General features: G+C 72.2%; 104 protein-coding genes (2 of these 104 cut by a window edge). 63 read left to right on the top strand and 41 right to left on the bottom strand.

Annotated features, from left to right (window positions below; translation table 11 throughout):
- Positions 1–126, bottom strand: partial view of a cupin domain-containing protein gene (locus ABZ642_RS20685; RefSeq protein WP_360485989.1) — the beginning only. Its footprint begins 336 nt before the window's first position; the window shows 126 of its 462 coding nt (coding positions 1–126); the start codon lies at positions 124–126; its stop codon lies off the left edge, out of view.
- A 204-nt stretch (positions 127–330) separates the two neighbouring features.
- On the opposite strand from ABZ642_RS20685, the gene nthB reads away from it, so the two are divergent.
- Genes nthB through ABZ642_RS20670 form a run of 3 tightly spaced genes read left to right on the top strand, consistent with a single transcriptional unit; the run spans position 331 to position 1,924 of the window.
- Positions 331–1,002 (top strand): nitrile hydratase subunit beta, encoded by a 672-nt coding sequence (gene nthB / locus ABZ642_RS20680; RefSeq protein ID WP_360485735.1) that lies wholly within the window; start codon positions 331–333, stop codon positions 1,000–1,002.
- Positions 999–1,595, top strand: coding sequence for a nitrile hydratase subunit alpha (gene nthA, locus ABZ642_RS20675; RefSeq protein ID WP_360485732.1), 597 nt, complete (start codon positions 999–1,001; stop codon positions 1,593–1,595). The genes nthB and nthA overlap by 4 nt, the downstream gene beginning before the upstream one ends.
- Positions 1,592–1,924, top strand: coding sequence for a nitrile hydratase accessory protein (locus ABZ642_RS20670; RefSeq protein WP_360485729.1), 333 nt, complete (start codon positions 1,592–1,594; stop codon positions 1,922–1,924). Before nthA ends, ABZ642_RS20670 begins: the two co-directional genes overlap by 4 nt.
- Here the strand turns inward: ABZ642_RS20670 and ABZ642_RS20665 are convergent.
- The 3 genes from ABZ642_RS20665 to ABZ642_RS20655 are packed head-to-tail and all read right to left on the bottom strand — an operon-like array spanning position 1,914 to position 5,390.
- Positions 1,914–2,153, bottom strand: coding sequence for a DUF397 domain-containing protein (locus ABZ642_RS20665; protein ID WP_360485726.1), 240 nt, complete (start codon positions 2,151–2,153; stop codon positions 1,914–1,916). The two genes, ABZ642_RS20670 and ABZ642_RS20665, sit on opposite strands and share 11 nt — an antisense overlap.
- 26 nt (positions 2,154–2,179) lie before the next feature.
- A complete protein-coding gene (locus ABZ642_RS20660; protein WP_360485723.1) occupies positions 2,180–5,071 on the bottom strand; it encodes a trypsin-like peptidase domain-containing protein in 2,892 nt (963 codons plus the stop codon).
- Position 5,072: 1 nt separating this feature from the next.
- Entirely contained in the window at positions 5,073–5,390 is a 318-nt protein-coding gene (locus ABZ642_RS20655) for a trypco2 family protein (protein ID WP_360485720.1), read from the bottom strand.
- Between the two features lie 237 nt (positions 5,391–5,627).
- On the opposite strand from ABZ642_RS20655, the gene ABZ642_RS20650 reads away from it, so the two are divergent.
- Entirely contained in the window at positions 5,628–7,166 is a 1,539-nt protein-coding gene (locus tag ABZ642_RS20650; RefSeq protein WP_360485986.1) for a subtype B tannase, read from the top strand.
- Here the strand turns inward: ABZ642_RS20650 and ABZ642_RS20645 are convergent.
- The 3 genes from ABZ642_RS20645 to ABZ642_RS20635 all read right to left on the bottom strand — a co-directional run bounded on the left by ABZ642_RS20645 (position 7,114) and on the right by ABZ642_RS20635 (position 10,599).
- The gene (locus ABZ642_RS20645) at positions 7,114–8,574 is read right to left on the bottom strand and encodes a PTS transporter subunit EIIC (RefSeq protein WP_360485717.1); all 1,461 of its coding nucleotides are present in this window, start codon (positions 8,572–8,574) and stop codon (positions 7,114–7,116) included. The genes ABZ642_RS20650 and ABZ642_RS20645 overlap by 53 nt on opposite strands.
- A 16-nt stretch (positions 8,575–8,590) precedes the next feature.
- Positions 8,591–9,520 carry an N-acetylmuramic acid 6-phosphate etherase gene (murQ, locus tag ABZ642_RS20640; RefSeq protein ID WP_360485714.1) on the bottom strand — a complete coding sequence of 310 codons (930 nt, stop codon included), beginning with the start codon at positions 9,518–9,520 and terminating at the stop codon, positions 8,591–8,593.
- Between the two features lie 134 nt (positions 9,521–9,654).
- On the bottom strand, positions 9,655–10,599 hold the full coding sequence (locus ABZ642_RS20635) for a MurR/RpiR family transcriptional regulator (RefSeq protein WP_360485712.1): 945 nt from the start codon (positions 10,597–10,599) through the stop codon (positions 9,655–9,657).
- A gap of 55 nt (positions 10,600–10,654) precedes the next feature.
- Here ABZ642_RS20635 and ABZ642_RS20630 point away from each other — a divergent pair, with 55 nt between their 5' ends.
- On the top strand, positions 10,655–11,038 hold the full coding sequence (locus ABZ642_RS20630) for a hypothetical protein (protein WP_360485709.1): 384 nt from the start codon (positions 10,655–10,657) through the stop codon (positions 11,036–11,038).
- 24 nt (positions 11,039–11,062) lie between these two features.
- Positions 11,063–11,332, top strand: a complete 270-nt coding sequence (locus ABZ642_RS20625; protein WP_360485706.1) for a DUF4031 domain-containing protein — start codon at positions 11,063–11,065, stop codon at positions 11,330–11,332.
- Between the two features lie 6 nt (positions 11,333–11,338).
- On the opposite strand, the gene ABZ642_RS20620 is transcribed toward ABZ642_RS20625, so the two are convergent.
- Together ABZ642_RS20620 and ABZ642_RS20615 are read right to left on the bottom strand one after the other, a co-directional pair.
- Positions 11,339–12,409 (bottom strand): GNAT family N-acetyltransferase, encoded by a 1,071-nt coding sequence (locus tag ABZ642_RS20620; RefSeq protein WP_360485703.1) that lies wholly within the window; start codon positions 12,407–12,409, stop codon positions 11,339–11,341.
- Positions 12,410–12,419: 10 nt separating this feature from the next.
- Positions 12,420–13,085: a hypothetical protein gene (locus ABZ642_RS20615; protein WP_360485700.1), complete on the bottom strand. Its 666-nt coding sequence runs from the start codon at positions 13,083–13,085 to the stop codon at positions 12,420–12,422.
- A gap of 71 nt (positions 13,086–13,156) precedes the next feature.
- On the opposite strand from ABZ642_RS20615, the gene ABZ642_RS20610 reads away from it, so the two are divergent.
- The 4 genes from ABZ642_RS20610 (at position 13,157) to ABZ642_RS20595 (ending at position 15,960) form a co-directional block, all read left to right on the top strand.
- The gene (locus ABZ642_RS20610; RefSeq protein WP_360485697.1) at positions 13,157–13,315 is read left to right on the top strand and encodes a hypothetical protein; all 159 of its coding nucleotides are present in this window, start codon (positions 13,157–13,159) and stop codon (positions 13,313–13,315) included.
- Positions 13,316–13,486: 171 nt separating this feature from the next.
- Positions 13,487–14,179: a copper homeostasis protein CutC gene (locus ABZ642_RS20605; RefSeq protein WP_360485694.1), complete on the top strand. Its 693-nt coding sequence runs from the start codon at positions 13,487–13,489 to the stop codon at positions 14,177–14,179.
- Between the two features lie 150 nt (positions 14,180–14,329).
- Positions 14,330–14,875 carry an XRE family transcriptional regulator gene (locus tag ABZ642_RS20600; RefSeq protein WP_360485691.1) on the top strand — a complete coding sequence of 182 codons (546 nt, stop codon included), beginning with the start codon at positions 14,330–14,332 and terminating at the stop codon, positions 14,873–14,875.
- A gap of 17 nt (positions 14,876–14,892) precedes the next feature.
- The gene (locus ABZ642_RS20595; RefSeq protein ID WP_360485688.1) at positions 14,893–15,960 is read left to right on the top strand and encodes a beta-eliminating lyase-related protein; all 1,068 of its coding nucleotides are present in this window, start codon (positions 14,893–14,895) and stop codon (positions 15,958–15,960) included.
- A 125-nt stretch (positions 15,961–16,085) separates the two neighbouring features.
- Here ABZ642_RS20595 and ABZ642_RS20590 read toward each other — a convergent pair whose 3' ends face one another.
- Positions 16,086–18,161: a UvrD-helicase domain-containing protein gene (locus tag ABZ642_RS20590; RefSeq protein WP_360485685.1), complete on the bottom strand. Its 2,076-nt coding sequence runs from the start codon at positions 18,159–18,161 to the stop codon at positions 16,086–16,088.
- Positions 18,162–18,695: 534 nt separating this feature from the next.
- On the opposite strand from ABZ642_RS20590, the gene ABZ642_RS20585 reads away from it, so the two are divergent.
- Positions 18,696–18,881 carry a hypothetical protein gene (locus ABZ642_RS20585; protein ID WP_360485683.1) on the top strand — a complete coding sequence of 62 codons (186 nt, stop codon included), beginning with the start codon at positions 18,696–18,698 and terminating at the stop codon, positions 18,879–18,881.
- Between the two features lie 147 nt (positions 18,882–19,028).
- Complete coding sequence (locus ABZ642_RS20580; protein ID WP_360485983.1) at positions 19,029–20,198, top strand: glycosyltransferase 87 family protein; 1,170 nt, start codon at positions 19,029–19,031, stop codon at positions 20,196–20,198.
- Here ABZ642_RS20580 and ABZ642_RS20575 read toward each other — a convergent pair.
- Positions 20,129–21,799, bottom strand: coding sequence for a DNA repair helicase XPB (locus ABZ642_RS20575; protein WP_360485681.1), 1,671 nt, complete (start codon positions 21,797–21,799; stop codon positions 20,129–20,131). The two genes, ABZ642_RS20580 and ABZ642_RS20575, sit on opposite strands and share 70 nt — an antisense overlap.
- 222 nt (positions 21,800–22,021) lie before the next feature.
- On the opposite strand from ABZ642_RS20575, the gene ABZ642_RS20570 reads away from it, so the two are divergent.
- Entirely contained in the window at positions 22,022–22,567 is a 546-nt protein-coding gene (locus tag ABZ642_RS20570) for a hypothetical protein (protein WP_360485678.1), read from the top strand.
- 207 nt (positions 22,568–22,774) lie between these two features.
- On the opposite strand, the gene ABZ642_RS20565 is transcribed toward ABZ642_RS20570, so the two are convergent.
- A complete protein-coding gene (locus tag ABZ642_RS20565; protein WP_360485675.1) occupies positions 22,775–25,321 on the bottom strand; it encodes a helicase-associated domain-containing protein in 2,547 nt (848 codons plus the stop codon).
- A gap of 391 nt (positions 25,322–25,712) precedes the next feature.
- Here ABZ642_RS20565 and ABZ642_RS20560 point away from each other — a divergent pair, with 391 nt between their 5' ends.
- Together ABZ642_RS20560 and ABZ642_RS20555 are read left to right on the top strand one after the other, a co-directional pair.
- Entirely contained in the window at positions 25,713–26,645 is a 933-nt protein-coding gene (locus tag ABZ642_RS20560) for a hypothetical protein (RefSeq protein WP_360485672.1), read from the top strand.
- A 193-nt stretch (positions 26,646–26,838) separates the two neighbouring features.
- Complete coding sequence (locus ABZ642_RS20555; protein ID WP_360485670.1) at positions 26,839–27,477, top strand: HAD family hydrolase; 639 nt, start codon at positions 26,839–26,841, stop codon at positions 27,475–27,477.
- Here the strand turns inward: ABZ642_RS20555 and ABZ642_RS20550 are convergent.
- Positions 27,450–27,704 (bottom strand): hypothetical protein, encoded by a 255-nt coding sequence (locus tag ABZ642_RS20550; protein ID WP_360485667.1) that lies wholly within the window; start codon positions 27,702–27,704, stop codon positions 27,450–27,452. The two genes, ABZ642_RS20555 and ABZ642_RS20550, sit on opposite strands and share 28 nt — an antisense overlap.
- A 188-nt stretch (positions 27,705–27,892) precedes the next feature.
- Here ABZ642_RS20550 and ABZ642_RS20545 point away from each other — a divergent pair, with 188 nt between their 5' ends.
- Positions 27,893–28,276 (top strand): cold-shock protein, encoded by a 384-nt coding sequence (locus tag ABZ642_RS20545; protein WP_093501504.1) that lies wholly within the window; start codon positions 27,893–27,895, stop codon positions 28,274–28,276.
- 51 nt (positions 28,277–28,327) lie between these two features.
- Here ABZ642_RS20545 and ABZ642_RS20540 read toward each other — a convergent pair whose 3' ends face one another.
- The 4 genes from ABZ642_RS20540 to ABZ642_RS20525 form a co-directional block, all read right to left on the bottom strand.
- Complete coding sequence (locus ABZ642_RS20540; protein ID WP_360485664.1) at positions 28,328–29,179, bottom strand: 1,4-dihydroxy-6-naphthoate synthase; 852 nt, start codon at positions 29,177–29,179, stop codon at positions 28,328–28,330.
- Positions 29,166–29,930 carry a futalosine hydrolase gene (locus tag ABZ642_RS20535; protein WP_360485662.1) on the bottom strand — a complete coding sequence of 255 codons (765 nt, stop codon included), beginning with the start codon at positions 29,928–29,930 and terminating at the stop codon, positions 29,166–29,168. The genes ABZ642_RS20540 and ABZ642_RS20535 overlap by 14 nt, the downstream gene beginning before the upstream one ends.
- Entirely contained in the window at positions 29,900–30,373 is a 474-nt protein-coding gene (locus ABZ642_RS20530; protein ID WP_360485659.1) for a DUF2771 domain-containing protein, read from the bottom strand. The genes ABZ642_RS20535 and ABZ642_RS20530 overlap by 31 nt, the downstream gene beginning before the upstream one ends.
- An 80-nt stretch (positions 30,374–30,453) precedes the next feature.
- Positions 30,454–31,797: an MFS transporter gene (locus tag ABZ642_RS20525; protein ID WP_360485980.1), complete on the bottom strand. Its 1,344-nt coding sequence runs from the start codon at positions 31,795–31,797 to the stop codon at positions 30,454–30,456.
- A gap of 463 nt (positions 31,798–32,260) precedes the next feature.
- Here ABZ642_RS20525 and ABZ642_RS20520 point away from each other — a divergent pair, with 463 nt between their 5' ends.
- Entirely contained in the window at positions 32,261–33,187 is a 927-nt protein-coding gene (locus ABZ642_RS20520) for a DUF3027 domain-containing protein (RefSeq protein WP_360485656.1), read from the top strand.
- 28 nt (positions 33,188–33,215) lie between these two features.
- On the opposite strand, the gene ABZ642_RS20515 is transcribed toward ABZ642_RS20520, so the two are convergent.
- Positions 33,216–33,470 (bottom strand): hypothetical protein, encoded by a 255-nt coding sequence (locus ABZ642_RS20515; protein ID WP_360485653.1) that lies wholly within the window; start codon positions 33,468–33,470, stop codon positions 33,216–33,218.
- Between the two features lie 117 nt (positions 33,471–33,587).
- Between ABZ642_RS20515 and ABZ642_RS20510 the strand changes: the two genes are divergently transcribed.
- Positions 33,588–36,704 carry a molecular chaperone Hsp90 gene (locus ABZ642_RS20510; RefSeq protein WP_360485651.1) on the top strand — a complete coding sequence of 1,039 codons (3,117 nt, stop codon included), beginning with the start codon at positions 33,588–33,590 and terminating at the stop codon, positions 36,702–36,704.
- Positions 36,705–36,815: 111 nt separating this feature from the next.
- Here ABZ642_RS20510 and ABZ642_RS20505 read toward each other — a convergent pair whose 3' ends face one another.
- Together ABZ642_RS20505 and ABZ642_RS20500 are read right to left on the bottom strand one after the other, a co-directional pair.
- Positions 36,816–37,043, bottom strand: a complete 228-nt coding sequence (locus ABZ642_RS20505) for a hypothetical protein (RefSeq protein ID WP_360485648.1) — start codon at positions 37,041–37,043, stop codon at positions 36,816–36,818.
- Positions 37,040–40,582 carry a colicin E3/pyocin S6 family cytotoxin gene (locus ABZ642_RS20500; protein ID WP_360485645.1) on the bottom strand — a complete coding sequence of 1,181 codons (3,543 nt, stop codon included), beginning with the start codon at positions 40,580–40,582 and terminating at the stop codon, positions 37,040–37,042. The genes ABZ642_RS20505 and ABZ642_RS20500 overlap by 4 nt, the downstream gene beginning before the upstream one ends.
- Before the next feature lie 530 nt (positions 40,583–41,112).
- On the opposite strand from ABZ642_RS20500, the gene ABZ642_RS20495 reads away from it, so the two are divergent.
- The 3 genes from ABZ642_RS20495 to ABZ642_RS20485 all read left to right on the top strand — a co-directional run bounded on the left by ABZ642_RS20495 (position 41,113) and on the right by ABZ642_RS20485 (position 44,423).
- Entirely contained in the window at positions 41,113–41,547 is a 435-nt protein-coding gene (locus tag ABZ642_RS20495) for a hypothetical protein (protein ID WP_360485643.1), read from the top strand.
- A gap of 222 nt (positions 41,548–41,769) precedes the next feature.
- The gene (locus ABZ642_RS20490; RefSeq protein WP_360485640.1) at positions 41,770–43,341 is read left to right on the top strand and encodes a trypsin-like serine protease; all 1,572 of its coding nucleotides are present in this window, start codon (positions 41,770–41,772) and stop codon (positions 43,339–43,341) included.
- Between the two features lie 248 nt (positions 43,342–43,589).
- A complete protein-coding gene (locus tag ABZ642_RS20485) occupies positions 43,590–44,423 on the top strand; it encodes a hypothetical protein (RefSeq protein WP_360485637.1) in 834 nt (277 codons plus the stop codon).
- 116 nt (positions 44,424–44,539) lie between these two features.
- Here the strand turns inward: ABZ642_RS20485 and ABZ642_RS20480 are convergent, their stop codons facing one another.
- The gene (locus ABZ642_RS20480; RefSeq protein ID WP_360485634.1) at positions 44,540–46,939 is read right to left on the bottom strand and encodes an HAD-IC family P-type ATPase; all 2,400 of its coding nucleotides are present in this window, start codon (positions 46,937–46,939) and stop codon (positions 44,540–44,542) included.
- Between the two features lie 111 nt (positions 46,940–47,050).
- Entirely contained in the window at positions 47,051–47,302 is a 252-nt protein-coding gene (locus ABZ642_RS20475) for a DUF2530 domain-containing protein (RefSeq protein ID WP_360485631.1), read from the bottom strand.
- A gap of 112 nt (positions 47,303–47,414) precedes the next feature.
- Here ABZ642_RS20475 and ABZ642_RS20470 point away from each other — a divergent pair, with 112 nt between their 5' ends.
- Complete coding sequence (locus ABZ642_RS20470; protein ID WP_360485628.1) at positions 47,415–48,866, top strand: NCS2 family permease; 1,452 nt, start codon at positions 47,415–47,417, stop codon at positions 48,864–48,866.
- A gap of 33 nt (positions 48,867–48,899) precedes the next feature.
- Here the strand turns inward: ABZ642_RS20470 and ABZ642_RS20465 are convergent, their stop codons facing one another.
- Complete coding sequence (locus tag ABZ642_RS20465; protein ID WP_351737173.1) at positions 48,900–49,094, bottom strand: ribbon-helix-helix protein, CopG family; 195 nt, start codon at positions 49,092–49,094, stop codon at positions 48,900–48,902.
- Between the two features lie 180 nt (positions 49,095–49,274).
- On the opposite strand from ABZ642_RS20465, the gene ABZ642_RS20460 reads away from it, so the two are divergent.
- Both ABZ642_RS20460 and ABZ642_RS20455 read left to right on the top strand, forming a co-directional pair.
- Positions 49,275–49,712 carry a MarR family transcriptional regulator gene (locus ABZ642_RS20460; protein WP_351711436.1) on the top strand — a complete coding sequence of 146 codons (438 nt, stop codon included), beginning with the start codon at positions 49,275–49,277 and terminating at the stop codon, positions 49,710–49,712.
- A 28-nt stretch (positions 49,713–49,740) separates the two neighbouring features.
- A complete protein-coding gene (locus ABZ642_RS20455) occupies positions 49,741–51,099 on the top strand; it encodes an MFS transporter (RefSeq protein ID WP_360485624.1) in 1,359 nt (452 codons plus the stop codon).
- A 29-nt stretch (positions 51,100–51,128) separates the two neighbouring features.
- On the opposite strand, the gene ABZ642_RS20450 is transcribed toward ABZ642_RS20455, so the two are convergent.
- Positions 51,129–51,647 carry a GNAT family N-acetyltransferase gene (locus ABZ642_RS20450; protein WP_360485621.1) on the bottom strand — a complete coding sequence of 173 codons (519 nt, stop codon included), beginning with the start codon at positions 51,645–51,647 and terminating at the stop codon, positions 51,129–51,131.
- 26 nt (positions 51,648–51,673) lie between these two features.
- Between ABZ642_RS20450 and thpR the strand changes: the two genes are divergently transcribed.
- Positions 51,674–52,270 carry an RNA 2',3'-cyclic phosphodiesterase gene (gene thpR / locus ABZ642_RS20445; RefSeq protein WP_360485618.1) on the top strand — a complete coding sequence of 199 codons (597 nt, stop codon included), beginning with the start codon at positions 51,674–51,676 and terminating at the stop codon, positions 52,268–52,270.
- 222 nt (positions 52,271–52,492) lie between these two features.
- On the opposite strand, the gene ABZ642_RS20440 is transcribed toward thpR, so the two are convergent.
- The 4 genes from ABZ642_RS20440 to ABZ642_RS20425 form a co-directional block, all read right to left on the bottom strand.
- Positions 52,493–53,485, bottom strand: coding sequence for an aldo/keto reductase (locus ABZ642_RS20440; protein ID WP_360485615.1), 993 nt, complete (start codon positions 53,483–53,485; stop codon positions 52,493–52,495).
- A 68-nt stretch (positions 53,486–53,553) separates the two neighbouring features.
- Positions 53,554–54,327, bottom strand: coding sequence for a TIGR03084 family metal-binding protein (locus tag ABZ642_RS20435; protein WP_360485613.1), 774 nt, complete (start codon positions 54,325–54,327; stop codon positions 53,554–53,556).
- A gap of 112 nt (positions 54,328–54,439) precedes the next feature.
- Positions 54,440–55,027 carry a Uma2 family endonuclease gene (locus tag ABZ642_RS20430; RefSeq protein WP_360485610.1) on the bottom strand — a complete coding sequence of 196 codons (588 nt, stop codon included), beginning with the start codon at positions 55,025–55,027 and terminating at the stop codon, positions 54,440–54,442.
- 88 nt (positions 55,028–55,115) lie between these two features.
- Complete coding sequence (locus tag ABZ642_RS20425; RefSeq protein ID WP_360485608.1) at positions 55,116–55,799, bottom strand: SGNH/GDSL hydrolase family protein; 684 nt, start codon at positions 55,797–55,799, stop codon at positions 55,116–55,118.
- 105 nt (positions 55,800–55,904) lie between these two features.
- On the opposite strand from ABZ642_RS20425, the gene ABZ642_RS20420 reads away from it, so the two are divergent.
- The 3 genes from ABZ642_RS20420 to ABZ642_RS20410 all read left to right on the top strand — a co-directional run bounded on the left by ABZ642_RS20420 (position 55,905) and on the right by ABZ642_RS20410 (position 59,233).
- Positions 55,905–56,903 carry a WD40 repeat domain-containing protein gene (locus tag ABZ642_RS20420; RefSeq protein ID WP_360485605.1) on the top strand — a complete coding sequence of 333 codons (999 nt, stop codon included), beginning with the start codon at positions 55,905–55,907 and terminating at the stop codon, positions 56,901–56,903.
- Positions 56,904–57,036: 133 nt separating this feature from the next.
- Positions 57,037–57,582, top strand: coding sequence for a hypothetical protein (locus ABZ642_RS20415; RefSeq protein ID WP_360485603.1), 546 nt, complete (start codon positions 57,037–57,039; stop codon positions 57,580–57,582).
- A 136-nt stretch (positions 57,583–57,718) separates the two neighbouring features.
- Positions 57,719–59,233 (top strand): cellulase family glycosylhydrolase, encoded by a 1,515-nt coding sequence (locus tag ABZ642_RS20410; RefSeq protein WP_360485601.1) that lies wholly within the window; start codon positions 57,719–57,721, stop codon positions 59,231–59,233.
- An 86-nt stretch (positions 59,234–59,319) separates the two neighbouring features.
- Here the strand turns inward: ABZ642_RS20410 and serC are convergent, their stop codons facing one another.
- On the bottom strand, positions 59,320–60,438 hold the full coding sequence (serC, locus tag ABZ642_RS20405; RefSeq protein ID WP_360485598.1) for a phosphoserine transaminase: 1,119 nt from the start codon (positions 60,436–60,438) through the stop codon (positions 59,320–59,322).
- A gap of 193 nt (positions 60,439–60,631) precedes the next feature.
- Here serC and ABZ642_RS20400 point away from each other — a divergent pair, with 193 nt between their 5' ends.
- The 15 genes from ABZ642_RS20400 (at position 60,632) to ABZ642_RS20330 (ending at position 81,334) form a co-directional block, all read left to right on the top strand.
- The gene (locus ABZ642_RS20400; protein ID WP_360485595.1) at positions 60,632–63,628 is read left to right on the top strand and encodes an FAD-binding and (Fe-S)-binding domain-containing protein; all 2,997 of its coding nucleotides are present in this window, start codon (positions 60,632–60,634) and stop codon (positions 63,626–63,628) included.
- Positions 63,629–63,687: 59 nt separating this feature from the next.
- Complete coding sequence (locus ABZ642_RS20395; RefSeq protein ID WP_360485977.1) at positions 63,688–64,461, top strand: metallophosphoesterase family protein; 774 nt, start codon at positions 63,688–63,690, stop codon at positions 64,459–64,461.
- Positions 64,462–64,819: 358 nt separating this feature from the next.
- Complete coding sequence (locus tag ABZ642_RS20390) at positions 64,820–65,959, top strand: peptidoglycan bridge formation glycyltransferase FemA/FemB family protein (RefSeq protein WP_360485593.1); 1,140 nt, start codon at positions 64,820–64,822, stop codon at positions 65,957–65,959.
- A gap of 286 nt (positions 65,960–66,245) precedes the next feature.
- The gene (locus tag ABZ642_RS20385; protein WP_360485590.1) at positions 66,246–66,374 is read left to right on the top strand and encodes a hypothetical protein; all 129 of its coding nucleotides are present in this window, start codon (positions 66,246–66,248) and stop codon (positions 66,372–66,374) included.
- 93 nt (positions 66,375–66,467) lie between these two features.
- Complete coding sequence (locus ABZ642_RS20380) at positions 66,468–68,732, top strand: ABC transporter ATP-binding protein (RefSeq protein WP_360485587.1); 2,265 nt, start codon at positions 66,468–66,470, stop codon at positions 68,730–68,732.
- A gap of 175 nt (positions 68,733–68,907) precedes the next feature.
- The gene (locus ABZ642_RS20375) at positions 68,908–69,804 is read left to right on the top strand and encodes a hypothetical protein (protein ID WP_360485584.1); all 897 of its coding nucleotides are present in this window, start codon (positions 68,908–68,910) and stop codon (positions 69,802–69,804) included.
- 251 nt (positions 69,805–70,055) lie between these two features.
- Positions 70,056–70,979 (top strand): EamA family transporter, encoded by a 924-nt coding sequence (locus tag ABZ642_RS20370; RefSeq protein ID WP_360485974.1) that lies wholly within the window; start codon positions 70,056–70,058, stop codon positions 70,977–70,979.
- A 200-nt stretch (positions 70,980–71,179) separates the two neighbouring features.
- Positions 71,180–71,974, top strand: coding sequence for a TIGR03084 family metal-binding protein (locus ABZ642_RS20365; protein WP_360485581.1), 795 nt, complete (start codon positions 71,180–71,182; stop codon positions 71,972–71,974).
- The gene (locus ABZ642_RS20360) at positions 71,971–73,656 is read left to right on the top strand and encodes an acyclic terpene utilization AtuA family protein (RefSeq protein ID WP_360485578.1); all 1,686 of its coding nucleotides are present in this window, start codon (positions 71,971–71,973) and stop codon (positions 73,654–73,656) included. The genes ABZ642_RS20365 and ABZ642_RS20360 overlap by 4 nt, the downstream gene beginning before the upstream one ends.
- Entirely contained in the window at positions 73,653–75,251 is a 1,599-nt protein-coding gene (locus ABZ642_RS20355) for a carboxyl transferase domain-containing protein (protein WP_360485575.1), read from the top strand. Before ABZ642_RS20360 ends, ABZ642_RS20355 begins: the two co-directional genes overlap by 4 nt.
- 8 nt (positions 75,252–75,259) lie before the next feature.
- On the top strand, positions 75,260–77,104 hold the full coding sequence (locus ABZ642_RS20350; RefSeq protein WP_360485572.1) for a biotin carboxylase N-terminal domain-containing protein: 1,845 nt from the start codon (positions 75,260–75,262) through the stop codon (positions 77,102–77,104).
- An 81-nt stretch (positions 77,105–77,185) separates the two neighbouring features.
- Positions 77,186–78,352, top strand: a complete 1,167-nt coding sequence (locus ABZ642_RS20345; RefSeq protein ID WP_360485569.1) for an acyl-CoA dehydrogenase — start codon at positions 77,186–77,188, stop codon at positions 78,350–78,352.
- A 17-nt stretch (positions 78,353–78,369) separates the two neighbouring features.
- Positions 78,370–79,974 (top strand): 4-coumarate--CoA ligase family protein, encoded by a 1,605-nt coding sequence (locus tag ABZ642_RS20340; RefSeq protein WP_360485566.1) that lies wholly within the window; start codon positions 78,370–78,372, stop codon positions 79,972–79,974.
- Positions 79,971–80,705 carry an enoyl-CoA hydratase family protein gene (locus ABZ642_RS20335; RefSeq protein WP_360485564.1) on the top strand — a complete coding sequence of 245 codons (735 nt, stop codon included), beginning with the start codon at positions 79,971–79,973 and terminating at the stop codon, positions 80,703–80,705. Before ABZ642_RS20340 ends, ABZ642_RS20335 begins: the two co-directional genes overlap by 4 nt.
- Positions 80,693–81,334, top strand: a complete 642-nt coding sequence (locus ABZ642_RS20330) for a TetR/AcrR family transcriptional regulator (protein WP_360485561.1) — start codon at positions 80,693–80,695, stop codon at positions 81,332–81,334. The genes ABZ642_RS20335 and ABZ642_RS20330 overlap by 13 nt, the downstream gene beginning before the upstream one ends.
- A 39-nt stretch (positions 81,335–81,373) precedes the next feature.
- Here the strand turns inward: ABZ642_RS20330 and ABZ642_RS20325 are convergent, their stop codons facing one another.
- Positions 81,374–82,012 (bottom strand): TetR/AcrR family transcriptional regulator, encoded by a 639-nt coding sequence (locus ABZ642_RS20325; protein ID WP_360485559.1) that lies wholly within the window; start codon positions 82,010–82,012, stop codon positions 81,374–81,376.
- 181 nt (positions 82,013–82,193) lie between these two features.
- Here ABZ642_RS20325 and ABZ642_RS20320 point away from each other — a divergent pair, with 181 nt between their 5' ends.
- Positions 82,194–82,847: a nuclear transport factor 2 family protein gene (locus tag ABZ642_RS20320; protein WP_360485556.1), complete on the top strand. Its 654-nt coding sequence runs from the start codon at positions 82,194–82,196 to the stop codon at positions 82,845–82,847.
- A gap of 148 nt (positions 82,848–82,995) precedes the next feature.
- On the opposite strand, the gene ABZ642_RS20315 is transcribed toward ABZ642_RS20320, so the two are convergent.
- Positions 82,996–84,096: a citrate synthase 2 gene (locus ABZ642_RS20315; RefSeq protein ID WP_360485553.1), complete on the bottom strand. Its 1,101-nt coding sequence runs from the start codon at positions 84,094–84,096 to the stop codon at positions 82,996–82,998.
- A gap of 199 nt (positions 84,097–84,295) precedes the next feature.
- Between ABZ642_RS20315 and pdxH the strand changes: the two genes are divergently transcribed.
- The 4 genes from pdxH to ABZ642_RS20295 all read left to right on the top strand — a co-directional run bounded on the left by pdxH (position 84,296) and on the right by ABZ642_RS20295 (position 87,681).
- Positions 84,296–84,934 (top strand): pyridoxamine 5'-phosphate oxidase, encoded by a 639-nt coding sequence (gene pdxH, locus ABZ642_RS20310; protein WP_360485972.1) that lies wholly within the window; start codon positions 84,296–84,298, stop codon positions 84,932–84,934.
- Positions 84,935–85,286: 352 nt separating this feature from the next.
- Positions 85,287–85,691, top strand: a complete 405-nt coding sequence (locus ABZ642_RS20305; protein ID WP_360485550.1) for a RidA family protein — start codon at positions 85,287–85,289, stop codon at positions 85,689–85,691.
- On the top strand, positions 85,688–86,131 hold the full coding sequence (locus ABZ642_RS20300) for a GNAT family N-acetyltransferase (RefSeq protein ID WP_360485547.1): 444 nt from the start codon (positions 85,688–85,690) through the stop codon (positions 86,129–86,131). The genes ABZ642_RS20305 and ABZ642_RS20300 overlap by 4 nt, the downstream gene beginning before the upstream one ends.
- A 128-nt stretch (positions 86,132–86,259) precedes the next feature.
- Positions 86,260–87,681 carry a PAS domain S-box protein gene (locus ABZ642_RS20295; protein WP_360485544.1) on the top strand — a complete coding sequence of 474 codons (1,422 nt, stop codon included), beginning with the start codon at positions 86,260–86,262 and terminating at the stop codon, positions 87,679–87,681.
- A gap of 32 nt (positions 87,682–87,713) precedes the next feature.
- Here the strand turns inward: ABZ642_RS20295 and ABZ642_RS20290 are convergent, their stop codons facing one another.
- A complete protein-coding gene (locus ABZ642_RS20290; RefSeq protein ID WP_360485541.1) occupies positions 87,714–88,469 on the bottom strand; it encodes an SIS domain-containing protein in 756 nt (251 codons plus the stop codon).
- Between the two features lie 254 nt (positions 88,470–88,723).
- Between ABZ642_RS20290 and ABZ642_RS20285 the strand changes: the two genes are divergently transcribed.
- Together ABZ642_RS20285 and ABZ642_RS20280 are read left to right on the top strand one after the other, a co-directional pair.
- Positions 88,724–89,416 (top strand): metal-dependent transcriptional regulator, encoded by a 693-nt coding sequence (locus tag ABZ642_RS20285; RefSeq protein WP_360485538.1) that lies wholly within the window; start codon positions 88,724–88,726, stop codon positions 89,414–89,416.
- Positions 89,417–89,922: 506 nt separating this feature from the next.
- Positions 89,923–90,813, top strand: a complete 891-nt coding sequence (locus tag ABZ642_RS20280; protein ID WP_360485535.1) for an alpha/beta hydrolase — start codon at positions 89,923–89,925, stop codon at positions 90,811–90,813.
- Between the two features lie 142 nt (positions 90,814–90,955).
- Here ABZ642_RS20280 and ABZ642_RS20275 read toward each other — a convergent pair whose 3' ends face one another.
- From ABZ642_RS20275 to ABZ642_RS20265, 3 genes are all read right to left on the bottom strand, one after another.
- Positions 90,956–92,578: a transporter gene (locus tag ABZ642_RS20275; RefSeq protein ID WP_360485532.1), complete on the bottom strand. Its 1,623-nt coding sequence runs from the start codon at positions 92,576–92,578 to the stop codon at positions 90,956–90,958.
- On the bottom strand, positions 92,566–93,348 hold the full coding sequence (locus ABZ642_RS20270; RefSeq protein WP_360485529.1) for an ABC transporter ATP-binding protein: 783 nt from the start codon (positions 93,346–93,348) through the stop codon (positions 92,566–92,568). The genes ABZ642_RS20275 and ABZ642_RS20270 overlap by 13 nt, the downstream gene beginning before the upstream one ends.
- 220 nt (positions 93,349–93,568) lie before the next feature.
- Positions 93,569–94,231 (bottom strand): bifunctional DNA primase/polymerase, encoded by a 663-nt coding sequence (locus tag ABZ642_RS20265; protein WP_360485526.1) that lies wholly within the window; start codon positions 94,229–94,231, stop codon positions 93,569–93,571.
- Positions 94,232–94,505: 274 nt separating this feature from the next.
- Here ABZ642_RS20265 and ABZ642_RS20260 point away from each other — a divergent pair, with 274 nt between their 5' ends.
- Together ABZ642_RS20260 and ABZ642_RS20255 are read left to right on the top strand one after the other, a co-directional pair.
- A complete protein-coding gene (locus ABZ642_RS20260) occupies positions 94,506–95,891 on the top strand; it encodes a transcriptional regulator (protein WP_360485523.1) in 1,386 nt (461 codons plus the stop codon).
- 201 nt (positions 95,892–96,092) lie between these two features.
- Positions 96,093–97,745, top strand: coding sequence for a hypothetical protein (locus ABZ642_RS20255; RefSeq protein ID WP_360485520.1), 1,653 nt, complete (start codon positions 96,093–96,095; stop codon positions 97,743–97,745).
- A 62-nt stretch (positions 97,746–97,807) separates the two neighbouring features.
- Here the strand turns inward: ABZ642_RS20255 and ABZ642_RS20250 are convergent, their stop codons facing one another.
- Complete coding sequence (locus ABZ642_RS20250) at positions 97,808–99,112, bottom strand: ABC transporter substrate-binding protein (protein WP_360485517.1); 1,305 nt, start codon at positions 99,110–99,112, stop codon at positions 97,808–97,810.
- A gap of 117 nt (positions 99,113–99,229) precedes the next feature.
- Here ABZ642_RS20250 and ABZ642_RS20245 point away from each other — a divergent pair, with 117 nt between their 5' ends.
- The gene (locus ABZ642_RS20245) at positions 99,230–99,730 is read left to right on the top strand and encodes a hypothetical protein (protein WP_360485514.1); all 501 of its coding nucleotides are present in this window, start codon (positions 99,230–99,232) and stop codon (positions 99,728–99,730) included.
- A 56-nt stretch (positions 99,731–99,786) separates the two neighbouring features.
- Entirely contained in the window at positions 99,787–100,671 is an 885-nt protein-coding gene (gene purU / locus ABZ642_RS20240) for a formyltetrahydrofolate deformylase (RefSeq protein ID WP_360485511.1), read from the top strand.
- A gap of 182 nt (positions 100,672–100,853) precedes the next feature.
- Here purU and ABZ642_RS20235 read toward each other — a convergent pair whose 3' ends face one another.
- Both ABZ642_RS20235 and ABZ642_RS20230 read right to left on the bottom strand, forming a co-directional pair.
- Positions 100,854–102,140 (bottom strand): maleylpyruvate isomerase N-terminal domain-containing protein, encoded by a 1,287-nt coding sequence (locus ABZ642_RS20235; RefSeq protein ID WP_360485508.1) that lies wholly within the window; start codon positions 102,138–102,140, stop codon positions 100,854–100,856.
- Positions 102,137–102,715 carry a sigma-70 family RNA polymerase sigma factor gene (locus tag ABZ642_RS20230; protein ID WP_360485506.1) on the bottom strand — a complete coding sequence of 193 codons (579 nt, stop codon included), beginning with the start codon at positions 102,713–102,715 and terminating at the stop codon, positions 102,137–102,139. Before ABZ642_RS20230 ends, ABZ642_RS20235 begins: the two co-directional genes overlap by 4 nt.
- 393 nt (positions 102,716–103,108) lie before the next feature.
- On the opposite strand from ABZ642_RS20230, the gene ABZ642_RS20225 reads away from it, so the two are divergent.
- Together ABZ642_RS20225 and ABZ642_RS20220 are read left to right on the top strand one after the other, a co-directional pair.
- Positions 103,109–103,483 carry an STAS domain-containing protein gene (locus tag ABZ642_RS20225; RefSeq protein WP_360485504.1) on the top strand — a complete coding sequence of 125 codons (375 nt, stop codon included), beginning with the start codon at positions 103,109–103,111 and terminating at the stop codon, positions 103,481–103,483.
- Between the two features lie 203 nt (positions 103,484–103,686).
- Positions 103,687–104,199 carry an EF-hand domain-containing protein gene (locus ABZ642_RS20220; RefSeq protein ID WP_360485501.1) on the top strand — a complete coding sequence of 171 codons (513 nt, stop codon included), beginning with the start codon at positions 103,687–103,689 and terminating at the stop codon, positions 104,197–104,199.
- Here the strand turns inward: ABZ642_RS20220 and ABZ642_RS20215 are convergent.
- Positions 104,183–105,787, bottom strand: coding sequence for an AMP-binding protein (locus tag ABZ642_RS20215; protein WP_360485499.1), 1,605 nt, complete (start codon positions 105,785–105,787; stop codon positions 104,183–104,185). The genes ABZ642_RS20220 and ABZ642_RS20215 overlap by 17 nt on opposite strands.
- A gap of 128 nt (positions 105,788–105,915) precedes the next feature.
- On the opposite strand from ABZ642_RS20215, the gene ABZ642_RS20210 reads away from it, so the two are divergent.
- The 4 genes from ABZ642_RS20210 (at position 105,916) to ABZ642_RS20195 (ending at position 108,951) form a co-directional block, all read left to right on the top strand.
- A complete protein-coding gene (locus ABZ642_RS20210) occupies positions 105,916–107,046 on the top strand; it encodes an acyl-CoA dehydrogenase family protein (protein ID WP_360485496.1) in 1,131 nt (376 codons plus the stop codon).
- Positions 107,047–107,052: 6 nt separating this feature from the next.
- Positions 107,053–107,922, top strand: a complete 870-nt coding sequence (locus tag ABZ642_RS20205; protein WP_360485494.1) for an acyl-CoA dehydrogenase family protein — start codon at positions 107,053–107,055, stop codon at positions 107,920–107,922.
- Positions 107,923–108,318: 396 nt separating this feature from the next.
- Positions 108,319–108,456, top strand: coding sequence for a hypothetical protein (locus ABZ642_RS20200; protein ID WP_360485491.1), 138 nt, complete (start codon positions 108,319–108,321; stop codon positions 108,454–108,456).
- Between the two features lie 18 nt (positions 108,457–108,474).
- Positions 108,475–108,951: an ATP-binding protein gene (locus tag ABZ642_RS20195; protein ID WP_360485969.1), complete on the top strand. Its 477-nt coding sequence runs from the start codon at positions 108,475–108,477 to the stop codon at positions 108,949–108,951.
- Between the two features lie 323 nt (positions 108,952–109,274).
- Here ABZ642_RS20195 and ABZ642_RS20190 read toward each other — a convergent pair whose 3' ends face one another.
- Positions 109,275–110,201 (bottom strand): cyclase family protein, encoded by a 927-nt coding sequence (locus tag ABZ642_RS20190; RefSeq protein WP_360485488.1) that lies wholly within the window; start codon positions 110,199–110,201, stop codon positions 109,275–109,277.
- Positions 110,202–110,287: 86 nt separating this feature from the next.
- On the opposite strand from ABZ642_RS20190, the gene ABZ642_RS20185 reads away from it, so the two are divergent.
- The 3 genes from ABZ642_RS20185 (at position 110,288) to ABZ642_RS20175 (ending at position 113,664) form a co-directional block, all read left to right on the top strand.
- Positions 110,288–111,202: an SDR family NAD(P)-dependent oxidoreductase gene (locus tag ABZ642_RS20185; RefSeq protein ID WP_360485485.1), complete on the top strand. Its 915-nt coding sequence runs from the start codon at positions 110,288–110,290 to the stop codon at positions 111,200–111,202.
- A 258-nt stretch (positions 111,203–111,460) separates the two neighbouring features.
- Complete coding sequence (locus ABZ642_RS20180; protein WP_360485482.1) at positions 111,461–112,615, top strand: acyl-CoA dehydrogenase family protein; 1,155 nt, start codon at positions 111,461–111,463, stop codon at positions 112,613–112,615.
- Positions 112,615–113,664: a Zn-dependent alcohol dehydrogenase gene (locus ABZ642_RS20175; protein ID WP_360485479.1), complete on the top strand. Its 1,050-nt coding sequence runs from the start codon at positions 112,615–112,617 to the stop codon at positions 113,662–113,664. Before ABZ642_RS20180 ends, ABZ642_RS20175 begins: the two co-directional genes overlap by 1 nt.
- Positions 113,665–113,686: 22 nt before the next feature.
- Here the strand turns inward: ABZ642_RS20175 and ABZ642_RS20170 are convergent, their stop codons facing one another.
- Positions 113,687–113,842: the final stretch of a helix-turn-helix domain-containing protein gene (locus tag ABZ642_RS20170; RefSeq protein ID WP_360485476.1), read on the bottom strand. The gene runs 873 nt beyond the window's last position; the window shows 156 of its 1,029 coding nt (coding positions 874–1,029); its start codon lies off the right edge, out of view; the stop codon is at positions 113,687–113,689.

The following is a 113,842-nucleotide window of genomic DNA, read 5'->3' as shown; positions in this document are numbered from 1 at the left end:
GGCGACGCTGAACCGACCCACGGTCAGCTGTCCGTCGGTGGCCGCGCTGTCCAGGAGGACGGCGAACTGTCCGCCGTCGAGCCATTCGAGCTTCTGCTGCTGGTCGGGCTGGGCGAGGTACATCATGCTCACGGCGGGGTCCGTTCGGTGTGGGTGACCGGTGGGGGTGACCATCCCGCGCCGATGATCCTCTTCCGGAACCGGCCGCCGCCAGACGCGGGGGTGGGACCAGCAGTACCACCGGCAACATCACCGGCAGGGCCTCCGGCCCGCCTTTCGCATACGATTCAGATGCGTGGTCCGTTATGCGGGCATATGGGGAGTTCTGTCATGGACGGTCTTGCTGATCTGGGCGGCACACCGGGATGGGACCCCGTGCACCCCCCGCCCCCTGACGAACCGGTCTTCGCGGAGCCCTGGCAGCGCCGGACCTTCGCCCTCGCGATCCTCTCCAGCCGTGTCGCGTCCGGCGGCGTCAACACGGACGCCTTCCGGCACGCCCTGGAGCGCCTGGACCGGGCCGCCTACTTCGACGACGGCTACTACGGCCGCTGGCTCAACGGCGGGGAGCTGATGCTCACCGACAGCTCGATCCTGGCGCCCGGCGCCATCGACGCCCGCGCCCGCAACCTGCGCGGCGAACACGTGCCCGAGCCGCCGGTCCCCGAGCCCGCCCGGCCCGACTACGCCCCGACCGCCCCCGGCTCCCTGCGCTCTCTGGACACCGCGCCCGCCTTCGCCGCGGGCGACCGCGTCCGGGCCCGGGCCACATCCGTCCCCGGGCACACCCGGCTGCCGCGCTACGCCCGCGGCCGCACCGGCGTCGTCCAGGCCGTGCGGCCCGCCTCCGTGCTCCCGGACACCAACGCCCATTTCCGGGGCGAGAACCCGCAGTACGTCTACTCGGTGCGGTTCGACTCCCGCGCACTGTGGGGCGCCGACGCCGAACCCTTCGCGATCACCGTGGAGATGTACGAGAGCTATCTGGAGGCCGCCGCATGACCACCGCCGGACCAGAGGAGCGCCTGCCCCCGGCCCTGCGCACCGAGGCGCTGGAGCAACTGCTCACCGAGCGGGGCCTGATCGACCCGAAGGTGATGAACGGGATCATCACCGAGTACGAGACCAACGTCGGCCCGCTCAACGGCGCGAAGGTCGTCGCCAAGGCCTGGACCGACCCGGAGTACCGGCGCCGGCTCCTCGACGACGGCACCGAGGCCATCCGGGAACTCGGCTTCTCGGGGCCGCAGGGCGAGCACATCGTCGTCGTGGAGAACACCCCGACCACCCATCACGTCGTCGTCTGCACGCTCTGCTCGTGCTACCCCTGGCCGGTGCTCGGCCTGCCGCCCGGCTGGTACAAGGACCCCGCCTACCGCGCCCGCGTGGTGAAGGAACCGCGTCGGGTGCTCGCCGAGATGGGCCTCGACCTGGACGACGACGTGCAGATCACCGTCCACGACTCCACCAGCGAGGTCCGCTGGCTGGTCCTGCCCGAACGCCCGGCGGGCACCGAGCACCTCTCCGAGGAGGAACTCGTGCCCCTGGTGTCCCGGGACGCGATGGTCGGCGTGGCCAAGGCGGCGGCACCGTGACCGCGCCGCTGGAGGTCGAGGGCCCGGCCGCGCCACCGCGCTCCAACGGCGAACTGGTCTTCGCCGAGCCCTGGGAGAGCCGTGCGTTCGGCATGGCGGTCAGCCTGTACGAGGCGGGCGCGTTCACCTGGCCGCAGTTCCAGGCCGCCCTGATCGCCAGGATCGCGGCGGCACCGCGCGACGAGCCGTACCGCTACTACCGGTTGTGGCTGGCCGCGCTGGAGGACGTGCTGGTCGGCGTGGACGCGGTGTCGAGGCCCGAGATCGCCGCACGCGCCCAGGCCCTGGCGCGGCGCCCTCCGGGCCACGACCACGGGGTTACTGCTTGACGCCGTCCACGAAGGCGGACCAGGCCTCCGGCCGGAACGTGAGTGACGGGCCGTGGGGGGCGGTTTTGGAGTCTCGGACGGGGATGAGGGCGGGGTGGGCGTGGGTGATTTCGAGGCAGTCGTAGCCGCCCGCGCCATAGCTCGACGTGAGGGTGGCCGGGTCGTCGTCGAGCCTGCCCGTGCGTACCCCCTCGAAGTAGACCAGTGGAGGGGCGTCCTCAAAGTCCATCAGCTCCAGGGCGCCCTTGAGGGCGGTCAGTCCGCGTTCTTATGGCGCGTCATGATGAGCAACTCGGCGACCTGCCGACGGCGTCTGCGACCGAGGGTGGTGTCGTCGATGAGTTCGTCGAGGACTGTCCGCGCTCGCTGCGGGTCGATCCTCGAGAGCCACTGTGCGGCCTCCATGCGGTGGGCGGCCTTCGTCGCGGGGTCCAGGGCGATCTTCGCGTGCAGTGCGGTGGCTGTGTCGTGGTCGGCGTCGTGCAGAAGCCACGCCACCGTGATGCGTTGGCCGATGCCCAAGGTGGTGTCGGCGGCGAGGGTGCGCAGGAGTTCCGCCCGTCCGGGCTTGTCCAGCATGTTCAGCACAAGCACGGCCTGCATCCGCTCTGAGGACAGCGCATCGGCATCGTGAGCGAGGGCGTGCAGTCGTCGGACGGCGGTTGCCGGATCGGTTTCGGTCAGGGCCAGCGCCGCTTTCACCTGGTGCGACGACTTGACGCCCCCTGTCGTGTCCGGGGCGAGGTCGCCGAGGAATCGGGCAGGCCGTTCCGCCGGATCAAGTTCGGCGAACACGCTTGCCGCGAGTGCTCGGGCATAAGCCCAGGCGGTGGGGTCTGCCGCGATTTCCCGGAGGGCTTCCGCGCCGGCCGCCTTGTCGGCGGTGCTCAGTAGCGCGGCCACCTGCAAGCGAGCGAATGCTTCGAGTGACCGGTCACGGGCGAACTGGCTGAGCAGACTCATGCAGTCCTTGACCACGACCGCGGGCAGCCAGGTTCCCGACTGCGCCTGCTTGATCAGGAACTGGGGGCCCTCGGCGCCTGCACGCCCCGAGGTCATCCAGGTCAGGAACTCGGTCTTGAGCGGGTGGTCGTCAGGCGTGATGTCGAGGAGGAAGCCGCCGAACGGGTCGTACTGGGGCGGTGTCCAGCGCTTGCCGAGCCGCCGCGGTGGCCGGGCCGAACGCAGGAATGTCTCCCGGAAGACGACCCGGAGTCTCTCCTCCTCGTCGGTGACATGGCGGGCGGCAAAGTACTCCAGGAAGGTCTGGTGGGTGAAGACCAGGTCGTCCGAGCGCCGGATCAGCAGTCCGGTGCCGGACAGGACCGACTCCAGGAACTCCCGCCAGCGTCTTTCCGGCACCGCCGTCGGCCGTTCGGCGCACTCGTGATCCTGTACGACATCGAGGACGGCCCGGCCTTCGTGTTCGTCGGCGAAGAGCAGCCGGTGGGCCAGGTCGGCGAGGATCGGCCGGAGGTTCTGGACGGTCCGTTCCGCCCCGGCCTCGGCGTCGGAGCCGTACTGCCGCAGGGCGGCCCGGGCCTGTTCCACGGCGCCGGCGGCGTACTGACGCTCGTGCAGCAGGTCCACGAACCCGCGGTAGAGGTCGCCGCGCCCGCGAGGGGGTGGCTCTGCCGGGGCTTTGGCACGGAGCTGGCAGAGCATGGACATCATGAGCGGGACCCGGGCGAGAACGATCAGCCCCATCGCGTGCAGTGTGCCGAGGAACTGCTGTGCGGTCTGCTCGGGTTCGGTGACATCCAGGGCGCGGAACCAGCCGCTCGCGACGCGTTCCAGCTCGTCGGTGCGGAACGGTTCCAGCTCGTAGCAGGGCACCTGCGGATCGAGGATGCCCTGTTCGGCCTCGCGCACGGGGCGGGTGGCCACGACGAACGCGTACTGGTCGCCGGCGTGCGCCACGGTCCTGAGGACGTCCTCCCGGCCGGAGACGCTCGTGATCTCGTCGAGGCCGTCGACCAGCACCAGCCAGCCGTGCCCGGGGGCCGGACGGTCTTCGAAGAAGGTGTCGGGGAGGGGGGACGTGAGGCCGTACCGGTGGAGTTGGGCGTTGACGGTGCCGGCGAGGGCTCTGCTGAGGGGGGTGCCGACCAGGGCGGCGGCGGGCACCAGGACCGGCGCCGGGCCCGGGTCGGCGGTGCCGTCGAGCCACTGTGCGGCGCCGTGGGTGAGGCGGGTGCGCAGCAGGCTGGACTTGCCGCCGCCCGGTCCGCCGACGACCAGACAGACCCCGTCACCGGTCAGGACCTCGTCGGCGGGCCGTGGCGGGGCGGCGGGGAGCAGGACGCTCGCCCTGAGTGCGGCGTTCCCGGTTCTCTCCTCGGCGGGCGAGTTCCGGCTCACGACCTGCTGGCGCACGTAGACGTGGGACAGCGGCGGCATGGTGCCGGGTACGACCCCGGGGTACGGGTGCTCGGTGGCGGCGAGCCGGGCGGCAATCAGATAGCGCTCCAGATCCGTGCCGACCTGGCGCAGCCGGGGACGGCCGTCGCCGTGGCGTTCCAGTACGTCGGCGAAGCCGGGGTCGTCCACGAACGCGCGGGCCGGACACGCGTGCAGCCGGCGGTTCCGGAACGCCTCGTCGTCGTGGATGACGACCCCGACGAGATGGTCCCGGCAGAAGACCGCGCTGCCGGAGGCGCCGGACCAGGCCCTGCCGCCACTCCTGGAATCCGCTTCCGGCGCGGGGCCCTGGTCGAGGACGTACCGGTCCTGGTCGCCGCTGCCCCCGCCCAGTACGGGCAGCTCTCCCCGCAGGTGCTCGACGCGGTACTGCCCGTCGCCGGTCGTCGCGGCCGGGAAGCCGAGCGCGTCGTAGGGGAGCGGGTCGTTGCCGACCGGGCGGCCCCAGCGCACCGCGCCCGGTGCCTCGACGGACTCGTCGAGCAGCAGCAGGGCGACATCGCGGCCGTCGGGGTGGGTCCAGCAGACCTGTGCCGCGCAGCGCCGCGTGTCGTCCTGGGGGTGTCCGACGCGTACGTCGATGCGCGGCCAGGCGGCTCCCGGGTGCTCCTCGACGACGTGCCGGGCGGTCAGCACCAGGCGCGGTGCGATCAGGTACCCGCTGCCGATGCGCCGGTACCCGGTGTCCGCTCCGGCCCTGACCAGGGTGAGGCGTCGGCGGTCCACCTCAGCCCTCGTCGTCCCAGGAGCCGGACCGCGCCCCGCCGATCTCGGGGCTGCCGCCGCCCGTCGCCCGGTCCCTGACCCGGAGCTTCAGCGTCAGCTTGTGCGACCGGGCCGACGAGTGTCCGGCGCCCGCGCCGGCCGTGGCCACCCCGAACTGGAGTTTCCCTTCGCCCTTGACGTCGTCGCGCAGTTCCAGCAGCAACTCCAGCTGGGCTTCCTGGATCTCGAAGGCGAACTGTTCGTGCGTGCCTCGGTCCTGGGCCTCGTACAACTCCTGCCGCAACTCCTCGATGGCTGCGGCCAACCCGATCGTCGTCATGGCAACTCCCCCTGCATGCACGCCTCGTACCCGGAAGTGTGCCCTCACAGTGTCAGGGACCGCTGAAACTGGCCAACTTCTGTGTCCCGGCTGTCTCCCGACCAGGCATTGTTGACAATTTTGGCGGCAACTCATCGGATTCACAGGGAGTCTTAAGCAACCGCTGTTGCACTCGTGCCGCACGAGCCGCCCAGAGAAGAGACGGAAGTGAAGCGAGTGAAGCGCAGAACTGTGGTCATGGGGCTCACCGCGGCCGCCGCGGTTCCGGCGGTCGGGTTCGGTTCCGGGGCCGCGCAGGCCGCGACCCGGGCAGGGAGTACGGACGCCTCCCTGGTCTTCGACCCCAGCACCTACACCGAGCTGACCACCAGCATCACCGACACCGGGGGCACCGCCCACGAGGTGACGTACCACTTCTACAAGGTCAGCAGTTATGTGGCCGTCCCGGTCGACGTCACCTACCAGGGGCTCAACGTCAGCGTTCCGGTGGCGGTCGACGGGACGGCGGTCGACGCCACCGACGCGCCGATCCTGTTCGCCAACTCGGTGGGCGGTTACATGCCCTCCTCGGTGGCCGACGCGACCGGTATCGGGGCCGGTGGGGGTGCGGGCGGTCCCGGGGGACCCGGCGGGCCGGGCGGACCTGGCGGGCCCGGGGGCGGGGACAGCGGGCCGAACCGTACGCTGCTGGCGCTGCTCGCCGGGTACGTGGTGGTCGAGCCGGGTGCCCGCGGTCGTACCCTCGTCGACTCGTCCGGTGTCTACTACGGCACCGCGCCCGCGGCCATCGTCGACCTCAAGGCGGCCGTGCGGTACGTGAAGTTCAACCGGGGGCGGATACCGGGGAACGTGGAGCGGATCGTCTCGTCCGGCACGAGTGCCGGTGGCGCCCTCTCCGCGCTGCTCGGTGCCTCCGGCGACAGCCCGCTCTACGCCAAGGACCTGGCGGCACTGGGCGCGGCCGACGCGAGCGACGCGGTCTTCGCGAGCGGTGACTGGTGCCCGATCACCGACCTGGAGCACGCCGACGCGTCCTACGAGTGGTGCTGGGGCGGCAACCCGCTCGCCGACGGTTCGACCGTCGACGCGACGATCTCCGCCGACCTGAAGGCGGAGTTCACCGACTACCTGGCCGCGCTGCGGCTCGCCGCACCCGGGTTCGGGCGGCTGACCGACCGCAACCTGGACGAGTACCTGGTGAAGACCCACCTGGAGCCGTCCGCCACCAGCTACCTCGCCGCCCTCTCGGACCCGGACCGCGCCACCTACCTGGCCGCCAACACCTTCATCGGCTGGGACGGCACGAACGCCACCTTCTCCTGGGCGGACTTCCTCACCCATGTCGGCGCCCGGAAGAAGGGCGCGCCGTCGTTCGACGCCTTCGACCTGTCGACGCCCGAGTGCAACGAGTTCGGCACCGGCACCACCGCGGCCCGCCACTTCACCCTCTACAGCCTGCGGCACGCGGAGGGTGCGAGCGCCCGCCTCGATGGCGACATCCCCGAGCGGCTGCACCAGATGAACCCGATGTTCCACCTGGTGGAGCAGGTGAACCCGAACCGGGCCAGGCACTGGTGGATCCGGCTCGGCACGAAGGACAGCGACACCTCGCTGACCGTCTCCGCGAACCTCGCCGCCCGGCTGAAGAACCTCGGCGACGACGTGGACATCAAGTACTACTGGGACGCCGGGCACGGCGCCGACAACGACCCCGGGGACTTCATCACGTGGATCGCGCAGGTGTCGGGTCACCGGCCGGCGAGCCGGCGGCGCTGAAACTCACGTAGGTGGCCAGGAAGCCGACGACGTAGCCGGTCAGCAGGCCGCCCGCGTAGACCGCCGCCGCCAGGGCCGGCCCCCTGTTCCCCGTCAGCAGGGGGAACAGGGCCCAGCCCGAGGGGCCGATGGCGGTGGCGCCCACCCGGTCACCGAGTACGGCGAAGAACCCGACGAACGCCCCGCCCGCCGCGCCGCCCGCGCAGGCGGTGAGGAAGGGCCGCCCGAGGGGGAGGGAGACGCCGTAGATCAGGGGTTCGCCGACACCGAGCAGGCCGGCCGGGAGGGCGGACTTGATGGTCGTACGCAGTGAGGTGTCGTGGCGGAGGCGGATGTAGACGGCCAGCGCGGCACCCACCTGTCCGGCACCGGCCATGGCCAGCAGCGGGAGCAGGACGGTGTAGCCCTGCTGCTGGATGAGGGTGGTGTGGATGGGGATCAGGGCCTGGTGGAGCCCCAGCATCACGAGGGGGAGGAAGAGGCCGCCGAGGACCAGCCCGGCGAGGGGGCCGGTGGTGGCGAGGAGCCGGTCGGCGGCGGTGCCGATGGCGGAGGAGACGACTCCGGCGGCGTACATCAGGCCGTACAGGGTGGCCAGTCCGGCGACGAGGACGGTGACGGTGGGGGTGAGGAGGACGTCGAGGGCGTCGGGGACGCGGCCCCGGCACCAGCGTTCGACGTACACGGCGAGCAGGGCGGCGGCCAGTGCGCCCAGCACCCCGCCCTGCCCCGGCGCGAGCGCCACCCCGAAGGCGGTCACCTTCGCGACGCCCGGGTAGACCACGATCGCCGCGACCGCACCGCCGAGTACGGGCGTCCCGCCGAACACCTTCGCCGTGTTGTAGCCGACGAAGACGCTGATCAGGGCCATGAAGCCGGAGGCGATGGCGGCGAGGGCGGGGGTGAGCCAGGGCAGCAGCCCGGCGTTGACGAGGAGCCCGTTGAGGCCGGCCAGCACCCCGCAGCCGATCAGGGCGGGGATGAGCGGCACGAAGACGTCGGCGATGCGGCGCAGGGCGGTCTTGAGGGGGGTCGCGTTGCGCCGGGCACGGGCGGCACGCAACTCGGCTCCACGGGCGGCGAGCTGTTCGGCCGCCGCGGTCGTCGGGGTCGGGGTCGCGGCCAGGGCCGGGGTCGGGGTTGTGGTCGGAGTCGTGGTCAGCAGCTGCTGGAACTCGGCGGTCACCGTCACCACCACCCCAGGCCCCAGCACCACCTGGAGGCTGTCCCCGTCGGACACCACCCCCAGCACCCCGGGCACCGCCCGCAGCGTCTCGTCGTCGACCCGCTCACGGTCGGCGATCCCCAGCCGCAGCCGGGTCATGCAGTGGGCGACGGAGGTGACGTTCGCGGGGCCGCCGACGAGGGGCAGCAGGGCGGCGGCGGTGTCGTACGGCGATCTCTGCACACCCCGAGCGTGCGGGTCAGCCGGCCGCCGTGGCGAGCGCGGCGCGCAGACGGCCGCCGGACTCCTCCAGAAGGCGGGTGGCGGTGGGCCCGTCGACACCGGCCAGGATCACCAGGATGGCGTTCTTCACCTCGCCGTGGGTCGCGGTGAGGGCCTGCTCGATCTCCTCGTCCCCGGCGCCGGTCGCGAGGGCCACGATCCGTCTGGACCTCGCGCGCAGCTTCTCGTTCGAGGCCCGGACGTCGACCATCAGGTTCCCGTAGGTCTTGCCGAGCCGGATCATCGTGATCGTCGACAGCATGTTGAGGACCAGCTTCTGGGCGGTGCCGGCCTTCAGGCGGGTGGAGCCGGTGAGCAGTTCGGGGCCGACGACCACCTCGATGCCGTGTTCGGCGGCGGCCGCGAGCGCGCTGCCCGCGTTGCAGGAGAGGCCGACGGTCAGGGCGCCGAGGGCGCGGGCGTGCTCGACGGCGCCGACGGCGTAGGGGGTGCGGCCGGAGGCGGAGACACCGACGACCGAGTCGAGGGCGTCGATCCCGAGGGCGTCGAGGTCCTTCCGGGCCAGCTCGGCCGAGTCCTCGGCGCCCTCCACGGACGTGACCATGGCCTCGGGCCCACCCGCGATGACACCGACGACCTGACCGGGAGCGGTGTTGAAGGTGGGCGGGCACTCGGAGGCGTCGAGCACCCCCAGCCGCCCGGCGGTACCGGCACCGGCGTAGACGAGCCGCCCGCCCTGGGCCATCCGGGCGGCGACGGCGTCGACGGCCCCGGAGATCTCCGGCAGCCGCAGCGCCACAGCGGCGGCGACCCCGGCGTCCTCGCCGTTCATGAGCCGCGCGATGTCGAGGGTCGCAAGCGTGTCGATCTCGGAAAGCTCGGGCCGGAACGCCTCGGTGGTGAGCGTTTCGAGTTCGGTGCGCAGAGCGCGGTGTTCGGTGGTCATGGAGAACGGTTCTTTCTGACTCGGTCGAGTGCACCCACCAGGGGCGCGGGGCCGTATCGACATGCGGCTCCGCCGCGTGGGCGCGACGAGCCGCAACGCAGCCGCAGCCGCCGTACCTTGCGCACCCCTGCGATCTAACGCGGCACATTCCGGTGCCGATGAGCCAACGCCTCGTAAGACGCCGCCAACGCCGGAGCCGCCGCCTCGTACGTCCGCTGCGCGACACCCACGAACAGACAGTCCACCACCAGCAACTGACTGGTCCGCGAGGACATCGCGGCCGGCCGCAGCTCGCTCTCCCGCGCGGTCGAGGTCGTCAGCACATGGTCGGCGTACTGCGTCACCGAGGAATCCGGCCGTCCGGTGATGGCGACGGTCGTGGCCCCGCGCTCGAACGCGACCCGCAACGGCTCTATGACATCTCCGGTGGACCCGGAGTGCGTGATGGCGATGGCCACGTCACCCGCCCGCAACTGCACCGCGTTGGTGACCGCCAGATGCGGATCGCTGTGCGCGTGCGCTATCAGCCCTATCCGCAGCAGCTTCTGCGTGAGGTCCTGGGCGACCAGCCCGGACGCCCCGATGCCGTAGACGTCGGTCCGCCGGGCCCCGGCGAGCGCGCTCACCGCGGCCCCCAGCTGCACGGTGTCCAGGCCGGCGGCCGTGTCCGCGAGGGTCTGCTGCTCGTCGTAGGCGAGTTTCGCGACGACGTCGGCGATCGGGTCGTCGACGGCTATGTCGGTGGTGATCGCGGGCGCCCGCCCCGACTGCTGGTGCGCGGCGAGCCCGGCGAGGGCGAGCCGCAGATCGCGGTAGCCGGGGTAACCGAGCAGCCGGGCGGTGCGTACGACGGTCGCCTCGCTGGTGCCGGTGCGCTCCGCGAGTCCGGTGACCGTGAGGGCCGCGCAGCCGGCGGGGTCGCCCGCGACGGCTTCGGCGACCCGCTGCATGGAGCGGGTCATGGAGGGGGCGAGCGTACGCACCTTGGCCGCGAGGGCGGCCGGAGCAGGCGGTGCGCTCCCCGGGGCCGGGGTCCCGCCCGGGCGGTTGCCGAAAATTTCCTTCACGTTCTCGGTCACCTCTGAAAGATATTTTCGTTGCGGGTGCCCGGTCAAGACCGCGCACAATAGGACCATGGACCCCGTAAGCCCCCTGGAACAGGCGCTGCACGCAGCCCGCGCCCTGGTGCTCGCCGACCTGGTCGCGGGCGAGGTCGCCGAGGCGGACGTCGTCTCACTGGTCGAGGACTCCGTCGTACAGCGCCGCTGGTGGGTCGAGCAGTGGCCGGACGGGGCCGGGTACGTGGCGGGGCTGGTCGCCCAGGACGTACAGGACGCGCTGCTGGAGCGGTACGGCCGCTGGCCGCTGTGTCCGGTGTGCGGCACCGGCGACCCGCACGCCCTGGACGTCGAACCGGAACTCGGCCCGGACCCGCACTGGGTGTGCCACAAGGCGGGCGTGAAGGTCGCCTCCGTCGGCTCCCTGGGCCGGGCGACGGGCGGGATGGCGTCCTCGTGACGGTGCTCTCGTGAAGGTGCTCTCATGACGGTGTACATCGACCCGCCGACCTGGCCGGGCCACGGCCGCATGTGGTCCCACCTGGTCAGCGACGTCTCCTACGCCGAACTGCACGTCTTCGCCGAGGCGTTGGGCGTACCCCGGCGCGGCTTCGAACGCGACCACTACGACCTCCCGTCCCACCGCTACGCGGACGCGGTACGGGCGGGTGCGGTGGAGGTCAGCAGCCGCGAGGTGGTACGGCTGCTGCACGGGGCGGGGCTGCGCAGACGCAAGAGCGACATGCCCCGGTGACCGGCCTCACCGACCCCGCAGTTCGAAGGCCAGCCCCTCCCCGTCCTCGCTCACCTTGGTGAAGCCGGCGCGGGTGACGACCGCCTGGGAGGGGATGTTGGCGGGCTCGATCGTGGCGAACAGGGAGTTCACGTCGGCGCGGGACAGGGCCCAGTCGGCCAGGGCGCGCAGCGCCTCCGTGGCGTAGCCGTGGCCGCGGGCGGACTCGGTCAGGTCGTAGCCGATCTCCACCCGGCCCTCCTCGTCCGGCGCGGAGTGGAAGCCCATGCCGCCGACCGCGCGGCCGTCCTCCCGGCGGACCAGGGCGAAGACGCCGAACTCCGGCCGGTGCACGCCCCCTTCGTACGCCTTCAGCATGAATCCCGCGGCCTCCCGGGTGCCCTCGTACGGGCCGCCCTCGATCCACGTGAAGCCGCCGCCACCGCCGAGGCGCAGGTCGCGGGCCTCGGCGGGGCGGATGCCGACGAGGTCGAGGCGGTCGGCGGGGATGACCAGGTTGTTGTGCCAGCGCCAGTCGGTGACCGGGGCGCGGCCGGGCAGATCGCCGCGGCCGGTGGCCCACAGCAGGGTCTCCCAGGGCGTCGGGCCGGGCTGGACGTGCGGGAAGAGCAGCGCCAGGACGGATTCGGCGAGTTCGTCGGACGGCCGGTAGGGGACCCCGAGGCCCGCCGCCATGTCGTGCGCGTGGAGCAGCACTTCGGCGACGCCCATCGCGGCGAAGCCGACCCGGTCCGCGCTGCGGAAGGGATACGGGTGGAAGGCGCGGACCTCGCGCGGGGTGGTCCGGACGGTGGCGGCGAGCAGCGCGCCGGTCGTCTCGATGACGTGCAGCAGTCCGGAGTTGTCGGTGCCGTCGTCGAGCTTGAGCTCGAAGGGCACGTACGCGTCCTGGGCGCGTCCGGCCAGATTGGCGGCGTACGCGACGAGGTCGTCGGCGACATGGACCGCCGTCTCGTGGCAGCTCCAGTCCAGGCCCCCTGCCGTCACCTCCGTCCAGTCCCGTGCCACCGTCGGCCGCAGCGCCGCGACACAGCCCGCGACGGCCTCTTCCACCTGATCCCCACCCAATTCACGCATGAGCCGCACCCTAGGACGCCGGATCCTGCGCGGTCGACAGCATTTCCAACTCGGCCGCGAGGTTGTAGCGGGCGGTCGGCTCCCACCGCGCCCGGCCGTGCGGGGTTCTGAACAGCCTTGGCAGGTCGAGCAGTTGGCGGAGGATCGCGGAACGGCCGTCGCGGAAGGCGTCGTTCGGGACGAAGTGGTACTCCTCGCGTACCTCGGCGGTGTAGGCGGCGTACGCGGCGGGTGGGGCGGCGAGGATCGCGAGGTCGGCGTCGCACAGGACCTCGCCGTTGCGGTCGCCGGGGGCCGGGTCGTGGGTGACGGTGAGCCGGACCAGGCGGGCGACCTCGGCGGTCCCGGCGTCGGAGACCCCGGCCTCGGGCAGGGCGCGTTCGGCGAGACGGGCCGAGCGCTCCTCGTTCTCCGACCGGTCCGGCAGGTACACCGCGTCGTGGAACCAGGCGGCGAGCCGCACCAGATCGGGGTCGTCCGCGTACTCCGTGAGTACGTCGACGTGGTCGAGGACCGCCGTGAGGTGGGCCAGGGTGTGGTACCGGCGCTGGGGCTCCTGCCAGCGGTCCAGCAGGGCGGTGGCGTACGGATCGGGGTCGGGGAGGCGCGCGTCGTCGCCCCGCGCCATGAGGAGGGCGCGCCGCCAGCGGACGCGCAGTTCCTGGAGATCGGCCATGCGCCCATTCTCCGCCGGCCCGGGACACCCGGGACCGGGGGCGGCCGCGGTTGCGGGCCTACCTGGACCACGTGGACGACGTGGACGACCCGCTGCACCTGGGCGTGCCGAGCGGGACACGGACACCGGCCCGTTTCATCGGCGACTCGGAGACGCTCGTACGGCTGTGCACGGGGCGGGCGGTCGGCGGGGCGCCGTACGAGCTGACGGGGCGGCGGTGGAGGGGCTGAATCTGTTCGGGTGAGGGGCTGAATCTCTCCGGGTGAGCGGCCGGGGGCGGTCTCGCGGCCGTATACGGACCCCACGTACTCTTTGATTGGACTAGACCTCCTGCGGTCGGCCGGCCGGCTGATCGGCCGGCTGCGTCAGGGGTACACGGGGAACACCACGGAAGGGGCCCTATGAGCACGCGTGCAGTCCTGGAGGTGATCGCCCTCGACGCCGAGGACGCGGTCGCCGCCCAGGCCGGAGGCGCGGACCGCCTCGAACTGGTCACCGACATGGCGGCCGACGGGCTGACCCCGCCGCCCCGGACCTTCACCGCGATCCGGGCCGCCGTCGACATCGACCTGCGCGTGATGCTGAGGCTGGCGGACGGGTTCGCGGCGGGCGACGTCGACCGCCTGGTCGGGGTGGCCGGGGAGCTGCGGGCGGCCGGGGCCGACCAGTTCGTGCTCGGGTTCCTGGGCGCCGAAGGGGATGTGGACCTGGCGGCCGTGGAGCGCGTGGTGGCCGAACTGGCGGGGTGCCGCTGGACCTTCCACCGGGCCATCGACCGCGCCGCCGACCGCGACGCGCTGCGCAAGCAGCTCGCCGACCTTCCGGGCCTGGACACCTACCTCACCGCGGGCGCGGCGACGGGCGTGGACGAGGGCCTGCCCACCCTGCTGGCCGAGGCCCGGCGCCGCGGCGAGCCGGGGTACGGGCAGACGCTCCTGGTGGGGGGCGGCCTGCGCCTCGACCATGTGCCGGGGCTGCGGGACGCGGGGATCGACGCCTTTCACATCGGCGGCGCGGCGCGGCCGGGCGGCTGGGAAGGGCCGGTGTCGGCGCCCGCCGTACGGGAGTGGCGGCGGATGCTGGACGAGGGGTAGGCGCTGCCCTCCCACCCCTGGTGTTCATTTAAATGAACACCAGGTTCGCCATATCGGTATGGCCTGTTATAGTGAACGTATGGTTCACTCAAACGACTTCTGGGTCCGTTGATGGGCCCGCAGCCCGGGCCCGGGACCGGGCGGCAGCCGGTGAGCAGTACATCGGCCGCGGTCGGCGCGAAGATCCGGTTGCGCCGCCAGCAGCGCGGCATGAGCGCCGCGGAGATGGCCCGGCGTGCCGGACTGAGCAAGGCCACCCTGTCCCAGCTGGAGGCCGGCCGGGGCAACCCGACCATCGACACCCTGGACGCCATCGCGATCGCACTGCGCATCCCGATCGCCGACCTGCTCGCACGCGACGCCGACACCGGCCCGGTCTACCGGGCGGGCACCGAGGCCGAACCCGGCGAGGTCACCCGCGAGTTGCTGCGCCGCATCAGCAGCGGCAACAGCCTGGAGATCTGGCGGCTGCGCATCCGGCCCGAGACCGAGCTGGCCGGTGTCCCGCACGCCACCGGCACGATCGAGCACCTGATCATCTCCACCGGACACGTCACCGCCGGACCGGTCGACGCCCCGCACGACCTCGGCCCCGGCGACATGCTCGCCTTCGCCGGCGACGCCCCGCACTTCTACCGCACCGGCGCGGAGGCGGTGGACATCACCGTCGTCTTCGCCTCCCCCATCAGCTCCTGAGAACGGGAACACCCCGCATGACCACCGCCGCCCCCATCGCCACCACCCCGTCCGGCCTGTCCTTCATCAGCGACAACATGGCCGGAGCCTCCCCGCGCATAGCCGCGGCCGTCGCCGACGCGGCCGTGGGGCAGGTCCTGCCCTACGGCAACGACCCCTTCACCGAGCGTGCCCGCCGCAGGCTCGCCGAGATCTTCGAACGGGACGTCGACGTCTTCCCCGTCTCCACCGGATCCGCCGCCAACGGCCTCGCCCTGGCCGCGCTCACCCCGCCGTGGGGCAGCGTCCTCGCCCACCAGGACAGCCACATCCACCACGACGAATGCGGAGCCCCCGAGTTCTTCACCGGCGGCGCCAAGCTCGTCGGACTCCCCGGCCTCGACAGCAAGATCGACCCCGAGGCACTCCGGACGGCGGTGCGCCGCCGCGCCGGCGACGTCCACAGCGTGCAGCCGTCCGTGGTGAGCATCAGCCAGGCCACCGAGAGCGGCAGCGTCCACACCGTCGAGGAGATCCGCCGGCTGTCCTCGATCGCCAGGGGCGCCGGCCTGCGCGTCCACATGGACGGCGCTCGCTTCGCCAACGCCCTGGTCCACCTCGACGCCACCCCGGCCGAGATGACCTGGAAGGCGGGGGTCGACGTCCTGTCCTTCGGTGCCACCAAGAACGGGGCGATGACCGCCGACGCCATCGTCTCCTTCGACCCCGCCCTCGCCACGGAACTGGCCCTCCGGACCAAGCGCGGCGGTCAGCTCACCTCCAAGATGCGCTTCCAGACGGCCCAGCTCGACGCCTACCTCACCGACGACCTGTGGCTGGACAACGCCCGCCGGGCCAACGCCATGGCCGCCCGCCTCGGCGCCGGTCTCAAGGCCGTCCCCGGCGTCGGCCTGCTGGCCGCCCCGCAGGCCAACATCCTCTTCTGCCGCCTGCCCCAGCACGTCACCGACGGGCTCCTCGCCGAGGGTTACGCCTTCTACCACGACCGCTGGGAGCCGGGCATCGTCCGCTTCGTCACCGCCTTCTCCCACGACGCCGACGACATCGACCAGCTCCTCGACGCGGTCCACCGCCACAGCGCCTGAACCCCACGACGGCGTCGAGGACCGGATCGGGTGCGCCCGAACCGGCCCTCGACGCCGTCGCGGCACGCCCGGTGGACGGCACCGCGCCTCCGGGGCGTTCGCCTCGTGCCCCGGGACGGGATACGTCAGGTCAGCTGGGGCGGGAGCGGGGCCGTGTGCGTCACGATCAGGCCGGAGACGGCCCGGGTGAGGGCGACGTAGAGGCGGCGCAGGCCGGTGCGTTCGTCGGGTTCGCCGTCGACGACCGCCTGCGGCTCGTCCAGGACCACGTAGTCGTACTCCAGACCCTTCGCCAGTGACGCCGGGACCAGGGTGAGACGGGTCTCGGCCGTCGTCTCCTCGCCGGGGGCGAGATATCCGATGCCCGCCGCCGTCAGGGCTTCCGCGAGCGCCGCTACCCGCGCGTCCGCCGCGATCAGGCCCGTCGATCCCTCGTGGCGCAGCAACTCCTCGCAGGCCGCCACGGTTTCGGCGGTGCCGGCGATCGAACGCACCGCGAAGAAGCCGGGGTTCTCACGGACCGACGCCACCGGGGTGAGGCCGGGGGCGATGTGCGGGAGAAGCCGGGAGGCGTAGGTGATGACGTCCGTCGGGACGCGGAAACCCGCCGTCAGTTCCTCGATCACGCCGTCCGACTTGCCGAGGTGGGACAGGGCCTCGTCCCAACTCCGGGTCGCCCAGGGCGTGGTGCCCTGCGCCAGGTCGCCGAGGACGGTCGCCGAGCCGGTGGTGCAGCGACGGCCAACCGCGCGGTACTGCATGGGCGACAGGTCCTGTGCCTCGTCCAGGACCACATGGCCGAGGGAGTGCGTCCGCTGGACGAGATCCGTCGTCTCGTCGATCAGCACGGCGTCCGCGGCCGACCACTTGGCCGACTTGACGCTGCGCACCGCCTTCTCCCAGGCGATCGTCTTCTGCTCGTCGGCGGTGAGGATCCCCTCCGCGTGCACGGCGAGGAAGTCCGCGTCCGTGAGCAGGCGCAGCACGAGTTTCGCCGGGTCGACCGGCGGCCAGACCTGTTTGACGGCCGCCTTCACCGCCGCGTTGCGGGCCACCGAGTCCTGCACCCGGTCGTCGGGAGCCTCGCCCGAGCGTTCCATCTGGACCAGCACGGCGTGCGCGATGCGCTGCGGCAGGGCCTCGCGCGCCGCGCCGTACCGGATGCCGCGGGCCAGCAACTCCCTGACGATTTCCTCCAGTTCGTACGCCGGGACGCGCCAGCGCCGGGAGCCGCGGACCACCACCACCGGTTCGCCGGGCATCGTGACGTGCGCGTACACGGCCCTGCGCAGCACCTCCGCCATCCGGGCGTCGCCCTTGATGACCGCGGCGGGGGCGGTGTCGGTGCCGCGCACCTCGACGCCGTTCGCCACCAGGTCGTCCACCGTGGCCTGCTGCACCGTCAGCTCGCCCAGCGCCGGGAGCACCTGCTCGATGTAGTGGAGGAAGGAGCGGTTCGGGCCGATGACCAGGGTGCCGGTGCGGGCGAGGCGCTCCCGGTGGGCGTAGAGGAGGTACGCGACCCGGTGCAGGCCGACGGCGGTCTTTCCGGTCCCCGGCCCTCCCTGCACGCACACGGTTCCGCCGAGCCCGCTGCGCACGATCTCGTCCTGCTCGGGCTGGATGGTCGCGACGATGTCCCGCATCGGGCCCACGCGCGGGCGCTCGATCTCCTGCTGGAGCAGCTTGCTGGTCCGGGCCGCCTCGGCCGGGTCGGACAGGTGCTCGTCCTCGTACGCCGTGATGTCGCCGCGGGTGTATCCGAAGCGGCGGCGCAGCGCGACGTCCATCGGGTCCTTCTTGGACGCGCGGTAGAACGGCTGCGAGACCGGTGCCCGCCAGTCGATGACCATCGGGTCGCCGTCGTGGTCGTGGACGTGCCGGCGCCCGATGTAGAAGCGCTCGCCGTACGCCCCCTCGGCCTGGTCGGCGCCGGGGGCGTGCAGGTAGTCGAGGCGGCCGAAGAAGAGAGGCGTGTCGCTGAGATCGGCCAGCGCCTTGATGCGCTCCTCGATCTGGCGGGCGAGGACCTCGGCGTTGACCCAGTTCGCGGTGACGTCGCTGATGTCCAGCGACTCGACGTCCTCCCGCATGGCCCGCAGAGCGGACCGGGAGCCGGCGAGGTGGGCGCGCTCACGGGAGAGGGGGTCGGTGGCTTCGGCGTGCGGGTCCGTGAGGGGGTCGTGGGCGGGCGTGGACAAGGGGGTGCCTCCGAAGGCCTGCGAGTGGGTGGCGCTCAGGTGTGAGTGGCGCACGGGTGGCGATCAGCCGACCGGTTTCCGTCCGGGCGGCGGCACTCCGGGGACGGAGGCGGGCAAGAGCGGAGATTGTAGTGAGGCGGGGGCGGCGGAGGCCAATGGATTTCCCTCGGCGTGCCGAGGAGGGGCGACGGGACGGGGGCGACCGGGCGGGAGGGCGACCGGGCGGGGGCGACCGGGGCGGGAGGGCGACCGGGCGGGGGTGGGCCGGGCGGGGGCGACCGGGGCGGGAGGGCGACCGGGCGGGGGTGGGCCGGGCGGGGGTGGGCCGGGCACGGTGGGTGAGTGGGGCGGACTCGGCGGGGCGTGCCGAGGGGGCTGGGCGCCCAGAAGAGGGGAGCGTCCCCTAGGGGAGGGTCCCTCGTGGGGTGGGGCGGAGGTAGGGGGTGGGGTCCACCGGCGGGTGGACCGGCGGAAGCCGGAAATTGGACCCGTGGACCGATTCCGTACTTGTGCCCGAAGTTCCACCATTGAGGCATGAGCGCAGCAACCATCCATCCAGCCCCCAGCCGTCCGCCGGGCGCCACCGCCCTGGACGGCGTCCCGCACCCCCAGCACCGTCTGGGCGACGCCCTGCGTGCCGTCAAGGTCTTCGTCGGCGCGGCGTTCAGCGTCGTCATACTCGGCGAATACGGCGAGGAAGCGGGCATACGCCGCAGGTGACGGCATAGTGTCGCCTCCGTGCCGAACCGGACGGTGACGTCATCTCCCCTGCCCTCCCTCACCCGCCCCGTTTCCCTCTCCGCCCTCTCTCTTCTGGCGGTCTCCCTCTCCTCCTTCGTCGCCCTCTGCGTCCTGCTGCACGCCCCGATGGCCGATCTGCTGGTCTACCGGGCCGAGGGCGAGGCCGTGGTCCACGGCAGTGACCTGTACGGCTTCACCGTCACCGAGTGGCGGCTGCCGGCGACCTACCCGCCCTTCGCGGCGGTCCTGTTCGTCCCGGCGGCCTGGATCCCCGTCCCGGCCCTGAAGGCGGCGTTCCTCGCGGGCAACGCGCTCCTGCTCGCCTGTCTCGTCGCCCTCTCCGCCCGCCTGGCCGGCCGCACGGCACCCCTCCCCGTGCTGTGCACGGCCACCGCCCTCGCCCTCTGGCTGGAGCCGGTCTTCCAGACCCTCCTCTTCGGCCAGATCAACCTGGCGATCGCCTGCCTGGTCCTCTGGGACCTCACCCGCCCGCCCGGTGCCCGCGCCAAGGGCCTGGCCCTGGGCATCGCGGCGGGCGTCAAACTCACCCCGGCGATCTTCATCGCCTATCTGTTCCTCACCGCCCGCAGAAAGGAGGCAGGCGTTGCGACGGCGTCCTTCGCCGGTACGGCAGCGCTCGGCGCCCTGTTCCTCCCCACGGCGACCGTGGACTTCTGGACGCGGCGCCTGTTCGAGACCGGCCGGGTCGGCAAGGCCTGGATCGTCGACAACCAGTCGCTCCAGGGCCTGATCGCAAGGGCCACGGGCACGGCGGCACCGGGCCTGACCTGGGCCCTCCCGGCGGCCGTGGTCGCGGCGACGGGCCTGTGGCTGGCGACCCGCGCCCACCGCGCCGACCGCGCCCATCGCGCCGACCTCGCCCACCGCGCCGACCTCACGCAGCGCGCCGACGGCGACCGCTGGGGCATCCTGCTCACCGCGTTCACGGCACTGCTGATCAGCCCGATCAGCTGGTCCCATCACTGGGTGTGGTGCGTCCCGCTGCTGGCGGTACTGCAGGCGGAGGGCCGCACGCTCATCGCGGCCACCGCGGCGCTCGTGTTCACGGCCCGCACGATGTGGCTGCTGCCGCACGAGGGCGACCGGGACCTGCGCCTGCCCTGGTGGCAGCAGCCGTTCGCGGCGCCCTACCCGCTCCTGGGGCTGGCACTGCTGGCGGGCGCGGCCGTGGTCCTACGACGGCACGGCCACGCCCGGCCGGGGACTCAGCCCTCCGCGGCGTCCGTACCCGCCGTGCCCTCCGGGAGGAGCTCGTCCGCGTCCACGATGCGGTAGGCGTACCCCTGTTCCGCCAGGAACCGCTGCCGGTGGGCGGCGAAGTCCTGGTCGATCGTGTCGCGGGCGACGACGGAGTAGAAGTGGGCCTGGTGGCCGTCGGCCTTGGGGCGGAGCACCCGGCCGAGGCGCTGGGCCTCCTCCTGGCGGGAGCCGAAGGTGCCCGACACCTGGATGGCGACCGTCGCCTCCGGCAGGTCGATGGAGAAGTTGGCGACCTTCGACACCACCAGCACGCTGATCTCGCCCTCACGGAAGGCGTCGAAGAGCTTCTCGCGCTGGGCGTTGGAGGTCTCACCCTTGATGACCGGGGCGTTCAGATGCTCGCCCAGCTCGTCGAGCTGGTCGATGTACTGGCCGATGACAAGGATCTGCTGGCCCGCGAAACGCTTCACGATCGCCTCCGTGACCTTCCGCTTGGTAGCGGTGGTCGCACAGAAGCGGTACTTCTCCTCGGTCTCGGCGGTGGCGTAGGCGAGCCGCTCCGAGTCCGTGAGGTTCACCCGCACCTCGACACAGTCGGCGGGCGCGATGTAGCCCTGCGCCTCGATCTCCTTCCACGGGGCGTCGAAGCGCTTGGGCCCGATGAGGGAGAACACGTCCGATTCCCGGCCGTCCTCGCGCACGAGGGTGGCCGTCAGCCCCAGCCGCCGGCGCGCCTGCAGATCGGCGGTGAACTTGAAGACAGGAGCCGGCAGCAGATGGACCTCGTCGTAGACGATCAGACCCCAGTCACGGGAGTCGAAGAGTTCGAGGTGCGGGTAGACGCCCTTCCGCTTGGTCGTGAGCACCTGGTACGTGGCGATCGTGACGGGCCGGATCTCCTTCCGCGTCCCGCTGTACTCCCCGATCTCGTCCTCGGTGAGACTGGTCCGCTTCACCAGCTCGTGCTTCCACTGGCGCGCGGAGACGGTGTTGGTGACCAGGATCAGGGTCGTCGACTTGGCCTGTGCCATGGACCCGGCGCCGACCAGCGTCTTGCCCGCCCCGCAGGGCAGCACGACCACGCCGCTGCCGCCGTGCCAGAAGTTCTCCACGGCCTGCTTCTGGTACGGCCGCAGCGCCCAGCCGTCCTCGGCGAGCTCGATCGCGTGGGCCTCGCCGTCCACGTATCCGGCGAGGTCCTCGGCGGGCCAGCCCAGCTTCAGCAGCGTCTGCTTGATCTGCCCGCGCTCGGAGGGGTGCACGGCCACGGTGTCGGGGTCGATCCGGGCGCCGACCAGCGGGATGACCCGCTTGGAGCGCAGGATCTCCTCCAGGACCGGCCGGTCGGTGGTGGTGAGCACCAGCCCGTGCGCCGGGTGCTTGGAGAGCGTCAGCCGGCCGTAGCGGTCCATCGTCTCGGCGATGTCGACCAGCAGCGCGTGCGGCACCGGATAGCGGCTGTACTCCACCAGCGCGTCCACGACCTGCTCGGCGTCGTGCCCGGCCGCCCGCGCGTTCCACAGGCCCAGCGGGGTCACCCGGTAGGTGTGGATGTGCTCCGGCGCCCGCTCCAGCTCGGCGAAGGGCGCGATCGCCCGACGGCATTCGTCGGCCCGCTCATGGTCGACTTCCAGGAGCAGCGTCTTGTCGGACTGGACGATCAACGGACCATTCACGCGCGGCACCTTTCCCTTTCGGCTCATGCGGCCATCGCCATGGCGGCCATCGTCATGGGCCAAAGTTCCAGTGTGCCTCATGGGCGAGCGATCACCTGCGCCGCTCGACAGAACGTGCCTTCCGGGAGCGAGGGACCGCCCGATGCAACCTCGGGCCCGTTTCGGGTGTCATGTCCCAGGGGGGAGCCGCGCAACGCGTGTGGTTCGGTGAGGAGGGGTGGGGTGACGTCCGTACGTATCTGGGGGCCGGGCGCCGGGGCGGTGGCGGTGCTGGTGGTGACGGCGGTGTGGGCGCACGGGTCCGCCGGAGTGGACGCCGGCCTGTGGACCGAGGTGCGTCCCGCGATAGAGGCCCGGCTCGTGGCGCAGGCCGCGGGAACCGGGGCGGGGGAGAGCGAGCCCGAACTCCGGTCGCGCTGGTTCTGCCGGGCGGAGGCCCTGGACCTGACGGAGAGCGGGGACCAGGTGCGGGCCGGGGTCGACACTCTGTGCCTGGAGTACGGCGAGCGCGCCGGCGCCCTGGTGGAGTGCGGCGGCGCACAGATACCGCAGGTGGTCCGGCTGGAGCGGGACGCGGCGCGCGGCGGGTACCGCGTCGTCGCCGAGGAGGAGCCGCCGGACGGCGAGGGCTACGGCGAGTGGACGGAGAACCACTTCAGCCGCTACGCCGAATCCCGCCTCGACAAGGAGATGGAGTCCACCGGGCTGCGGGCCGTGGCGCGCAGCCACTTCGCCCTGCCGGCGGACGCACCGGTGCGGTACTGCTGAGGATTCCGCGGTGAGCGCCGCGACGGGCCCGCGTTCGGCCGCGGCACCGTCGTGGCCGGTCGCGCCCCGCGGCGCAGCCTCATACCGACGCGGGCCCGCGCCCCTTCGGGCCCTTCGCGGCGCCGCCGAACGCGCCCCTTCGGCCCCCTTGCGCGGCGCCGTCGAACCGCGGCCGACCTCGCCGACCGGCTCGGCCGCCCGCGCCCGCTACTCCTCCGCGAGTTCCGCCACCCCCGTCACCCGGTGCAGGGGGTAGGTGCGTACCTCGTCGGCCGTGTGGTCGTACGCCGTGACGAAGCCGCCCTCCACGCGGATGGGGGCGATGACGCGCTGGCTGGCGGTGCCCTCGGCGTTGACGTAGCCGATCCACAGGGTGCCGCCGGTGAGGACGGCGGCCTGCATGGTGGCGAGGGTCTCGGCGGCGGTGGTGCGCGGGAGTTCGCCGCCCTGGACGGCGGTGCCGGTCGCCTTGCGCGGGGTGGTGGCGGCCAGGTCACCGGCGCGGATCGCGCGGATCGCGGCGGCCAGGAGGGTGCCGTCCGGCGGGGGCGGGCCGTCCGGGACCGGCTCGGGGGCGGTGCGCGGCGGGGTGCGGTGGGCGTGGGCGCGGGTGATCAGGACATCGCCCTCGGCGGACTCGGCCGCGGGCGCGTAGCCCATCGCGCGCAGGCCCTCCAGGAGGGTGGCCGGGTCGGCCTGGGTGGCGAGCACGGTCGGGGCCAGGCGGCGCAGGCGCAGGGCGGCGGCCCGCTTGTCGGCCATGATCTCGTTCAGGACGGTGTCGTCGTCGCAGCGGACGTACGCCGAGGCCGCCCCCACCCGCAGATGGCCGTGCTTGCGGGCCACGTCGTCGATCAGGTAGGCGAGCGGCTGCGGGACCGGGGTGCGGGAGTGGGTGGTGAGGAAGGCGTGCAGGTCGGTGGCGGTGCGGCCGGCGTCCAGGGCGCGGCGGACCGAGGCGGGCGTGAAGCGGTAGACGGTGGCGCCGCCCTTGGACTCGACGTCGGCGAGTACGCCCAGCGCGTCGGCGAGCGGGCGCCGCAGCGGGCCGGGGGCGACCGCCGTCAGGTCGGCCTGGAGCAGCACGTGGTCGAGGGGCTCGGGCAGCAGCGGGGCGAGCAGACGGGCGGCGGCCGCGGCGGCGACGGCCTGCTCGGGCGGGGAGAGGGGTTCGAGGACGGCGGCGGGACGGTGGTGGTGCACGGGAAGCTTGTCGCCGGGCCCGGCGGCCTCCTGCTCCTTCTCCCCCAGAGGCTCCGCCAGGGGTTCCACCGGGGGCGCCCCGAGGAGCGCCCTGCCCTGCGCCGACAGCGCCCCGCGACCCGTCACGCCCAGCAGCTCGGCCTCCGACAGGGTCCAGCGGGCCAGGCGGCCGCGCAGGTCGTCGCCCTGCTGCTGGGGGCCGCGCAGCGGGCGTTCCCAGCGCAGCCGGGCCAGTACCGAGGCGGCGGTCGGGGCGGTGCCCTCCGGGAGCCCGGCCAGCAGGGTCAGTACCCGGTGCCGTACCTCGGGCGCCGCCGAGCGGTCGAGGCCGGGGCCGAGCGCCGACAGCGCGCGGTCCTTGGCGTCCCGGCCGCCGACCAGACCGGAGGCGCGGGTCGCGGTGAGCCAGGCCTGGGCGAGCTGGGACCAGCGTTCGGCAGGGGGGCGGTCCACCCACTCGTCGTAGGCGGGGGTGGCCGCGTAGCGTTCGTCGGCGTCGCCGTCGGAGGCGAGCAGCCCGGCCGCGTACGCCAGCTCGACCCAGAAGGCGGCGATCGGCTCGGGCAGGTCCAGGGCCACGGCCGTCCGCTTCAGGTCCCGGACGCTGAGCCCGCCGGCCCGCAGTACGGTCGGGCCGCCCTCGTCCCAGTCCTTCAGCAGTTCCTCGACGGTGGCGAGCGCGGTGTAGGCCTGTCCGGCCGCCGTGGTGTCCACAACCTGTGGACGGTGCGTCGCCGTCGGCTCGACCGCGGGCGGCACCGGCTCCGGCTCGCGGTGCGCCCGGCCCTCGCGCAGGTGCAGGGCGACCTCGCGGGGGAGGACGACCGTGCCCGGCGCGGTCGGCAGCAGCAGGCCGCGGTCCAGGAGCCAGCGCAGATGGGCGGCCGGTTCCGGGGTGACCTGACCGTACGGCGGCCCCCAGACCAGCCGGGAGAGGACCTCGCGGGACTCGGCGGGCGCGGCGGCGAGCAGCTTCGCCATCTTCTTGCGGTGGCCGAACAGCTTGCCGAGCGCGTCCGCCGCGGACACCGAGTCGTGTGTGGAGGGCAGCCCGGCGGCGGTGACGATCTCCTGGATCCGGCCCGGTGACATGCCCGAGGTGGCCTCCCGCACGGTCGGGCCCAGCCCGGTCGGCGAGGGGTACTGCGGGGACGGGGCGAGCACCTCGCGCGCGGTCCGCACCAGCCGCAGCCGGTCGTCGTCGCCCCACACCAGCGCCTGGTCGCGGAGCACGGTGACGGCGCGCGGCAGGGCGGCGGCGACCGACGGGTCCCCGCCGTCACCGGCCATCAGGCCCAGCAGTTCCTGGTACGACGCCGGGTCGCCGGCCACCGCGAGCGCCTCCGCGGTCTGCAGGGCGAAGCGGTCCAGGCGTTCCAGGGCGCGCAACACCGAGGCGCGGGTGCCGGCCCGGGTGGCCAGCTGGGTGAGATCGGTGGGGACGGGGGTGATGAGGTCGGGGCGGGCGCGCAGCAGGACGGCCAGGGAGGCGTCGTCCCTGGCGCGAAGCGCCTCCGCGAGGGAGCGCGGCGGGGTGGCCGGGTTGCTCATCCGACCCACGGTAGCGGGTGCGGGGCGGGGACCGGGATCACCTGTCCACGGCCTCTTCCGCGTATGGGGCGAGCACCGGGCGAACGGGACGTTTCGCAGACGTCCCGCACGGCACCCCGTGTTCCTGCGCCGTCGACACCGGCCGGGCCACTGACGCGTCCCGGGTGCCGGCGGGCGACGGGCCGTGCGGGTCGACCCGGGCCCGAGCCACTTCGTGGTGGTGTCCGGCGGCACGAGGACCGGCGCCGGCGAACCGCCCGCCGCCGCGAGTGCGGCAACTGCCCCCGCCCGGAGACGCGTCACCCGCTGGTGTGCCCGCCGACATAAGCCGTGACCTGCGCTACCGTCGTTCCGACGGGTTATCCAACGCGGCGGCCCCGGAGGGGACTTCGTGGGTATCGAGAGTGATCAGGTCGTCTACGAGTATCTGAGCCGGGTCGGGGACATCGCGCACCAGCGCCAGTTGTCGTCCGCCGACCGTATGCGGCTGGTGTCGGGGCTGCGCAACGAGATCGACCGGCACCGGGCGAAAGCGACCGTCGACAGTCCCGCCGCCGTGCGGCGCATCCTCGACCGGCTGGGCTCGCCCGACGAGGTCGTGGAGGCGGCGGGGGGTACGACGCAGACCGCGCCGTCGGCGGCAGCGGTTCCCGCCCAGCGGGAGGCCGGGGCGCCCGCCGGGGCCGAGGAGTTGCGTCGCGTCGTACCGCGGCCGCGGCCCGCCGAGCCGGCGGACGGACAGATGCCGCCCGACTGGTGGCGGGTGGACAGCAGCCCGTTCGGGGACGGCGACAGCGTGCCGGGGTTCGTGGGCGGCGTGGAGATCCCGGAGCTGCTCAGGAAGCCGCGCCTGCGCGAGGAGGCGGAGCCGGAGGAGGCGGCCGCCGGGGGACCGGTGGAGGTCGCCGGGCCGGCCCCGAAGGCCGAGGCGGCCGAAGCCGTGCCGACCGCCCGCCGGCGCCTCCGACTCGTCCCCCGGCCCGCGGTCGGCTGGAGCAACCCCCTGCTGCTGCTCGCCGCCGCCGCGCTGGTCGTGGGCGCGGTGCTCGGCAACTGGTTCGCGCTGCTCCTCGGCTGGCTCATCGCCTATGGCTCCCGACGGCTCACCCCGGCGGAGACCAAGCTGGCCGTGATGTGGGTACCGGGACTGTCCGTGACGGCCGGGGTGGTCTGGCTGTGGGGCCGCAGCGCGGGCCGCTGGGGCGACCCGATAGCCCAGGGCCACATGAGCGACGCGGTGGGCGAGACCTGGCCGTGGGTGGTCCGGGGCGCGGCGGTGGCATCGGCGCTGTACCTGGTCTGGCGGTCGCAGAGAGCGCGGTAGGGGGCGCCGGGTCCGGTTGTCGGTCGGCTGCGGGCCGGTGGGGGTCGTTCGCGCGGTTTCCCGCGCCCCCAAGAGAGAGTTCCCCGCGCCCCAAGAGAGTGGGTCCACCGGTCCCGCCTGAAGGGGCGCGGGGAACTGCGCGACAAGCCCCCACCGGCCCGCGGCCTCCAGACGGCCGGCCCACCCGGGCACAATGGCCCATATGACTTCTCGCGCCCTCACCGTCGGCTTCGATCTCGACATGACCCTCATCGACTCCCGGCCCGGGATCCACGCCTGTTACACGGCCCTGGCCGAGCGGACGGGGACCTTCATCGATGCCGATCTGGCGATCACCCGGCTGGGGCCGCCGCTCGCCGAGGAGTTGATCAACTGGTTTCCCGCGGAGCGGGTCGCGGAGATGAGCGATCTGTACCGGGCCATGTATCCGGAGATCGCGATCGGCGCGACGCCCGCCATGCCGGGCGCGCGGGAGGCGGTCGCGGCGGTGCGGGGCGCGGGAGGCAAGGCCGTCGTGGTCACCGCGAAGTACGAGCCCAACGCGAAGCTGCATCTCAGCCACCTCGGCATAGTCCCGGACGCGGTGGTCGGCGACCTCTGGGCCGAGCAGAAGGCCGTCGCGCTGCGCGAGCACGGCGCGGGCGTGTACGTCGGCGACCACGTCGGCGACGTGCGCGGGGCACGTACCGCCGGAGCGCTGTCCGTCGCCGTGGCCACCGGGCCGTGCGACGCGGACGAACTGCTCGCGGCGGGCGCCGACGTGGTTCTCGGGGACCTCACCGAACTCCCGGCCTGGCTGTCGGCCTACCGCGAGGACGCCTCCCGGGCCTGACGGCGCCCCGCCGCGATCGACTGGAGCACTCCGGCGGCCGCGACCAGGAAGCCGACGCCCATGAGCATGCTCAGCACGTACATGTAGGTCGGAAAAGGCTTCGCGCCGAGGAACAGCGGTATCACGGTGACGAGAGTGGCCACCGTACCGATGAAGAAGAGCACGGCACCGGCGCGGATCAGTCGGTCACCGGGTCCGGCGGAATTCGCTTGGGTTTTGTCACGCACTCGACCAGGGTAGTTCCCTGCCCGAAGGAACAACCGGGCGACGTCTTGTCACGCGCCCGAAGACCATTAGCCTTGGTACCGGCGGGTCATGGTCGACCCGCCCGAGTGCTATCAAGGCCCGTTCCAGAGCTGTTGCATTCAGAAGTTTCCCGAGCAGTTTCCGACGAGATACGAGGACGAGGACAGACGTGCCTACCGGCAAGGTCAAGTGGTTCAACAGTGAGAAGGGCTTCGGCTTTCTCTCCCGCGACGACGGCGGTGACGTCTTCGTCCATTCCTCGGTTCTCCCCGACGGGGTCGACGCACTCAAGCCCGGGCAGCGCGTGGAGTTCGGCGTCGTCGCCGGTCAACGCGGTGACCAGGCACTGTCGGTGGTCCTGCTCGACCCCACCCCGTCGGTCGCCGCCGCCCAGCGCAAGAAGCCGGACGAACTGGCCTCGATCGTGCAGGACCTGACGACCCTGCTCGAAAACATCACGCCGATGCTGGAGCGCGGCCGTTACCCCGACAAGGCGGCCGGCGCGAAGATCGCCGGGCTGCTGCGCGCGGTCGCGGACCAGCTTGACGTGTAAGCGCGTAAGAGACTGACAAGTCACGCAAGCGTGCAAGTCCCGTAAGTGTTTTTACGGGAAATCGAGTGCGTGCGGGCCGAGGGGCGGCACGAGTCCCTCGGCCGCCGCCCGGGTGAGCAGGCCGCGTACCGCCGCGTAGCCGTCCTCGCCGAGTTCCGAGGTGAACTCGTTGACGTAGAGCCCGATGTGCTGGTCGGCGACGGCCGGGTCCATCTCCTGGGCGTGCGCCATGACGTAGGGCCGGGAGGCCTCGGGGTCGTCCCAGGCCGCGTGGACGGACGTACGGATCGACTCGGCGAGGCGGGTGAGTGTCTCCGCGCCCAGGGACCGCTTGGCGATGATCGCGCCGAGCGGGATCGGCAGGCCCGTCGTGTTCTCCCAGTGCTCGCCCATGTCGGCGAGCTTGTGCAGCCCGTAGTTCTGGTAGGTGAAGCGCGCCTCGTGGATCACCAGCCCCGCGTCGACCTTCCCGTCCCGTACGGCCGGCATGATCTCGTGGAAGGGCATGACCACGATCTCGCCGACACCACCGGGGAGCGTGTCCGCCGCCCAGAGGCGGAACAGCAGGTACGCGGTCGACCTCTCGCTCGGTACGGCGACCGTACGCCCCGTGAGGTCCGTCCCGGCCTCCCTGGTCAGCACCAGCGGCCCGCAGCCCCGCCCCAGCGCGCCCCCGCAGGGCAGCAGCGCGTACTCGTCGAGGACGTACGGCAGCACGGCGTACGACACCTTCAGCGCGTCGGACTCGCCGCGCTCGGCCATGCCGTTGGTGATGTCGATGTCCGCGAAGGTCACGTCGAGCGCGGGCGCGCCCGCGACGCGGCTGTGGGCGAGGGCGTCGAAGACGAAGGTGTCGTTCGGGCAGGGCGAGTACGCGATGCGCAACGAGTCAGCGGTGGTCATGTGGGTTCCAACTCTCCAAGGCGGGCGCGAGCTTCCCGAAGGCCCCGGTCAGGGCGGCCAGGGCGGCCGGGATGCGCCAGGCGGCTCGGTCGCGGGGGCCGACGGGGTTGGAGACCGCGCGGATCTCCAGTACCGGCACGCCGTGCGCGGCGGCCGCCTCGGCCACGCCGAAGCCCTCCATGGCCTCGGCGAGGGCGTGCGGATGCCGGGCGAGCAGTTCGGCCGCACGGGCGGCGGAGCCGGTCACGGTGGACACGGTGAGTACCGCTCCGGGGCGGGCTCCGGTCGCCTCGGCGGTGGCTCGTACGAGTGAATTCGGCGGACGGTGGCTGACGGTCCCGAATCCCAGTTCGGTGACCGGCACGAACCCGTCGGCCGTCTCGGCGCCCAGGTCCGCCGCGACGATCTCGTCGGCGACGACCAGGGAACCCACGGGGGCCGCCGGCCGGAAACCGCCGGCGATCCCGGCGGAGACGACCAGGGCGTAGGGCCGGCCGTCCAGGGCGGCGGCGGTGAGGGCGGTCGCGGTGCCCGCGGCGGCCAGGGCCGGTCCGACTCCGGCGGCGAGCAGGTCGTACTCCGCGCGTGTCTCGCGCGTGCGGTGCAGCAGAACCGGGCCGGGCAGCCGTACCTCGGTCGTCCCCGCCGTGAACGCCCCTGCCACCGCGTCCCGTTCGGCCGGGACCGCGGTGGTCACGAGGATGCGTACGGCGGACGTGGTCAGGCGTCCTTCTTGAGCTTGAAGGACCACAGGCCCAGCACCGACTTGTCGCCCTCCTTGATGGAGACGAGGGTCGAGTCGCCGGAGGCGCCGTACTGGGCGTTGAAGAACACGCTGCCCGGGATCGTGCGGTAGGTCTTCGTGCTGGACTCGGTGAGCGCCTGACCGTTCATCAGGATCGTCCAGCCGTTGTCCGCGATCTTCGGGTCGACGCCGAAGCGGACCGTGTCGTCCGGGTCCACCTTGATGGACTTGATCCCGGTGTCCTTGAGGCAGTTCGCGAGGGAGGCCGTGTTCAGGGCCTTGCCGTCGTTGTAGCAGGCGGCCTCGGAGTTGACCGAGGACGTACCGACGGTGATCGTGGCGATCGGCGTCGGCTTGTCACAGGCCGACAGAACGAGCAGTCCGGCGGAAACGGCGCCGGCGGCGGCGACGACGCGGCGGCGTCGCGAGCGGGATTGCAGCGTGGTCATGGCCGAAGGCTATCCGGACCTCCCGGCCCGCTCCCCATGTGGGGTACGGCGTGCCCGGTTCGTTACGCCAGCCGCGTTCCTCAGGCCACCCTCGTCCGGCCACGGGTGCCGTGCCGGGCGGAGTCGATCAGGCCGCGCAGGGTGGCCAGCCAGCCGGCCGCCACGATCACGGCGGCCACCACCAGGCCCAGGGTGCCGTTCAGCGGCATCACGATGCCCACCGCCCCGCCGAACACCCAGGCCATCTGGAGCAGCGTCTCCGAGCGGGCGAACGCCGAGGTGCGCACCGCCTCCGGCACGTCCCGCTGGATCAGCGCGTCCAGGCACAGCTTGGCCAGCGCCTGGGCGAATCCGGCCACCGCGGCGAGGACGGCGACCAGGAAGGCGCCGAAGAACAGGGCCGCGACGACCGCCGTCCCCAGCACCACGGCGACCACCGTCACGATGATGATCTCCGGCGCCCGGGAGCGCAGCCAGGCCCCCACCGCCGTACCGAGCGCGTTGCCCGCGCCCGCCGCGACGCCCACTATCCCCAGCGACACCGCCGCGCTCTCGCCGGTCAGCGGGTGCTCGCGGAGCAGGAACGCCAGGAAGAAGATCAGGAAGCCGGAGAGGCAGCGCAGGGCCGCGTTCGCGCCGAGCGCGTGCGTGACGGCGGGTCCCACCGTCCGCAGCCCCGGCCGCTTCGCCTCCTTCCGGAGCGGGCCGTGCAGATGCTCCTCGTCGGCCGCGAGCAGCGCGACGTCCTCGCCCTTGGCCGAGTCGACCTTCGCGGGGAGGGTGAAGGAGAGAAACGTCCCGGCAACGAAGATCACGAAGGCGCCGTAGAGCGGCCAGGGGTCGCCGACGGCGTGCAGCCCGGCCCCGATCGGGGCGGCCACGCCGGTGGCCAGCAGCCCGGCGAGGGTGACCCGTGAGTTGGCCTTCACGAGGGAGAACCGGGGCGGCAGCAGCCGGGGCACGACGGCGCTGCGCACCACGCCGTACGCCTTCGACGCGACCAGCACCCCGAGCGCGGCCGGATACAGCTCCAGCCCGCCGCCGGCCACCGCCCCCGAGATGATCAGCGCGAGCAGCGCCCGGGCGAGCATCGCGCCGGCCATCGCGGCCCGGCGGCCGTGCGGAAGGCGGTCGAGGAGGGGGCCGATGACCGGGGCGAGAACGGTGAAGGGGGCCATGGTGATGGCGAGATAGAGCGCGACCCGCCCCCGGGCCTCGTCGGTGGGCACGGAGAAGAACACGGTGGAGGCGAGGGCCACGGTGATCATGACATCGCCCGCGCCGTTGACCGCGTGCAGCTCGATCAGCTTGCCCAGACCGGACTCACCGGCGCCGTGCGCGTGCGTGGCCTTGCGGATACCCCGGGCGGTACCGGTCACCGGGAGGTGCAGGGCACGCCCGACGGAGCGGACGGCACCGCGCACGCGGCCCGCGCCGCTACCGACCCCGACGGTGTGTTGGGGGGATTTCGCGGTTGCCACGTCGTTCATAGTGCCCTGAGACGACAGTTCCTAGTGCACTTTGTGACCAAGCGAGTCGGAGACGGCGGCGCGGCCGGTCGAGCCCGTGAGGGGCGCGGGGCTGTCCCGATGTGCGGCTCCGCCGCGTGGCCGCGACCGGCCCCCACTCGCCCGCACCGGCCCCACAACCCCACGTGGCATCCCCCGCTGTCGGCCCCCCGTCGCCGCGCAGGCATCGCGGCGGACTGTCCCCCACTACCGGCGACGGGGTAGCGTGCGTATCTCAGCCATAAAGCACAATGGATGGCAGAGGTGCGCCCGAGCGCGATCGGACGCGGACGTCGATGCGGCCCACAGGTCCGCTCCGTCCGCCCCACCGCCGGAGGCAGCCGCACTCGTGAGACGGCGTAGGAGAGAAGCGATACCTGTGAGCGCAGCGACAACGCGAAGCCGCACCCCGGACCGTCTGTGCGCCGAGGCGGTCGACCTCGCCCGGACCGCCGCCGAGGAAGCCGCCGCACCCGGAGTGGTCGGCGAGCACGCCGGCGCGGTGGCGGAGGGCGACCGTGTCGTCACGCACTACTTCGAGTGCAAGGAACTCGGGTACCGCGGCTGGCGCTGGGCGGTGACGGTGGCCCGCGCCTCCCGCGCCAAGCTCGTCACGCTGGACGAGGTCGTCCTCCTCCCCGGCTCCGACGCCCTCCTCGCCCCCGAGTGGGTGCCCTGGAGCGAGCGGCTGCGCCCCGGCGACATGGGCCCCGGCGACCTGCTCCCCACCGAGGCCGAGGACCTCCGCCTGGAGCCCGGCTACACCGGCGAGGACGGACCGGAGCCGAACTCCCCGGTCTCGGCGGAGATGGAGGAGCTGGCGGAGGCGGAGGACGCCGAGGTCACCGCGGGCACGCCCGCGCACCTGCCCACGGTCCCCTCCCGGGGCACGATCGCGTCGGTCGCCGAGGAACTGGGCATGCGCCGCGCCCGCGTGCTGTCCCGCTACGGCCTGCACATCGCCGCCGACCGCTGGGAGGAGTCGTTCGGCGCCAAGACCCCGATGGCCCAGGCGGCCCCCGCGACCTGCGTCAGCTGCGGCTTCCTCACCCCCATCGGCGGCTCCCTGGGCCAGGCCTTCGGCGTCTGCGCCAACGAGTTCTCCCCGGCCGACGGCCGGGTCGTCTCCTTCGCCTATGGCTGCGGCGGCCACTCGGAGGCCGCGGTCATGCCGAAGCCGCCGGTGGTGGCACCCCCGGTGATCGACGAGACCCGCGTCGACCCCTTCCCGCTCCGCCCCGCCTCCGACTCCGGCTCGGTACCGGCGACGGAGGACGAGACGTCGGCGGAGCTGGGTCACTCGTAGTTCCGCTCCCTGCCGGAGTGACGGCCGGTCAGCCCCCGGCACCGGCCGCCCGGTTCCCGAGCGCCGTCAGGAACGCGCGGTCCGCCACCACGGCCGCCGGCAGGGCGTCCCGTGCGCCGTCGGCTTCGGCCGGCGGGACCGACCCGGCCCGGCCGGCCGCGGTGCCCGGCGGTCCGGCGGTCTGCGGGAGCGTCATCGCGGCCGTGGCACGGTACGGCGGGGCGAGGCGTTCGACCACGGTGTGGCGGGTGATCACGCCCGGCGCCACGGTGCGGCCGGCCACCGGCGGTACCGGGCCGGGGCACGGGCTTCCGCTTCTTGGCCGAGCGGCGCGGGTGGGCGGACGGGTGGGCTCTCGGCGCGCGGTACCTTCGTCCTCACGCCGATGAGGAGAGTGAACGTGAGCAAGTTCGTGCGGCCCGCCGCCGAGGGCGCCGACCCCTTCGGCACCGCCCGCCTGCGCCGCGGTGTCCTCGACGCCTGGGCCACCAGCCCCGCCCGGTTCCGTGAGGACGCCAACGCCGAGGAGGACCTGGTCCTCGGCGGCTACCGGGACCGGCTCGTCGTGGAGCTCGCCCAGAACGCCGCCGACGCGGCCGCCCGCGCCGGGGTCCCCGGCCGGTTCCGGCTCACCCTCCGAGACGGCGTCCTGTTCGCCGCCAACACCGGCGCCCCGCTGGACGCGGCCGGCGCCGAGTCCCTCTCCACCCTGCGCGCCTCCGCGAAGCGGGAGGAGACCGAGAGTGCCGTCGGGCGGTTCGGGGTCGGCTTCGCCGCCGTACTGGCGGTGACGGACGAGCCCGCGGTGGTCGGTCGGCACGGTGGCGTGCGGTGGTCGCTCGCCGAGGCGCGGGAGCTGGCCGAGGAGACCGCCCGGCAGAGCGGCGGGCTCGGCGACGAGATCCGTCGCCGGGACGGCCATGTGCCGCTGCTTCGGCTCCCGTTCGCCGCCGAGGGCACCGCCCCGGACCCGTACGACACGGTCGTGATCCTGCCGCTCAGGGACACCGCCGCCACCGACCTCGCCGAGCGCCTCCTCGCCGCCGTCGACGACGCGCTCCTGCTCGCCCTGCCCGGGCTGGAAGAGGTCGTGATCGAGAGCGGCGACACCGTACGCACCCTGCGCCGCGGCACCGACGGCGCGCTCACCGTCGTGGACGACTCCCAGGAGGGCACGACCCGCTGGCGTACCGTCTCCGCGCACGGCCCGCTCACCCCGGAGCTGCTGGCCGGCCGGCCGGTGGAGGAGCGGCTGCGCCCGCACTGGTCGCTGACCTGGGCCGTGCCCACGGACGGCGCGGGCGCCCCCGACCGCCCGCGCACCGCCGCCGTGCTGCACGCCCCCACCCCCAGCGACGAGCCGCTCGGCGTCCCCGCCCTGCTCATCGCGTCCTTCCCGCTCGACACCACCCGCCGGCACGCCGCCCCCGGCCCGCTCACCGACTTCCTGGTGCAGCGCGCGGCCGACGCGTACGCCGAACTCCTCGCCGGCTGGCGGCCGGTGGGGGAGGGGATCATCCATCTGGTGCCCGGCCCGCTCGGCAAGGGCGAGCTGGACGGCGCGCTGCGCCAGGCGATCCTGGAGCGGCTGCCGCGCACCGCGTTCCTGCCGCCCGCCGTCGAGGCCGGCGACGACAGCGAGCTCCCCGAGGCGCTGCGGCCGCGGGACGCCGAGATCGTGGAGGGGGCGGGCGCGGACACGGTCCGGGTCCTCGCCGAGGTGCTCCCCACGCTGCTGCCCGCCGGTCTCGAACGCCGGGTGGAACTGCGCACGTTGTCCGTCAGCCGCCTCCCGCTCGCCGACGCCGTCGACCGCCTGGCCGGCCTGGAGAAGGACCCGGACTGGTGGTGGCGGCTCTACGACAGCCTCGCGGGTGTCGACCCGGAGCGGCTGTCCGGGCTCCCGGTGCCGCTGGCCGACGGGCGCACCAGCATCGGCCCCCGCCAGATCCTGCTCCCCACCCCGGACGCGGTCATCCACCCCGAGGTCCTGGCCCGGCTCGGCCTCAAGGTCGCCCACCAGGACGCCGCCCACCCCCTCCTGGAGAAGCTCGGCGCGCTGCCCGCGACCCCGCGCGCGGTCCTCACCACCCCGCAGGTACGGGCCGCCGTGGCCGCCTCCCTGGACGACGAGGGAGGCGTGAACTGGGAGGAGGACACCCCGGACGCGGAGGAGCTGGTGGACACGGTCCTCGCCCTGGTCCGGGACGCCGGCCTGGAACCCGGCGACGAGCCCTGGCTGGGCGCCCTCGCCCTGCCCGACGAGGACGGTGAACTGGCCCCCGCCGGTGAACTCGTCCTTCCCGGCAGCCCGTTCGCCCGGGTGATCAGGGAGGGCGAACTCGCCGCCGTGGACGCCGACCTGGCCGAGAAGTGGGGCGAACAGCCGCTGGCCGCCTGCGGGGTGCTGGCGAACTTCGCCCTCGTCCGCGCCACCGACGTCGTCCTGGACCCGGACGAACTGGAGCCCCGTGAAGGCGACTTCGCGGAACCTGATGACGCCGGTCTCCTCGACGCCGTCGACGTCTGGTGCGAGGACATCCTGGACCGCTTCCCGGACACCCCCGTACCCCCGGTCGCCACCGAGCTGGTCGCCGTCCGCGACCTCGACCTCGTCGACGAGGACCACTGGCCCGAGGCTCTCGCGCTGCTCGCCCGGCCGCCGCTGCGCGACGCCCTCACCCAGCCGGTCCGCATCCTGCTGCCGGACGGTACCCACGAGGTCGTACGGCCGTACGCGGCCTGGTGGCTGCGCGGCCACCCGGTGCTCGACGGCCGCCGGCCCGCCGGTCTGCTGGCCTCCGGTGGCGACCCGCTGCTGCGCGGCCTCTACGAGGAGGCCGACGCGACCGGCTTCGAGGACGAGCAGGTGCTCCGGGCACTGGGGGTACGGACCTCGGTCGCCGCCCTCCTCGACGAGCCGGGCGGCGCCGCCGAACTCCTGGACCGCCTCGCCGACCCGGACCGCTCGGTCACCGGGTCGCAACTGCACGCCCTGTACGGCGCGTTGGCGGACCTGGACCCCGAGCGGGTGACCCTCCCCGACGAGCTGCGGGCGGTGGTCGACGGCCGGGTGGAGGTGGTGGACGCCGGGGACGCGGTGGTCGTCGACTCGCCGGACCTGCTGCCGTTCACGACCGGCGTCCCGCTGCTCCCGGTACGGCCCGCCCGCGCCGCCGAGCTGGCCGAACTGTTCCAGGTGCGACGGCTGAGCGAGTCGGTGACGGGGTCGGTCGACTCGGAGGGGACCGAACACGACGTCCCCGAGTCGGTCCACGTGCTGCTCGGCCCGCGCACCCCGGGGACCTACGTCGAACACGAGGAGCTGGTGGTCGACGGCGTCGGGATCGACTGGCGGCTCACCGGGGACGGCGTCCTGCACGCGGCCACCCTGGAGGGTGTCGCCGCGGGTCTCGCCTGGGCGGCCGGGCAGTGGCCGCGCCGCTTCGAGGTGGCCGCGCTGCTGGAGGACTCGTCCCGCACGGAGGAACTGGCCCGGGACCGCTGGTTCGACTGAGGGTGGAAAGGCGATGGCCCGGGACCCCACCAGGGGCCCCGGGCCATGCCGGACCGGTCCGGCCGGCCAGACCGATCAAGCCGGTCGGACCGGTCGGACCGGCTTGATCGGTCAGGCTTCCACTTCCAGGAAGTACTCGAAGCGGTCCAGGTCGAGTGCCATGCCGGTCAGCCGGTGGAAACCGTCCGCGTGCTCCGGGCCGAGCGGATACACGTCGGTGAGCCGGTCCGCGGGCATCGCCAGCAGCCCCGCGAACGCGTCCGCGCCCACGGACGAGACGTCGGTGACCGACTCGGGGGTGTCCTCGTCCTTGGCGTAGCGGGCGACGAGGTACTTCATGGGGTCACCTTCCGGGTTCCGTCCGCGGGCTTGGTCTGGGCACCAGTATCGGGGTCGAACTCCCCGAGGTGCTTGCCCCGCTTGTTGTACTTCTCGACCGCCCCGTGCTGGGAGTCCCACTCGTAGATCTCCCCGGTGCCCGGGTCCTTCCACCGCTTGCGCAGGCCCCCGCCGCCCTGCACGGGCGTCTTCGGCTTGGCACGGGCGGCCTTGGGGAAGCCCGGCAGGCTGCTGGGCGCCGGCTTCGGGCCCGGCTGGGCGACCTTGTTGACGTTGCTCTTGCTCTGCGCCTCACGCAGCGCCTGGCCCAGGCCGTCGTTGAACCGGCCCACGCCGTCGGCGGCGGTGAAGCCGCCCGAGACGACCAGCGTCGTACTCGCGGCGATGGCCGGAGCCCCCGCGAGACAGCCGATGCCGGTGATGCACAGCGCACCGCCGCCGATGTCGCCGGAGGCGCCGACGCCCATCATCACGACGCCCGCGCCGGTCTCGGCCAGACCCGCCCAGACGTCCTCGTCGGTGAGGATCGCCTCGCCGTAGGTGAGGACGTTGTCCGCCGTGTCCTCCAGCCAGTCCGGGACCCAGTCGCTGCCGGAGTCATCGTCCGGCGCGTCCTGGCTCTGGGCCTTGCGCCAGGCCTCCTCCGTCCTGCGGTACTCGGCCTCCTCCTGCTTCTGCTTGGTGACCGCGGTCCGGAAGGCGTCCTCGAACGCCTTGCCGGCGGCCACCGAGTCCTTGCCCGCGGCCGTCGCCGACGCGCGGGCGTCCTGGGCCGCGCTCCACGCCTCGTCGGCCGAGCCCTGGGCCCAGTTCGCCGACGCCTGCGCCTGGGTGGCCGACTCGACGGCCCGGGCCGCCGCCGCGTGGGCGTCGTTCTCCGCGGCCCGTGCGGTCCTGGCCGAGGCCGCCGCGTTCGCCGCCGACGTCTCCGCGTCCTTGGCGGACTCGAGGGCGTCGTCGGCGTACCCCTTGGCGGCCTTCGCCGAGGCGTCCGCCTGCTTGGCGTACTCCTTGGCCTCGGCCGCGGCCTTGCGTGCCGTGGCGGCGACCTTGCCGGCCTCGGCGGCGTTCTTCTGGGCGGTGGCGGCCACCGAGGCGGCCTCGGAGATCAGCTGCTGGACCAGGGCGACATGGCCGGCCGCGAGCTGGTCGTTGCGCTGCGCCTGGTACTGGCCGTGCTGGATGAACGCGTGCAGCAGCGGCGCAGGGCCCTCCAGCGCGATCCTGGCCGCCGCCTTGACCTCGGGGCCGCCGCTGTCGACGAGCTGTGCCGCGCGGACCCGCTCGTCCTCGGTACGGGCCTGGTACTGGCCGTCGGTGACGAAGGTGCGGTAGCGGTCCACGGAACCGGAGTTCAGCGCCGCGCGGCCCGCCTCCTGGACGCCGGGACCTCCGGTGGAGACGACCCGCGCGATGTAGACGCGCAGGTCGTCGGCCATCGCCTGGTACTGGCCGTCCTTCAGGAAGGTGCTGATCCGGGCCGTGTCGCCGGCCAGGGCCTGCTCGGCTCCGCCGCGCACGTCGGACGACGGCGAATCCAGGGCCAGCGTCTCCACCCTGGCCCGTTCGTCCGCCTGGGCCGCCTCGACCCGGGCGGTACGGACGTACGACACCACCTCGGCGGCGTCACCGGAGAGCGCGTCCCCCGCCGCCGAACGGCTCCAGGGCCCACGGGACTTCAGGGTGCGCAACGCCAGGTCACGGCCGTCGTCGGCGATCTTCTGGAGGTCGGCGTCGGGTGCGGAGGCAGCCGTGCTCAGCTGCCGGGCATCGGCTTCGAGGGCCGCGGAGGCCTGCGTCGCGCGGTTCTGTGCCGCCTGCCGCTGCTCCTCCTGTGCCTTGAGCTCCCGGGCCCGCGCGACGGCCTCGTTCGTACGGGCGGTCAGCTCCTCGGCCTCGATCTGACGGGCCAGCGTGAACACCGACTTGGCCTTGGCCACGGCCGCGCTCGCGACGTCCGCCGCCTCCTTGGCGGACTTGGCGTGGGCGGTCGCCTGGGCCGCCGCGTTGGCGGCGTCCGTGGCGTGGTCGGCGGCCGCGTCGGCCGCCTTGGCCGCGTTCTCGGCGTGCGTGGCGGCGGAGTTGGCCGCGTCCCGTGCCTCGTTGGCGGCGGTCGCCGCCTTGCGGGCCAGGCTCTCCGCGGCGTTCGCGGCGCGGGTGGCCTCCGCGGCCTGGGCGCGCGCCGCCGAAGCCGCCGCGGCGGCCTCCGCGGAGTGCACACCGGCCTGGTCCGCGTAGGCGCTGGCGTCGCTCGCGGCACTGGCGGCCGCGTCGGCGTTGCCGCCCGCGCTCGCCGCCGCCTTCGCCGCGTCCCCGGCCGCGGTCGCGGCGACCCCGGCCTGGTTGGCGGCGTCCGCCGCGAGCCGGGCGCCCTTGGCCGCGGTACGCGCGTCGTCGGCGGCCTTGCGGGCGGTGCTCGCCTTGGTGGCGTCCGTGGCGGCGTCGGCCGCCGCCCCGCGGGCCCGGCTCGCGGCCTGGGCGGCACCGGTCGCGGCGGCCGCGGCCTGGGTGGCCGCGTTGGCCGCCGTGCGGGCCGAGTTGTTGGCGGCCCGGGCCGCGTCGATGGCCTGCTGGGCCGCCTTGGCGGCCTGTCCCGCGGCCGTGGCCGCGCGAGAGGCGGCGGACGCGGCACGCACCGAGTCCTTGCGGGCCGCCTCCGTCTCCTTCGCCGCCTTCTGCGCGGCCTCCTTGGCCAGCGCCGAGGCCGCGACGGCCCGTGCCGAGGCGTCCTTGGCCGCCTCCGTCTCCGCCTTCGCCTGGCGTCCGGCCTCCTTCGCCTGGGCGGCGAGCTGGGCGACCGTGGCGCGCTCCTGGTCCCGTGAGCGGGCGACGTACTGGCCGACCTGGAGGAACTCGCGGATGTCGGCCGCGGTGCCGTCCAGCGCGACCCGGCCCGCGGCCCGGACGTTGGGTCCGCCGGTGCTCACGATCTGTACGAGCTGGACCCGCTCGTCCTGCTCGCGCTCCGTGTACTGGCCCTCGTCGAGGAAGGCGATCATGTCGTCGGTGGTGCCGTTGAGCGCGGCCCGGCCGGCGTCCTGCACGCCGGGCCCGCCCGCGTCGACGATCTGCGCGACGCGGACGCGCTGGTCCTGCTCCAGCGGTGCCTTCCAGCCGTCCTTCAGGAAGGCGGTCAGGTCGTCCTGCGACCCGGCCAGCGCCTTGCGGGCGGCCTCCTGCAGCCCCCGTCCGCCGATGCTCGCGACCTGCGCGGTCTGGACGCGGTCGTCCTGGTAGGCGGCCTCGGGCGCGACGTCGTCGAGGAAGTGCCGTACGTCGGTGTCCGCACCGGTGAGGGCGACCTCCGCGGCGGCCCGCAGTCCGGGCCCGCCCGCCTGCCACAGCTCCAGGACCCTGCCGCGGTCGGTGTACGCCCCGCTCGTCGGGTCGGAGTCGCCGGCGGGAGAACCGGCGGCCTGGGCCGGGGCGGGGCCGAGCAGTCCGGCGGCGATCGCCAGGGGCAGCAGACCCAGTGCCGTTCTGCGTACCAGACGTGTGGCGTTTCCAGCGGTATCGAACTGGTCAGTTCTTCGATTCACTGAGTACCTGTCTCGGTAATCGGCGACGACCCCCGAAAAGTGAGTCGCCGAATGGTCGACGGGTAAGCATAGCCATCGTTTTCCCGAGGGGTACGTGAATAAGATGTCGGCGGTTCGACGAATGCATCAGCCCACTTGTACCGGACAACGGGGATCTTCCGGGGCGGGTGTGCGGTCGGTGTGGGGCCGGGTGCCGGGTCGAGGTTGACGAAACCGCGAACCTTTGCTTACTCTGTGCCTCGACTTTACGTTCGAGGTAATCGGGCCCGACCAGCCTGCGATGCCGCGGACGTGTTTCACACGGGGATGAAGGGGGGACCGGTTGCGCCTGCGCGCAACCGGCTGATCTGGGCATCTGACGGCCGTGAACGGCCGCTGCCCACGCATGTCTGTATTTTCTCATCGCATCCTGGCGGGGGTCTCTCGATGCGAGGATCCACGCCGGAAGGGAATCTTCGGTGCCTTTCCGTGCCCGAAATCTCGTCGTTTCCGGAATAGCGGTCGCGTGTGCCACGCTGGCCGGAATTTCCGTGGCATCGGCCGACGATCCACCGCAATCCCCGTCGGATTCGACCCCGCCCGCGGCGGTCGAGGACTACGGTTATCCCGGCGCCGACCACGTGCTCGCCGAAAAGGGAATCCTGCTGAAGAAGGGTGACGGGCACATTCTGCTGGCGGACTGCGACCAGGGCGCCCAGCAGATCCGGGTGCTGACCCGCAAGGACGACTCCGTGGGCCGGGCCGGCACCTACTGTTTCCAGGCCACCGCGAAGACCGGCCGCCTCACGCTGGAACTCCCGCAGGTCTTCATGGTGGAGGCGGGCGCCGACCACCCGGTCCGCGCCGACCTGACGAGCAACGGCCAGACCACCTCGATCAGCGTCCCCAAGGGCGGCTTCCAGTCCGTCGGCGAGGGCACCGGCGGCGCACCGTCGGTCCTCGTCGAACTGCGCGTGACCGGCTGAGCCCGATCGATAGGCCGAGCTCCGCGGGTTCCGCCGCGCGCTGAGCGCCGTGTGTGCCGCCAACCGTGGGTGCCTCGGGTGCCTCGGGTGCCCCGTGTGTGCCGCGGGTGCCGCGTGTGCCGAGGCCGCTCGGCTCCCACCCCCTGCCCTTCCGCCTGCTTCTCCGCTTCCCCCTGCGCCTCGCGCACCCTGGGGAAGCCCGCCTTCCGATTCGAGGGAAACGTGAAAGACGCCCGTCCGCGCAGCGCGCGCATGGTGTGGGCCGCCGGTCTCGCGGCCGCCGGTCTGACGACCGGTCTGCTGACCGCGGCCCCGGCCCAGTCCGTCGTCGGTGACCAGGTCGCGGACGGCGCCGACCAGTACACGGTCAAGCTCCACATCGCCGGCGGCACCGACAACGAACGCGGCTGTTCCGGCACCCTGGTCGACCAGCAGTGGGTCCTCACCGCCGCCAGCTGCTTCGCCCCGGATCCCCGGCAGGCGACCGCGCTCACCCGGGGCGCGCCGCCCCTGCCCACCCTCGTGACCGCCGACGGCAACGCGCCCACGCCGACGGCCGAGCTGAAGCAGCGGGTGCGCGAGATCGTGCCCTACCCGGGCCGCGACCTGGTCATGGCGCGTCTCGAGGACCCGACCACCGGCACCGACCCGCTGGACGGACCGTTCCCCGACATCGCCTCCGCCGACGTCAGTGGCGCCACCCCGGCCCAGGGCGACCAGCTCACGGCGATCGGCTACGGCCGCACCAAGCTGGAGTGGGTTCCCGCGCGGGCCCACACCGGATCCTTCGGCGTGGACCTCGTCAACCCCACCACCCTGGCGATCTCGCCCGTCGCGTCCGGCGGCGCCCTGTGCAAGGGAGACGCCGGCGGTCCGGTGCTCAACGCCGGCGGCAGGGTCGTCGGCGTGGTCAGCGCCGCCTGGGACGGCGGCTGCCTCAACTCGCGGGAGACCCGCACCGGGGCCGTCGCCACCCGGGTCGACGACATCGCCGACTGGGTACAGAAGGTGCTGCTGACGAACCGCCAGAAGTACGTCACCGACGTCATGACCGCGGCCGACTTCAACGGCGACGGCCGTACGGACATCGCCACGCTGCTGACCAACGGCTCGGCCCAGGTCTTCCAGGGCCGTGCCGACGGCACGCTGGCGTACGGCTCCTTCCTGAAGGTCGTCGGACGCAGCAACCAGAAGGAACTCGTCGCCGGGGACTTCGACACGACCCCCGGGCCCGAGCTGATCTCGGCCGACACCGAGGGCGACCTCACCCTGTTCAGCAAGCGCTCGTGGGTCCCGGACCTCTACAGCCGCGCCCAGCTGTGGACCGACGCCGGCTGGAAGAACGGCCTGCCCGTGGCCGCCCTGCGGACCGGGAAGGCGGGCCGCGACACCCTGCTCTTCCAGTGGTCCGACGGCTCCCTCTACAGCTACAAGCGGGACGCCGACGGCAACCTCGTGAACCAGAAGAAGTCGATGTGGCCCGACAAGACCTGGAAGAAGAAGCACATCGCCACCGCCGACTTCACCGGTGACGGGCGGGACGACATCGCCGCCGTCGCCTCCGACGGGGCGCTGCACCTCTACCCGGCCAAGGCCGACGGCACCTTCGACAAGGCCCGTTCGATGTGGTCCGACAAGAGCTGGAGCACCATGCGCGCCGTGGTCGGCGGCGACTTCGACGGCGACGGCAAGGCGGACCTGGCCGCGCTGTGGGCCAACGGCGACCTGAAGTGGTACGCGGGCGACGGCAAGGGCGGACTGGCGGCGGGCAGGACCATGTGGCCGACGGTCTGAGCGCCCGCCGGAAGGAATCCACCCCCACAACCCAGGCGGTCGACGCGAGGGGTGACTACGCGGACGTGAAGGAGCAGGACAGGGAGTAGTCCCATGGAGACGTAATCCGGTCGCAAAGGAATCAAAATCCGACCGGATTGCGTCTCGCCCGTACAACCACTCCGGCCCCTCGTGGATCTGATCACTGAGTCAACAGACTCCCTAGATCACTTGGGCCTCGCGCCCACTGTTCTCCACTTGGGGAATTCATGCGCATTCGTGCCACTGTGGCCGCCGTCTCCGGCGCCCTGGCCCTCTCCGCCCTCGCAGTCCCGGCCGCACAGGCCGCCGGCGACTCGGGCACCCCGTACACGCTGAACGCCAGCTTCTCGAACCTGTCGATCGCCAAGGCGGTCAAGGTCGGCACCACCGCCAAGGTCAGCGTCAAGTACACGTACAAGCTGACGCACGGCGCCGACGTGGACATCACCGCGAAGGACTTCTACACGGACGCCTTCCTCTACAAGGGCTCCTACAGCGACACGGCCCCCCAGCTGTTCGGCGACGCCGACTCTGCGACCTGCACCGCCACCTCCACGACCACCGCCACCTGCACGGGTTCCGTCGACATCTACCCGGCCGACGGCGACCTGAAGAGCGTCTGGGCCGGCAGCTGGAGCGTCGCCGCCGAGGCCGTCGCCTTCAATGGCCAGAGCCTGTCCAACCCCGACCTGAGCAAGGTCGGCTACAAGGACCAGAGCGGCCTCGCCACCACCCTGGTCCAGCGCGCGTCCAAGCTGACGGTCAACGCCACCCCCGAGCCGGTGAAGAAGGGCAAGACGGTCACGGTCACCGGCTCCCTGACCCGCGCCAACTGGGACGCGGCCAAGTACTCCGGCTACGGCAGCCAGTCGGTCAAGCTCCAGTTCCGCAAGAAGGGCTCCAGCACCTACACCACGCTGAAGACCATCAAGTCCTCCTCCACGGGCGCCCTGAAGACCACGACCACCGCGACGGTCGACGGCTACTACCGCTACTCCTTCGCGGGCACCTCCACGACCCCGGCGGTCAGCGCCACGGGCGACTACGTCGACGTGCAGTAGTCCCCTCCCAACCCGACGGCCGCCCCACCGGAGTCCCGCCGGTGGGGCGGCCGTTCTTCACCTGGTCCCGAGGTCATCGTCGACAAGATCATGTGGCCCGCCGTCCGACGCGACGCTCACACCGGGAACCGCCGCTCCACCCACCGCCACAGGACCTCCAGCACCGCCGACGCCACCGCGGCCACGCCGACCGCGGTCCACGGCATCACCACCCCCACCAGCTTCAGCGCGAAGAAACTCTGCAGTGCGGGCACGACGAGCACGAACACGAAGGCCACGCCCATCGAGGCCACCAGCACCACCCGCCACCAGGTGTACGGGCGGGCGATGATCGCGAGGACCCACATCGAGATCAGGAAGAGCGTGAGCGTGGCCGCGCTGGTCTCCGCGTCCAGGGAGCCCGGGCCCGTGTAGTAGTGGCGGGCGAGCAGATACGTCACGAAGGTCGCGACGCCGGCCAGCACCCCGCCCGGGATCGAGTAGCGCATCACGCGGCGCACGAAGTGCGGTCTGGCCCGTTCCTTGTTGGGGGCGAGGGCCAGGAAGAAGGCCGGGATGCCGATGGTGAGGGTGGACAGCAGGGTCAGGTGCCGGGGCAGGAAGGGGTACTCGACCTGCCAGCAGACCACGAGGACGGCGAGCAGGACCGAGTAGACCGTCTTGACCAGGAACAGGGTGGCGACTCGGGTGATGTTGCCGATCACCCGGCGTCCCTCGGCGACCACCGAAGGCAGCGTGGCGAAGCTGTTGTTGAGCAGGACGATCTGCGCGACCGCCCGGGTGGCCTCGGAGCCCGAGCCCATCGAGACACCGATGTCCGCGTCCTTGAGGGCGAGTACGTCGTTCACGCCGTCCCCGGTCATCGCGACCGTGTGCCCGCGTGACTGCAACGCCCCCACCATGTCCCGCTTCTGCTGTGGGGTGACCCGGCCGAAGACGGTGCCCCCGTCCAGGGCCTCGGCCATCTCGCCGGGCTCCGCGGGAAGCCGGCGCGCGTCCACCGTCGTACCGCTCAGGCCGAGCTTCGCGGCCACCGCACCGACCGACACCGCGTTGTCGCCGGAGATCACCTTCGCCCGGACCTCCTGGTCGGCGAAGTAGCGGAGCGTGTCGGCGGCGTCGGGGCGCAGCCGCTGCTCCAGAACCACCAGGGCGGTGGGGCGGGCGCCCTCGGCCACCTTCGCGTGGTCGAGGTCCCGGGTGGAGCGGGCGAGCAGCAGCACCCGCAGCCCCTCCTCATTGAGGCGTACGGTTTCGGCCAACGCCGGGTCGCCGTCGTCGAGCAGCACGTCCGGCGCCCCCAGCAGCCAGGTGCTCAGCTCCCCGTCGCCCTCGCTGAAGGTGGCCCCGCTGTACTTGCGGGCGGAGGAGAAGGGCAGCGACTCCACGCACCGCCAGTCCTCGCTGTCCGGGTAGGCGTCGATGATCGCCTGGAGCGAGGCGTTGGGGCGCGGGTCCGACTCGCCGAGCGAGCCCAGCACCTTGCGCACGTACGTCTGGTCGGCCCCGTCCAGCGCCCGCAGCTCGGTGACGTCCATGCCGCCCTCGGTGAGCGTGCCGGTCTTGTCCAGGCAGACCGTGTCGACGCGGGCGAGGCCCTCGATCGCGGGGAGTTCCTGGACCAGGCACTGCTGGCGGCCCAGCCGGATCACACCGATCGCGAAGGCGACGGAAGTGAGCAGGACGAGTCCCTCGGGGACCATCGGGACGATACCGCCGACCGTGCGGGCGACGGCGTCCTTGATGCCGTTGTTCTTGACGACGAGCTGGGTGGCGACCAGGCCGACGGCGGCCGGGACCATCATCCAGGTCACGTACTTGAGGATGGTCGAGATACCGGAGCGCAGCTCGGAGTGGACCAGCGTGAAGCGGGAGGCCTCCTCGGCGAGCTGGGCCGCATAGGCCTCCCGGCCGACCTTCGTGGCCGCGAAGGCGCCACCGCCGGCCACCACGAAACTCCCCGACATCACCTGGTCGCCGCGGCGTTTGACGACCGGGTCGGCCTCACCGGTGAGCAGCGACTCGTCGATCTCCAGGCCGTCGGCCTCGGCACAGACGCCGTCCACCACGATCTTGTCGCCGGGGCCGATCTCTATGAGGTCGTCGAGCACGATCTCGCTCGTGCCCACTTCCACCGCGGCCCCGTCGCGGCGCACGGTCGGCCGCGCCTCGCCGATCACCGCGAGCGAGTCCAGGGTCTTCTTCGCCCGCCACTCCTGCACGATGCCGATGCCGGTGTTGGCCAGGATCACGAAGCCGAACAGGCTGTCCTGGATCGGCGCCACCACCAGCATGATCACCCACAGCACACCGATGATCGCGTTGAACCGGGTGAAGACGTTCGCGCGCACGATCTCGCCGAACGAGCGGCTGCTGCGCACCGGAATGTCGTTCACCTGGCCGCGCGCGATCCGATCCGCGACCTGGGCGGCGGTCAGCCCGCTCGTCCGGGCCGGGGCCGGCAGCGGAACCGGATGCACAGGGTCGAGTTCCGCGCCCGCGTCGATGTGCGTCATACGTTCGACGGTACGTGCGGATTTGCACGTTCACCTGCCGAGTGCCCGGAAGATCCGACCAGGGGAGGAGCGAAGTCGTGCCCTGGTTGTAGAGCGGTCCCGGGGTCTCCCCTACAGGGAGCGCGCGGCCCGCTTGATGGCCGCGTCCCGCTTCCGCACGTACCAGATGCCGATCAGCCCGAGGCCGCCGCCGGCCAGGCAGGTCCACACCCACCAGGTGTGGCCGTGGTCGGCGTACCAGCCGTAGAACGGCAGCTGGGCCAGGAAGAGGACGAACCAGACGATCGTGCCGCCGATGATCGTCGGCACCACTGGCCCCTCCAGGGGTTCCGGTGCCTCGTGCTGGGGGGTCCACTTCGCCATGGTGCTCAGCTTACGCATCCCAGGGGTCTACGCGCGGAGATAGCGATCTACTTCTCATACGTTCATACTGAAACCGTTTGTGTCTGACTACTTCTGATCGTAGGAACATCCAATGTCGACCCCGGCTTCCACTCAGGCCCCCGCCCCCGAACAGCCGGGTGCGACCCCCGCGTACGGCGCGCTCGACCGGTACTTCAAGATCTCCGAGCGGGGCAGCACCCTCGCCCGCGAGGTGCGCGGCGGCTTCGCCACGTTCTTCGCGATGGCGTACATCATCGTGCTGAACCCGATCATCCTCGGCAGCGCGAAGGACATGTACGGCCACCAGCTCGACAACGGTCAGCTGGTCACGGCCACCGTCGTCACCGCGGCCTTCACCACGCTGCTCATGGGCGTCATCGGCAACGTCCCGATCGCGCTCGCCGCCGGCCTCGGCGTGAACTCCGTCGTCGCTCTCCAGCTGGCGCCCCGGATGTCCTGGCCGGACGCCATGGGCATGGTGGTGCTGGCCGGCTTCGTCGTGATGCTGCTGGTCGCCAGCGGTCTGCGCGAGCGCGTGATGAACGCGGTGCCCTACAGCCTGCGCAAGGCGATCTCGATCGGTATCGGCCTGTTCATCATGCTGATCGGTCTGGTGGACTCCGGCTTCGTCACCCGGATCCCGGACGTCGCCCAGACCACCGTCCCGCTCCAGCTCGGCGCCGACGGTCACCTCAACGGCTGGCCGGTCCTGGTCTTCGTGCTCGGCGTGCTGCTGACCCTCGGGCTGATCGTCCGCAAGGTCTCCGGCGCGATCCTGATCTCCATCGTCGCGATGACCGTGCTCGCGCTGATCATCAACTCCGTCGCCCATGTGACGACCTGGGGCCTGACCGTCCCGAAGTGGCCCGGCAACCCCGTCGCCACCCCGGACTTCGGCCTGCTGGGCAAGGTCAGCCTGTTCGGCGGCTTCGACAAGGTCGGCGTGCTGACCGGCGTCCTCTTCGTCTTCACCGTCCTGCTGTCCTGCTTCTTCGACGCCATGGGCACGATCATGGGCGTCAGCGACGAGGCCAAGCTGACCGATGCCCAGGGCTATATGCCGGGCATCAACAAGGTCCTCTTCATCGACGGTGTGGCGGTCGCCGCCGGCGGTGCCAGCTCCTCCTCGGCCACCACCTGCTTCGTGGAGTCGACGGCGGGCGTCGGCGAGGGTGCGCGCACCGGCTTCGCCAACGTCGTCACCGGCGCGCTGTTCGCCGTGGCGCTGTTCCTGACCCCGGTCGCCACGATGGTCCCCTCGCAGGCGGCCACCCCGGCGCTGCTCGCGGTGGGCTTCCTGATCCTGGCCGGCTCGATCAAGGAGATCGACTGGGCCGACTACACCATCGCGATCCCGGCCTTCGTGACCATGGTGATGATGCCGTTCACCTACTCGATCACGAACGGCATCGGCATGGGCTTCATCACCTTCGTGGTGCTGCGGCTGACCGCCGGCCGGGCCAAGGAGATCCCGGTCGCGATGTACGTGGTCGCGGCCGTGTTCGCCTTCTACTACTTGATGCCGGCCCTGGGTCTCACCTGATCCCCGCCCTGATCCCCATCCCCGTCCCGGGTCTCACGTGACCTTGACCTGGTCGCCGTAGAACCTCTCGGTCTCCTCGACGGCGGCCGAGAACCGCTCGTCGAAGTCGTCGCGAATGAGCGTCCGGACCACGTAGTCCTGGACGCTCATTCCCCTTTTCGCCGCATGGTGCCGGAGCCGGTCGAGCAGCTCTTTGTCTATCCGCAGGCTGAGCACACTGGTCCCCATGCATACGAGGGCGCCACATCCGGGCGCCCGATGCGTCACTTTCCGGATTCGGCTCACTCGTAAGGGTGACGTGATGTTTCCTGGGGGACACCCCGGACTCCCGGATTCAGTGGCCGAGGTCACGGGCGTACGGCGTGTCCCGGGTGGTCCTTAGGAAGGGTAATGAGTTACTCTAAGGACATGCCGGACCTTACCCATGGCGACGACGTGGCCGCCGTGAACTCCCTCCGCTCCGCCGTGATGCGACTCTCGCGACGGCTGAAGCACCAGCGGGTCGACGAGTCACTGAGCCCCACCGAGATGTCGGTGCTGGGCACCCTCTCCAACTGCGGCCAGGCCACCCCCGGTGAGCTGGCCCGCAAGGAGCATGTGCAGCCGCCCTCGATGACCCGCATCGTGGCGCTGCTCGAAGCCAAGGGACTGGTCCGTCTGGAGCCGCATCCCGAGGACCGGCGCCAGAAGGTCGTCACCAAGACCGAGCAGGCCGAGGCGATGCTCGAGGAGAGCCGCCGCAAGCGCAACGCGTTCCTGGCCGGCCTGGTCGACGGCCTCGACGAGGACGAGTGGGCGAAGCTCCGTGCCGCCGCCCCCGTGCTGGAGAAGCTCGCACATCTGTAAAACCCCTTCACGAGGAGGCGAACGCACTTTGAGTACGGGACCCGGAGCACCTTCCGCCCCCGCACCGACCGCCCCGACTACCCCCACCCCCCGCAGGTCCTCGATGTTCGGCTCGCTGAAGGTCAGGAACTACCGCCTGTTCTTCGCGGGCCAGGTCGTCTCCAACATCGGCACCTGGATGCAGCGCATCGCCCAGGACTGGCTGGTCCTCAGCCTCACCGGCTCCGCGACGGCCGTCGGTGTCACCACCGCCCTGCAGTTCCTGCCGATGCTGCTCTTCGGCCTCTACGGCGGAGTCCTCGTCGACCGGCTGAACAAGCGGCGTGCGCTCTTCGTCACCCAGACGTCCATGGCCCTCACCGGCATCGCGCTCGCGCTGCTGACACTCTCCGGCCATGTCCAGGTCTGGCACGTGTACCTCGCCGCCTTCGTCGTCGGTCTCGCCACGGTCGTCGACAACCCGGCCCGCCAGTCCTTCGTCTCCGAGATGGTCGGCCCGGACCAGCTGCAGAACGCGGTCAGTCTCAACTCCGCGAACTTCCAGTCGGCCCGCCTGGTCGGCCCGGCGGTCGCCGGCCTGATGATCACCGGTGTCGGTACCGGCTACGCCTTCCTCTTCAACGGCCTGTCCTTCGTCGCCCCCATCGTCGGCCTGCTGCTGATGCGCGCGCGTGACCTGCACGTCGTGCGGCGGGCGCCGAGAGGCAAGGGCCAGCTGCGGGAGGGCCTGCAGTACGTGGCCGGCCGCCCCGACCTGATGTGGACGATCATCCTGGTCGGTTTCATCGGCACCTTCGGCTTCAACTTCCCGGTGTACCTCTCCGCCTTCGCGGACGACGTCTTCCACGCGGGCGCCGGCTCCTACAGCCTCTTCAACACCCTGATGGCGGTCGGCTCCCTGGCCGGCGCCCTGCTCGCGGCCAGACGCGGCACGGCCAAGCTACGGGTGATGCTGGCGGCGGCGGTGGCCTTCGGCGGACTGGAGCTGGTGGCGGCGACCGCACCGTCCCTCTGGCTGTTCTCGCTGCTCATGGTCCCGATCGGGATGTTCGGCATGACGGTCAACGTCACCGCGAACACCACCGTCCAGATGGGTACCGACCCGGCCATGCGCGGCCGGGTGATGGCCCTGTACATGATGGTGTTCATGGGCGGCTCCCCCATCGGCGCACCCATCGCCGGCTGGATCACGGACGCGTACGGCGTCCGCGCCGGCCTGGCGGTGGGCGGCGCCATCGCCGCCGCGGCGGCGATGACCATCGGCCTGGTCCTGGCCCGCGTCGGCAACCTGCGGCTGTCGGTCGGCTGGCACGGCGGCCACCCGCGGGTGCGGTTCGTCCCGCGCGAGGAGCGGGAGGACCAGGAGGAGCTCGCCGCGGCCGCGTGAGACACGGCCGGGGCACCGGCCCGGAGGCGTCACAGCCTCCGGGCCAGTACCTGTCCCGGCCAGTCCCGCATCGCGGTGTAGGTGTCGGTGCGGGTGAAGCCGTTGCTCTCGTAGTAGCGGACCAGCTTGCCGTCGGCGCCCGCGTAGCAGTCCACCCGCAGCAGTGAGACCCCGGCCCGCCGGGTCTCCTCGGCGGCATGCGCCAGCAGCGCGCTGCCCACGCCGTGGCCCTTGAACCGGCGGTCGGAGGCCAGCCAGTGGATGTACCGCTCGGGCTCACCGGGCGGCGGGAGATGCGCCAGATAGGCGCCGGGCGCGTCGGTGACCGTGAGCGTGGCGGCCGGCACCCCGTCGGCCTCGGCGATGTAGGTCACGCCCTTGTCCATGTACTGGACGACCGACTCCACCGTCTTCTGGTTCTCCGACAGCGGCGTGGTGCCCCACTGCTCGGTCCGTCCCTGTCCCACCAGCCACTCCACACAGCTGTCGAGCATCCCGAGTATCGCGGGAACGTCGTCGGGTCCGCCTTCTCTGATGGTGATCTGCATCTCCTCATGATGGCAGGGTGGTCCGCATGAGACTCTTCGCCGCCGTGCTGCCCCCGGCCGAGGTGGCCGCCGAACTCGCCGTCGAGGTCGACCGGTTGAAGCGGCTGCCGGGCGCGGACGCGCTGCGCTGGACCGGCCGCCCCGGCCGGCTCCGCGCCGGAGCCGTCGACTGGCACTTCACCATGGCGTTCTACGGCGAGGTCGAGGACGGCGTCGTACCGGACCTGTCGGACCGGCTGGCCCGGGCGGCCCACCGCACGCCGTCCTTCCCGCTGTCCGTCGCGGGCGGCGGCCAGTTCGGCCGTGGCCGGGTCCTGTGGGCGGGCGCCCGGGGGGATCTGGAGACCCTCCGGCTGCTCGCCGACCGCGCGGAGGCGGCGGCGCGGAAGGCGGGCGTACCGATGGGGGAGCACCGCCGCTACAAGGCCCACCTCACGGTGGCGCGAAGCCGGGACGCGGTGAAGGTACGGCCGTACGTCGCGCTGCTCACCGAGTTCGAGAGCCGGACCTGGACGGTGGGGGAGCTGGCGCTGGTGCGCAGCACCCTGCCGACGTCGGGAGTGCCGGGGGAGCAGCCGCGGTACGAGGTGGTCGCCCGCTGGGGGCTCGGGGCGGGCGGTTAGGCTCGTTGCCGTGGACCCGAAGACCAGGAACCGGATCATGGCCGGTGCGCTTGTGCTGTTGTTCGTGGTGGTCGCGGTGGCGTCGGCGATGAGGTGAGGGGAAGGGGGCGAGGAGCAGCGGGCGGCCGGAGTTCGGCTCCGCCGCGCAAGAGCGGGTCGCGCCCACGCGGCGGAGCCGCATATCGATACAGCCCCGCGCCCCTGCGGGGCCGCTGCCGTCGGCTACCAGGCGAAGGCCTCCGGAGAAGGACCAGGACCCGGGAAGATCTCGTCCAGCCCCGCCAGCAGTTCCTCGCTCAGCTCCAGCTCGACGGCCCTCAGCGCCGACTCCAGCTGTTCGCCGGTGCGCGGGCCGACGATCGGGCCCGTCACCCCCGGACGCGTGAGCAGCCAGGCCAGCGCGGCCTCGCCCGGATCCACCCCGTGCTTGTCGAGCAGGTCCTCGTAGGCCTGGATCTGGGCCCGGATGGCGGTGTTGGCGAGAGAGTCGGCGGCCCGGCCACTGGCCCGGCGCCCACCCGACACCTCCTTCTTGATCACACCGCCGAGCAGCCCGCCCTGCAGCGGCGACCAGGGGATGACCCCGAGGCCGTAGTCCTGCGCGGCCGGGATGACCTCCATCTCCGCGCGCCGCTCGGCGAGGTTGTAGAGGCACTGCTCGCTCACGAGACCGATGGTGCCGCCGCGGCGGGCGGCGATCTCGTTGGCCTGGGCGATCTTGTAGCCGGGGAAGTTGGAGGACCCGACGTACAGGATCTTGCCCTGTGCGATGAGGGTGTCGATCGCCTGCCAGATCTCCTCGAAGGGGGTCCGGCGGTCGATGTGGTGGAACTGGTAGACGTCGATGTGGTCGGTCCCCAGCCGCTTCAGGCTGGCGTCGACGGCCCGCCGGATGTTGACGGCGGACAGCTTGTCGTGGTTGGGCCAGGCGTCACCGTCGGCGGCCATGTTGCCGTACACCTTGGTGGCCAGCACGACCTTGTCGCGGTGCGCGGGGCTCTTGGCGAACCAGCTGCCGATGATCTCCTCGGTCCGCCCCTTGTTCTCACCCCACCCGTACACATTGGCGGTGTCGAAGAAGTTGATGCCGGCGTCCAGCGCCGCGTCCATGATCGCGTGGCTGCCGGCCTCGTCGGTCTGCGGGCCGAAGTTCATGGTGCCGAGGACGAGTCGGCTGACCTTGAGTCCGGTACGTCCGAGCTGCGTGTACTCCATGGTCACCCAGCCAACGGCTTGGAGTGCGCTCTAGGCAAGCACTTTCCGTCCGGTCGGCCCGGTCTTCTTCAGAGGAAGACCCGCGCGATGTCGAGCCAGGTGCGCGCGTCCTCGCCGACCGCCCTGAGGCCGGTCTCGGCCAGGGACCTGCGCCGGGTGACCCGGAGGCAGAAGTCGAGGGCGGTGCCCTGAACCCGTTGTGCCGCGTTCTCCGGGCCCCATGCCCAGGTCCGGCCACCGGGACCGGTCAGCTCGATGCGGAACGGCTCGGCCGGACCGGGCAGCCCGGCCGCGTGGAAGGACAGCTCCCGTCCGGTCACTCCCAGGGCGGCCACCTGCCTGAGCCGGTCGGTCGGACGACGTTTCACACCGAGTGCGTCGAAGACGTCCTGCCCGTGGGCCCAGGTTTCCATCAGTCGAAGCGGTGTCATGAGCGCCGCGGTCAGCTGCGAGCCGTACCAGGGAAACCCCTGATCCCGGGGTACGTCACGGAGCGCCGCCGCCGCCTCGGTCCGGCCCGCGCGCCAGCGGGCCAGCAGCGCCGACCGCGGTTCGGCCGCTCCCGCGGCGGCGTCGAGATCGGCGTACCGGGCGCCCGCGGCCTCGGCCTGCTTCAGCACGGCGTCGAACGCCTCCGGAGTCCGTACGGCGATGACAACGTTGGCGTCGGCTGAAGCGAGATGCGCGATCTGGTGGGCGATCGTCCACCCCGCGGCCGGTGTGGGCCTCGTCCAGTCAGGGTGTGCCGACACCAGGGCGTCGAGCTCATCCCCTTCGGCCACCAGGTCGGGCACCGCGAGGTCGCCCTCCAGGGCGGAGAGGTCGAGGCCGTAGTTCAGCATCCGCAATCACCTTCGCACGCGTTGACGGCAGGCACGGCCCACGGGAGCCGATCCACCCACGACCCTAGCCGAACGTACTTGCGGGAACGGCTCAACTCCGGTGCGTGGAGGGCTAGTCGGTCGGGAACTCGTCGGTCTTGAGGGTGAGGCCGACGACGGTGGCCGTGAGGTCCGCCTCGTCGCCGAAGTCGACCTTGGTCTCGGTCGCGTAGTCCTCGCCCTTGGGGTTGGTGTAGATGTGGCAGCGGCGCTGGTAGGGGTCGGCGATCAGGTAGACGGGGACCTCGGCCTGGGCGTAGGCGGTCTTCTTCAGGCCGTAGTCGTTGGCCGCGGTGCCCCGGGAGATGACCTCGGCGACGAACTCGACGTCCTGGTAACGCCAGAGCCCCTTCCCGTTCTTCACCGCGTCCTCGGCCATCACCGTCACGTCGGACGCGAACCCGTTCAGATGCCCCGGGTAGTCGACACGGACGTCGGACTTGACCCGCTTCCGGGGGTACTTGGTCCGCAACTGCTCGTAGATGTCCGCGATGATCTCCCAGTGGGTGTCCCGCTGCGGTGCCATGAAGACGGTCCCCTCGACGATCTCGACCTTGTAACCCTCGGGGGCGGGCATCTTCTCGATCCGCTCGAACAGCTCGTCGAGCGTGATCTCGTCGTCGCTCTCGGCCATCGCGATCCTGTCTTCGAGGACGGTCATCCTGGCGCTCCTCCCCGGCCACCCTCCGCACGAGTGCGGCCGCGCGGTTCAACGATACGCACGGTGACCGGGCGACGGCGGAATCCGGTCAGTCCGTTCCGGCCGCGTACTCCTCGCCCAGGTCCCAGCCCTGCCACATCGCCTCCGCGAACGCCTCGGCGATGCGGTGTTCGCCGTTCGCGTTGGGGTGGGTGCCGTCGTAGGTGTCCGTGTCGATGTCGTACGACGGCGGGGGCGAGGCCAGCAGCAGCGGGGAGCGGGGCTCGTCCAGGTCGGCGACCGTCTTCGCGAGCAACTCGTTGAAGAGGTTCACCTGTTCCGCGAACTGCGGGTCCGACCCGGCCCGGATGTTCGGGATCACCGGCAGCACCACCATGCGGATGCGCGGGTCGGCCTCCCGCGCGGCCGCCACGAAGGACCGTGCGTTCGCCGCCGTCTGCTCCGCGTTGGTGTAGAAGCCCAGGTCGATCAGGCCGAGGGAGACCAGCAGGACGTCGGCGCGGCAGGACCGCACCGCCTCCCCGATCAGCGGCGCCATGTGCAGCCAGCCCTCGCCCCAGCCGGCCAGGTGGGCGCGGGGGAAGTCCGGGTCGGCGTAGGCGTACGAGGTGGGCGCGTCCGCGAGCTTGTCGTACAGCGTCTCGCGCGGGCCGACCAGCGTGAACGGGCCGCCGTAGGTCGCGCACAGGTGCTGCCACATGCGGTACCGCCATGTGTGTTCGCCCGTACTGCCGATGGTCATCGAGTCCCCGACGGGCATGAACCTGAGCATCCGCTCATGATGGACGATCGGCGGGAGCGGTGGGGTGTGAGGACCACCACGTCACCCACGGGCCCCGGGCCGTGAAACACAGTGCGGGATGGCAGGCTTGGGCCCATGCGCCGACGATCGTTCGCCCTCCTCGCCGGGGTCCTGCTCACCGGGGCCCTCGCCGCCGCACCCGCCTCCGCCGCCGACGGCGCCGGTGACAAGGGGTTCACGATCGAGGACCCGCGCATCACCGAGTCCAGCGGTCTCGCCGCCTCCCATCTGCACCCCGGCATCTACTGGACCCACAACGACAGCGACGACGGCCCCTACATCTACGCCGTCGACAGCGCGACCGGGAAGACGGTGGCGACGGTCACGCTCAGTGGCATCGGCAGGCCCCGTGACGTCGAGGCCATCTCCATCGGCCCCGACAACCAGATCTACGTCGGGGACATCGGCGACAACCTCGACGGCAGCTGGCCGTACGTGTGGATCTACCGGCTGCCCGAGCCGAAGGTCCTGGAGAACCAGACGATCAAGGCCACGCAGTACGTCGTCAAGTACGCGAACGGCGCCCGGAACGCCGAGTCGCTGATCGTCCACCCCAAGACGGGGCGCGTGTACATCATCGACAAGAAGGAGGACGGCGGGCATCTCTACGAGGGCCCGGCGACCCTGTCCTCCTCCGGCACCAACATCTTCAAGCCCGTCGCCGCCGTCGACCTCTGGGCCACCGACGCCGCCTTCTCGCCCGATGGCAAGCAGCTCGCCGTACGCGGTTACTTCGGCGGCATCTACTACGACTGGAACGGCGGGAAGATCAAGCGCGAGGGGCGGCTCGACGTGCCGCTCCAGAAGCAGGGCGAGTCGGTCAGCTACTCCGCCGACGGGACGAAGCTGATGTACGGCAGCGAGGGCTCCGACAGTCCGGTGCAGGCCGAGGACGTGCCGGGCGGGGCGGCGGCCGGCACGTCGCCGTCCGGCGGCGGGAGTTCGGCCGCCGCCGGGGACGGCGGCAGTACCGCGAGCGGCAAGGTCAAGGTCGGCGCCATCGCCGTCGGCGTCGCCGTGCTCGCCCTCTTCGGGCTGCGCCGGCTGCGGCGTACTCCCACCCGCCGGCACTGACTCCCGGCCGGACGTCACCCTTCCGGGTCACCGGCGGGGCGGCCTCGCGCCGGTCCGTGCAGGCTGGAAGGCGTCCCGCGGGGCAGGGACGGCAACACGCGACCGGGTCCCGCCTCACGGAATTGGAGCACCCATGCGCCGCAACGCCCCGCGCCTGGCCGGGAACGTCTGCCTGCTCACGGCCGCCCTGGGCCTGTCCGTTCCCGCGACCGCCGCCACCGCGGCCGAGTCCGCCCGGACGGCCCGAACGGTACGGGCCGCGGCCGCCGCCCTCCCACAGTTCCGCTCGGTCAGCCTGCCGATCAGCGGCACCTTCGCCGGCCCGAGCGAGAAGGTCCGCCTCACGGGCACCCTCGACGTCACCGTCATCACCCTGCCCGGCGCGGCCGGCGGCGGCACCGCCCAGATCATCAGCAGCCTGGACGACACCAGCGGCACCGGCGACCCGAGCGGCGAGACGTACGACCTGGTCGGCGCGGGCCGGGACAACCTGCCCTTCTCGGCGGGGGCCACCACGACCCTCAAGGTCCGCCCCTCCTTCGTGCTGATCTCTCCGGTCGTCCCGCCCAACCCGATCGTCCCGCCGAACCCGATCCGGCCCGTCACGGTCTCGGTCACCGTGAGCAGCACCGGCGTGATCGGCGCCATCACCGCCACGGTCGGCACCCCCGCGCCCTGAGGTGGACCGAGGAGGGGCGTCGTATGCCTTGACGTGATGACGGTGTGTCAGTTTCCTGAGAGGTGCGCGGTTTATGGGAGCGCTCCCATGTTCCGGGGCCGCGCCTCCCCAGTGGAACTCCGAGAGGAACAGGCACATGTTCCGCCTACGCACCCTGCGAAGAGCGCTCTGTGCTGCCGCCGCCGCCCTCCTCCTGCCCCTCGCCGGTGTGCACCCAGCGCACGCGGCGACCACCCCCGGGGCCGGCTACTGGCACACCAGCGGCCGGCAGATCCTGGACGCGGCCGGGCAGCCGGTCCGGATCGCCGGGATCAACTGGTTCGGGTTCGAGACCGCCAACTACGTGGCGCACGGCCTCTGGTCACGCGACTACAAGAGCATGATCGACCAGATGAGGTCGCTGGGCTACAACACCATCCGGCTGCCCTACAGCGACGACATCTTCAAGAGCGCGACCGTCCCGAACAGCATCGACTTCAGCAACGGCAAGAACGCCGACCTCCAGGGGCTCAACTCGCTCCAGGTCATGGACAGGATCGTGGCCTACGCCGGCCAGGACGGCCTCAAGGTCATCCTGGACCGGCACCGCCCGGACGCCGGCGGCCAGTCGGCGCTCTGGTACACCCCGTCGGTCCCCGAGTCGACGTGGATCGCCGACCTGAAGGCCCTCGCGGCGCGTTACGCGGCCGATCCGACCGTCGTCGGCATCGACCTCCACAACGAGCCCCACGATCCCGCCTGCTGGGGCTGCGGGGACGCCACGATCGACTGGCGGCTCGCCGCCCAGCGCGCCGGGAACGCCGTGCTGTCCGTCAACCCCGACCTGCTGGTCTTCGTCGAGGGCGTGCAGACGTACAACGGCGTCTCCGGCTGGTGGGGCGGCAACCTGATGGGGGCCGGGCAGTACCCGGTGCAGCTGAGCGTCGCCGGCCGGGTGGTGTACTCCGCCCACGACTACGCCACCAGCGTGGCCCAGCAGAGCTGGTTCAGCGATCCCACGTTCCCCGCCAACATGCCCGGGATCTGGGACAAGTACTGGGGCTACCTCTTCAAGCAGAACATCGCGCCGGTGTGGGTCGGCGAGTTCGGCACCACGCTCGCCTCGGCCGTGGACCAGAAGTGGCTGGCCGCGCTGGTGAGTTACCTGCGACCGACCGCGACGTACGGCGCCGACTCCTTCCAGTGGACCTTCTGGTCCTGGAATCCCGACTCCGGTGACACCGGCGGGATCCTGAAGGACGACTGGCAGACCGTGGACACGGTCAAGGACGGCTATCTGGCGAGCGTCAAGGCGCCGCTGTTCCCGGGCACCGGGGGCGGGGGCGGCGGGGGCGGTGGCGGGAACACGGGCGCCTCCTGCGCGGCCTCCTACGCCGTCAGCAGTGACTGGGGGAGTGGCTTCAACGCCGCTGTCACCGTCACCAACACCGGTACGAACACGATCGGTTCGTGGACGGTGACCTGGACGTGGAGCGGCACGCAGCAGGTGACGAACATGTGGAACGCGTCGTACACCCAGAGCGGCGGGAAGGTCACCGCCGTGAACGCCGCGCACAACGGGACGATCCCGGCGGGCGGTTCGGCGAGCTTCGGCTTCGGGGGCGCGCCGGGCGGCGGGGCCGTCCCGAGCGTGAGCTGTACGGCCGGATGAGTAGGGCGCCCGGTGTCCGTACGGCCGGACGCGCGAGAGCGCCCGGTGCCTGTCCGGGCACCGGGCGCCCTTTGCCGCCGTACGCGTTACAGCTTCTCGATCACGTAGTCGACGCACTTCGTCAGCGCCTCGACGTCGGCCGGGTCGATCGCCGGGAACATCGCGACGCGGAGCTGGTTGCGGCCGAGCTTGCGGTAGGGCTCGGTGTCGACGATGCCGTTGGCGCGCAGCACCTTGGCGACGGCGGCCGCGTCGATCTCGTCGGCGAAGTCGATCGTGCCGATGACCTGGGAGCGCTGGGCCGGGTCGGCGACGAACGGGGTGGCGTACTTGCTCTCCTCGGCCCAGGTGTAGAGGCGGGTCGAGGAGTCCTTCGTACGGCCGGTGGAGAAGGCCAGGCCGCCCTGGCCGTTCAGCCACTCCAGCTGCTGGTCGAGCAGGAAGAGGGTGGCCAGGGCCGGGGTGTTGTACGTCTGGTTCTTGCGGGAGTTGTCGATCGCCGTGGGAAGGCTGAAGAACTCCGGCACATGGCGGCCGGACCCGTGGACGCGCTCGGCGCGCTCGATCGCCGCCGGGGAGAAGACGCCGATCCACAGCCCGCCGTCGGCGGCGAAGGACTTCTGCGGGGCGAAGTAGTAGACGTCGGTCTCGCTGACGTCGACGGGGAGGCCGCCCGCGCCGGAGGTGGCGTCGACGAGCACGAGCGCGCCCTCGTCGGCCCCGGCGACCCGCTCGATCGGCATGGCGACACCGGTCGAGGTCTCGTTGTGGGTGAAGGCGTAGACGTCCACGCCGGCCTCGGCCCGCGGCTGCGGGTGGGTGCCCGGGTCGGAGGCGATGACCGTGGGTTCGGCCAGCCAGGGGGCGAGCTTGGCGGCCTTGGCGAACTTGGACGAGAACTCACCGAAGTTCAGGTGCTGCGACTTGCCGTCGATCAGACCGTGGGTGGCGACGTCCCAGAAGGCGGTGGAGCCGCCGTTGCCGAGGACGACCTCGTAGCCGTCCGGAAGGGAGAACAGGGCGCTGATGCCCTCGCGGACCCGGCCGACCAGGTTCTTCACCGGGGCCTGGCGGTGGGAGGTGCCCATGAGAGAGGTACCGGTGGCGGCGAGCGCGTCCAGCGCCTCCGTCCGCACCTTGGAGGGGCCCGCGCCGAAGCGTCCGTCGGCGGGCTTGATGTCAGCGGGGATCTGGATGTCAGCCACGGGGCGAGCGTAGTGGCTGGAGGAAACGTGGTCGAAATGTAGTCCGTCGGGTGAGACGGGCGGGTGCGGGGGCGTGAGACGAGCGGGTGACGAGCCGGTTCCTGTCCCGGCGCCGTCGGGTGCGTGTCGTCCGAGTCGGTTCCCCGGCCGTCGTCCCGCGTCACCGCCGGTGCCGGCGGGCAGACTGGGAGGCATGGTCGATCTGGAGGCTGAGCTGCGCGGGGCCGTCCGGGGCGACGTGGGGTTCGACGTCACGTCGCGGGCGCTGGCCACCATGGACGCGTCCAACTACCGGCGGGTCCCGGTCGGGGTGGTGGCCCCCCGGGACGCGGACGACGTGGCGGCCGTACTGGAGGTGTGCCGCGCCCACGGGGTGCCGGTGGTCGCCCGGGGCGGCGGCACCTCGATCGCGGGACAGGCCACGGGCACGGGCGTGGTGCTGGACTTCACCCGGCACATGAACCGTCTGGTCGGCCTGGACCCGGTCACCCGTACGGCCGTCGTCCAGCCGGGTCTGGTCCTGGACCGCCTCCAGGAGGCAGCCGCCCCGCACGGCCTGCGGTTCGGCCCGGATCCCTCCACGCACAGCCGCTGCACGCTCGGCGGGATGATCGGCAACAACTCGTGCGGCTCGCACAGCGTGGCCTGGGGCACCACGGCGGACAGCGTCCGGGAACTGGACGTGATCACCGCGCGGGGCGGCCGGCTGCGGCTCGGCCAGGGCTGGGCCGGGGCTCCGGAGGGCCTGCGGGCCCTGGTGGAAGGGGAACTGGCGCTGCTGCGCACCGGCTACCCCGACCTCCCCCGCCGCATCTCCGGGTACGCGCTGGACGCCCTGCTCCCCGAGAAGGGCGCCGACGTGGCCCGCGCCTTCTGCGGCAGCGAGGGCACGCTGGGGATCCTCACGGAGGCGACCGTCCGCCTCGTCGAGTCGCCCGGCGCGCGTGCCCTCGCGGTGCTCGGGTACGCCGACGAGAGCGCGGCCGCGGAGGCGGCGGCCGGGCTGCTCGCCGCCGCCCCGCTGACGGTGGAGGGCATGGCCGCCGACCTGGTGCGGTCCCCGGCCGGACTGCCGCGCGGCGGCGCCTGGCTGTTCGTGGAGACGGGCGGGGAGTCGGCCGCACAGGCACGCGCGCGTGCCGAGGCGGTCGTCCGCGCGGCGGACGTCCTCGACGCGCTGGTCGTCACCGACCCGGCCGATCAGCGCGCACTGTGGCGCGTCCGTGAGGACGCCTCCGGTACGGCGACCCGGATGCCGGACGGCAGCGAGGCCTGGCCCGGCTGGGAGGACTGCGCGGTGCCGCCCGCCCGACTGGGCGCCTACCTGCGGGACTTCAGAGGCCTGCTGTCCGCCCACGGGCTGCGGGGCACCCCGTACGGCCACTTCGGTGACGGCTGTATCCATGTCCGCATCGACTTCGACCTGCTCAGCGCGGCCGGCGTGGCCCGCTTCCGCCGCTTCTCCGAGGAGCTGGCCGACCTCGTCGTCGCCCACGGCGGCTCGCTCTCCGGGGAGCACGGGGACGGCCAGGCGAGGGCGGAACTGCTGCCCAGGATGTACGGCGCGGAGCTGGTGTCGCTGTTCGAGCGCGCGAAGGGGATCTGGGACCCCGACGACCTCCTCAACCCCGGCATGCTGGTCCGGCCCGCCCCCCTCGACACCAACCTCCGCTTCGCCGTCCTCCCCCGTGAGCCGCTGCCGGTGGCCTTCGCCTACCCCTCCGACCACGGCGACTTCTCGGCGGCCGTCCGCCGCTGCGTGGGCGTGGCGAAGTGCCGTACGACCGAGGTGTCCGGCGCATCCGTGATGTGCCCGTCCTTCCGGGCCACCGGCGAGGAGGAGCACTCGACGCGCGGCCGGGCCCGGCTGCTGCACGAGATGCTGGCCGGCGAACTGGTGACGGACGGCTGGCAGTCGACGGAGGTCCGGGACGCGCTGGACCTGTGCCTGTCCTGCAAGGGCTGCCGGTCGGACTGCCCGGTGGGGGTGGACATGGCGACGTACAAGGCGGAGTTCCTGCACCACCACTACGCGGGGCGGCGGCGGCCCGCGTCCCACCACAGCATGGGCCGGCTGCCGCGCTGGCTGCGCCTGGTGGCCCGCACGCGTACGGCGGGGCTGGTCAACGCGCTCGCCGCCGTACGCCCGCTGGCGGCGCTGGCCAAACGCGTCGGCGGTATCGCACCGGAGCGGCGGATCCCGCGCCTGGCGAGGGAGCCGTTCAGCCGGTGGCTGCGGCGACGGCAGCGCAGGCGCCTGCGGGGCTGGCTGACGGACGCGCGGGCGGGACGCCGGCCGGACTTCCCGGCGCGGATGGTCTTCCTCTGGCCGGACACGTTCACGGAGCACCTGTCACCGTCGGTGGGCCGGGCGGCCGTACGGGTGCTGGAGGCGGCGGGAGTGGGCGTGGCGGAGCTCCCGACGCGACCGTGGCGGGTGCGCCGGTCGCAGGACGGCGAGGTGGCGAGCGTCGGCCTGTCCGCACGCCGGCCGCGCCGGGCCGCCCGCGCGTGCTGCGGGTTGACGTACATCTCTACGGGCCAGCTGGACGAGGCACGGGCGGTGCTGCGTCGCACGCTCGACCTCCTGGGCCCCTTCGTGCCGCCGGAAACGGAGGACGTGGAGGACTCGGCCCTGTTCGTGGTCCTGGAACCCAGCTGTGCGGCCGCCCTCCGCGCGGACCTGCCGGAACTCCTCCCGGACGACCCCCGCGCGGCCCGTGTGGCGGGGGCGGTGGTCACCTTCGCTGAGGCCCTGGAACGCCTGGCCCCGGAGTGGACCCCGCCCCACCTGAACCGCCGGGTCACCGGCCAGACCCACTGTCACCAGCACGCGGTGCTGGGCGACACCGCCGACCGCCGCCTGCGCGAGGCCGCTGCCCTCACCGGCGACCTGGTCGGCGGCTGCTGCGGTCTGGCGGGCAACTTCGGCTTCGAGAAAGGGCACTTCGAGGTGTCGAGGGCGTGCGCGGAGGAGCAGCTGCTGCCGGCGGTGACCGAGGCGCCGGCGGACACGGTGATCCTGGCGGACGGCTTCTCCTGCCGGACACAGCTGGAACAACTGGCGGGGGTGCGGGGCAGGCATCTGGCGGAGGTACTCGCCGAGGGACTGGAACCGGAGGGGGACGGGGAGGACGGCGAGCGAGGCGGGAAGCGGAACGAGAAGGGCGGGAAGGGGGACGGGAAGTGATCGAGGCCGTGTCCGTGTCCGAGGCCGTGCCCGAGGCCGTTTCCGAGTCCGGCGGCGAGTTGACCCGGGTGGCGGTCCTCTCCGACATCCATGGGGTGTTGCCGGCGCTGGAGGCGGTCCTCGCGGAACCGGACGTGTCCTCGGCCGACCGCATCGTGCTCACCGGTGACATCACGGCGGGTCCGCAACCGGGCCAGGTGATCGAGGCGTTGCGCGAGCTGGGCGACCGGGTGCTGTGGCTGTCGGGGAACGCGGACCGGGAGCTGGTGGAGTACCGCAGGGGCGAACGCACCGAGATCCCGGACCCGATCGGCCCGTTCGCGGCCAAGGCGCTCACCGCCGAACAGGTCGGCTTCCTGGCCGCGCTCCCCAGGACGGCCACCCTCACGGTTCGAGGCCTGGGCCGGGTCCTGTTCTGCCACGCGACGCCCCGCGACGACGAGGAGATCGTCCTGGTCGACTCCTCGGCGGCCCGCTGGGCCGAGGTGTTCACCGGTATCGACCCCGCCGTCGGAACGGTCGTCTGCGGCCACACCCACATGCCGTACACCCGCCTCGCCCACGGCCGCCTGGTCGTCAACCCCGGCAGCGTGGGCATGCCCTACGGCCGTCCGGGCGCCCACTGGTGTCTGCTGGGCCCCGGCGCCGACCTGCGGGTGACGGCGTACGACATCCCGGCGGCGGTGGCCCGGCTCCGCGCCGAGTGCGCGTACCCGGACATCGCGGAGTGGGCGGACCGCTACCTCAACTCCCGGGTGACCGACACGGAGGCACTGACGGCGTTCGGTCCGGGCGACGGGAGGCCGGATGATCGGCGGGCCGCCACCGGATGACCGACTCGACGCCCTGCGGCGGGCGTTGAGGTGCGACGAGGTTCTTGTGGCTGCCCTGGAGCGCAGGGCGTGGCCCTGACGGCAGCCACCACCGTGCGGCAGACCGCCTGGACCCGGCCGAGCTGCCGGAGAGGCCCGGGCCGTCCGTCGTGAGGACGGCGACCGCGTCCGCCACGACACCCGCCGCGAGTCCCGACACGCCCTCACCGACCTGCGCGGAAACGATTCCGACCAGATCCGCGTCTGTTCTGCTTGATGCCGTCGCCATCAGTTTCCCCGCACCCCCTGTCGCGGCCGGTGAGCGTCGGAGCCGGTCCGATGCCCGTCCGTCCAGGAAGAATCCGAGGAGCCTTCGCCCATGACGTCAGCCTCCGCAGTCCTCCGTCTCCAGCCCGTCTCCCGTGCCGAACACCTCGCCTTCGTCGACTCCCGTAGCCCCTCCCCGAGCCATATGCAGGTGCCGTCCTGGGGAGACGTGAAGCCGGACTGGCGGGCGGAGAGCCTGGGCTGGTTCGACGGGGAGGGGCGGATGGTGGGGGCCGGGCTGGTGCTGTTGCGGGCGTTGCCCAGGGTGAAGCGGTACCTCGCCTATCTGCCGGAGGGTCCGGTCATCGACTGGCACGACCCGGCGCTGGAGCGCTGGCTCGATCCGCTGCTGGCGTACCTGAAGGGGCGCGGGGCGTTCGCGGTGAAGATGGGGCCGCCCGTCGTCGTACGACGGTGGAGCGCGGAGGCGGTGAAGGACGCGATCGCCGATCCCGCCGCCCGGCGGCTGCGGGACGCCGAGGCGACCTCGGAGGAACCCCGTGCCCTGGAACTCGGCGAACGGCTGCACCGGATGGGATGGCGGCAGGCGGAGGCCGGCGGCGAGGACGGGTTCGCGGCCGGGCAGCCCCGCTACGTGTTCCAGGTTCCGTTCGCCGGGCGGTCGTTGGGCGACATCCAGCGCGGGCTCAACCAGCAGTGGCGGCGCAACGTGAAGAAGGCCGAGAAGGCCGGGGTCAAGGTCGTCCGCGGCGGCTACGAGGACCTGCCCGACTTCTACACGCTGTACGCCGAGACCGCCGAGCGCGACCGCTTCATCCCGCGCCCCCTCCCCTACTTCCAGCGCATGTGGACCGCCCTCACCACCGAACACCCCGACCGTATGCGCCTCTACCTCGCCCACCACGAGGGCGAGGTCCTCGCCGCCGCGACCATGCTCACCGTCGGCGGGCATGTCTGGTACTCCTACGGCGCCTCCACCAGCCGCAGACGTGAGGTCCAGCCCAACAACGCCGTCCAGTGGCGGATGATGTGCGACGCCCACGAACTCGGTGCCGCCGTGTACGACTTCCGGGGCATCACCGACACCCTGGAGGAGTCCAACCACCTGCTGGGCCTGCTCCGTTTCAAGGTCGGCGCCGGCGGGGAGGCCGTCGAGTACCTGGGGGAGTGGGACTTCCCGCTCAACAAGCTGCTCCACAAGGCGTTCGACGTGTACATGGCCCGCCGCTGACGCCTCCTTCGCGGTACGGCCCGGCCGGCTTCACAAGCCGGCTCTCAGGTTCATAAGAGAAATCTCAGGTTCGGGGCCGTTATACAGCTGTTACCCAGGTATTCACAGCGCCTGTTTGCCGTTCGCAAGCCGACTTTGCTGTTCCTTGAGATCCGGGCCGTGTAAGTTCATCGGTGTCGGGCGGCGGGGATTGCCGAGGATGACGATCCGAAATCCCCGTACGTTGCCCAAGAGAATTCTCGCGCCATCCTGCACCACTTGCACTTCGAACTCTCAAGGAGTCGGAATGAGCCTCAAGAAGCTCGCCCCGCTGCCCCCCAAGCACAAGAAGCAGCTCCCCCCGCCGCCCCCGCCGAAGCCGAAGAAGAAGGCCCACAAGCCGCTTCCGAAGCCGATCCCCGGCCAGGACAACTGAGTCAGCCGTAAAGAGGACCGACGGTTCGCCGTCGGTCCTTTTTCACTCCTGAATTCCCGTAATTCCAGCGTCGGAGAGCGGAGGCAGTGAGAAATGCGCGCAAAGGAGAGTGAAGGCACGGAATACGAGTACGAAGTCGACGCCTCGTCGAAATACGGGGGCGCGGACGAGTACGGCGCGGACGAGTACGCCGAGTACACCGAGTACGAAGAGGACGAGGACGGCGAGGACGGCGAGTACGCGCCCGCCATCCCGGCCCGCACCGCCTTCCGCCGCTTCTGGCCGCTGACCCGGGGCCTGCGCGGCTGGCTGGTGATCGTCTGGGTGTGCACGGTGATCGCCGCGCTCGCCGAGACCGAGGCCATCCTGCTCTTCAGCGACCTCACCGACCGCGCCCTGCAGAAGGGTTCGCTCAGCGCCTTCTGGAGCCCGGCCGGACAGTGGCTGGGCATCGCGATCGTCGGCGCGATCGTCGCCTACGCGGGCAACTCCATCGCCGCCTGGGTCACCGAACGCTTCGTCATGCGGCTGCGCGAGCACGTCTTCGACCACGTCCAGCAGCTGCCCCCGCACTTCTTCCAGCGCCACCGCCAGGGCGACCTGCTCTCCCGCCTGACCAGCGACGTCGAGGCCATCGAGACCATGGTGGTGTCCGGGCTGGTCGGCGCCGCGTCGGCCCTGTTCAGCGCCCTGTTCTACGCGGCCGCCGCGTTCTGGCTGCGCTGGGACCTGGCCGCCGCCACCTTCGTCCTCGCCCCCCTGTTCTGGCTGGCCGCCCGCCGCTTCTCCGGCTCCATCAAGGACGTGTCCAGGGAGGGCCGGGTCGCCGACGGCGCGATCACCTCCGTGGTCGAGGAGTCCCTCGGCAACATCGTGCTGACCCAGGCGTACGACCGCCGTGACGCCGAGCGCCGCCGCCTGAACGAGGAGGCGAGCGCCTGGTTCCGCGCCTCCGTCCGCGCCACCCGCCTGAACGAGGCCTACGAGCAGCTCGTCCAGGTCATCGAGACGATCTGCGTCCTCGCGGTGATCGGCATCGGCGCCTGGGAGATCTCCACCGGCCGGATGACCCTCGGCCAGCTCCTCGCCTTCTCCGCCTTCCTCGGCTACCTCTACCCGCCCGTGCGCGGCCTCGCCCAGCTCGGCCTCACCGTCACCGCCGCCACGGCCGGGGCGGAACGGCTGATCGAGATCCTCGACGTGCGGCCGTCGGTCACCGACCCCCGCCGAGGCGCCGGCACCGACACCGGGCGCCCCGACGGCACCGTTGAGCTCCGTGACGTCGGCTTCCGTTATCCCGGCGCCGACAAGACCGCCCTGGAGGGCCTCTCCTTCACGGTCAGCCCCGGCGAACTCGTGATCATCACCGGGCCCAGCGGCGCCGGCAAGTCCACCGTCTCCAAGATGCTGCTCCGCTTCTACGACCCCGACAGCGGCGCGATCCTCCTCGACGGCGTCCCGATCCGCGACTTCCCCCTCGCCAGGCTGCGCGAGTACGTCACCCTGCTTCCGCAGGAGACCCTCGTGCTGCACGACACCGTCCGCGCCAACATCGCCTGCGGTCGCCCCGGCGCCAGCGAGCAGGCCATCGAGGAGGCCGCCAGGGCCGCCGACGCCCACGACTTCATCGTCCGGCTCCCCGACGGCTACGACACCAGGGTCGACCCCAACTCGGCCCGGCTCTCCGGCGGTCAGCTCCAGCGCCTGGCCATCGCCCGCGCGATCCTGCGCGACGCCCCTGTCCTGGTCCTCGACGAGCCGACCACCGGTCTGGACGCGATGGCCGCGCGTCGCGTCGTCAAGCCGCTGCGGCGCCTGATGACGGGCCGTACGACCATCATGATCACCCACGACCTGAACCTCGCCCCCGACGCCGACCGCATCCTCGTCGTCGACCGCGGACGCATCGTCGAGACCGGCCGCCACGACGAACTCCTCGCCCGCGGTGGCGCCTACTCCCGGCTGCACCGCTCCCAGAACAACGCGGTGCTGGACACCGGCGAACTGCGGCTCCCGCTCTTCACCGACCAGGGCGCACCGACGCCCGAGCCGATGGTCGTACCCCAGGCCTCCTACGCCGGCGCGCAGGGCGGCGGGTACGGCTACCAGCAGCCGTACGCGAACATGTACGACCACGACGGGTACGCGGCAGCGGCCGCCGGGCTGTGGCCCCAGCCCATGTACGACGCCCACATGGAAACGCCGGCACCCATGGCGACCGGGGTGCCTATGGCGACCGGGGTGCCCATGGCGACGGGTATGCCTATGGACGCCGACTATGGCGCGAGCATGCCCACCACACTCCCCGACGGCCGCCCTCTGTTCCGTGACGAGGCGCCCCCCTGGCCGGGCATCTGAGCCCTCGGGCGTGACCGCATTCGACGGGCGTGAGCGACCGTCAGTTCGATTCTGTTACAAGCCTATTGCACAAAAAATCTTCAAGGTTTCTCCACTTGATCCGTACGCTGCATACGCCAACGGGCCCGGCCGGGAGTCATCCCGGCGGGCCTCTCGCGATCCCAGGGGGATTCACATGCGTATACGCGTCGCGGCCACCGTCATCTCCGGCGCGGCCGTGCTGTCCGCGCTCGTCGTTCCGGTGGCCGCCCAGGCGGCCACGGGTCCGGATGCGCGGGCGCAGCTCAGCTCCTTCTCCGCGAACTCCGTGAGCGCCGCGAAGTCCGCCAGGTCGGCGAGCACCGCGAAGACCGTCCGCCCGATGGACGCGCTGGGTGACATCTCCTTCTCGAAGGGTGTCGTCAACGGCGGCAAGGACATCGTCCTCGGCACCACCACCCAGAAGTCCGTCACCGCCACCTACACCGCCACCAGTTCGAGCGGTGTCGCGCTCACCGAGGCCTTCCTCTGGCAGGGCACCGACCCCTCCAGCGTGGACACCATCACCGGCGCCCTGGGCACCGACGACGACCCCGTCTGCACCGAGTCGACCACCCAGACCGGCGTCTACAGCTGCAAGGCCGTCTTCAACATCCACGCGGCCACCGACTTGAAGGACAACGGCGTCGCCGGCACCTGGAAGCTCGCCCTCGGCGGCTACGACCTCTCCGCGAACGCGAGCTTCGACGACAACGTCACCACCGGCAAGATCAAGAAGGCTTCCAAGCTGACCGTCAACGCCGCGCCGGAGCCGGTGAAGAAGGGCAAGACCGTCACCGTCACCGGCAAGCTGACGCGCGCCAACTGGGACAACGGCACGTACGGCGGTTACGCGGGACAGAAGGTGGTGCTGCAGTTCCGCAAGAAGACCAGCAGCACCTACACCAACGTGAAGAGCATCACGGCGGGCACCGGCGGTGCGCTCAAGACCACGACCAAGGCCACGGTCGACGGGTACTACCGCTTCTCCTTCGCGACCAACGCCACCACCGGCGCCTCGACGGCGACCGGTGACTACGTCGACGTGAAGTAGCCCTCGGCAGCCTCCGGGGTCCGGCGGGAAAGGGGCCGGGCGGTCCGTCGCCGGACCCCGTGGGCCGTGACCTGCGGCAAGGCGGGGCACGGCAGGGCGGTGGTCAGGACAGTTCCATAAGGGCTTCACGCGCCTGTTCAAGTCCATTACCCTGGACTGAGCAGTGCACCGCAATGAACAACGAGCTCCCTGGACCGCCCGTGACCACCCCCAGCACCTCACAGCCGACGCCCACGCCCACGCCTGCCGCCGTGTCCGAGCCCGCCGCCGCAGGCGCCACCCGCCGGTTCGGCTCGCTCGGCCCCGTCGGCCTGGTGCTGGCCGGCGGGATCTCCGTGCAGTTCGGCGGCGCCCTCGCGGTCACCCTGATGCCCAGGGCCGGTGCGCTCGGCGTGGTGACGCTGCGGCTCCTCGCGGCCGCCGTCGTCCTGCTCGTGGTCTGCCGGCCCCGGCTGCGCGGCCACTCCCGCACCGACTGGGGCACGGTGATCGTCTTCGGTATCGCCATGGGTGCGATGAACGGCCTCTTCTACGAGGCCGTCGACCGCATCCCCCTGGGTCCCGCCGTCACCCTCGAAGTGCTGGGCCCGCTCGCCCTGTCGGTACTGGCCTCCCGGCGTGCCGTCAACGCGGTGTGGGCCGGACTCGCCCTGGCCGGTGTCTTCCTCCTCGGCGGCGGAGGCTTCGGTGAGCTCGACCCCACAGGAATCGCCTTCGCCCTGGGGGCCGGCGCCATGTGGGCCGCCTACATAGTCTTCAGTGCCCGTACCGGCCGCCGCTTCCCGCAGGCGGACGGCCTCGCCCTGGCCATGGCGGTCGCGGCGCTGCTCTTCCTGCCGCTGGGCATCGCGGAGGCCGGCGGCAGACTCCTCGACCCGACCACCATCGCCCTCGGCTCGTCGGTCGCGGTGCTCTCCTCCGTCCTGCCCTACACCCTCGAACTGCTCGCCCTGCGCCGGCTTCCCGCCCACACCTTCGCCGTCCTCATGAGCCTGGAACCGGCCATCGCCGCCACCGCCGGCTTCCTCATCCTCGACCAGGCGCTGACCGCCACCCAGTCCGCCGCCATCGCCCTCGTCATCGCGGCCAGCATCGGCGCGGTCCGTACCCAGGTGGGACGCGGCCGGCGACCGGTGGGCGGCGCTCAGCCGGACGGGAACGGCAGCGCGTCCTGACAGCCGTCGGACGACCACCGGATCTTCTGCGCGGTCTGAGCGGCCACCGCGACCGGCGCGGCTTCGTACCCGGCCTCCCGCCGGTGCGCCGGGCTGCCGGTCCCCGGTGACCGGCACCCCGGTGTGGGCGGGCGGCACGCTGCCGTCATTTCATGCAAGCGTGCTTGATTGTTTCTTGGCTCGCTGCCATGCTCCTCCCCATGTCCGAGCCGACGCCTGTCATCGACGACCTGCGTGAGGAGAGCACGGAACTCGACCGGCTGGTAGCCGAGTCGGGAACCGAGCGGTGGACTCTCGCCACCCCCGCGCCCCGCTGGACCGTCGCCCACCAGATCGCCCATCTGCACTGGACCGACCGCGCGGCGCTGCTCGCCGTGACGGACGAGGACGGTTTCCGCGCGGAGGCCGAGAAGGCCCTAGGCGCACCCGACACCTTCGTCGACGAGGGTGCCGAGGACGGCGCCCGACTCCCGCCCGCCGAACTGCTGTCCCGCTGGCGCGAAGGCCGGACCGCGCTGGACCGGGCCCTGCGGGAGGCCGCACCCGGCACCCGCTTCCCCTGGTTCGGTCCGCCCATGTCCGCCGCCTCCATGGCCACCGGCCGGCTCATGGAGACCTGGGCCCACGGCCAGGACATCGCCGACGCCCTGGGTGTGGTCCGCACCCCCACCGCCCGCCTCGGACATGTGGTCCGCATCGGGGTACGGGCAAGGAACTTCGCATACCTGGTACACGGCCTCACCCCGCCCGCCGAGGAGTTCCGGGTGGAGATCACCGGCCCGGACGGCCAACTGTGGGCCTACGGCCCCGAGGACGCCCCGCAGCGCGTCACCGGCCCCGCACTCGACTTCTGCCTCCTGGTCACCCAGCGCGCCCACCGGACCGACCTCGCCGTGACCGCCGTCGGCGCCGACGCCGACCGCTGGCTCGACATCGCCCAGGCCTTCGCGGGCCCGCCCGGCACCGGCCGCACCCCGAAGGGCGGCACCGAGTGACCCTGCGCATAGGCAACGCCTCCGGCTTCTACGGCGACCGCTTCGACGCCCTGCGCGAGATGCTCGGCGGCGGCGAGCTCGACGTCCTCACCGGCGACTACCTCGCCGAGCTGACCATGCTCATCCTGGGCCGCGACCGGCTGAAGGACCCCGGCGCCGGATACGCCCGCACCTTCCTCCGCCAGCTGGAGGACTGCCTGGGCCTCGCCCACGAACGCGGCGTACGGATCGTCACCAACGCCGGCGGCCTCAACCCGGCCGGACTCGCCGACGCGGTACGGCAGTTGGCGGACCGTCTCGGCATCCCTGTGCGCGTCGCACATGTGGAGGGCGACGACCTCACCGCCGCCCACCCCGGCAGCCTCGCCGCCCACGCCTACCTCGGCGGCTTCGGGATCACCGAGTGCCTGCGGGCCGGCGCCGACATCGTGGTCACCGGCCGGGTCACCGACGCCGCCCTCGTCACCGGACCCGCCGCCGCCCACTTCGGCTGGGGACCGGAGGAGTACGACCGGCTCGCGGGCGCCGTCGTCGCCGGACACGTCCTGGAGTGCGGAACCCAGGCCACCGGCGGCAACTACGCCTTCTTCGCCGAAGCGGGACCCGGCCGGGACGTACGGCGGCCCGGCTTCCCGCTCGCCGAACTCCACGCCGACGGCAGCTGCGTCATCACCAAGCACCCGGGCACCGGCGGCTTCGTCGACGTCGGCACGGTGACCGCCCAGCTCCTGTACGAGACCGGCGGCGCCCGGTACGCGGGCCCCGACGTCACCGCCCGCCTCGACACCGTAGGGCTGAGCCAGGACGGCCAGGACCGGGTGCGGATCGAGGGCGTCCGGGGCGAGGCGCCGCCCCCGACCCTCAAGGTCGGCCGCAACCGGCTGGGCGGCTTCCGCAACGAGGTCGTCTTCGTCCTCACCGGCCTCGACATCGAGGCCAAGGCGGCTCTGGTACGGGAGCAGATGGCCGACGCCCTCGCCAAGTCGCCGCCGCGGGAGGCGCGGTGGGAGCTGGTGCGCACCGACCGGGCCGACGCGGACACCGAGGAGACGGCCAGCGCGCTGCTGCGGCTCGTCGTACGGGACCGGGACCAGGAGGCCGTCGGGCGGGCACTGAGCGGAGCCGCCGTGGAACTGGCCCTCGCCAGCTACCCCGGCTTCCATGTGCTCGCGCCACCTGGCAAGGGCGCGCCCTATGGGGTCTTCGAGGATGTGTACGTCCCCCAGGGCGAGGTGCCCCATAGGGCCGTCCTCCACGACGGGCGACGGATCCCTGTGCCGCCGGCCCAGGACACCCTCGTACTCCAGGATCCGCCCGAACCGCCGCTGCCCGAGCCGCTTCCGGCCGGACCCACCCGGCGGGCGCCCCTCGGGCTGGTGGCCGGGGCCCGCAGCGGTGACAAGGGCGGGAACGCCAACGTCGGCGTCTGGGCGCGCTCGGACGAGGCCTGGCGCTGGCTCGCGCACACCCTGACCGTCGACGCCTTCCGGCACCTCGTACCCGAGAGCCGCGAGTTGACCGTGACCCGGCACCTCCTGCCCAACCTCCGCGCCGTCAACTTCACCGTCGAAGGCATCCTCGGCCAGGGTGTGGCCGCCCAACACCGTTTCGACCCCCAGGCCAAGGCCCTCGGCGAATGGCTTCGCTCCCGCCACCTGGACATCCCGGAGGCCCTGCTGTGACGGTCATCGAGACCACACTCGACACCCGCGACCCCGACTACCGGGCGAACCGCGACACCATGCTCGCCAAGCTCACCGACCTGGAGGCCGAGCACGCCAAGGCCCTCGCGGGCGGCGGCGAGAAGTACGTCGCGCGGCACCGGGGGCGCGGCAAACTCCTCGCCCGCGAGCGCATCGAACTCCTCCTCGACCCCGACACCCCCTTCCTGGAACTGTCGCCGCTGGCCGCCTGGGGCAGCGACTACGCCGTCGGCGCCTCGCTCGTCACCGGGATCGGCGTCGTCGAAGGCGTGGAGTGCCTGATCACCGCCAACGACCCGACCGTGCGCGGCGGCGCCAGCAACCCCTGGTCGCTGAAGAAGGCCCTGCGCGCCAACGACATCGCCCTCGCCAACCGGCTGCCCTGCATCAGCCTGGTCGAGTCCGGCGGCGCCGACCTGCCCTCGCAGAAGGAGATCTTCATCCCGGGCGGGGCCATCTTCCGCGACCTGACCCGGCTGTCCGCCGCCGGCATCCCGACGGTCGCCGTCGTCTTCGGCAACTCCACCGCCGGCGGCGCCTACATCCCCGGTATGTCCGACCACGTGATCATGGTCAAGGAGCGCGCCAAGGTCTTCCTCGGCGGACCGCCGCTCGTGAAGATGGCCACCGGCGAGGAGAGCGACGACGAGTCGCTCGGCGGCGCGGAGATGCACGCGCGCGTGTCGGGTCTCGCCGACTACTTCGCCGTGGACGAACCGGACGCGCTGCGGCAGGCACGCCGCGTGGTCGCCCGCCTCAACCACCGCAAGGCGCACCGGGATCCGGGCCCTGCGGAGCCCCCCAAGTACTCCGCCGACGAACTCCTGGGCATCGTCCCCGGCGACCTCAAGATCCCCTTCGACCCGCGCGAGGTGATCGCCCGGCTCGTCGACGCCTCCGACTTCGACGAGTTCAAGCCGCTGTACGGCACCAGTCTCACGACGGGCTGGGCCACCCTGCACGGCTATCCCGTGGGGGTGCTGGCGAACGCCCAGGGCGTCCTGTTCTCCGCGGAGTCGCAGAAGGCCGCCCAGTTCATCCAGCTCGCCAACCAGCGTGACATCCCGCTCCTGTTCCTGCACAACACCACCGGCTACATGGTCGGTAAGGAGTACGAGCAGGGCGGGATCATCAAACACGGCGCGATGATGATCAACGCGGTCAGCAACAGCCGCGTCCCGCACCTCTCCGTCCTCATGGGCGCCTCCTACGGCGCCGGCCACTACGGCATGTGCGGCCGCGCCTACGACCCCCGTTTCCTGTTCGCCTGGCCCAGCGCCAAGTCGGCCGTCATGGGCCCGCAGCAGCTCGCCGGCGTGCTCTCGATCGTCGCCCGCCAGTCGGCCGCCGCGAAGGGACAGCCGTACGACGAGGACGGCGACGCGGCCCTGCGCGCCATGGTCGAGCAGCAGATCGAGTCCGAGTCGCTGCCCATGTTCCTGTCCGGTCGGCTGTACGACGACGGCGTCATCGACCCGCGTGACACCCGCACCGTCCTCGGCCTGTGCCTGTCCGCCATCCACACCGCCCCCTACGAGGGCGCGCGGGGCGGCTTCGGCGTCTTCCGGATGTGAGGGATCACATGATTTCGACCCTGCTGGTCGCCAACCGCGGCGAGATCGCCTGCCGGATCTTCCGCACCTGCGCCGAACTCGGCATCAAGACCGTCGCCGTGCACTCGGACGCCGACGAGAACGCGCTCCACGCGCGCGTGGCCGACACCGCGATGCGGCTGCCGGGCGCCACGCCTGCGGACACCTACCTGCGCGGCGACCTGGTGGTGAAGGCCGCCGTGAGCGCCGGCGCGGACGCCGTGCACCCCGGGTACGGCTTCCTCTCCGAGAACGCCGACTTCGCCCGCGCCGTCCTCGCCGCCGGCCTGGTCTGGATCGGACCGCCCCCGGAGGCGATCGAGGCGATGGCGTCCAAGACGCGCGCCAAGGAGCTGATGGGGATCGCGCCGCTCGGCGAGGTCACCGAGTCCGACCTGCCGGTGCTGGTGAAGGCGGCCGCGGGCGGCGGGGGGCGCGGGATGCGTATCGTGCGCCGCGTCGAGGAGCTGAGCGCGGCGCTGGAGGGCGCACGCGCCGAGGCCGCGAGCGCCTTCGGCGACGGCGAGGTCTTCGTCGAGCCCTACATCGAGCGCGGCCGCCATGTGGAGGTGCAGATCCTCGCCGACGCGCACGGCACGGTGTGGCCGCTGGGCACCCGCGACTGCTCACTCCAGCGCAGACACCAGAAGGTGATCGAGGAGGCGCCGGCGCCCGGGCTCCCCGATGGGCTCACGAAGGAGCTGTACGCGCTGGCCGTGCGCGCCGCGCGCGCCGTCTCCTACACCGGCGCGGGCACCGTCGAGTTCCTCGTCGCCGACGGCAAGGCCCACTTCCTGGAGATGAACACCCGCCTCCAGGTGGAACACCCCGTCACCGAGGCCGTCTTCGGCCTCGACCTGGTCGCCGAACAGATCCGCGTCGCCGAGGGCCACGCCCTCCCGCTCGAAGCCCCACAGGCGCACGGCCACGCGATCGAGGCCCGCCTCTACGCCGAGGACCCCGCCCGCGACTGGGCCCCGCAGACCGGCACCCTGCACCGCCTCGCCGTCCCCGGCAGCGTCCGCCTGGACACCGGCTACACCGACGGCGACGAGATCGGCGTGCACTACGACGCGATGCTCGCCAAAGCGGTCGCGCACGCCCCCACGCGCGCGGAAGCGCTGCGCAAGCTGGCGCACGCGCTCGACCACACCACCCTGCACGGCCCCACCACCAACCGCGACCTCCTCGTCCGCTCCCTGCGCCACGAGGAGTTCACCGCGGCCCGCATGGACACCGGCTTCTACGACCGCCACCTCACCACCCTCACGGCGCCCGCCGCCGACCCGCACGCACCCCTCGCGGCCGCCCTGGCCGACGCGCACGGCCGCTCCCGCTTCGGCGGCTGGCGCAACGTCTCCTCCCAGCCGCAGACCAAGCGCTACCTGATGGCGGGCGAGGAGCACGAGGTCCACTACCGGCACACGCGCGAGGGCCTCACGGCAGCGGGCGTACGGGTCGTGCACGCGGGCGCGCACCTGGTCGTACTCGACATCGACGGCGTACGCCGACGGTTCGAGGTGTCGACGTACGGCGACCAGGTCCACGTCAACAACACCGCCCTCACCGCGCTCCCCCGCTTCCCCGACCCGAAGGCCCAGCTGGCGCCCGGTTCGCTGCTGGCGCCGATGCCGGGGACGGTCGTCCGGATCGCCGAGGGGCTGGCCGAGGGGGACCCGGTGGAGTCCGGACAGCCACTGATGTGGCTCGAAGCCATGAAGATGCAGCACCAGATCACAGCCCCGGTCACCGGCACGCTGAGCGAGCTGCGGGTCGTGGTCGGCCAACAGGTAGAGCCCGGCTCTCTACTGGCGGTAGTGCAAGCGCCCCTCTAGGGGCGCGGGGCAGCACCGATATGCGGCTACCGCCGCGTGAGCGCGAGAAACCACAACGATCCCGCACCCGAAGGAGCCGCCGTGACCCCCCGAATCGAATCCGACGAGCACAAGGCACTCCGCGAAGCGGTGGCCACCCTCGGCAGGAAGTACGGCCGCGAGTACATCACCCGAACCATCGCGGAGGGCCGCGCCCCCACCGAACTCTGGCAGGAGGCCGGAAAACTCGGCTACCTCGGCGTCAACCTCCCGCAGGAGTACGGCGGCGGAGGCGGCGGCATCGCCGAACTCTCCATCGTCCTGGAGGAACTGGGCGCCGCGGGCTCCCCGCTCCTCATGCTGGTGGTCTCACCGGCGATCTGCGGCACAGTGATCGCCCGCTTCGGCACCGAGGAACAGAAGCGGGCCTGGCTGCCCGCACTCTCCGACGGCTCACGCCTGATGGCCTTCGGCATCACCGAACCCGACGCCGGCTCCAACTCCCACCGCATCACCACCACCGCCCGCCGCGACCCCGACACCGGCGACTGGCTGCTCACCGGCCGCAAGGTCTTCATCTCCGGCGTCGACATGGCCGACGCCGTCCTGATCGTCGGCCGCACCGAGGACGCCCGCACCGGACGTCTCAAGCCCTGCCTGTTCATCGTCCCGACCGACGCCGAGGGCTTCCACAAGCACCCCATCGACATGGAACTCAAGGCAGCCGAGAAGCAGTTCGAGCTGGTCCTCGACGACGTGCGGCTGCCCGCCGACGCCCTCGTCGGCGACGAGGACGCCGGCCTCCTGCAACTCTTCGCCGGACTCAACCCCGAGCGGATCATGACGGCCGCCTTCGCGATCGGCATGGGGCGCTACGCACTGTCCAAGGCGATCGAGTACGCGCGCGACCGCACCGTCTGGAAAACCCCCATCGGCGCCCATCAGGCCATCGCACACCCCCTCGCCCAGGCGCACATCGACCTCGAACTCGCCCGCCTGATGATGCAGAAGGCGGCACACCTCTACGACGCCGGAGACGACATCGGCGCGGGCGAGGCGGCCAACATGGCCAAGTACGCGGCGGGCGAGGCGTGCGTGCGCGCCGTCGACCAGGCCGTGCACACCCTCGGCGGCAACGGACTCACCCGGGAATTCGGGCTCGCTTCGTTGATAACAGCGGCGCGCGTGGCTCGTATTGCTCCGGTGAGCAGGGAGATGATTCTCAACTACGTCTCCCACCAGACCCTGGGCCTGCCCAAGTCGTACTAGGCCGCCTTGGAGGAACCGTGTTCCGCAGCGAGTACGCAGACGTCCCGCCCGTAGAACTCCCCATCCACGAGGCGGTGCTGGGCCGGGCCGCCGCGTTCGGCGACACGCCCGCCCTGATCGACGGCACCGACGGCACCACCCTCACCTACGAACAACTGGACCGGTTCCACCGCCGGATCGCCGCCGCACTCGCCGACTCCGGCGTCCGCAAAGGCGATGTACTCGCCCTGCACAGCCCGAACACGGTCGCCTTCCCGACGGCGTTCTACGCGGCCACGCGCGCGGGTGCCTCCGTCACCACCGTGCACCCCCTCGCCACGCCCGAGGAGTTCGCCAAACAGCTCAAGGACTCCGCGGCGCGCTGGATCGTCACCGTCTCACCCCTGCTGGAGGCCGCCCGCCGGGCGGCCGAACTCGCCGGCGGCATAGCGGAGATATTCGTCTGCGACAGTGCGCCCGGACACCGCTCGCTGATCGACATGCTGGCCGGTGACGCCCCCGAGCCACAGGTCGACATCGACCCCGCCGAGGACGTCGCCGCACTGCCGTACTCCTCCGGCACCACCGGCATCCCCAAGGGCGTGATGCTCACCCACCGGCAGATCGCCACCAACCTCGCCCAACTGGAACCCGCCGTCCCCACCGGCCCCGGCGACCGCATCCTGGCCGTACTCCCCCTCTTCCACATCTACGGCCTCACCGCGCTCATGAACGCGCCCCTGCGGATGGGCGCCACCGTCGTCGTACTGCCCCGCTTCGACCTGGAGACCTTCCTCGCGGCCATCCAGAACCACCGCATCACGGGCCTGTACGTCGCCCCGCCGATCGTCCTCGCCCTCGCCAAGCACCCGCTGGTCGAGCAGTACGACCTGTCCTCCCTGAAGTACGTCATGAGCGCCGCCGCGCCCCTGGACGCCCGCCTCGCCGCAGCCTGCTCCGAGCGCCTCGGCCTGCCGCCCCTCGCACAGGCCTACGGCATGACGGAACTCTCGCCCGGCACCCACGTCGTCCCGCTCGACGCCGTGCACCACGCACCGCCCGGCACCGTCGGCAAACTCATCGCCGGCACCGAGATGCGCATCGTCTCCCTCGACGACCCGCACAAGGACCTCGACACCGACGAACCCGGCGAGATCCTCATCCGCGGCCCCCAGGTCATGAAGGGCTACCTCGGCCGGCCCGACGCCACCGCCGCGATGATCGACCCCGACGGCTGGCTGCACACCGGGGACGTCGGCCACGCCGACGCGGACGGCTGGCTGTTCGTCGTCGACCGGGTCAAGGAACTCATCAAGTACAAGGGCTTCCAGGTGGCCCCCGCCGAACTGGAGGCACTCCTGCTCACCCACCCCGGCATCGCCGACGCCGCCGTGGTCGGCGCCTACAACGAGGACGGCAACGAGATCCCGCACGCCTTCGTCGTCCGCCAGCCCACCGCAGCCGACCTCACCGAGAACGAGACCATGCTCTACGTCGCCGAACGCGTCGCACCCTACAAACGCGTCCGCAAGGTCACCTTCATCGCCGGCGTGCCCCGCGCGGCCTCCGGGAAAATACTCCGCCGCGAACTGCGCGCACTCGGGCGGACCACAGCGCACGGGGAACCGGGGGAGCGGCCATGACGTTGATCGGACAGACACGCGCGCGTGCCGTCGCCACCCTCAGCCTCGACTCCGCCCCCACCCGCAACGCCCTGTCCGCCGCCCTCGTCGCCGAACTCGCCGAGGCCCTCACCGACTGCGCCAAGGACCCCGGCATCCGCGCGGTCGTCCTCACCCACACCGGTACGACCTTCTGCGCCGGCGCCGACCTGCGCGACCCGCCCCACCCCGACGCCCTCGTCGGCCTCCTGCGTCAGATCGTCGAACTGCCCAAACCCGTCGTAGCCCGCGTCACCGGCCACGTCCGCGCCGGCGGCCTCGGCCTCCTCGCCGCCTGCGACATCGCGGCCGCCGGCACCGACGCCACCTTCGCCTTCACCGAGGTACGCATCGGCGTCGCCCCCGCCGTCATCTCCCTGACCCTCCTCCCGCGCACCGACCCCCGCGCCCTGGCCCGCTACTACCTCACCGGTGAACGCTTCGACGCCCCCGAAGCCGTACGCCTCGGCCTCCTCACCACCACCGCCGACGACGTCGACACCGCCCTCGAACCCATCCTGGACGGCCTCCGCCGGTCCGCCCCCCAGGCCCTGGCCGAGACGAAACAGCTGCTCACAGCTAGGGTGCTGGAAACATTCGACCGAGACGCGGCCGACCTGACCGCGCTCTCGGCCCGGCTGTTCTCCTCCGACCAGGCCCGCGAGGGGATGACGGCCTTCCTCGAACGACGGGATGCGGCGTGGGTGGTGTGAGTACGGCCGGCGCGAACACGGCGGAACACGCGCGCGGACCTCAACAGGACCGCGCGCCCAAACAGGACCGCAGCCGGGCCACCCGGCAACGGCTCCTGGAAGCCGCCGTGGCCTGCCTCGCCGAACACGGCTGGGCAGGCTCCACCGTCGCCGTCGTCGCCGAACGCGCCGGCGTCTCCCGGGGCGCCGCCCAGCACCACTTCCCCACCCGCGAGGACCTCTTCACCGCCGCCGTCGAATACGTCGCCGAAGAACGCTCCACAGCCCTGCGCGCCCTGTTCCCGCAGGGCACGGCCGACGACCGCCGCGCCGTGGTCAGCGCCCTCGTCGACCTGTACACCGGCCCCCTCTTCCGCGCCGCCCTCCACCTCTGGGTCGCCGCGTCCAACGAGGACCAGCTCCGCCTCCGCGTCACCGAACTCGAAGCCCGAGTGGGCCGCGAGACCCACCGCATCGCCGTGGACCTCCTGGCCGCCGACGAATCCCGCCCCGGCACTCGGGAAACCGTCCAGGGCCTCCTCGACATGGCAAGGGGCCTGGGCCTGGCCAACCTCCTGACGGACGACGCGGCGAGGAGGGAGCGGGTGGTCGCCCAGTGGGCGGCCCTGCTGGACGAGACCCTGGGCTGAGCGCCTCCTGGGCCGCGACTCCACCGGCCTCCGGCCCGGTCAGCCGTCGACGGCGGCGCCCCCGCGGAACGCCCCGGCCACCACGGGGACCAGCTGCCGTTCGATCCGCTCGGCGGACATGGCGGCCAGCTCGGTGCCGATGGGGGCCAGCGCGAGCCAGTTCAGCAGGCCGGCCGCGCAGCGCGTGCGGAAGATCAGTTCCTGCTCGTCCACCCCGGGAAGGTTCGGTGCCAGCACCCGGGCGGCCCCCCGGCGGCTCCGGTCGAACTTGCCGTTCAGCCGCTCCCACCCCTGAGGCGGATCGATGCCGACCCGCGCCACGGTCCGCATCACGGCCAGGTCCTGTCCGCCGGCCGCCAGCGCGCGCACCATCGGCCGGACGAACGCCGTCGCCACCTCATGGAGCGTCGCGGTGGAGGCGAGGGAGTCCAGTTCCAGGATCTTCTCGTCCAGATACCGTTCCAGCGCGTGCTCTATCGCGGAGTCGCACAGCGACTTCAGCGAACCGTAGTGGTAACGCACCGCGGCGACGTTGGCTCCGGCGCGATCGGTGATCTCGCGGAGGGTCACGCCCTCCTGGCCTCGTTGCGAGAGCAACTCCAGGGCGGCCGTCTGCAGGCCGTCCCGCGTGCGCTGCCCGGCCTCCCGGCGCAGGTCCGTCTTCGCCACCTGTGTCATGCAATGTACTCAATCATACGTTTGAGTACATCGTCAACAGTGTGACCACAGAATTCAAACAACGGCTTGACAGCCCGCGCTGCCGTTCATAAGGTCAAGCGAGCGTTTGAATTACTAAGGACGCGGCAGACGCCGTTGCGACGGATCTCGAATCCCGAGTACCAACCTGGAGGAACACGACATGAAGCTGCTCAGCCGGAAGTCGATCACCGCCGCGACCGCGGTAGCTGTCCTGGGTGGTCTTTCCATCGCCGCCGTGCCGTCACAGGCCGCGAGCCCCGCCCACAACGGGGCAGCGGTCCACAGCGGCGCGGCCGCCCCGACCCTGACCGCGCGCCAGCTGGCGAAGCTGCCGCTCACCGACCGCCACCTGACCAAGCACGAGAAGGCCAACCTCGCGGTCGTCCTGCGCGACTACTACGTGGCGGAAGGCAGCCACATCGACGTCCCGACGTTCGTCAACAGCTTCACCAAGGACGGCGTCTTCAACGACATGGTCGCCGGCCAGGCCTACCGGGGGGACGCGCTCGGCAACGTGCTGCCCTACATGAAGGGCCTCTTCTCCAACGTTCACCGTGACCTCAAGCGCATCACCGTGAACGGCGACGTGATCAGCATCGAGCTGTCGATCCAGGGCACGTTCGACGGACAGCTCCAGGCGCCGACGGGCGGCGTCGTCAAGGGCAACGGCCATCAGGTCGACGCGCCGACCGCCGACTTCTGGTACCTGAAGAACGGCAAGGTCACGGCGTTCAACTGCTTCGTCGGGTACTCGAAGATGTACCACGACATGGGCGTGGACTTCGACTGGGCCTCGGCCGTCAACAAGCACTGACCGCTCACCCGGCGGGTGATGTCCGGCGCCACCGGCCGCGCATCACCCGCCGAGCCCGACCACCGGGCCGCCGGCGCGAAACCGGACCATGCCGCTCCTGGGGGCCGACGACGCCAGGCCGACGCCCCGGACTGGCCGACGCCCCGGACTAGTGGGCGATGTCCCCGTACCCCTCGATGTCCTGAGGCTTCCGCACCCCCGGCCCCACATACTCCGCCGACGGCCGCACCAACCGCCCCGTCCGCTTCTGCTCAAGAATGTGCGCCGACCACCCAGCGGTGCGCGCACACGTGAACATCGACGTGAACATGTGCGCCGGCACCTCCGCGAAGTCCAGCATGATCGCCGCCCAGAACTCCACATTGGTGGCGAGCACACGATCCGGCCGACGGTTGTGGAGCTCCTCCAGCGCCGCCTTCTCCAACGCCTCCGCGATCTCGAACCGCGGCGCCCCCAGCTCCCGCGCCGTCCGCCGCAGCACCCGCGCCCGCGGATCCTCCGCTCGGTACACCCGGTGCCCGAACCCCATCAGCCGCTCACCCCGGTCCAGCGCACCCTTGACGTAGGCCTCGGCGTCCCCGGTCCGCTCGATCTCCTCGATCATCCCCAGCACCCGGGACGGCGCGCCCCCGTGCAACGGCCCCGACATCGCACCCACCGCACCCGACAGCGCGGCGGCGACATCCGCACCCGTGGACGCGATGACCCGCGCGGTGAAGGTCGACGCGTTCATCCCGTGCTCGGCGGCCGACGTCCAGTACGCGTCCACAGCCGCCACATGCTTGGGATCCGGCTCCCCACGCCACCGGATCATGAACCGCTCCGCGACCGAGTTCGCCTTGTCGATCTCCCGCTGCGGCACCATCGCCAGCCCCTGCCCGCGCGCGGACTGGGCGACGTACGACAGCGCCATGACCGCGGCCCGCGCCAGGTCGTCCCGAGCCTGCTCCGCGTCGATGTCGAGGAGCGGTTTGAGACCCCAGACCGGGGCGAGCATGGCGAGCGCCGACTGGACGTCCACCCGGATGTCACCCGAATGGACCGGGATCGGGAACGGCTCGGCGGCCGGCAGACCGGGATTGAAGGCACCGTCGACCAGCAGCCCCCAGACGTTCCCGAACGAGACGTGCCCGACCAGATCCTCGATGTCGACGCCCCGGTACCGCAGGGCGCCCCCCTCCTTGTCCGGTTCGGCGATCTCCGTCTCGAACGCGACGACTCCTTCGAGCCCAGGTACGAAGTCGGACATGGGGCGGCTCCTCAGTGAGGTGTACGGCGGAGGCATCTGCACCATAACCCCGAGTGCCAGCATTGGGGAGCCCAGCGGCACTCAGTGCCACATTGGCTCTGCGTCACATGTGGCCCCCACCCCTGTGTGCGTGCGGCAAGATGACCGCGTGACCGACCCCGACGCCGCCGCCGCCGACCCCATCCTCAACCCCGCGCTGATGCGCAAGCACTACCAGGCCGAGGGCCTCGACGAGAACGACCTCGCCGCACACCCCATGGACCAGTTCACCCGCTGGTTCGAACAAGCCGCGCGGGCGGCCGCCGACGGCATGATCTACGAACCCAACGCGATGATCGTCTCCACCGCCGACGCCGAGGGCCATCCCAGCTCACGTACGGTCCTGATGAAGCAGTACGACACCCAGGGCATCGTCTTCTACACGAACTACGACTCCCGCAAGGCCCAGGACCTCGCCGCGAACCCGCAGATCTCGCTGCTCTTCCCCTGGCACGCGATCGCCCGTCAGATCATCGTCACCGGCACCGCCCGCCGCACCGGCCGCGACGAGACCGCCGCCTACTTCCGCACCCGCCCGCACGGCTCCCAGCTCGGCGCCTGGGCCAGCGCCCAGTCCTCGGTCATCCACTCCCGCACCGAACTCGACGCCGCCTACGCCGACCTGAGCGCCCGCTACCCCGAGGGCGAACAGGTCCCGGTCCCCCCGCACTGGGGCGGCTTCCGCATCGAGCCCCGCACGGTCGAGTTCTGGCAGGGCCGCCACAACCGCCTCCACGACCGCCTCCGCTACGTCACCGCCCCCGACGGCACCTGGCACGTGGAGCGCCTCAGCCCCTGAGTCTCCTCTGAGCCCCGCGAAATCCCACGCGGACGCAGACGACCCGCGAACTCGAGGTCCCTCCGTCTGACGACGGAGAAGCCGGCCGGACGTACCGGCGAGTTCGCGGGTCGGGTGACTGCTGGGATTGGGCCGGCTGCACGCGTCTGTCACGTGCCGGTCCGGCACCGCACTCGGTGTGGTGACGGGCGCTAGCCCGCAGTCACCTCACGCGTCCGGTTGTCATACATCTGCCGAACCACCTCCCTTCTCGTGTACCCCACACATTAAGAAGCCGCGGGAGCCGGTTCAACTGCTTTTTCGGGATGTTTACGGCCGCGGTTTCCAACGGCGGTCGTCTAGCGTTTCGTACATGACAAAGCGGCAGGTGATTCTCGGTGGGTCGGTGTTCGAGGAGCAGATCGGGTATGCGCGGGCCGTGGTGGACGGGGACTGGGTGCATGTGTCCGGGACCACGGGGTTCGACTATGCCGAGATGACCATCTCCGAGGACGTCGTGGAGCAGGCCGAACAGTGTCTGCGGAACATCGGGGCGGCGCTGGCCGAGGCCCGCTGCGGGTTCAAGGACGTGGTGCGGGTGCGGTACCTGCTGCCCGTGCGGGAGGACTTCGAGCCGTGCTGGCCGGCGTTGCGGCGGGTGTTCGGGGATGTGCGCCCGGCCGCGACGATGATGGTGTGCGGGCTGGCGGATCCGCGGATGAAGATCGAGATCGAGGTGTACGCGCGGCGGGCGGCAGGAGAGGCGGGGGACGCGTGAGCGGTGTGCTGAGGGTCGTCGGCGTGGGCGGGGACGAGGCGCTGGAGGAGTGGCGGTACGTGCACAACGTCGTCGTACCGCCGGCCGCGATGTCGGCTGCCGAGGCGCGGGAGCGGCTGGCGCGGGGATACCGGCTGGAGAACGCGTATCTCGGGGACGTTCTCGTGGGGTGTTCGACCGTGCGGCCCGCGGTCGACGGGGCGGTGACCGTGATCGCGCGGGTGCTGCCGGGGTTTCGGCGGCGGGGGTTCGGCAAGGCGTTGTACGAGCGTGGGCTCGCGCACGCGCGTGTGCAGGGCGCCGAGGCCGTCGAGACGTGTGTGCTCGCGGTCAACGAGGACGGGCTGCGGTTCGCCGGGCGATGCGGGTTTGTCGAGGTGGAGCGGTATGTGCTCGACGGAGAGGACGATGAGTGGGTGGATCTTCGGCTCGGGTTGTGAGCGTCGGCTTGCAACGATTCCTTCAATCTTGCGGGAACACGGTGTGGGCTGCGTCACGTTCGAGTTGAATGAAGGGCAGCGAGGAACCGGCGCGCCGTGCGTGCGGACGCAGCCTGATGGGGGTCCAGGTGAGTGCTTCCCGGCGTAGTGGGACCACCGACGAGCTGGGGCCCGACGAGCCCGAGCCGGAACCGGAGCGGGACGGTCCGGAGGACTCGGGCGGGTCCGATCTGCTCGCCGCGCTCCTCGACGGCATGGACGCGGCCCTGTGCGCGTTCGACGCGGACGGCTTCGTCACGCACTGGAACCGTGAGGCCGAGCGGATCCTCGGGTGGACGGCGGCCGAGGCGGTGGGCCGGCACGGGTTCGCCGGCTGGGCGGTGCGTGAGGCGGACGCCGACGAGGTCGAGGGGCGGCTGTTGTCGGCCATGCACGCCCCGGGGCGCCAGGTGCACGAGTTCGCGCTGCTCACCAAGGACGGCGGACGGGTGCTGGTGCGGACGCAGTCGGCGGCCGTGCGCGGGCCGGACGGGAAGCCGGCGGGCGTGTACTGCGCGTTCAGCGAGGTGCATACGCAGATCGACCTGGAGCGGTCGATCGCGCTGAGCGAGGCGCTGTTCGAGGACGCGGCCTGGGGTGTCGTCCTCGTGGACGCGGATCTGCGGCCCGCCGTCGTCAACGCGCATGCGGCGCGGGCGCTCGGGACGGGGCGCACGTCGGCGCTGGGGCGCCCGCTCGGGGAGCTGCTGGCGCAGGGCGTGGAGGATCTGGAGGGCGCGCTCACGTATGTGCTGGCCGAGGGCGCGCCGCCCGCGCCGGCCGAGATGTGGGTGAGCGTGCGGACGGCGGAGGGCGAGGAGCGGCGCTGCTGGCGGTCCGGGTTCGTGCGGCTGGCGTCGCCGCTCGCGGAGGAGCCGGTGCCGCTCGGGGTCGGCTGGCTGTTCCAGGACGTCACGGAGGCCAAGCAGGCCGAGCAGGAGGCGGCCGTGCTGCGCTTCCGTGCGAACCAGCTGCATCGTGCGGGCCGCGCAGCCTCCGAGTGCGAGGACCCGGTGGAGGCCGCCACCGTCCATCTGGACTTCGCGCTGGCGGGGTTCGCCGATCACGCGGTGGTCGACCGGGTGGTGGGCGGTGCCCGGGCGGACGGGGACGTGGGTCCGGTGCGGCTGGTGCGGATCGCGGCCACGCCGTCCGGGTCGCCGGGGCCGAGTCTGCTGACGGGCGCGGCGGGGCTGCCGGTGCGCTACGAGGAGGGGCATCCGGCCCTGCAGTGCGTGGCGCGCGCCGGGAGTGTGCGGGCGGACGCCGGGAGTGTGACGGCGGATCGTGCGCGGGCGTGGGCGCTGGAGCGGCAGTGGCCGGGGGACGCGGTGCACGCGTTGTGCGCGGTGCTGCGCTGCCGGGGGCGGACGCTGGGCGTGCTGACGTTCCTGCGCACGTCGGGGCGCAGCCGCTTCGAGCGGGTGGACGCGACGTACGCGGAGGACGTGGCGGTGCGGATCGCCGCGGCGCTGGATCTGGCCCAGCTGGCGAAGGAACGGCAGCAGTAGCGGCAGCGGTAGCGGCCGCGCGGCGCCGGGCCTCAGTGCTGGTAGAAGATCCGGTCGCGGTACTCCTCGAACACGCGGGCGTTCCATTCGTGGCCGCCGTCGACGTTGCCGGAGCGCAGCAGCGGGGGTTCGATGCCGCGGGCGGCGAGGGTGGCCGCGGTGGTGGCGAGGACCGCCTGGAGCAGGGCGCTGGTGACGACCGTGGAGGCGGGGGCGAAGGGGGCGGGGATGGTGTCGAGGGTGAGTTCGGCGTCCCCGATGGCGATCTTCGAGTCGAGTACGACGTCGCAGTGGTCCTTGAGGTACGTGCCGGAGGAGTGCCGGGAGGCGGTCTCGGCGGCGTAGGCCACCGAGGTCACGCCGATGACCTTGGCGCCGCGGGTGCGGGCGGTGACGGCCATCTCGACGGGCAGGGCGTTGCGGCCGGACAGGGAGATGATCACGAGGGCGTCGCCGGCGCGCAGGGGCGAGGTGTCGAGGACGGCGGTGGCGAGTCCGTCGACCCGTTCCAGGCGGGAGCCGAGGGTCGCGGGCATCACGTCGACGCCGACGAGGCCGGGGGCGGCCAGGAGGTTCATGAGGGCGAGGCCGCCCGCGCGGTAGACGACGTCCTGGGCGGCGAGGGAGGAGTGCCCGGCGCCGAAGGCGAACAGCCGGCCGCCGGCGGCGACGGTGTCGGCGAGGAGGGTGCCGGCGGCGGTGATCGCCTCGGCCTCCTCGTCGCGGACGCGTTGCAGGAGTCCGATCGCGGCGTCGAAGAACAGGTCGGCAGGTGTGCCGTCGCTCATGCGGTGCCCCTTTGCGCGGTCGACGCCGTGGTCCGTGGCGCGGAGGTCCGTGGCACGGAAGTCTGTGTCGCGGATCACCCTCCGGTCTGGACCATCTCGGTGTCAATACGGCCGGGGGCGGCAGCGGCGGGCCGAGTTGCCGGGCTCCTGTTTTCCCCGCGTCCCCCGCTTGTCAGTGGGATCCGGCAGAATTGGTGACAGGGCCAGCGCACGCACGCGGCCGGGCTTCCGGCAGAGGTAATCGAGGGGCACGTATGTCCGGACTGATCGACACCACGGAGATGTATCTCCGCACCATCCTCGAGCTCGAAGAGGAAGGCGTGGTCCCCATGCGCGCCCGCATCGCGGAGCGGCTCGACCAGAGCGGGCCGACGGTGAGCCAGACGGTGGCGCGGATGGAGCGGGACGGTCTGGTGTCCGTCGCCAGCGACCGCCATCTGGAGCTGACCGACGAGGGCCGCCGGCTGGCGACGCGCGTGATGCGCAAGCACCGGCTCGCCGAGTGCCTGCTGGTCGACGTGATCGGCCTGGAGTGGGAACAGGTGCACGCCGAGGCGTGTCGCTGGGAGCACGTGATGAGCGAGGCGGTGGAGCGGCGGGTGCTGGAGCTGCTGCGCCACCCGACCGAGTCGCCGTACGGCAACCCGATCCCGGGCCTGGAGGAGCTGGGCGAGAAGGACGGCGCGGACCCGTTCCTCGACGAGGGCATGGTGTCGCTGGCCGACCTGGATCCGGGTACGGACGGCAAGACCGTGGTCGTACGCCGGATCGGTGAGCCCATCCAGACCGACGCGCAGTTGATGTACACGCTGCGGCGGGCGGGTGTGCAGCCCGGTTCGGTGGTGAGCGTGACGGAGGCGGCCGGCGGGGTGCTGGTGGGCAGCGGCGGTGAGGCGGCCGAGCTGGAGGCGGACGTCGCCTCCCATGTGTTCGTCGCCAAGCGCTGAGTACCGGTAGACCGGAGCCTCTCTCAACTTCCGCTGTTCATGGGGTAGTTGACGCCCTCTCTCGGTGTCGCCGCGGGGTCTGTCGAACGCGTCGAATCCGAGATTCAGTGCTCCGAATCGCAGCGCTCGAACGTTTCGCGTGCGAGGCTGTCGCGAGAGGCATATGACCTGAGGGGGCGGGGAGGATGTGCCGAAGGCGTGAAGACGGACCTGGGGTTGGCCCCGGCACCCTTCGGTGCCGGGGCCTGTCCTCCCCAGTGCTGACCCGGAGCCCCGAGCTCTCAGGGTCATCCCCTCGGACCGTCTTCCCCGAGCGGTCCGCCCCCCGCAGAAGAAATCCCCCCGGTGGCGCCGATCATGCCTGGGGAGGGGTCACTCGAACGAGGGGTGTTGCCCGCAGGGACCCGATTTTCGAATAGATATTCGATAGTCTGCGGCGGTACCGAAGCATCACGAAGCGATACGAGGCGACACTAGGCACGCGGAGCTAGGGGGGTGCCAGGCTCATGGCACGACGCATCGACGTGACAGGAGCCGGCGGCGTACACCTCGCCGCCTGGGAGTTCGCGGACCCGCCCAAGGCGGAGGATCCGGCGCGGCCGCACGGTGACCGTCCCGACCCGGACCGTTCGTTCCCCGGCGTGCTGTTACTGCACGGCCTGATGGGCCGCGCCTCGCACTGGGCCTCCACCGCCCGCTGGCTCTCCGACCGGCACCGCGCCGTCGCCCTCGACCAGCGCGGCCACGGCCAGAGCGACAAGCCCCCGCAGGCCGCCTACACGCGTGAGGCGTACGTCGAGGACGCCGCGGCCGCCATCGAGCAGCTGGACCTCGGCCCGGCCGTGCTCATCGGCCACGCCATGGGCGCGCTGACCGCCTGGCAGCTCGCCGCGAAGCGCCCCGAACTGGTCCGGGGCCTGATCATCTGCGATATGCGGGCCTCCGCGCTCGGCGCGGCCTCGCAGCGGGAGTGGGCCGACTGGTTCAAGTCCTGGCCCGTCCCCTTCGCCACGCTCGCCGACGTACGCAAGTGGTTCGGCGAGGACGATCCCTGGGTGGAGCGGCCGAACCCGGCGCGCGGGGAGTTCTACGCCGAGGTGATGCACGAGGGCGCCGACGGGTGGCGGCCCGTCTTCGACCCCGACCAGATGCTGAAGTCCCGGGAGACCTGGGTGTACGACGCGCACTGGGAGGAACTGGCCCAGGTGCCGTGTCCCGCGCTGGTGGTGCGCGGGGTGGACGGGGAGCTGGGGCGGGCGGAGGCGCAGGAGATGGTGCGGGTCCTCTCCAAGGGGGAGTACGCCGAGGTGGCCGAGGCGGGGCATCTGCTGCCCTATGACCGGCCGGAGGCCTGGCGGGCGGCTGTGGAGCCGTTCTTGGACCGGGTGGGGGAGTGACCGGCGCCTACGGGGCAGGGGGAGGAGCGATACCGGCGGCCGCGGGCTCGTGGGGGTTGCTCGCGCCCGCGCGGCGGTAGCCGTACATCGATACAGCCCCGCGCCCTGGGTACACCGCGCCGCTGTCAGCCGCCGCTCACCGTCACCCCCTGCTGACCGCCGTCAGGATCTCCGGCAGGCTCGCCGCCGTGCGCGGTGCCGCCAGGCGTAGGCCCGCCCAGGTGATCGCCGCCCCGTAGGCGGCCCCCACCGGCAGCAACACCCATGTCCACTCCCCGCCTCCCGCGCTCACGTTCAGCGTGATCGTCAGGGCGATGACGGGGGCGCACAGGAGGGCCGCCGAGACCATGCCGCCGAAGATCGCGATCCAGGCCAGGCCGGCCTGACCGGCGGCGACGTTCTTGTGGCCCTCCTGGGGGATGGAGTACGGGAAGCGGGCCGAGGTCCAGGCGCCGGTCGCCAGCATCGCGCCGAGCAGGGCGAAGGACAGGCCGAGCACCTCGGGCAGCCGGGGCCAGTCGCCCAGCATGGCCGTGGTCAGGACGGTCACCAGCGTCGCGTACGGCAGGGTGATCACCAGCAGGGCCAGCGCGCGCCCGCGCAGTTCGACGTAGGCGTCCCGCGGGGACGAGATGGTCATCGCGACCATCCAGAAGGCGGAGGTGTCCTGCCCGAACTGGTTGTACATCTGGATGCCGAGCATCCCGGCGGCGAAGCACGCGAAGTAGATCGACCCGGTGCCCTGCAGGGCGTTGAAGACGGGCACGATCAGGCCGATGGCCAGCGAGGTCACCCAGGCGGCCTTGGTCTTGGGGTCGCGCCAGACGTAGCGCAGGCTGCGCGCCATGACCGTTCCGGTACGGCTGGGGGTACCTCCCAGGCCTGTGGCCCCGAGGGAGGGCAGCAGGCGCCCGAGGCCCGCGCCGTCGGAGGAACGGCTCCGGGCGGCCGAGTCGGGTGCCTGGAGCGTCGAGCCGTCCGGTGCGGTCATCAGCCGGGTCAGGGTCCGCGCCCAGGCGCCGATCAGCAACGCCGGCGCGGCCACGGACAGGGCCAGTTGCGCGGCGGCAGTGCCGTACGACCCCTCGCTCGCCGAGTGCACCGCGCCGATCGCCGATGCCGGCGGCAGCCAGCGCACCACGTCGGCCACCGGCGCGAGCTCGCCGAGCCCGGCCGAACCGAGGCTCTGGGCCCCGAAGTTGACCAGCTGCGCCCCGATCGCGATGACCAGACCGCTCAGTACGGCCAGGTCACGGCCCTTGCGGCTGCTGAGCAGCCGTACGTTCGCGGCGGCCACCGCCCGCGCGAGCGCCACACAGACCAGCAGTGCGAGGGCTACGGCGACGACCGCGACGCCGTACCCGGCCGCCCCATGCGCCACGGACACCGCACAGCCCACCAGCAGCATGAGCGAGAACAGCGGGCCGATGCCGACCAGGGAGGCGGCCAGCAAGGCCCGTACCAGCGGCCGTGGCCGGAGCGGGAGCATCACCAGGCGGGTCGGGTCCAGGGTCTCGTCGCCGCTCGGGAAGAACAGCGGCATCACCGCCCACCCGAGCGCCAGCACGGCCGCCCCCAGCACGGCCACGGCATCCGCGTGCGCATGCCCGCGCAGCATGATCAGGCCCAGCAGCTGCACCGCCCCGAACAGCAGCGCGAGCACGGCCGACACGACGAACGCGGCCCGGCGGCCACCGGACTGCCGCAGTCCGTTGCGCAACAGCGACAGCTTCAGCCGTACGACGGTGGCGGTCACGTCCGCCATCGGGCCGCCCCGCCGCCCAGCCAGTCCAGGTCCGAACCGGCGTCCCGCCCGGTCGCCCCGACCAGTTCCAGGAAGGCGGCCTGGAGGGTGCCGTGCGCCCCGCGCACGTCCGCCAGGGTGCCCGTCGCACGGATCCGCCCGGCCGCCATCACCGCCACCCAGTCGCACAGCGACTCGACGAGTTCCATGACGTGGGAGGAGAAGACGACGGTCGCGCCGGAGGCCGTGTAGCGCTCCAGGACACCCCGGATGGTCTGCGCGGACACCGGGTCCACGCCCTCGAACGGCTCGTCCAGGAAGAGGACTTCGGGGTTGTGGAGGAGAGCCGCCGCGAGCCCGATCTTCTTGCGCATGCCGGTCGAGTAGTCGACGACGAGCTTGTGCTGGGAGCCGGCGAGATCGAGCACGTCCAGGAGCTGGGTGGCCCGCTTGTCGACCTCGGCGCCGGGCAGCCCGCGCAGCCGGCCGCTGTAGCCGAGCAGTTCGCGTCCGGAGAGCCGCTCGAAGAGCCGCAGCCCTTCGGGCAGCACGCCGATACGGGCCTTCACCGCCACCGGGTCCTGCCACACGTCGTGCCCGACCACCTCGACACTTCCCTGGTCCGGCCGGAGCAGCCCGGTCACCATGGAGAGGGTGGTGGTCTTCCCGGCCCCGTTGGGCCCGACCAGCCCGACGAACTTCCCGGCGGGCAGCGACAGATCGATCCCGCCGACGGCCACCTGCTGCCCGAACCGCTTCCAGAGCCCACGAACACGAACCGCATCGGTCATGCCAGAACCCTACGGTGGGTGGGGGCGGCGGTAGGGGTGGGGACGCTTACCGGCACCTGCAGGGTGCCGCTGCGCCCACCCGTGCCGCCCTGCGGCACGATTGCCCGCAGCTGTGCAGCTGACGCGAGTGAAGCGCCCCGTCAGGGGCGCGGGGAACAGCGCGAGCAACCACGCACCACCCGCACACGCCACCGCACCGCACCCGGCAGCCCAGTAGGCCCTACCGGTCCCGCCCGCACGCGTAGGCCAGCGCCGAGATCAGCTCCTCCGCGTCCGGCAGCCACCGGTTCGCCGGTGTCGGCCGGCAGGCCCACTGCACCGCACCCCGCGAGCCCAACCGCGTCGGCGGCGCCGGCACGTACGCGCCCTCACCCAGCGCCGTGAGGTCCAGCGACGCCGGCGCCCAGCCCAGCTTCCGTACCAGGTCCGGCACCTTCGCCGACCCGCCCGGCAGCACGAAGAACTGCATCCGGCGGTCGGGCGTGAGCGTCACCGGCCCGAGCGTCAGCTCCATCCGCTCCATCCGCGCCAGCGCCAGGAACCCGGCCGTCTCCGGGACGGACAACGCGTCGAAGGTCCGCCCCGTCGGCAGCAGGATCGACGCCGTCGGCTGCTTCTGCCACATCCGGCGCGCCACCGTCGCACTACCGGTGGCCTGCGACGCCCAGTCCGGGCGCGCCGCATGCGCGCCGGGCGCCGCGCACGCGACCTCCCCGCAGGAACAGCACTGCACCCCCTCGACCGCTTCCAGCCAGGTGCCGGGGAAGACGTCCCAGTGGCGCTCCTCGGCGTAGCGTACGGCGGTCTCCAGCAGCGATTCCCCGCGCTGCTTCGGAATCTGAGCGGCTTCGGGGCCGACGATCGTCTCTTCCACGTTCATCACAACTCCCGCACCCACCTGGAGTTACGGGCGTAGCGCGCGCGGGGGAGGAGCATCCTTTCCGCAACTGGGGCGCATGGATGCACGTGTGGGGGCGCGCAGGAGGAACCGGGGCGTGAGCGGGTAGTCACATGTGGGGGGTTGGCGGCGGTCGTACCCGCAATTCCGCTGCTTTTACCCGGCAATCCTCGCATGTCCCGCATTTTCGGTATGTCCGCTGGGCAGTGATCGTCAAGGCCGGATCTTTTCCCTACAGGGAGTTCGCAGGGGGTACGCCATGGCCGCAAGGCCGCTTGTCGCGCGGCAGCCGAACGAACGGTTGCAGGCGCTCATCCAGGAGGCGGGGTGCTCGAACGCCGGGCTCGCCCGCCGGGTCAACATGTGCGGCGCGGAGCACGGTCTCGACCTCCGGTACGACAAGACGTCCGTGGCCCGCTGGTTGCGCGGACAGCAGCCGCGAGGCCGCGCGCCCGCGATCATCGCCGAGGCGCTGGGGCGCAAGCTGGGCCGTACGGTCACGATCGACGAGATCGGCATGGCCAACGGCAAGAACCTCGCGTCGGGCGTCGGCCTCCAGTTCTCGCCGACGGTCCTGGGGGCCATCGAGCAGGTCTGCGAGCTGTGGCGCAGCGACGTGGGCCGCCGGGACTTCCTCTCCGGTTCCTCGGTCGCCGCGTCCGCGCTGGTCGAGCCCAGCCGGGACTGGCTGATCTCGGCGCCGGACGCGCAGGTGGCGCGGCAGGCCGGACCGCGCGTCGGGCCGTCGGACGTCGCGGCCGTGAAGGCCATGACACAGGCGCTCACCGACCTGGACCACCAGTACGGCAGCGGGCATGTGCGCCCGGTCGTCGTGCACTACCTCAACAGCGTGGTCTCCGGACTGCTCGCCGGGTCCTACCGGGAGTCCGTGGGGCGTGAGTTGTTCGCGGCCGTCGCCCGGCTCACCGAACTCGCCGGCTACATGGCCGTCGACACCGGGCAACCCGGACTCGCCCAGCGGTACTACATCCAGTCGCTGCGCCTGGCGCAGGCCGCCGGCGACCGCGGTTACGGCGGCTATGTGCTCGCCGCCTCCATGAGCCACCTCGCGGCGCAGCTCGGAAACCCGCGGGAGATCGCCCAGTTGGCGCGGGCGGCGCAGGAAGGGGCGCGCGGGCGCGTGACTCCGCGCGCGGAGGCCATGTTCTACGCGGCCGAGGCCCGTGGGCACGCGCTGCTGGGCGACGCGCGGTCGGCGCAGCTGGCGTCCGGGCGTGCGGTGTCGGCGATGGAGGCCGCCGATCCGAACTCCGGGGACGACCCGGCGTGGATCGCCCACTTCGACGAGGCCTATCTCGCCGACGAGTTGGCGCACTGCCACCGTGACCTGGGCCAGGCCGAGGCGGCCGCGAGGAGCGCGGAGCAGTCGCTGGCCGGGCACCCGGCGACGCGGGCGCGGCGCCGCGCGATCGGCTATGTGCTCCTCGCCACGGCGCAGGTGCAGCAGCGCGAGATCGAGCAGGCCTGTGCCACCGGGCTGAAGGCGGTGGAACTGCTCGAGACGGTCCGCTCCAACCGGGGCGCCGAGTACCTGGAGGACTTCCAGCAGCGCCTGGAGCCGTTCCGGGACGAACCGGTCGTCAGGGAGTTCGGCGCCCGTCTGGATCTGCAGGCGGCCGCATGAATTCATGCCCCGCGGATGCGTGAACGTGTGGGAAACCACACCTTGCCGTGCGAGAGGCGGCATATACAGCGCACCGCGGGGCGGTTTTGTTACTGCTGTCATAGGGAAGAAGATCGCGCCCTTGGCTGCGTGGCACCTTGCTGAGGGGACCCGGTAGCGTGAGCCGACGATTCACAAGGTCCCCCATTAGTAGGAGTCCCGGTGACGCAGAGTGGACAGGGCGAGCCCGCGCGCGAAGGCATCGTGCTGCCCTCCGACGGTGGCGAGCCGCTGCTGCCGGGCATGACGGGCGTTCCCGCCCCCCTGTCACAGCCGCCCGCCCCCGCCCCGGCGCCGACCACCGCGCCCTCCGAGGGCCAGGCCTGGGGACAGCCGTGGGGGCCCGGTCACCAGCAGGGCGCGCCGCAGCCCGAGCAGGGCTGGCCGCAGGCGGCCGGCCAGGAGTGGAACACCCAGGAGCCGGCGCCCGAGCTGCCGCCCGCCTGGAACGCCCAGTCGCACGCCGCGCAGTCCCAGGCCGCGCAGTCCCACACCGACCAGTACCGGTCCCCCGGCTCCGGCGCGGGCCCGCTCCCGCCGGAGGGGGCGCCCACCCCGTCGTACGGCGGCGGCTACGAGCAGTCGTACGGCTACGGCGCACAGCCCCAGCAGTCGTACGGCGCCCCGCTGCCCCAGGCCGGCGGCCAGGACCCCTACGGCGCCCCGGGTGCCGCGCTGCCGCCCGCCGTCCCGCACGGAGGCCACGGCGGGTACCCCGGTGCCCTGCCGTCCGCCGAGGAGGGCGCGACCCAGTACATACCGCCGGTGCCCGCCGCGCCGGTGGACGAGGGGGCCACGCAGTACATACCGCCGGTGGCGGCGGCTCCCGAGGGGGCCACCCAGCTGATACCGCCGATCGGCCCGGGTGCGCTGCCGCCGGAGAGGTCCCACGAGCAGACCACCTTCCTGGGCCGGCAGTCCGCGCCCGCCGCGCACTCCGACGCCGAGGCCACGCAGTACATACCGCCGTACCAGGCCGGTGCCGAGCAGGGCGGCGACCGGCAGCCGCCCGCCGAGTTCGACAACCTCTTCCGCAGCGGGCCGGGCGGCGAGCCCCCGGCCGCGTCCACGGCCCAGCTGCCGCGCTTCCAGCAGCCCCCGCCGGGCTTCCAGCAGCAGCCGGCGTACACCCCGCCCCCGTCGTCGTACGACCACGACCGTGACGGTGACGGCGGTGGCCGCGGCGGTCGTGGCCGGTCGAAGGTGCCGGTGATCGCGGCCGTCGGGATCGGGATCGCCGTCCTCGGGATCGGGGCCGGTGCCCTGTTCAGCGGGGGCGGCGGGGACTCGAACGACGACAGCAAGACGGTCGCCGCGTCCGCGTCCGCCGGCTCCGGGACCTCGTCGGCCGCGGCCGACGAGGGGAAGGCGCAGGCCGCCGCCCTGGACAAGCTGCTCGCCGACAGCGGCAGCAGCCGGGCCGCGGTGATCAGTGCCGTGGCCAATGTGAAGCAGTGCAAGGACCTGGACGGCTCCGCCTCCGACCTGCGCAATGCCGCCACGCAGCGGGCCGCGCTGGTCACCCGGCTGTCGAAGCTGTCCGTCGACAAGCTGCCGGGCAACGCCGAGCTGACCACCGCCCTCACCAAGGCCTGGCAGGCCTCCGCGAACGCCGACAACCACTACGCGGCCTGGGCCGACCAGACCAAGGGCAAACACGGCTGCCGCAAGGGCCAGGCCCGCGCCACCGGCCAGACCGCGGCCGGCAACCAGGAGAGCGGCACCGCCAGCTCCCAGAAGGTGAAGGCGGCCGCGCTGTGGAACACGATCGCGAGCAAGTACGGGCTGACCCAGCGGCAGCCGACCCAGCTGTGACAGCCGGCCGGCGGTAGGAGTCGGTCAGCGGGCCGGCCGGATCAGCCTGCCGGCCCGGCTGGTCAGGTGAGGTTCGCGTTCTCCAGGATCTTGGTCATGTCCAGCGCGTTCTTGTTCGCCGACTGGAGCAGGCCGCCCTTGACCGTCTGGACGTTCACGTCGGTGTTGACCAGCCGGGAGAAGCCGGCCGCGGACAGCTTGCCCTGGTAGGGCCAGGACAGCGACGGGGTGAGGCCGCCGGTGGAGACCTTCAGGCCGTCGTTGAGGGTGCGGCGCACACTGTCGGCGCTGACGTCGCCGGTGCCGATCTTCTTCAGGGCGGCGATCAGGACCTGGTAGGCGATCCAGGTCGTCTGCACCCCGGCGTCGGCCGGGTCGATCCGGTTGTCGCCGAAGGCCTCCTTGCTGATGACCTTCTTCATCGGGTCCCAGCGCGCGTCCGAGGCCACCGGGTACCAGCCGGTGATGTACGACCCCTCGTACGGGCCGGACGCGCCGCCGGTGGAGTTGATCACCGTCTGGTCGACGCTGCCGACCTCGGCGGCCGTCTTCACCTTCGGGTAGTCCTGGCGGGCCCGCTGGAAGTTGTCCATGAAGGTGGCCGTGCGGTCACCGAGCTCGGGCACCACACAGCCCGTCTTCAGCGAGTCCGAGGTGGCGCTCTCCAGCGCCTTCTGCGACTGCTTGTCGTACTCGGTGAGGTCCTCGGCCGCGAGCTGGTCGTTCGACCTGGCGTGGCTGCCGGCCTGCAGGCCCGAGTCGAGCAGCTGGGGCAGCTGGTCGCCGGCGATGGTGTCCGGGCGGACCAGGGTGACCGGGCCGCACTTGTCGGCCAGCGCCTCCCCGAGCCCGGACAGCAGGGTGAGCTGGCCGCCGTTGACCGGGTAGGAGACGGGGCTCGTGAACTCCTCGTTCGACGCCCCGTAGCCGCCTATGTAGGGGATGGCGGCCCCTTCCAGCGCGGCGAAGTAGGAGTCGCCGAACTGGCTGTAGGAGCCGACGACGGCGACGACGTTCTCGTCGGCCGCCTTCTGGGCGCAGTTCGCGGCGCCCACGGTGGAGTTGTGGTCGTTGCAGGTGACCAGCTTGAGATCGTGGCCGCCGACGCCGCCCTGGGAGTTGACCCAGCGGACGATGGCCGACGCCATGGCGGGCATGCCGGGCTTGTTGGTGGCGCCGGTCTTCTGCGGCGCCCAGGTCATCACCTTGATCTCGTCGCCCCCCGAGCCCGACAGGCCCGGGACGACCCCGCAGCCGGCGGCGAGTGACGCACAGGCCGTCATGGCCACCGCGGACAGCGCGGTGGCTCTGACGCGCCGGTGGGTCGTGGGGAGGACGGTGCTGAATATGGGACGCCTGCCGGTCATGGACACGCACGATTCCGTCACATCACTAACCTCCGAGTGACCCACGGTCAATGAGAGGTGACACGCAGGTGAATTGCGGGGGCCGGTGACGGGCGTGTGACGAGGAACGTACGATCGATGACCGTGCAAGGTTCGGAGAACTCTTCCCGTCGCGGCCGTCGCTCCTCCACCATGGGCGGCATGCCACTCAATGACATGCCGTGGTGGCGCTGGCGCAGCAATGTGCGCTCCGCGCTGCACATGCTCTCCGACCCGGAGTTCCAGCGGAACGTCTGGCTGGCCGGCCAGGAGGGATACGGCGACGTGACCGACGCGGTCTACCGGCTGGTCGAGGACACCTGGCTGGACAACTGGTCCGCGGAGAAATACGTCGGGACGATATTCCGCGACTCGCAGGAGGCGGCGCTCGTCGACACCGCCGTCCTGCGGGTGCTGCGGATCATGCACCAGGTCGGGCCGGACGCGCCGGTCTCCGCGTACCTGGACCACGAGGCGTGGCCGGACGCGATCCGGGCGGCCCGGGACGCGCACACGCGCCTGGCGGCGAGTGACGGCGACGACCCGGACATCCCGCCGCGCAGCCTTGAAGTGCTGCGGATCATGACGCGGACGGCGTGAGTCCGCGAAGCGGACGCTGAGCGCCCGGGGCGGCCGGGCATGAGATTCTGTGGTGCATGACCGATCAGTCCACCCGAGCCCAGGCCGCCCTGGCCGACCAGTACGTCCTCACCCTCTCCTGCCCGGACAAGCAGGGCATCGTGCACGCCGTGTCGAGCTACCTGTTCATGACCGGCTGCAACATCGAGGACAGCCAGCAGTTCGGGGACCACGACACGGGTCTGTTCTTCATGCGCGTGCACTTCTCGGCCGAGGAGCCGGTGACGGTCGACAAGCTGCGGGCCAGCTTCGCGGCGGTCGGTGACTCCTTCCACATGGACTGGCAGATCAACCGGGCCGACGAGCGGATGCGCGTCGTCCTCATGGTCAGCAAGTTCGGGCACTGCCTGAACGACCTGCTCTTCCGCGCGCGGATCGGCGCGTTGCCGGTGGACATCGTCGCGGTGGTCTCGAACCACACCGAATTCGCGGAGCTGGTGGAGTCCTACCACGTCCCCTTCCGCCACATTCCGGTGACGAAGGAGACGAAGGCCGACGCGGAGGCCCAGCTCCTCGAGCTGGTCCGCGAGGAGAACGTCGAACTGGTGGTCCTGGCCCGGTACATGCAGGTCCTCTCGGACGAGCTGTGCAAGCAGCTCAGCGGCCGGATCATCAACATCCACCACTCGTTCCTGCCGAGCTTCAAGGGCGCGAAGCCCTACCACCAGGCGCATGCGCGGGGCGTCAAGCTGATCGGGGCGACGGCGCACTACGTCACGGCGGACCTCGACGAGGGGCCGATCATCGAGCAGGAGGTCGAGCGGGTGGGCCACGGCGTCACCCCGGACCAGCTGGTCGCGATCGGGCGGGACGTGGAGTGCCAGGCGCTGGCGCGGGCGGTGAAGTGGCACGCGGAGCGCCGCATCCTGCTCAACGGCCGGCGAACGGTCGTCTTCGCCTGACCGTTCCTCTCGCCTGAGGGGCGGGGTGGTGCGGTCGTTCGGCGGCCGCCGGTGCGTGGGGGCCGTTCGCGCAGTTCCCCGCGCCCCTGGAAAAGACGGGGCTGCGCCCCGCTTTTAGGGGCGCGGGGAACTGCGCGACCAGCCACGAACCACCGGCGGCCGCCGTACGACCGCACCAGCCCCTACATCCGGCTCAGGCTCGCCGTCGCGAACAGGACATCTCTGATCGCCGCCCGGTCTCCCAGTTGCCCCGCCGCCGCATCCTCCGGAGGAACGTGGCCCGCGGCCAGCCGGCAGAACTCCACGTCGTCCAGCGCCACATGCGCCACCTCGAACTCCTCCGAGCCCACCGCCCCCGGCGAGTCCAGCGGGATCAGCCACTCGCCGCCCCCGGTGCCCTCGATCTCCAGCCGCAGGCTGCGGCCGGGCTGTCCCGCAGGGACCAGGTGCGGGGTCGGCCCGGGCGCCGCCAGTCCCGCCTGCCGGCGCGCCGCCAGCGCGGCGGGCAGCATCCGCGCCGCGAGGTCGATCATCCGGTGCAGGTACCGCGGGGCCGGCGGCCCGTAGGGGTAGTCCACGGCCACCGCGATGTCCTCCGCGTGCACCCAGCACTCGAAGGCACGGTCCAGCATCGCGTCGTGCAACGGCAGCGCGAAGTCGCCGTACGACACCCCGAGGCGCCCGGCGCCGCTGCCGGTGAAGGAGACGGTCTGCACGAGCCGGTGGCTCTGCTCCCGCCAGGGAATCCGCAGCGCACGGGTCGGCGGGAAGTGCGAGGCCTGCCAGAAGGCCTCGGTGCGGGCCGAGGGGCCCTGCGCGGGCGCCTCTCCCAGGGGGTCGTCCAGGCCGAGTGCGACGGCCACCAGGCCGTCGACGGACAGCAGGTGCGCGATGACCCCGGCGACCGTCGTACGGCGGCTCGTCGGCGCCGCGCCGTCGAACCAGCGCAGCCGTACCGGCGCGTGCCACTCCGCGTCGCCGATGTCCTGGAGCAGGGCGTCCAGGCGGGCGGTCTCGGCGTCGTAGGGTGCCGCCCACTCGGGGATCGGGATGCGCGGCGGCCGGCGGTCCAGGCAGGCCTCCAGGACGCGGGTGCGCAGACCGGGGTCGAGGTCCAGGCTCTCCGGCTGGTGCAGCAGGCCGACCGCCTCGCGCAGCCGCCGTGCCTCGTCCGCGCAGGCCCCGCAGTCGCCGAGGTGGATCTCGACGGCGAGGGCCTCCGCCGTCGAGCAGGCGGCCAGCGCCCAGGCACCCAGCAGCGACTTCAGGACGTCGTGCGGCAACTCCAGCGGTACCGGCGGCAGGTCGCCGAGTTCGGGCAGCGGACGGCCGCCGTCCTCGACGGAGGCCCGGGGCAGCGGGACGCGCGGCGGCCCGCCCGGCTCGCCGCCGCCCTCCCGCGGCGCGTCACCGGCCCCGCCGCCGGAGCCCGTGCCGTCGTGCGCGTCGAACGGATCGGCGCCGGTCACACCGCACCTCCGTACCCGGGCGGTCTCCCGGCGTCATGGGCGGTGGAGAGCAGCAGCAGCCCGAGGCGCAGCCGGCGGCGGGCCTCGTCCTCGGTGACGCCGAGGTCCACCGCGGTCTGGCGGTAGTCACGTCGCTGGAAGTAGGCGAGGTCCAGGGCGGCGCGCAGCGGGGTCGGCATGGAGTGCACGATGTAGTCCGCGCGGGCGGCGACGGAGGCGCGCCGCACCTTGCGCTCCAGTTCCTCCGTGGCCTCCGCGCCGGTGTCGCCCGGGGTGAGCGCGGCGGTCTCGGTGGCCCTGAGGCGCTGCACGGCGAGCCGGTGGGTCAGCGCGGCGACCCAGGAGCGCAGCGGGCCCTGCCTGGGGTCGTAGGCGTCCGGATGCTCCCAGACATGGGCGAAGACCTCGCGGGTTATGGAGTCGGCGGCCCGCTCGTCCCCGAGGACGCGGTGGGCCAGGCCGTGCACGAGCGAGGCGAAGCGGTCGTAGAGCTCGCCGAGGGCGGCGGCCTCGCCGCGCGCGAGCCGCTGCTGCATCTTGCGGTCCCAGCGGGGCGGTACGTCCTTCTTCGCCATGCGGCCCCCTCCCCGTGCCTGCGTCCAGCGTGTCTCCACCGTCTCCTCGAATGTAGTCGGCACGTCGGACAACGCACGCCCCTTTGTGGCAATGCGCGCCCCCTGAGGGCCCGCGAGTGGTAGGGGCCCTTCGGTGTTCCTCCGTGCGCTTCTCCGTGCGCTGGTCAGTGCGCCCCTTCGGGGGCTTCCGCGGTGTCACAGTCAGGTTCGGGCGAACCTCCGCTTCTGATCGAACAGGATCGCCGGTGACCGAAACAAGACCCTTGCTGATCGTCGCTCGTTTGTCATCCAGGGTTTCGGGGAACGGCCGCTGGGCAGCCGCGCGAAAAGAAGCGAAGGAACTGGCTCCGTTTCCGGGCGGTTCCGGAGATCCGGCGAGCGAAGGGCTGAGCCGTGGCTTTCAAGGTGACCGACGTCGAACAGGGTGAGTGGGCCGTGCTCGGGGTGTCGGGCGAACTGGATCTGGTGACCTCGCCGGCGCTGCGCCAGCGGGTGCACGACGCGGTGGCCGACGGCCATCACAGCCTGGTCCTCGACCTCTCCGACGTCTTCTTCTGCGACTCCAGCGGGGTCGGGGTCCTCATCGCCGCCCGCCGCCTGATCCGCTCCTGCCGGGGCCGGCTGCGGCTGATTCTGCCCGCGCAGGGCGCGAGTGACGGTTCTCACGTCAACCGGGTCCTCGGTGCCCTCGGCGTACGACGGCTGTTCGACGTGTACCCCGACATGGACAGCGCGGTCAGCGACGAGGAGGGCCCGCTCTCGGCATAGCGGGCCCGCGCCCTCCAGAGCCGGTGGGCCGGCGGGCGCGACGCGCCCTCATAGCCGAGAATCACGGCAGTGCCACATTGTTGTCGCAGAATTCCCCCGGTCTTGGCACAAGGGTCGTTTTCCCGCTCCCGGGCCGCAGCCCGCGTCGTACGCTCCCTGCGAGAGGAACCCCCCCCACGTCACGTAAGGCGGCCCGAACACACATGGTCAGCACCGAGTACGAGCGACGGATCGCCGCCCGGTTCGCAACCTTCGACCAGGACGGCAACGGCTGGATCGACCGCGAGGACTTCAACTCGGCGGCCAAGGCACTGCTCGCCGAGTTCGGCGTCCCCGCCCGCTCCGACAAGGGCCAGGCCCTGTACGCCGGCGCGGAGGGCTTCTGGCAGGGCATGGCCGGCATGGCGGACCGGGACGGCGACCAGCGCATCACCCGCGAGGAGTTCGTGAGCGGCGCGGTCAAGCGGCTGCACGACAACCCCGACCGGTTCGGCGAGATCGCCCGGCCCTTCCTGCACGCGGCCCTCGCCCTCGCGGACACCGCGAACGACGGCACGGCGACCGTCGCCGACACCGTGCGCGTGCTCCGCGTCCTCGGGGTCCCCCCGGAGATCGCCCATGCGGTGGCGTCCGGCCTCGACATCGACGGCGACGGGAAGGTCGCGGAGGCGGAGATCGTCCCGGCGTTCGCCCGCTACTTCACGATCCCGGAGTAGTACTCCCCGGTGCGGAGGCCCCGGGGTCCGTGGCGGGCGCCGAGAAGCGCTCGCGCAGCTTGTACTTGAGCACCTTGCGCAGGGTCTCGTTGCGCGGGAGGGCGTCCACCACCTCCAGCCGCTCCGGCAGCTTGTGCACCGACAGCCCTTCCGCGCGCAGGTGGGCCACCAGCTCCGGGAGCGTCAACGCGGCGCTCCCCGGGGGCTGTTCGACCACCGCGCACACCAGCTCCCCGCGCTCCGCGTCCGGCAGCCCCACCACCGCCGCGTCGCCCACCGCCGGATGCGTGGCGAGCAGGTCCTCGATCTCCTTCGCCGAGATGTTCTCGCCCTTGCGGATGATCACGTCCTTGAGGCGCCCGGTGAGGACGAGATGACCGCTTTCGGTCAACTGCCCGAGGTCGCCGGTCCGCAGGAACCCGTCCCCGTCGAAGGCCTCGGCGGTCTGCGCCGGATCCAGGTACCCCTGGCACACCGCCTCTCCGCGCAACCGCACCTCACCACCCTCGGCGACCCGTATCTCCATCCCCTCCGGGGGCCTGCCCTCGGTCGTCGCCAGGTTCTCCGCCGTGTCGTCCGGCGCCCCCATCGTGATCATCGGCACCTCGGTCATGCCGTACCCGTGCGTCAGCTGCACCCCCATCTCGCGCACCACCGCGTGGTACACCTCCGGCGGCTTGGGCGCCCCGCCGCCGGCCAGCAGCCGCAGCGAGGGGATCACCGGCACCCCCGGCTGCCTGCGCTGCTCCGCCAGGAACATCGAGTAGAACGCCGTCGAGCCGCCCGCCACCGTCACCCCGTGCCTGCGGTACTCCGGAAGTGCGTCCGGCAGCGCGAACTGCTCGAACATGACCGCCGGGAAGCCGTACAGCAGCAGCATCACCGTGTAGTCGGGGCCCGCGATGTGCGCGTAGGGGAACGCCATCGAGCCCACGTCGGCCGCCGTGAGCCGCAACGCGTGCGCCAGGCACGAACCGCCGGCGATCAGTGAACGGTCCGTGTGGAGAACGCCCTTGGGGTCCGAGGTGGTTCCCGAGGTCCAGTAGATCCACCGGACGGAGGTGCCCTCGGCGGGCGGGGCGGGCAGCACGGCCGGATCGCCGTCGGGCAGCGCGTCGTACGCCTCGAAGATCCCCTTCGCGCCCAGCCGCCGGGCCATCTCCGTGTGGTCGAAGCCGCGCCACACGCCCGGTACGGCGAAGAACTCGGCCCGGGACTCGCGCAGTGCGAAGCCGACCTCGCGGTCCCGGTAGAAGGGGATGACGGGGCTCTGCACGGCGCCCAGGCGGGCCAGCGCGAAGGACAGGACCGCCGTCTCGATGCGGGTGGGCAGCTGCCAGGCGACGACCGTGCCGGGGCGCACGCCCATGGCGTACAGTCCGGCCGCCGCGCGTTCGGCACGCGCGCGCAGGTCGCCGAAGGACAGGGTGCGGTCGCCCTGGAGGAACACCGGTCGGCCGGGGGTGAGTTCGGCGCGGCGGGCGACCAGGTCCCAGAGCGTGCGGGAGACGCCCAGCTCGCGCGCGACGGCGTTCACCTCGTCTGCGACGGCGTTCGCGTGGTGTGCGGTGGCTTTCGTTTCGTCCATGGCCGAGCCCCCTGGCACCGGTAGCTGACGAGTCGTCAGATCGTAGGTCCTGGCACCTTGTCGGTCCAGGGGTGCGGGGCTAGCCTGCGAGATCTGACGAACCATCAGCTCCGTGGGGGTGTCTGCCGGTGGATCTGTCGTACACGCCCGAGGAGGAGGACTTCCGGGCGCGGCTGCGGGAGTGGCTCGCCAAGGTGCTCCCCGGCCTGCCGCCGAAGCCGCGGCCCGAGGACTGGCCGGGCCGCCGCGCCTACGACCTCGGCTGGCAGCGGACGCTGTACGACGCCGGGTACGCCGACGTCCACTGGGACGCGTCCCCCACCGTGCGGCTGATCTTCCTGGAGGAGACCGAGAGGGCCGGCGCGCCCTATGTGGGCGCCAACTTCGTGGGCCTGCTGCACGCGGGCCCGACCATCGCCGCCGAGGGCACCGGGGAGCAGCGGGCGCGCTGGCTGGCGCCGATCCTGCACGGGGACGAGGTGTGGTGCCAGGGCTTCAGCGAACCCGGCGCCGGCTCCGACCTGGCGGCGCTGCGCACGCGCGCGTGGCGCGACGGGGACGACTACGTGGTGAGCGGCTCCAAGATCTGGACCTCGCACGCGGAGGTCGCCGACTGGTGCGAACTGCTGGTGCGCACGGACCCGGAGGCGCCCCGGCACCAGGGCATCAGCTGGCTGGCCATGCCCATGACGGCGCCGGGCATCACCGTACGGCCGCTGCGCACGCTCGCCGGGTCCGCCGAGTTCGCCGAGGTGTTCCTCGACGAGGTGCGGGTGCCCGTGGCCAACCGGGTGGGCGCCGAGAACGACGGCTGGCGCGTCACCATGGTGACCCTCTCCTTCGAGCGCGGCACCGCCTTCGTCGGCGAGGTCGTCGCCTGCCGCCGGGTGCTCGGCGACCTCGCGCGCGTGGCGCGCGCGAACGGCACCTGGGACGACCCGGAGCTGCGGCGCCGCCTCGGCCGGCTGAACGCCGAGTTCCGGGCGCTGTGGCGGCTGACCCAGTGGAACGTCAGCGAGGCGGAGGGCAGGGGGGTGCCCGGCGTCGGCGGCTCGGTCTTCAAACTGCGCTACTCGCACGCCCGGCAGGAGCTGTACGACGCGGCCGCCGCCGTGCTCGGCCCGGACGCCCTCGACCTGGACCGGCCGTGGGTCCTCGACCGGCTCTCCTCCCTCTCGTACACCATCGCGGCCGGGACCTCGCAGATCCAGCGGAACATCGTGGCCGAGCGGATCCTCGGGCTGCCGAAGGGGCGGTGAACCGGCGTGCGCTTCCAACTGAGCGACGACCAGCGGGCGTTGCGGGACGGGATGCGGGAGCTGCTCGCACGCCGGTTCGACGGCGAGGCGCTGCGGGCGGCCGTCGGCGCGCCCGCCCTGGACCGGGGGCTGTGGCGGGAGCTGGGGGCGGCCGGGTTCTTCGCGCTGCGGCTGCCGGAGGCGGACGGCGGGGTCGGACTCGGGCTGCCCGAGGCGGTGTTGGTCTTCGAGGAGGCGGGCCGGGCCCTGCTGCCCGGCCCGCTGGCGGCCACCCACCTCGCGGCGGCCGAGGTGCCCGGCGCGGCCACCGGGGAGGCCGTGGTGGCCCGTGTGGACGGCGGCCTGGTGGAGTGGCTGGCCGAGGCCGATGTCGTCCGGGGGGACGCGTCAGGGGCCGTACCGCTGCGTTCCGTGGACCCGCTCACGCCCCTGCACCGGGTGCCGGGGGCGGCGGCCGCGGTACCCGACCCGGTCGCCGTGCTCCTCACCGCCGCGGAGCAGCTCGGCACCGCCACGCGCGCGTGCGAGCTCGCCGTGCAACACGCCCGGACCCGCGAACAGTTCGGACGGCCGATCGGGGCCTTCCAGGCGGTCAAGCATCTGTGCGCCGAGATGCTGGTGCGCGCCGAGACCGCGCGTGCGGCCGTCTACGCGGCCGCCGTGACCGCCGACCCGGTGGACATCGCGGCGGCCCGGCTGCTCGCCGACGAGGCCGCCGTGCGTGGCGCCCGGGACTGCCTCCAGGTGCACGGCGGGATGGGCTTCACCTGGGAGGCGGAGGTGCATCTGCACGTGAAGAGAGCCTGGGTGCGGGCGCAGCGTCGTGGAGGGAACACGGAGAGTGAGGAGATGCTCGCTGCCGAGCTGCTCGGGTGAGCGTTCGAAACGGCTCTGGGCTGCGGAGTCAGGGGTCCGGACGGCGGCGTGTCGCGGATCGTGGCATACCGGTGTCACGGAGCGTTGATATCGGGTTGTGTCCAACGCGTGACTCGTCACGGCCTGGAGTCGGGTCTCCCCTCGGGTACCTTCTGTGGGATGCGAGTGGTTCCGAGGACGAGCCATGCCGGCGGTGCCGTCGAAGCGGCCCCGCGGCTCATGGTGCGTACCGCCGCTCGCAGGGCGGTAAGGGCTTGCGCCCCCGCCTGTTCGACTCCCCGCAGCGAGCGTCGCACAGTATGCCGTACGCGTACTCCTTCGCGTTGGAATATGCCCGAAGCGCTTGTTGGGGTGACTGTACGTCAACCATGCTGTCTCGTAAGGGAATCACGTTCCGTGACCCTTGCTCTGGCCGTTGTTCTGGCCATGCAGAAAATGGCTACGATCGTGGCCCTCGTCGTCCTTGTCGTCGCGGTCCTGGTCGTGGCGCTCGCTCGGCGCGGGTTCATGTGTCCGCCGGTTCGGATGGTGTGAGCGGTGCAGGTGCTTCAAGTGCAGCTGGAGATCCGGCCCGACCCCGCGGAGGTGGGACGGGCCAGGAGGTGGGCGCGCTCGCGCCTCGCCGGGTCCGGTATAGCGGCGGACGAGCCGCTGGCCGAGACGCTGATCCTGCTCGTCTCCGAGCTGGTCACCAATGCCGTGGTGCACACGGGCTGTCCGGCCGTGCTGCGGCTCTCGCTGCCGGGCGCTGACCGCGGGGGTGCCGAGGAGTCGGTCACCGTGCGGCTGGAGGTCGCCGACACCAGTGACCGAGCGCCCGTACCGCGGTGCGTCGACAGCGACGCGACCGGCGGCCGGGGTCTTGCCCTCGTCGACGGGCTGGCCGACCGTTGGGGCTGGAGCCCCGAAGGGGCCGGCAAGCGCATCTGGTGCGAACTCGACCGGTGTTCGGAACCCCGGCAGGGCGCGGCGGTGGCGTACGGAGGCGGGCTGGCCTCGTTCGAGGGGCTGGCGTTCGAGGCGGTGTGATCCCGGTGTGCGGTGATGCGCCGGGGAATGCATCTGTGCGCGCCCATCATGAACCGGGGCATAACTCCTAAAACCGCGAACGGGTGTTGACGCCTTGTGACCGTGTGCTCACGCTTGAGGTCTGCGATTCGCCGCGAGGGGACGGCGAGGGGCCTGTCGGCGGACGCCCTCGTCGAGCGTGGGTCGAGTCGGACGGCGGTGTGCGGGACCGGGCTCGGGGCGGGCCGGTGCGCGCGGCCGTTCGGATTCCGGGGGGAATGGGGGAAGGGCGGTGTCACGCCGGTCTCGGCGTGACACCGACCTCGGGTGGCGGCGCGCGGACCTCAGAGCACGGCCACGGGGGCGACCGGCGTGCCCGTCGCCCCGACGAACGGCTCCGGCATCGCGGACAGCAGGAACGCGTACCGTCCGGTTTCTCCACAGGCTGTGGACAACTTTTCGAGATTCCAGTTCTGGCCCTGGAGCATCCCCATCTCCACCAGGTCCAGGGCGTGCACGGGCAGCCACAGGTCCTCGATCTCGGGCGGGAAGATCTCGAACGTCAGGGTGTCGTTGGCGACGGCGGCCACATCGCGCGCGTGGAACCACTCCGGGGTGCGCACCGACAGCCCCGGCGACGGATAGCCGTACCCGTGCTTGTCCCCGGCGAGGTACACCTGCACCTGCCCGGTCCGCACCAGCACGATGTCGCCGGCGCGGACCGTGGTCCCGGCCAGCTCCTCGGCCGCTTCGAGGTCCTCGGGCGTGACCGCGTGGCCGCCCGCCAGCCGGTCCACGCCACGCGCGCGGGCCACGTCCAGCAGCACCCCGCGCGAGACGATGTGCCGCGCCTTGTCGATGCCGCCGAACTCGGCACCGCCGTGCGGGGTCACGGTGTGTGCCGGCCGGCCGTTGTACACCTTCCCCGAGTGTGAGACATGGGTGAGCGCGTCCCAGTGGGTGCCGGCCTGCAGGCCCATGGTCACCGCGTCGTCGCTGCAGGCGACCGTCCCCGGGCCGAAGAGCTCCTGGTTGATCTGCACCATGACGTGCAGGGGGTTGACCCGCCCCGGGATCATGCCGGTCTGTACGCCGTCCTGCCGGAGCGGCAGGGCGAGCGGGACGCGGCGGCCGGTCCGGACGGTCGCCACCGCCTCCCGCACCACCTCGTCGGTGATCAGGTTCAGCGTGCCGATCTCGTCGTCGGCCCCCCAGCGGCCCCAGTTGTTGACGCGCTTGGCGATGTCGTGGAACTCGGCAGGCAGTGACATCTGGGTCCTCCCCGGGGCTTGTGTCCGCGCATCCGACGCGCCATAAAATCTAACGGTCCGTCAGAAACCGCGGGAAGGGGCCGGACGTGGGGAACTTCTTGGCAGGCAAGGTCGTCGCCGTGACGGGTGCGGGGCGCGGGATCGGACGGGCGGTCGCGCTGGCGGCGGCGGCCGAAGGGGCGAAGGTCGTCGTCAACGACTACGGCGTCTCGGTCGACGGCGGATCGCCCACCAGCGAGATCGCCGAGGCCGTCGTCAAGGAGATCGAGGCGGCCGGCGGGGAAGCGGTCGCGGTCGCCGACGACATCTCCACCATGGCGGGCGGCCGGCGCGTCGTGGACACGGCGCTGTCGTCGTACGGCCGGCTCGACGGGGTCGTGTGCGTGGCCGGGATCCTGCGCGAGCGGATGCTGTTCAACATGTCCGAGGAGGAGTGGGACCCGGTGGTCGCCACCCACCTGAAGGGCACGTTCACGGTGTTCCGGGCGGCGTCGGCGGTGATGCGCGCCCAGCGCGCCGGCACGCTGATCGGCTTCACCAGCGGCAACCACCAGGGCTCGGTCTCGCAGGCCAACTACAGCGCGGCCAAGGGCGGGATCATCTCGCTGGTGCGCAGCGCCGCGCTGGGCCTGCACAAGTACGGGGTGACCGCGAACGCGGTGGCGCCGGTGGCCCGGACCCGGATGTCGGCGGGGGTGCCGACGGAACTGACCGAGATCGGCGAACCGGAGGACGTCGCGGCGTTCGTGGTCTACCTGCTGTCGGACGCGGCGCGGGAGGCGGACATCACCGGGCAGGTGTACACGGTGGCCGGGCCGAAGATCGCGGTCTGGGCCCAGCCGAGGGAGTTGCGCGCCGCGTACGCCCCGGAAGGGCCCTGGACGCCGGAGCGGATCGCCGAGTTCCTGCCGGGGAGCGTGGGGGTGGACCCGATGCCGATGCTGGCACGCCTGACGGCGATGGAGTCCGCCGCGCGGGCCGGGGAGCGGCCGAACGCCTGAAGGGGGTGGGATGCGGTGGGTTGTGCGCGTGCGGCGCCGTCGTGGTTGCTCGCCCCGTTCCCCGCGCCCCCGGGTCGGCTGTCCGCACCGGCGTTCACGGTACCCGCCCGCCCGGGCCGCCGATCAGCTCACCCGTTTCCGCGCTCCATGCACCCTGCCGGCCCCTGACTTCTCTCCGCCGCGACGGCGATCGGCCAAGACGGCGGTGTCCGGCGGTTCCCGTACGGCCGTAGTCCCGACGCTTTTCTGGAGGTCACCGTGGAGTTCGGCTTCGCGCCGGAGGACGACGCGTTTCGCCGCGAAGTCCGTGCCTGGCTCGACACGCACGTCACAGCCGACGCGGACCGGTGCGGCTGGGAGCGCACGCTCGGGGCCGCCGGATGGATCGGGCTCGGGTGGGCGGAGGGCGGGTACGGGAACCGGACCGCCACGCTCACCCAGCAGGTCGCCTGGGCCGAGGAGTACGCCCGGTCGGGCGCGCCCCCGCGCTCCGGGCACATCGGGGAGAACCTGCTCGCCCCGACGCTCATCGCCCACGGAAGCGGTGAGCAGAAGGCACGCTTCCTGCCTGCCGTCGCCGCCGGCGAGGAACTGTGGTGCCAGGGATACAGCGAGCCCGGTGCCGGTTCCGACCTCGCCGGCGTGCGGACCGCGGCCGTACGCGAGGCGGACGGCTACCGCGTCACCGGGCAGAAGATCTGGACCTCGCTCGCGCACGAGGCCGACTGGTGTTTCGTGCTCGCGCGGACCGAGCCCGGCTCGCGCCGCCACCACGGACTGAGCTTCCTGCTCGTGCCCATGGATCAGCCGGGCCGGATAGAGGTCCGCCCCATCCGCCAGATGACCGGCACCAGCGACTTCAACGAGGTCTTCTTCGACGGGGCGCACGCGCGCGTGGAGCATGTCGTCGGCGGCGAGGGCAACGGCTGGCGCGTGGCCATGAGCCTGCTCGGCTTCGAGCGCGGGGTGTCCACCCTCGCCCAGCAGATCGGGTTCGCCGAGGAACTGGGACGGGTGGTGCGGGACGCCGAGGCGACCGGCGCCGCCGACGACCCCGTCGTACGGGCGCGGCTCGTGCGGCAGTGGGCCGAGCTGCGGGTCATGCGCTGGAACGCCCTGCGCACGCTCGGCGGTTCGGCCGCCGAGCCCGGCGCGCCCAGCGTGGCCAAGCTGCTGTGGGCCGGCTGGCACCAGCGGCTCGGGGAGCTCGCCGTGCTGGTGCGGGGCGCCGGCGCGAGCGTCGGCCCGGCCGACTGGTCGGCCGCGGCGCCGTACGAACTGGACGCCGCCCAGCACCTGTTCCTCTTCTCCCGGGCCGACACCGTCTACGGCGGCTCGGACCAGGTGCAGCGCACGATCATCGCCGAGCGCGTGCTCGGTCTGCCGAGGGAACCGAAGGGGGTCGAGTCGTGATGCGTGGAGTGGTGTTCGACGGGACACAGGTGCAGGTCGTCGACGATCTGGACGTACGGGAGCCGGGGGCCGGGGAGGTGCTGGTCTCCGTCGCGGCGGCCGGGCTGTGCCACAGCGATCTGTCCGTGGTGGACGGGACCATACCCTTCCCCGTTCCTGTGGTGCTCGGACATGAGGGTGCCGGGGTGGTGGAGGCGATCGGTGTGGGGGTCAGCCATGTCGCGCCCGGGGACCATGTCGCGCTGTCCACCCTCGCCAACTGCGGTGCCTGCGCCGACTGCGACCGTGGGCGGCCCACCATGTGCCGCAAGGCCATAGGGCGGCCGCAGAAGCCGTTCACGCGCGGCGGCCGGGCCGTCCACCAGTTCGCGTCCAACTCGGCCTTCGCGGAACGGACGGTCGTCAAGGCCGTGCAGGCGGTACGGATCCCGAAGGACATCCCGCTGACCTCGGCCGCCCTCATCGGCTGCGCCGTACTGACCGGGGTGGGCGCCGTACTGAACCGCGCCCGCGTCGACCGCGGCGACACCGTGCTGGTCATCGGCACCGGCGGGATCGGGCTCAACGTCATCCAGGGCGCCCGGATCGCGGGAGCGCTGCGGATCGTGGCCGTGGACGCCAACCCGGCCAAGGAGGAGGTGGCCCGGCAGTTCGGCGCGACCGACTTCCTGACCTCGACGGACGGCGTCAAGGACCTGCTGCCGACCGGGGTGGACCACGCGTTCGAGTGCGTCGGCCGGGTCGAACTGGTCCGGCAGGCCGTCGACCTCCTGGACCGGCACGGCCAGGCCGTCCTCCTCGGCACACCCGCCGCCACCGCCGAGGCGTCCTTCGTCGTCGCCTCGATGTTCCTCGACAAGTCCATCCTCGGCTGCCGCTACGGCTCCTCCCGCCCCCAGCGGGACATCGCCCTGTACGCCGAGCTGTACCGCCAGGGGCGCCTGATGCTCGACGAACTGGTCACCGCCACCTACCCGGTGGAGGACTTCGAGAAGGCCCGCGCCGACGCGGAGGCGGGACGGGTGGCACGGGGGGTGCTCACGTTCTAGCGAACCGGGGCGGGCCGGGAGGTCAGTGCCGGACGCCGACGACGGCGGGGCGCCGGGCCTCGCCGGGGCCGGACCGGAAGGTCCGGCGGTAGGCGGTCGGGGTGACGCCGAGCGCTGCCTGCAGGTGCTGGCGCATCGACTGCGCCGTGCCGAAGCCGGCATCCCGGGCCACCTGGTC

The sequence above is a fragment of the Streptomyces sp. NPDC007157 genome (assembly GCF_040634235.1).
Taxonomy (GTDB): domain Bacteria; phylum Actinomycetota; class Actinomycetes; order Streptomycetales; family Streptomycetaceae; genus Streptomyces.
The sequence above is the reverse complement of the archived record's forward strand: the minus strand, read 5'-3'. Positions and strand labels throughout refer to the sequence as shown.

Coding starts and splice junctions, on each gene's coding strand:
- nthB (WP_360485735.1), top strand. CDS start 331: ATGGACGGTCTTGCTGATCTGGGCGGCACACCGGGATGGGACCCCGTG.
- nthA (WP_360485732.1), top strand. CDS start 999: ATGACCACCGCCGGACCAGAGGAGCGCCTGCCCCCGGCCCTGCGCACC.
- ABZ642_RS20665 (WP_360485726.1), bottom strand. CDS start 2,153: ATGGACTTTGAGGACGCCCCTCCACTGGTCTACTTCGAGGGGGTACGC.
- ABZ642_RS20655 (WP_360485720.1), bottom strand. CDS start 5,390: ATGACGACGATCGGGTTGGCCGCAGCCATCGAGGAGTTGCGGCAGGAG.
- ABZ642_RS20650 (WP_360485986.1), top strand. CDS start 5,628: ATGGGGCTCACCGCGGCCGCCGCGGTTCCGGCGGTCGGGTTCGGTTCC.
- murQ (WP_360485714.1), bottom strand. CDS start 9,520: ATGACCACCGAACACCGCGCTCTGCGCACCGAACTCGAAACGCTCACC.
- ABZ642_RS20630 (WP_360485709.1), top strand. CDS start 10,655: ATGGACCCCGTAAGCCCCCTGGAACAGGCGCTGCACGCAGCCCGCGCC.
- ABZ642_RS20625 (WP_360485706.1), top strand. CDS start 11,063: ATGACGGTGTACATCGACCCGCCGACCTGGCCGGGCCACGGCCGCATG.
- ABZ642_RS20620 (WP_360485703.1), bottom strand. CDS start 12,409: ATGCGTGAATTGGGTGGGGATCAGGTGGAAGAGGCCGTCGCGGGCTGT.
- ABZ642_RS20615 (WP_360485700.1), bottom strand. CDS start 13,085: ATGGCCGATCTCCAGGAACTGCGCGTCCGCTGGCGGCGCGCCCTCCTC.
- ABZ642_RS20605 (WP_360485694.1), top strand. CDS start 13,487: ATGAGCACGCGTGCAGTCCTGGAGGTGATCGCCCTCGACGCCGAGGAC.
- ABZ642_RS20595 (WP_360485688.1), top strand. CDS start 14,893: ATGACCACCGCCGCCCCCATCGCCACCACCCCGTCCGGCCTGTCCTTC.
- ABZ642_RS20585 (WP_360485683.1), top strand. CDS start 18,696: ATGAGCGCAGCAACCATCCATCCAGCCCCCAGCCGTCCGCCGGGCGCC.
- ABZ642_RS20580 (WP_360485983.1), top strand. CDS start 19,029: ATGGCCGATCTGCTGGTCTACCGGGCCGAGGGCGAGGCCGTGGTCCAC.
- ABZ642_RS20565 (WP_360485675.1), bottom strand. CDS start 25,321: ATGAGCAACCCGGCCACCCCGCCGCGCTCCCTCGCGGAGGCGCTTCGC.
- ABZ642_RS20555 (WP_360485670.1), top strand. CDS start 26,839: ATGGCCCATATGACTTCTCGCGCCCTCACCGTCGGCTTCGATCTCGAC.
- ABZ642_RS20540 (WP_360485664.1), bottom strand. CDS start 29,179: ATGACCACCGCTGACTCGTTGCGCATCGCGTACTCGCCCTGCCCGAAC.
- ABZ642_RS20530 (WP_360485659.1), bottom strand. CDS start 30,373: ATGACCACGCTGCAATCCCGCTCGCGACGCCGCCGCGTCGTCGCCGCC.
- ABZ642_RS20505 (WP_360485648.1), bottom strand. CDS start 37,043: ATGAAGTACCTCGTCGCCCGCTACGCCAAGGACGAGGACACCCCCGAG.
- ABZ642_RS20485 (WP_360485637.1), top strand. CDS start 43,590: ATGCGCATTCGTGCCACTGTGGCCGCCGTCTCCGGCGCCCTGGCCCTC.
- ABZ642_RS20480 (WP_360485634.1), bottom strand. CDS start 46,939: ATGACGCACATCGACGCGGGCGCGGAACTCGACCCTGTGCATCCGGTT.
- ABZ642_RS20475 (WP_360485631.1), bottom strand. CDS start 47,302: ATGGCGAAGTGGACCCCCCAGCACGAGGCACCGGAACCCCTGGAGGGG.
- ABZ642_RS20470 (WP_360485628.1), top strand. CDS start 47,415: ATGTCGACCCCGGCTTCCACTCAGGCCCCCGCCCCCGAACAGCCGGGT.
- ABZ642_RS20465 (WP_351737173.1), bottom strand. CDS start 49,094: ATGGGGACCAGTGTGCTCAGCCTGCGGATAGACAAAGAGCTGCTCGAC.
- ABZ642_RS20460 (WP_351711436.1), top strand. CDS start 49,275: ATGCCGGACCTTACCCATGGCGACGACGTGGCCGCCGTGAACTCCCTC.
- ABZ642_RS20450 (WP_360485621.1), bottom strand. CDS start 51,647: ATGCAGATCACCATCAGAGAAGGCGGACCCGACGACGTTCCCGCGATA.
- thpR (WP_360485618.1), top strand. CDS start 51,674: ATGAGACTCTTCGCCGCCGTGCTGCCCCCGGCCGAGGTGGCCGCCGAA.
- ABZ642_RS20440 (WP_360485615.1), bottom strand. CDS start 53,485: ATGGAGTACACGCAGCTCGGACGTACCGGACTCAAGGTCAGCCGACTC.
- ABZ642_RS20435 (WP_360485613.1), bottom strand. CDS start 54,327: ATGCTGAACTACGGCCTCGACCTCTCCGCCCTGGAGGGCGACCTCGCG.
- ABZ642_RS20430 (WP_360485610.1), bottom strand. CDS start 55,027: ATGACCGTCCTCGAAGACAGGATCGCGATGGCCGAGAGCGACGACGAG.
- ABZ642_RS20425 (WP_360485608.1), bottom strand. CDS start 55,799: ATGCTCAGGTTCATGCCCGTCGGGGACTCGATGACCATCGGCAGTACG.
- ABZ642_RS20420 (WP_360485605.1), top strand. CDS start 55,905: ATGCGCCGACGATCGTTCGCCCTCCTCGCCGGGGTCCTGCTCACCGGG.
- ABZ642_RS20415 (WP_360485603.1), top strand. CDS start 57,037: ATGCGCCGCAACGCCCCGCGCCTGGCCGGGAACGTCTGCCTGCTCACG.
- ABZ642_RS20410 (WP_360485601.1), top strand. CDS start 57,719: ATGTTCCGCCTACGCACCCTGCGAAGAGCGCTCTGTGCTGCCGCCGCC.
- ABZ642_RS20400 (WP_360485595.1), top strand. CDS start 60,632: ATGGTCGATCTGGAGGCTGAGCTGCGCGGGGCCGTCCGGGGCGACGTG.
- ABZ642_RS20390 (WP_360485593.1), top strand. CDS start 64,820: ATGACGTCAGCCTCCGCAGTCCTCCGTCTCCAGCCCGTCTCCCGTGCC.
- ABZ642_RS20385 (WP_360485590.1), top strand. CDS start 66,246: ATGAGCCTCAAGAAGCTCGCCCCGCTGCCCCCCAAGCACAAGAAGCAG.
- ABZ642_RS20380 (WP_360485587.1), top strand. CDS start 66,468: ATGCGCGCAAAGGAGAGTGAAGGCACGGAATACGAGTACGAAGTCGAC.
- ABZ642_RS20375 (WP_360485584.1), top strand. CDS start 68,908: ATGCGTATACGCGTCGCGGCCACCGTCATCTCCGGCGCGGCCGTGCTG.
- ABZ642_RS20365 (WP_360485581.1), top strand. CDS start 71,180: ATGTCCGAGCCGACGCCTGTCATCGACGACCTGCGTGAGGAGAGCACG.
- ABZ642_RS20350 (WP_360485572.1), top strand. CDS start 75,260: ATGATTTCGACCCTGCTGGTCGCCAACCGCGGCGAGATCGCCTGCCGG.
- ABZ642_RS20335 (WP_360485564.1), top strand. CDS start 79,971: ATGACGTTGATCGGACAGACACGCGCGCGTGCCGTCGCCACCCTCAGC.
- ABZ642_RS20325 (WP_360485559.1), bottom strand. CDS start 82,012: ATGACACAGGTGGCGAAGACGGACCTGCGCCGGGAGGCCGGGCAGCGC.
- ABZ642_RS20320 (WP_360485556.1), top strand. CDS start 82,194: ATGAAGCTGCTCAGCCGGAAGTCGATCACCGCCGCGACCGCGGTAGCT.
- ABZ642_RS20315 (WP_360485553.1), bottom strand. CDS start 84,096: ATGTCCGACTTCGTACCTGGGCTCGAAGGAGTCGTCGCGTTCGAGACG.
- pdxH (WP_360485972.1), top strand. CDS start 84,296: ATGCGCAAGCACTACCAGGCCGAGGGCCTCGACGAGAACGACCTCGCC.
- ABZ642_RS20305 (WP_360485550.1), top strand. CDS start 85,287: ATGACAAAGCGGCAGGTGATTCTCGGTGGGTCGGTGTTCGAGGAGCAG.
- ABZ642_RS20290 (WP_360485541.1), bottom strand. CDS start 88,469: ATGAGCGACGGCACACCTGCCGACCTGTTCTTCGACGCCGCGATCGGA.
- ABZ642_RS20285 (WP_360485538.1), top strand. CDS start 88,724: ATGTCCGGACTGATCGACACCACGGAGATGTATCTCCGCACCATCCTC.
- ABZ642_RS20280 (WP_360485535.1), top strand. CDS start 89,923: ATGGCACGACGCATCGACGTGACAGGAGCCGGCGGCGTACACCTCGCC.
- ABZ642_RS20275 (WP_360485532.1), bottom strand. CDS start 92,578: ATGGCGGACGTGACCGCCACCGTCGTACGGCTGAAGCTGTCGCTGTTG.
- ABZ642_RS20270 (WP_360485529.1), bottom strand. CDS start 93,348: ATGACCGATGCGGTTCGTGTTCGTGGGCTCTGGAAGCGGTTCGGGCAG.
- ABZ642_RS20260 (WP_360485523.1), top strand. CDS start 94,506: ATGGCCGCAAGGCCGCTTGTCGCGCGGCAGCCGAACGAACGGTTGCAG.
- ABZ642_RS20250 (WP_360485517.1), bottom strand. CDS start 99,112: ATGACCGGCAGGCGTCCCATATTCAGCACCGTCCTCCCCACGACCCAC.
- ABZ642_RS20245 (WP_360485514.1), top strand. CDS start 99,230: ATGACCGTGCAAGGTTCGGAGAACTCTTCCCGTCGCGGCCGTCGCTCC.
- purU (WP_360485511.1), top strand. CDS start 99,787: ATGACCGATCAGTCCACCCGAGCCCAGGCCGCCCTGGCCGACCAGTAC.
- ABZ642_RS20230 (WP_360485506.1), bottom strand. CDS start 102,715: ATGGCGAAGAAGGACGTACCGCCCCGCTGGGACCGCAAGATGCAGCAG.
- ABZ642_RS20220 (WP_360485501.1), top strand. CDS start 103,687: ATGGTCAGCACCGAGTACGAGCGACGGATCGCCGCCCGGTTCGCAACC.
- ABZ642_RS20215 (WP_360485499.1), bottom strand. CDS start 105,787: ATGGACGAAACGAAAGCCACCGCACACCACGCGAACGCCGTCGCAGAC.
- ABZ642_RS20190 (WP_360485488.1), bottom strand. CDS start 110,201: ATGTCACTGCCTGCCGAGTTCCACGACATCGCCAAGCGCGTCAACAAC.
- ABZ642_RS20175 (WP_360485479.1), top strand. CDS start 112,615: ATGCGTGGAGTGGTGTTCGACGGGACACAGGTGCAGGTCGTCGACGAT.